The organism is Niabella terrae, assembly GCF_054783135.1.
This window is the reverse complement of sequence record NZ_BAAGRD010000003.1, coordinates 346,029-461,371: the sequence shown is the minus strand read 5'-3', so window position 1 is coordinate 461,371 and position 115,343 is coordinate 346,029. Positions and strand designations below refer to the sequence as shown.

The window sequence follows — 115,343 nt, the reverse complement described above, 5'->3', positions numbered from 1 at the left end:
TCTTTGACACCCGGGATAATGGTTTTGGTAAACCATGCAATATCATCCGGTCCTACGCCTTCCATGGCTTCGCCCAGGCAGACCATTAAACCGACATTAGGATATTTCTCGACGAATGCCGCAATTGATTGGCGGGTATAATCCGCTATCAGCGGCAGGATGGGTCTTTCCCTTTCCTGGGTTTTAATGCCGTGCTTTTCCGCAAAGGGTTTGGATACGATAATATTGTAGAACATCTGTATCACCCAGATTCCGCGTTTATCAGCCTCCCGGGTCAAAAACCCAAACATTTCTTCATTCTTCTTAAAAGTGGCAGCATCTACTTCCACGGCATAGGGATAATCCTTCAGCCGCACCAGAGAAGCAAAGGGGTGACCATTCCAGAGGTAAAGTGAATTCATCCGATTGGCGACCATGCTGTCCAAAACCTGCGTCCATAAGGCTTTATCATAGAACCAGGGAAAAGTCTCGGGTGTATAGGGATATTCATAGACGGTTCGTCCGGGTAAATAATAAGGCTTCTGCAGCCCGATACACTGGCCCCTTAGAACCATTTCCGGTGCATCAACCACAGACAGCTGCTGTGGCAGTCGCTTGTCCTGTTTGATCCGGTCACAGAGCGCCAGACAGCCATATAATATTCCGGAAGCATCCGACGCCTTTATCCGGATCCGATCGGGTCCTGACTGAAGTCGGTACCCCTCCGGAGGCAGTTGCAGACCGGGGTCTTCCACAAGTTCTATGGACTGTTGCTTAGGGTCTGTTTTCCCCGCGTCACCCTTCGTCACCAGGTAGCCCGTCGCCTTCAAACGCTGCATCAATTGTTCCGCGCCGTACTGTACTCTGGCCGGAGCTGCCGATGGCAATTGTATATGGACCCGCTGTTGTGCGAAAACCTCGCCGCTGGTCCAAACAATCAATACCAATAATGCTGACTTTATCCAATATTCCACCATCCTGAATGTAGATTAATATTTAACCGTATCGATAGTTACTCCGCCCGATTCACTGCTTTGATAGGCTGCTTCCACACAAATCATTGTTTGAAAGGCATCTTCAATATTATTTTCCGGTGTTTCAATCTGCCCTGAGCGGGCCAGCAGCATCTGCTGCATGGTACCGATAAAAGCATGTGGAAACCAACTGCCTTCGATGTCACGGGTCACCCACTGACCGGAATTTTCCCCATGACGCAATACATACTCAAATCGATCCGGCACGCCATGCGGGTAATCAATCAGCGCACCAAAACCTATGCGGACCGCTCCGTTCGTTCCTTCCAGTTTGACATAAGATTGCTGATGGCTGTAACCATAGTCGTGATTATGGTTGGTATGAATCGTAGCCCTCAAAAAATCACCATAATCCAGAATCATGGTGGTACGTACGGAAGCCAGTTGTGCCGCTAAAGGATGTTTAAAACTTCGGGCATAGATCCGCTGGGGATTACCCAGAAAGGAACGCACCAGATCCACATAATGGATGCTGTGATAATTGATTTCCATTCTGGGCTTAGAAAACAGAAAATCCCATAAATGCCAGGGCGTATGTACATTCACATAAACTTCCAGATCCGTAAGGGTACCGAGGTCTCCGGCATTAATAATTTTTTTCGCTTCCAGGATAAACGGCGCAAAACGCATCTGAAAATTAACGCCGGCCCGTATCTGCTTCCGCAGTACCAGCTCGCGAATCGCCGCTGCTTCCTGCAGGCTTTCTCCCAAAGGCTTCTGAATGAGTACCGTCGCCCCTTCAGGTAATAGTTCTAGTACCGGCAGAATCTGCGAAGCCGGCAGGGCAAAATCATATACCACCTCATTGCCATTGGCAGCTACCATAGCTTCCAGGGAGTCGTAGACTTCGGGTATGGAAAACCTTTCCGCCAATGCGGCCGCTTTTTCCCGGTTCCTGTTCGTAATCCCTTTTACACGGAAACCAGCGATCTGATAAGCAGGCAGATGGGCATCGGCAACAATGGCGCCTGCGCCGATTATACAAATGGGTATCTGATTAATTAATGAGTCCATACTGCAGAATTTTTAAATCATGTCGTTCATCCTACGCTCCCTTCACGGTTGAAGTTCAGGAAGCAGCGCCTAGATAATTTCCGTATGTCAAAACGATCACAGCCAGCAATAATAAGATCAATGCCCATGCCAGCCTATTCCTGGTCGCTTTCCGGGTCCCCTTCCATTCTTTAAGTATCAAACCCACCAGCGAACTGAAAAATACCAGCAGAATCATATGGATCGCCCAGCTGGAGAATCGATACCGATCCAGGTTGACATGACCCAGACCATAGAAAAAGAATTGTCCGTACCAGAAACAGCCCGTCAGCAGCGCCATCATATAATTAAGTTTCAGATCTCCAGTCCTACCGGTTACGGGGCGACGGAATTCTGAAAGGGTCCGCTTCTTTCGGTGGAGCCATAGGGTATACACTAAAGTGGTGATAAAAGCGCCTGTATTGGAAAAGATATAGACAACGTTCACTTGAAAATCACCTGCACCGTAACGGGCGGCTATATCTGAGATCGGTTTACCGGCTTCGATGGCAAATCCGTAGAATGCGGATAGCACGCCTGCCAGTAAACAGAGTGGCAAACCCTTCTTTAGTGAAAATCCCCCTGCACCGGATCCTGTTTGTAAATCCTTTTCCTTTCCGCGCCCTGCAATGCCACAATAGCCAATGCCCAGTGCCCCCAGTAGTACACCACCCAGAATATACCCACCGCCACTGCCGGAAATAACAGAACCCATGGTACCATTCAAAAGGGGCGGTAAAAGCGTTCCCAACACACAGGAAATGCCTACGGAAATTGCATAAGTTAGGGAGAAACCGATATATCTTATGGCGATACCAAAAGCGGTCCCGCCTACACCATAAGCCATTCCCAACAGAAAGGAGGACCACATTGCATCGCTTGGTGCCGCTTTCAAAACAGCCATAAGCGACGGAATCGTCAACCAGGCGACCAGCACGGGCAAAATCAGCCAGCAGACTGTTGCCTGAGCCAACCAATAGGTTTGCCAGCTCCAGCCGCGCAACTTTTTTTCAGGCGTGTAACAAAGAGCCGCTGAGGAAGCGCCAACGGCATGAAAGAAGATTCCCCAAAATAACATGCAATCTGTTTTTTTTACTGCTTTTATTCAATTAATGTCAGTAGGTCCGCACCCTAGGCCGACGGACCTAACGCATAGAAATTACGGGCATTCACCGAGAATATCAATTCCTGTGCCGCAGTCTCCGGTAATAATTTCTGAATCAGTTGCCGGTAAATCGTCCAGGTCGCCGTATAATCAGCGGCCAAAAGACTAACCGGCCAGTCGCCGCCACAGAAGCAACGTTCCAAGCCAAAACGTTCCAGTACAAAAGAGACATAGGGCTGAAGCCGATCCACGGTGAACAAAGGCTTACCGGCGGTCACACCCAATCCTGATATTTTAGCATAAATATTTGAACTTTCAGCCAGTTCGCGTATCAGTTCACCCCATGACCCGAACCTCAGGTCTTCTTGTATCGGTGGCTGATTCAAATGATCCAACACCATCCGCAGCTTCGGAACACGGTGCTTAAGTTCCAGTACTGTCTGCAGATGGGCAGGCAACACGCCTACCACATCAAAAGGGATCCCAAGCTCCGCCAGCAATTCCAGACTTTCCAAAACCTGCGGCTGCAATAGCCAACGGGGATCCGCCTCATCGTGAATTAAATGCCGTACGCCTTTAAGCAGGGGTTCTTCCTGCCATTTGGAATGCAGCAGGACCTGGCTGGTTTCAGGATCTGTCAGCGGTAACCAACCCACGACGCCTGATATCCAGGGATGGGTCCTGGCCGCAGCCAGCATCCATTCCGTATCCGCGAGGGTATTGTCAGCCTGAACCAGCAGTCCGCCACTAATGTCTGCCTGAATCCGGCCGGCTTCCAGCTCCTCCAGGTCATAGGTACGCTGTAATAGTGGCGGGGCCCCATTCAGCCATGAATAGGCAGAAACGGATCGATCCCAAATATGAATATGTGTGTCAATAATTTCCATGGACAGATTACAGGCAACGCTACTTACAAAACGGAGGATCCGGCATTTGCTTTCTCCAACAACCCAAAACGCTGATCGATTTCCGTATTATGCTCGCCCAGCCTGGGTGCACCTAAATTACTGTATAAAAAATTGCCATCCACCCGGTAGGGGCTGCGTGTCGTCGTTACTGCAATATTATTAGAATTTTTAGTCACAATCTCCATTTTCAGCTCCTGATAAGCTTCTTCCCTGCGTAGCTGCTCATAATTCAGGACCCGGGCACACCAGAATCCCCTGGGTTCCAGGATCTGCAACCAGTTCTCTGTTGATTGCTGTATCAAATGTCCGGCCAGCTTTTCTTTGATAATGTCCCGTTGTTCAAACCAGCAGGAAGGATCAGTAAATGACGTTAAGGTCTCACACCCGATTACCCGGCCGAGCTCTACAATATCCGCCATTGCGATAGCGATATAATCATCCGCTGTCCGATAGATGCCATACGGCGCCCCGACGTAGGGATGGGCTCCGTTAATCGCACTCCGTTCCGGTAATACGCCGCCATCGTTCAGATAACAGGTATAGCCTTCAAATTGCAGGTCCAGGGCCGCTTCAAACATACTCACTTCCACCTGCCCCCCCTCACCGGAAACCAGGCGCTGATACAGTAAAGCCAGAATGCCTTGCGCCAGTTGCGCACCCGCCAGCATATCTACGATGGCTACTCCCATGGGTGTGGGATTTTTATCTGCATCATTGGTCAGCCAGGTGGCGCCGGCAACTGATTGCAGCAGCAGGTCCTGCCCGGCGAGACCTTTCCAGGGACCGGTTTCTCCATAACCACTGATGGCACCATAGACCAATGCCGGGTTCAGGGTTTTCAGGAACGTGTAAGTCAGACCCAGTTTCTCCATCACCCCGGGTCGAAAATTATGTATGACCACATCCGCCTTTTCTATCAGCCGGTACAGCTTCTGCAGGTCTGGCGGCTGCTTTAGATCAGCTACATAACTTTTTTTATTGCGGTTAATGGCATGAAAAATGGAAGACTCTCCGTCGATGATAACATCTGACACATATAGTTCCCGGCAAATATCGCCCGTAACGGGCTTTTCAATTTTAATCACTTCCGCTCCCATATCCGCCAGGCATAAGCCTGCAGAAGGTCCTGAAAGGAACTGGCTGAAATCGACCACAACTATATCTTCCAGTAATTTCACTTCCGTACTTTTTTAATCGTTTCTTGAATGGCCGCCGTATGCGCTCCTAATTGGGGGGCGGGTCGTTCAGACAGCAATTTCCGACCGCTGATTCGTAGCGGACATCGGGTGGTAAAGACTTTCTTGCCGGTGGCCAGTTCCAAAGTCTGTTCCATTTCCAATTCCGCATATGCAGGTTGTGCCTGCATTTCCTTCCAGTTATAGACTCTGGTGGCCCAGAGTTTATGCTCCAGTAACCTGCCAATCCAGTAGTCTGTACGATTCGTAGCCAGCACTTGCTGTATGCTGTGTTTTATGGCATCTCTGTAGGTAAAAGCCTCCCCCGCATCATGACCCTGCAATATATCTGCACCCAATGCTTCCTGCAGGGTATTCAAATCCATCATCGCCAGGGATATATAGCCGTCTGTCGTTCTATAAATGCCATAAGGGGCGCCCAACAAGGGGCTTCCGTTATGAACTTTGCTGCGTCTGAGTCCGTCTTTGCTGTTATAAAAAGTCGTCAGTAATTCAAACTGCATGCTGATGGCGGATTCGAAAAGGCTGATCTCCAGAAATCCGCCCCTGCCGGTTTTCTGCCGGCGAATCAGGGCACCCAGTATGACCTGGACGGCCTGCACGCCACAAAACTGATCAATAACGGAAATACCAATCGGCACGGGTCCCTGGGTCGCATCGCCTGAAGTATAGGCAAGTCCCGTTAAGGCCTGAAGCAGCAGGTCCTGCCCCGGTTTATGCATCCAGGGGCCTCTTTTACCATAGCCGGTTAGTTCCAGATAAATAATCCGGGGGTTTATTTTTTGCACTTCCGCAAAACTCAGCCCCAGTTTCTCCATAACCCCTGGCCGAAAACTATGCGTCATTACATCTGCCTGCCGGATCAGTTCGATGACTTCCGCCAGTCCCTCCTTGGATTTGAGGTTGGCGGCAAAACTATCCTTATTCCGGTTAATTGTATGAAACAGCAGTGAGTTCTCATCAGCCATGAGGTTTTTTATCACCATTCTGCGAGAGGGATCCCCATCTTCAGGCTTTTCTATTTTGATCACCCGGGCACCCAGATCCGCCAGACGCAGACCAGCAGAAGGGCCTGCCAGATAATGGCAGAATTCCAACACGACCAAACCCTTTAATGGCTGCGGATTCATATTAAATTTGCATTTAAGGTTTTCTGATAAATCTCATTGAGACGGCCGAGGACAACCCCGGGATCCGTTTTCCCATATTGTAAGTACTCCCGAATCGGGTCCCCGGCATGATCCTGAAAATGCAGGTACCCGTTGTATCGGGGACGCAGATAAGCATTCTCAATCACCGGAAGGGTATCGACGAAAAAATTCCCGGACATGGCATTTATTCCCGAATGCTTCCAGCCATAATCATAACCAGGCTGTCCGCCATGATAAATATATTCGGTTGCCTGCCATTCGGGACTACAGACGCACTGCAGGAATGCCAGTGCTTCCGCGGGATATTGACTGGATGCCGAAACGGCAATACCCGTACCGCCCAGGGTCGTGGAAAGTTGTCGGCCATTGACTTCAATCAGACTTCCATACTGCAGCCGATGGCTGCCATAACCCGCCCTGGCATAATTGGAATAATTATAAGCGAAAGGACAATACCAGTAATCATCGGTTGCTGACATCAACTCCGCAACAGCAATGGGGTTAGCATCAAAGAAGCGGGCATCCAGATGCCGGTACAGGGCGCGCATGGTTTCCAGCGCTGCCACGCCTGTCGCTGTATCAATGACCGCCGAAGAATCAGTAAACGGCGGCCGGCCACAGGCGATGCAGAAACTGTAAAAATTCATCAGCGTATCGATCGGTATGGCCGGCAGGGCCACTTTACCCCGGGCAGCGAGCTCGAGCAGGTCCTGCCAGTTGCGGGGCACCGACAGTCCGTGCTTCGTCAGCAGGTCCGGGCGGAAACTCGCCGCTGGGGCAGCGCCATCGATGGCCAGTGCCCACTGGTGGCCTTCATACGCATAACTCTCATGAGAGACGCCAACGCCGTGGGCGGACAATTCTTTCAACAGGGATGCCGGCAGGTGCTGATCCAAAGGCAAAACAGCACCCGTTGCCGCAGCACAACCCACCCAGGGATGGTCGATAATCAGCAAATCATATTCAGGTGCCAGGGCTTCCAGTGGCTGGTCGGCAAATTGCTGCAGGCTGCGTTTTTCCCATACCAGTTCGATATCGGGATGCAGTTCATTGAAGCGCTGGGCGGCTGCCAGAAGTGGCGTTATGCCCCTGCTATGATTCCATGTAATACCTTTTAATACCAAGTTCAGTTATAGTTTGTTTAGTAGTATTTCCAATTGCAGTAATATGCTGTACCCCGACCGGGGTCTGTCCCCTTTTTTTTCGGGCCTGGCTTAGTAAGCGCTTCACAGGCTGCAATCTGATAATTTTTATTTCGATTCCGCTCCAACATTTTCATTCCTTTTCTCTACCAGCAACAGGTGCTCGCAACTCATAACGATTTCATCCTTTTGATTATGCACTTCGACCAATTCTGTGACGATACCATATCCCGGACGTTTATGATCCCTCTTGTCTTTAAGGGTGATGGTGGACCGGATCGTATCCCCGATAAAAACCGGTCGCATAAAACGCAGGCGATCGTAACCATAGGTCATCGCCACTTCATTTATTTCGCTGGCAGTGAGTCCGATACCAATGCCAAAGATCAGGGTACCGTGGGCAATCCTTTGACCAAAGGGTTGTGTGCGACACCATGCTTCATCCATATGATGGGGATAAAAATCTCCGGTTTGACCTGCGTGCAGGACGATATCTGCTTCCGTAACGGTCCTGCCGGTAGTCCGGCGTACCCCGTTTAGTTCCATTTCCTCATAATACACTTTTACACTCATACGGCGACGATTAATCGTGTTTTTAATTATCCGAAAGTAGATGTTATTCCAGCGGTGGAAAATGGGTTGTTTCACTAATGTAATGGAAGATTTTCCTAAGGTTTACAGTGCACAGGACCTCCATTCGCCAGATGACGTTCAGGCAATAGTTCACCGTTGACTGATATGAGGGAATATTATGTAACTTAGATGATCCCATTGCCATGGAAACATACGGTAAAATATTACTGATTGCGATGCCGGCTTTTCTGCTGCTGGTACTATTGGAAAAATGGTACGCCTGGCGCAAGGGCCAGGACAATGTCCGCACCAACGATATGATCAGCAGTCTGCTCAGCGGCGTCACCAATGTCACCAAAGATGTACTCGGTCTCAGTATCGTCGTATATGGCTATGACTGGATGGTCCGTCATATGGCACTGTATCAAATTGAAGCTGGCTGGCTTACCTATCTGATTGCTTTTCTGGCACTGGATTTGTCAGGCTATATCGTTCATCGCATACAGCACACGTATAACTTTTTCTGGAATGGCCATTTGATTCATCACAGCAGCGAGGAATTTAATCTGGCCTGTGCCCTGCGGCAGAGCATATCGGGCATTATTAAAATCTTTGCCATTTTTCTGTTACCCGCCGCGATCCTGGGCGTCCCTGCAAAAGTCATCGCAGTTGTGGCGCCATTGCACCTGTTTGCACAGTTCTGGTACCATACAGTGCATATCGGTAAAATGGGAATACTCGAGAAAATAATTGTCACTCCTTCCCACCACCGGGTCCACCATGCCATCAACCCGGAATATCTTGATAAAAACTTTTCGCAGATTTTCATAATCTGGGATAAATGGTTCGGCAGCTTCCAGGCAGAGCGCCCCGAAATTCCGCCGGTATACGGTATCACCCGCCCGGTACAGACCTGGAACCCCATAAAAATAAATTTTCAGCACCTGTGGTTATTAATGCGGGATGCCTGGCATACCCGCAGCTGGAAGGACAAGTTCAGGATCTGGATGATGCCGACCGGATGGCGTCCTGCCGATGTAACGCAGCAATATCCAATACCTAAGATCGACGATGTTTATCAGTTCAAAAAGTATGACAACCGGGTATCAGTTCCCCTTCGGCGATGGTATTGGATTCAGCTGGGTTCCCTGCTGCTTTTTATCGCCTACCTGTTTGGAAATATTGCCGTCATCGGCGCCCCTGGCATATATTACTACGGTGCCTTTATCTTCCTGTTTGTCTATGCTTTTGCAGAATTGATGGATCAGCATCCATCTGCCTGGATCTGGGAAGGAGGCAAACTGCTGCTGGGTATCGGCCTGATCCTGTACAGCGGCGACTGGTTTAAGGCTGGGAACTATAGCCCTGCGGTTAAGTATCTGGTGGCCGCCTATCTGATCCTTTCCTTCGGAGTCACCTGTCTGTATTGCCGGAATCTTACAACGCATCAGATCCGCCCTGCAGATACCCGGCTATAACGGATCGGCCTTGCGGCCTGTACGATGCTCCCAGGGGATGAAAGCGCCCATGGTTCCCCGAAGTCTTTTGAACCAGCCTTCTCTTTCAACAATGGACTTGAAACCTGAAACATAAGCCGGAGCCGGATCAATCTGCACATTAATATGGTTGAGTGCCCGAATGGTGTCTACCAAAAAGGGCAGGTGTCCGATGGGTGTGGCAAAACGTTTTCTGGTAAATCGTTTGGTCAGCGAAGATTGGAAAGGGTCGGTCAGCAGCGCGATGCTTTTAAAACCCTGCTTTCTTGCCAGTTCATAACTGTAATAGATATTTTCGGTACTGTGCTCCGCCTGGGTTTCATAAAAAATATGCGCTTCAGGGATACCCAGCTGCATCGCATACAACCCCATTATCCTTGCTTCATAATAAGGACTGTATACCGCCCCTCCCGAGAAGATAAGGTTCCGCACAATCCCTTTCTTATACAGAAAATCTGCCCATAAGACCCTTCCCTTCATAACTGAATCCCATTGGCCATTCTTAAACGGCACACCGGGAACGATTCCCGCATCGTATACTTTATGGCCTTCTACCATCTGGCTATATAATTTGGTGGGTCTTTTTCTGTAGGAAACACAACCCTCAATAGCCGCCACTGTTATTAAAAAACACAGCAACAGTAACAGGTTTTTAATCATATAGGCTGAAAATACAAATTTCCCCGTTACCGGGGAAATTGTTGTATCAGTTATCAAGGATAGGAAATTTAAAAATTGGGCCTAATGCATGGCGGCACTCATATCCACCGGATCCTTTTCCTTTTTATTACGCACCATCAAAATAAAGGGTACGCAAATCAGGAATAATACGCCCAGGTACAGAAACACATCCATATAAGAGAGTACGGCGGCCTGCCGGGTTACAGTCAGATCCAGCATCTGATGGGCAGTTTTTAATGCCTGATCAGGTGCATAGCCCTGGCCAATAAAATTCTGTTGCAATGCTGCTACCCGCTGTTGTACGTCCGCACTATTAACATCCAGTTGAGCGACCATATCGTTACGGTACAACATATTCCTGTTGCTCATAAAAGTCGTAATAGCGGCCACGCCGAAAGAGCCGCCCAACTGCCGCATCATTCCGGTAAATGCGGCGCCCTCGCCGATTTGCCTGCCTTTCAGGGTAGATAGTGCCATCGTGGTAATTGGAATAAACAACAGACTCAATCCCAGACCCCGGACGATCAACATCCAAAAGAAATTCTCTGATCCGGTGTCAGGTGAAATGATCTTATAACCCCAGAGACTATATACAAAAAACAGCAGTAAGCCCACCGCGACCATATAGTGCTGCGGTACCCCCTTTGAAATCAACCGACCGACAATCGGCATCATAAAGGCTGTGGCCAAAGTCGCCGGGATCATCAATAGTCCCGACTGATACGCCGTCCAGCCCAGTAAGCTCTGGGTATACAGCGGTATGATAAATGTAGAACCGTAGAGTCCGAATCCCAGAATAAAGGACATGATGGTTCCGATCCGAAGGTTCCCGTTCCTGAGCACCCTTAACTCAACAATGGGGTTTTTATAGGTCAGTTCCCGCCAGATAAAAAAGAACAATCCGAATATAGCAGCCGCAGTAAACAGGGTAATCATATTGCTGGAGAACCAGTCTTCCTCATGCCCGCGTTCCAGAATAAACTGAAGCGAACCCACGGTAATGGCCAGCAGGAATATACCCAGCCAGTCGATTTCCCTGGATGATTTCTTCTCCGCAAATTTAGGACTACGGATAAACTGCAGTGTCAACAGTATCGCAATAATGCCCAGCGGTACATTGATATAGAAAATATAAGGCCAGCTGAAATTATCAACGATATAGCCTCCCAGCGGCGGACCCAGGGTCGGGCCTACGATGACGCCTAATCCATAAATGGCTTGGGCCATGCCTCGTTTTTCAATGGGATAAGATTCCGTAATTATTGTTTGTGAGGTTACCAGGAGGGCACCGCCTCCCACACCCTGCAAAAACCTGAAAGCCACCAATTCCCAGATATTCGTCGCGTTGCCGCAGAGAAAAGAACAGAGGGTAAAAAGGGCGATGGAAAAGGCGAAATAATTACGGCGGCCGAACTGTTGGGAGAGCCAGCTGGTCATGGGCACGACGATTACATTACCAATAGCATAAGCCGTAATAACCCAGCCTACTTCCGAAAGCGTCGCGCCCAGATTACCTTTCATCTCGTTAAGCGCCACATTAACTATCGTGGTATCAACGATTTCCAGCAATGCACAGACGATCGCAGTCAGTGTAACGATAAATCGCCTGAAACCGTATTCGACTAATGAATCCTGATTTGTCATTTTAATTGCTAAGTACCTGTAGGCGCAGCGCCTGTGGGTAGATAATAAATAGTTCCGTTTTTTCTTTAGTTCAGGTAGACATCCACCAGGGCATTCATACCCGGACGCAATTTATTTATCAGGGAATCCTGTTTGCCGTCAAATTCAATTTTTACCGGGAGCCGTTGTACCACTTTAACGAAGTTGCCGCTGGCATTATCGGGCGGCAGCAAAGCGAATGTAGCACCGGTGGCCGGTGAAAAGGAAGCCACATGTGCCTTAAACTGGTGTTTGGGAAAAGCATCCACGCTTACGGAAACTTCCTGACCTTCCGTCATCCGGGAAATCTGGGTTTCTTTAAAATTGGCAACGATCCATTTATCATTGCTCAATACAAGACTGAACAAACGGGCTCCGGCCTGTACAAACTGACCGGGTTGTACCGGAACTTTCGAGACAACGCCACTAACGGCCGCTGTTATGACTGTATAACTCAGATTCAGTTCAGCTTGCTGCACGTCCACCTCTCTTTGTTTAATACTGGCTCTGGCAATGTCGGCTTGTTCACCACTGGCAGCGACCTGGGACTGAATAACACCCGTCTGCGCCGCCGTCTGATTTTTCTGTTGCAGCAATACCTGAAGTTGCTTATCCGCTGTTTGTTTTGCGGCCAATACCTGCTCGTATTGTTGCTGGGTAATTGAATGATCCTTGATCAGGTTCTCATACCGTTTCAGATCCTGACTGGTACGCCATACATTGACTTTCGCAGCCTCAATCTGGGCCTCTGCCGTAGCAACTGCGGCCTGTACGGTGCTGATATTCTGCCGGGTGGCGGAAGTCTGTGCCTGTGCGGAGCTCAGATTGCTTCTGGCGGTTCCCAGTGCAGCCCGCGCCTGTTCCAGCGCCATGGTAAGATCTCTTGCATCCAGTACCAGCAGGGTATCGCCTATCTGAACATATTGGTTGTCTTTGACCCGCACTTCACTGATATATCCGGAAATCTTGGAAATAACGGGACTGAGATTGGCGACGATCTGTGCGTCATCTGTTTCCTCGTGATGCCTGCTGTGCATATACCTGGACACCACGAAATAGGCGCCGCCGAGGATCATAACTGCCAGGATGATGAAAAATACCGGGCTCTTCTTTTTAGCCGGTTCCGGTTGTGCTGCCGGTGCTGTTTCGTTTTGTTCGTTTTGTTGGGTTGGGATACTATTTGCCATATCTGTAGCGTTCAAATTTTATTGATAAAGGACTCCTGTGGTCATTAAAAGTTTTTTCTGGGCAAGTGCGGCATCGGCCTTCGCATTCAGTACATTGATTCTGGTCACTAGTAAAGCAACATTTGCATCCAGTAATTCAGTAACAGTTACCAGACTATTGTCAAACTTGTTCTTGGTAATCCGGTAATTCTCCCTTGCCTGTACCTGGGCATTCTGATACACTTCAATCTTCTTACCCGCAACAAATGCGTTCTGATAATCCCGGTTCAAATCCAGGCGCATCTCATCTGTGAGGAGATCCCGCGAAGCCGCCAGCTGTACCTGTCGGGCCTTTGATTGTTTTAACACGGCATTTGTTTTCCATAGATTGGCCAGATTGTATTGTATACCAATTCCGGCATTTACGGCATTCGTCACGGTTAAAAATTTGGGCACATCGATCGCCACATAACCCCCGGTGATCGCCAGCGTGGGCCACCGCTCCGCTTTTGCTATGCGGGTTTGCATCCCGGCAGCTTTCTGCTGGTACTCCAGCGCCTGTAGGTCCTTACGGTGTTGGAGCGCCAGTTGCTGGTAATCCTCAAAACTTTTTACCGCTGCCGGCTGCTGAATAAATGAGCTGTCGAGTTGTAGTTTCGTCGATTCGGGAAGTCCCAGTAACAAATCCATATTCACATTGGCGATATTGTAATTGTTAACGGCTTCCAATAATTGTAATTCAATATCAGAAGTCTGCAACTGGGCTTTTAATCGGTCATTTCGGGCCACCAGTCCATTGTTCTCCATGTTCAGTAAGTCCTGATCTCTTTTTTTGGAAGCTTCCAGATTTTCTTTAATCACATCCACCAGTTGCGCCGCCTTGAAAAGATTCACATAAGCCTGACTAATATTATAGGCCATCGCATTTTTGTCGTTCCCTGCATTGAGCTTCTCCGCTTCCAGCAGGTATTTGGTGGATTCAATGCCATACCGGATTCTTCCGCCCGCGAATAATGGCAGAGAAAAATTAGCCATCCCGTAAGCTGCCTGATTGATCTCCGGCATAGAAGAGCTGCCGGATTCTGACGATTCCGAGCTGCCAGAACCGCCCGTTTTCAGGTTTATATTTGCATTGGTCAGCCGCAGGTAGCTGCCACTGACCTTCAAATCCGGTAATTGCCGGTTGCGCGCCTCATCAATGGCGGCCGCCGCTTCTACAACCTTCGCTGAATCGATTTTCAGACGATTGCTGTTCTGGATGCCCAGCACGACTGCCTCATCCAGCGTCAGGGATCTGCTATCCTGGGCCAATAGTCCGGAAGACAGGAGCAGCAAACCCGATAGGAACATTCCCATTTTACTGTTCAACTTCATAACCTAAAATATTTCTTGAAATGGTTTTTAAATGCTGTTTTACTTTTTCGAAATACACTTCCTTCAGCCACTGATCGGTGGGTTTTATGCCACAATGAGCCGCATATAATTTCTTATTGATAAATGATTGCATCAGGGTCCCGGTAATCGTTGTTATATATAAAACCGGATCCATTTGGTTCTTCAGCAACCCCTGACGATACCCTTCTTCCAGGGCTTTCCCAAAGAATTCCACATAAGTCTCGCGGGATTGCGTCAACACCTTGAGCACGTTACGGTTTTTATTGATGGTTTGCTCCGCCAGGATCACTTTATAAAAATTTCCGTGGTTCTTTACCCTGTCCACATAACCGGATAGTGCTTTTTCGATCTTCTGAACGACCGTCAAATTCGGATCAGCAGTGATCTCCCGGATAAATGCCAGGCCCACATTCGTCCGGTAAGCGAATAGGGCTTCCATCAGTTTTTCTTTGGACCCGAAATAATAGGAAATCATGGCGATGTTGATTCCTGCCGCTTTGGCAATATCTCTTACCGAAGTGGCATCGAACCCTTTTTCGGCGAAAAGCTGTTCCGCCTTCTGTAGTATGTATTCCTTTTTTGACATTGCGGACGCAAAGTTAAACGATTGTTTAATTTAATCAAACATTTGTTTAATACTTTTTTTTCCGCAAATAGTTTTCTTGATCCTGGTCATAAAAATGGTGATGCATGGAAAAAGTCCCGGGAACCTTCGGTCAGCTTGCCATATATAAGCTGCGTAGCCGCAATGGCCTATCGATCCAGACCATACCGGTGCAGATAGCGCTCGTACAGTTGGGTTTGCTTATTTTCCAGATTGATCTGACGGCCCTGGATAAAGGCTATCTTGATGATACTGCTGCGTATATCCAGCAAATCGCCTTCACAGACGATCAGGTTGGCATCCTTGCCCGGTTCCAGGGAACCCGTACGGTCAGCGATTCCCAGGATGCGGGCTGCATTAAGGGTGATCGCCTGTAGGGCCTGCTCTTTACTGAGCCCGTAGGAACAGGCCATGCCCGCATTAAAAGCCAGGTTCCGGTAACGGGCAGAAGCATCGTTATCATTGATGGCATACAACAGCCCGGCCTGTTGCAGAAGCGCCGGGGTTTTAAAAGGCTGATCTATATCATCATCTTCCATGGCAGGCTGGGTATACATGGTATTCAGGATGACAGGTATCTGATATTGTTTGAGCATATCGGTAATCAGATAACTGTCACTGCCCCCCACCAATACCACCGGGATATCAAAATTCCGGGCGAATTCCACGGCAACCAGGATCTGACGGACCCGATCGGCGTGGACAAACAACTTTTGCTTCCTTTCAAATAATGGTCGCAGTGCTTCGAGCTTCAAATTGGTTTTTTCGGGTGTCACCGTTTTAAAATACGCCTGGGCTGCTGTGAACATTTGTTCTACTTTTCGGATTTGCTCCATGCCCTTTTCTAGTGGATCGGCTGCGCCGGCAGCAGACCGCCCGGCCCGCCCCATCATACGGGGTACCTGAAGGTGCATACCGGTGGCATTACGGTACAGCGCATCCTCCCAGTCCCAGGCATCCAACTGCACCACTGAAGAAATCCCGCTAAGTAGGTTGCCTCGCGGTACAATATGGGCCAGTAAAATCCCGTTGGTTCTGAGCGTATTAATAATCCTGGAGTCGGCATTATAGGCATAGAGCGCCGATACCGAAGGATTGAGCTCCCCCAGTTCAAAATAGTCATTGGACCCGCGCACCCCACTCCCGATCTCTTTTAAACCCAGATCCGTATTGGCCAGGATCAGACCAGGATATACTTCTTTGCCCTGAAGATCCAGCTCCCTGACCCCGGTGCCGGGATTGGCAGGCGCTCCAATGGCAGCGATCCTGCCATCCCGGATCAAAATGGCGCCCTTTTCAATAATCTTACCGGTACCCGTATGTATACGGGCGTTGGTCAGCAGGATGTCCTGCTGCTGTGGCGCAGCGGGATAGATATTATCCTGCGCCCTGCCTGACAATGCAGTGATCCAAAAGGCAACCGCAAACAACCCGCTTAAATACCGGGAACGGCTGTTTCGCTTCATAGGGGGAGATAATAATGCTGTTGGCATGACAATAATATTATTCATAAAATTCGAGATCAGCTTTACTGTTACTATCTGTCCCGGTATGGTCGACATCTTCACAATGAAATTCGGTGGCGGACTTAGGCTGCGCTTTTACAGTCGGCGCGCCTTTCTTTGCTGCTGTCAGCATTTTCTGAATCAGCCGGTTACGATCCCGCTGAATCTGTGTATGCATCAGACTGTCCCGGGTCCGGTCATAATAGATAGTTCCGTCAATGATGGTATATATGGCCTTTGCATATATCGTCAGGGGATTGGCGCTCCAGATGACTATATCGGCGTCCTTTCCCGGTTTCAGACTACCAACCCTGTCTTCTATATGCAGGGCCCTGGCCGGATTCAAGGTGATCATTTTAAAGGCTTCTTCCTCGGTCATTCCTCCGTATTTCATCGTCTTGGCAGCCTCCTGATTCAAGCGCCTGGCCATCTCAGGATCATCACTGTTAATACAAACATTTAATCCCGTTTTCTGCATCAGGGCGGCATTATAAGCAATCGCATCCTGCACTTCAAGTTTGTAAGCCCACCAATCCGAAAAAGTTGAAACATTGGCACCATGCTTTTTGATCCGGTCGGCAATCTTATACCCTTCCAGAACATGGGTAAGGGTATTGATTTTAAATCCGTAGGTCTCGGCCGTATGCAGCAGTGCCAGGATCTCGCTGGCGACATAACTATGACAGGTGATGAATCTTTTTTGCTCGAGAATCTCGACCAACGCATCCAGTTCCAGGTCCCGGCGCAGGGACTTGTCGCCCGATTTGCGTTGTTGTTGATAGTCGCGTGCCCGCTGAAACGCATCTGCCAGCAGGGCCTGTACTCCCATCCTGGTATCCGGAAAACGGATATTTCCCTGGTACTGCGCGGTACGTTTTACATTTTCCCCGAGCGCAAATTTAATAAAGGGATCCGCACCCTTAAATTTGAGGCCCTGGTCATCTGCACCCCAGCGTAATTTGATCAGCTGGGTCTGTCCTCCAATGGTATTAGCGGACCCATGCAATATATGAGAGCTGGTCACACCCCCGCTCAGCTGGCGGTAGATATTGATGTCTTCGGGATTGAGATTGTCGCCGATCCGGACTTCTGAGGTAACTGATTGTCCACCTTCGTTGATAGAGAAGCAGGCGATATGGGAATGTTCATCGATGATTCCGGGCGTTACGAAGGTCCCTGTACCGTCTATCTGCCTGACATGGGCTGCATTGATATTTTTTCCGATCCGTGAAATCTTGCCGTTCTCCAGTAATATATCCGTCCCTTCCAATACACCTTCGGATTCATTGGTCCAGATCGTAGCGTTCCGGATCAGTATGGATTCCTGTCGCGGAACCTGCTCATTACCATAAGCTGAAAAAGGATAAAGGATTTTCGCCTGCGGTGGCTGATAGTTAGCAGCAGCACTGTCTTTAGCTGCAGCAGCATCGCTGCGGTAAACGGCAGACCAGTTCAATGGCCGGCCACTGCTGTCGGTGCCAATTCCCTGCATATCCCGACCGAACAGCCGTCCACTCAGCCGATATTGAGCATTTGCCCGGCCGCTAACTTTCTTGACCGGTGTAAAATTCAATTGCACCATACCTTCTTCCAGTTCCAGTTCGGCCGCGATCGTATCCTTTTCTAAGAGCCTGGCCCGACCCTGGCGGGTAATTTCCAGCTGGTAATTTTGCGCACCTCCCTTCGTATTAATGGTGAGCTGGTAGCGACCCGCCAATTGTTGCCTGGTTTGTGACAATGGGTGACGCTCTCCTTTGACCCAGTTTTCATAAATAAGATTATTCTCAGAAAACAAGCTATCAGAAGTAATCAGAAAATTGGCCAGTTTACCCGGCTGAAGGCTGCCCAGCTGATCATCGATCTTCAATAACCTGGCAGGCGTACTCGTTAATGCATCCAGTGCTGACTGTCGGCTCAGTCCATGACGTATGGCTTTTTTCAAAGCAGGCCAGAAATCTTTGGGGTCCTTGAGACCCGATGCCGTCAGGGCAAATTCAATCTTGGATTTTTCAAAAGCAGCGGGATTGGTGGGCGCCAGCTCCCAGTGCATCATATCCGAAAGTGCAACAAAACGGGCATCCAGCGGGTCCTCGACTTCCCGGGCTTCCGGAAATTTCAGTGGCACGATAAACGCTGCCTGGGTGGCAGCAATGGCATCCAACCGCTGGTACTCATCTCCTCCCGCTTTGATGATATACTGTTGTCCAAACTCGTCGCCGATCCGATCCGCACGAAGTACATCCCATTTATTGGTTGCTTCAAATATCTGGGGCAATGATTGCTGGTCATGAAAAGCCTGGAGGCTTCTGTTCAATCCTTCCCGGGGTGATCTGTTTTTTACATACCAGTCAGCGTCCAGATAGGTCTGCCGCAACAAGGCTACAGCGCCCATCATCGAGGAGGGATAGGTTTGCGTAGAACTGCCTTTGCTAAAGGAATAGAAGGCAGCAACTTTTTCTTTGATAACGGCCAGGTTCTCCTTCGCGTCTATCAACGCCACGGCGATACCGGTGCCCCGGGCAATCCCGTCCTGCTGGTGGGTTACCACGGCTCCAAAGCCCTGGGATCTCAGACTGCCAGCTTTTTTCTCGTCACCGGCAAAGAGGTCGCCCGCATCCACTTCAGATCTGATTGCCTGATTCCAGTTATAAGGTCCCTTCGTCCGGGTCTCCAGTTGCTGGGCGCTGAAAAATCCCCCGGAAGCGGCATCCGGTCGGGCGGCAACGCCATAATCGCTGAAGATATCAATAAAGGAAGGATAGATATATCTGTCCGCACAATCAATGCTGACAGCATCTTTAGGCGTTGCCTGGTGACCGATCGATAGAATGCGACCTTCCCGGATAACCATGGTCGCATTGCGCAGCACGGTTCGACTATCCTGTACGATGGTGGCATTTGTAAAAGCATAATAACCATTCCTGGAATCAGTCACTCCGTTTACAGGGAAGGTTATCTGGGAAAATACGGAAAGAAATGGAAAGTAAAGCAAGCAGAACAGTGCCAGTAATTGCTTCATCTGGATAAAATTTAAATGGAAGTTAGCAAAATCCGGAATAAAAATAAAAATAAGCGTGCAGGGTTAATCCGAATTTACCATGCGCCCTGTGGAAAAATCTTTCCCTAACCCTTGACTTGAAATTCCGAAAGATTTTTAGGGGAATGGAATACCCTAGCCTGGCGCATGTTTTTTAATTGTGCGTTGAATAAAATGTATGGGTGTTCCTTTTTCGACTTTGCGCGCTACCTGATGCCGGATATCTTTACTTAGTGAGCACCGGTTAAATATGCACCCTAAATAAAGAACCGTTCCTAAAAAGGAACGGTCTTCGAAAACATAAAACCTATGAGATCTTTAGAGTGATTCTCCCAATTGAGACATATCGAGCCCTTCAGCTTCTTCTTCTTCACTGACTCTAAGCGGAGTAATCATATCTGTTACTTTTAATATAATCATGGACATAATAAATACGCCGATCAATACACACAATGCTACGATTACGTGGGTCGAAAACAGGCTGGTTTCACCAAAAAACAGCCCTTTGGAAGCGACGCTATTGATACCGGGATTAGCAAAAACGCCGGTCAGAATCATTCCGACCAAACCACCTACGCCATGGCAGGGAAATACATCCAGGGTATCATCCAGACTGGTACGGGTTCTCCATTCTACCATCAGATTGCTCACCAGAGCGGCCACAACACCAATGACCAGCGCGTGTGGCAGACTGACAAAACCTGCAGCAGGCGTGATAGCAACCAATCCCACTACTGCACCAATACTGGTACCCATGGCAGAAGGCTTTTTACCTCTCAGTGCATCGTACATAATCCAGGTAAATGCAGCGGCACCAGAAGCAATGGCAGTAGTACCCAATGCGGTAGCCGCCAATGCGTTGGCGCCCATTGCAGAACCACCATTAAAACCAAACCACCCGAACCAGAGCAGTCCGGTACCCAGCAATACATAGGTAATCCGGGCGGGCTTCATATCTGTATCGGTTCTTTTCCTCAGGTACATGGCACTGGCCAGGGCAGCTACGCCCGCACTCATATGTACTACGGTACCTCCGGCAAAATCCAGTACGCCGAGTTTAGCCAGGAAACCTTCCGGGTGCCAGGTTGCATGGGCCAGAGGACAGTAAATGAAGATAATAAACAGACAGATAAATAAGACATAGGAAGTGAAACGTACCCTTTCGGAAAAAGCTCCGGTCACCAGTGCCGGTGTAATAATGGCGAATTTTAACTGAAAGAATACAAATACCGCAAGTGGCACAGTAGGTGCACCCGGCCAGGGGCTTCCTTCAAGGACGCCATTCATTAAAAAGAAAGTTGAAGGGTTACCAATAAACCCCCCGAGCATATTTTCTCCAAATGCCAGACTAAAACCAAACACCAGCCAGATAATGGTAACGATGGCCATGCAGATAAAACTCTGCAGCATCGTTGAAATTACATTCTTCTTTTTTACCATCCCCCCGTAAAAAAATGCCAGACCCGGAGTCATGATCAATACCAGTGCCGTCGAAGCCAGTAACCAGGCGGTATCGCCTGTATCCAGGCCTTCATGTTGAGGAATTGCAGTGGGGTTATGCCCCATGAAAATACTAAGAATGGTAACAATAATAAGCAGTAGAAACGGAAGAATTGCCAGTTTTTTGGTCATGTGCATAATAAAAATATTTAATATTTAATGAGCAAAGAGAACATTTGGTTAAACCAGTATAAAAATTTCTAATACTCAAAATTATGGGATTAAATCGAAATTATTATGCAATAAAACGGCATTTATATCATATATTTATATTAATAATATATTAAGGGCTCAAAAAAAGAGCCCTGCATAAAAATGGCACCAGCTGTTTATCTGAATTTTGTGAGGTCTGGTGCGTTATGCGGGGATTTCGAGTGATCCGGCACCATAGCCTGCCAGGACCGTCAGACCCGTTCAGCCGGAAAGTATCCCATGATAATACGGAGAAATAACAGCAACCGATTTTCAGTCTCGGGAAACACGTCCCGGATAAACCTTCAGTGCTATTTCCAGGCAATCCATCGCCTTTTCAATGGATTCCCGGTTGATGACATAAGCCAGGCGGACTTCGTTAAGCCCCAGGCCCTCCGTAGCGTAGAATCCCGTAGCAGGTGCCAGCATCAGGGTCTGCCCCTCATGCTGAAAAGACTCCAGCAACCACTGACAGAAACGATCACAGTCATCCACCGGCAAATGGGCAATGGCATAAAAGGCGCCTGGTGGCTCAGGACAGTAAACGCCCTCCATCTGATTGAGACGTTGCACCAGTAAGTCGCGGCGCCGGCGGTATTCTTCTTTCGGCTGATCAAAAAAATCCTCCGGCAGATCAACCGCAGCTTCACCGAGTAATTGTTCCAGGGCAGGTGGGCTGAGCCGGGCCTGGGCAAATTTCAGTGCGGTTTCATAAACCGCCGGGTTGCGGGTAACCAGTGCGCCTATCCGGGCGCCACAGGCACTGTATCGCTTACTGATGGTATCCAATAGAACGACATGCTCCTCCAGCCCTTCGAGTTCCATGGCACTAATGGGCTGGATACTGCCATAACTGAACTCCCGGTAAGCCTCATCGCTGAACAGATACAGGTTATGCGCTTGGCAGAGTGCGCCGATAGCGCGCATCTCTTCCTCCGTATAGATATAACCGGTGGGGTTATTCGGGTTACAAATAAGTATTCCCCTTGTCGCTGGCCCAATCACTTTGCTGAATGCTTCAACGGGTGGCAGGGAAAAACCAGTCTCGATTGTTGAAGGCACCGGCACCACCTTAACGCCGGCTTCACAGGCAAATCCCAGATAATTGGCATACATGGGCTCCGGAATAATCACTTCATCGCCCGGATTCAGGCAGGCAAAAAAAGCAAACATGATGGCTTCGCTTCCACCCGTGGTAATCAGTATTTGTTCGGCATTTACTTGAATGCCGATTTTCCCATAATAACCAGTTAAGCGCTGCCGGTAAGACTCATTTCCCGCACTTTGCGTATAAGCCAGCACGTTCAGGTTTGCCTGTTGGGCCGCTGCAATAATTTCCGGGGGGGTCTTGATATCAGGCTGACCAATATTCAGATGATAAACCGTAATGCCTTTCTTCCTGGCTGCTTCCGCGAAAGGCACCAGTTTACGAATTGGAGAAGCGGGCATCACCTTGCCGCGATGGGAAATCTCTAGCATAAAATCAAAGTTAAAAATTATTTAAACAGGCGGAGTTCAATTCTCTAAACAATCGGGGTATTAGGGCGTGCATCACCAAAAAAACCCTGCCGAAGGGCAGGGCTTCTTCCATAATATTTGATGTACTTTATTTTTTGGCGGCGGCGGCTACTACTTCGCCGGTAAAGTACACGATTTTAGGCTCATCATAGCCCGCAATATAAATTTCCACATCCTTGTTGACGGGACCTACTGAAGGTGCACTGTATTCTACTTTCACTTTTCCGTTTTTACCAGGCATAATCGGCTCCTTCGGCTTTTCAGGTACGGTACATCCGCATCCGGCCAGGACATTCTTCACCACCAACGGTTTCTTGGTCTGATTCACGAACTCCATATAAAAGGTAACCGGCTTACCCTGAGGTACTTTACCGATATCATATTTTTCTTTGACCATCTTAATGGCATTATCGGCTGATGTAACCGGTTTGGCACTGGTTTTTGACTGTGCCTGTACGGTAATCAGTCCGGCAAAAAATACCACCAGGATTAAATAGAGCTTCTTCATAATCGTTTACTATATATTTTAAATTTACAAATCCGGGCCCAAAAGTATCGAAAAGATGACGGTCGTACTGTCCGGGTTGCATAAAATTCGCAAAAATTTAAAATTATCTGCCTCGAAGACATAAAAACTGGCTAAAAAGCCGGTTTGTTGCGTGTTTTTAAATGGATCTGATGGCCGGTTTTAAAAATTACTGATAGCCAGCCTATTACAGGATTTATCCACATTCCTTTCACGCTCAATTTTTTACAATAATAATCGCATTGATAATCCGTTAATTATATTTAGGGGGAGTCCCCTATTTTTGTCGAATGGATATGGTACAACCAGACAACATTTTAACCAACGATCAATTATCTTTTGAGAAGTTTAAAGATGGTGTCTTACATGATTACTACATCGCCTGCCTGAGCAGAGAAACCAGCCTGATGGGGCGCAGAGAAGTGCTTACCGGAAAGGCCAAATTCGGAATTTTCGGAGATGGTAAAGAAGTAGCCCAGGTGGCCATGGCCAAGTTTTTCCGTGCGGGCGACTGGCGCAGCGGTTATTACAGGGATCAGACCATGATGTTCGCGCTGGGCGTGTCCAATCCACAACAATATTTTGCGCAACTATATGCCGATCCAGACATAGAAAGGGAGCCTTTCAGTGCAGGTCGCCAGATGAACTGCCATTATACCAGCCGTAATATTGATGAAAACGGCAATTGGCTGGACTTGGTACATATTAAAAATTCGGCAACGGACATGGCGCCTACCGCCTCTCAGATGCCCCGTTCCCTGGGTCTGGCTTATGCATCCAAAGCTTTCAGGGAAATCGACAGCCTGAAACAGTTTACCGAACTGTCTGATAACGGCAATGAAGTATGTTTCTGTACCATTGGTGATGCGTCGACCAGCGAAGGACATTTCTGGGAGATCGTAAATGCTGCAGGTGTAGCACAAGTGCCCCTGGCTATATTTATATGGGATGACGGTTATGGCATTTCAGTTCCCAGGGAGTACCAGACCACCAAGGGGTCCATTTCCAAGGCCCTGAAAGGTTTTGAAAAAGAAGAAGGCACCAATGGCTTTTATATTGCTACGCTGAAGGGCTGGGATTATATGGGCATGGTGGAAGTCTTTGACGAAGGCTTACAGCTGGCCCGCGACACCCATACCCCCGTAATTTTCCATGTGGAAGAACTCACGCAACCCCAGGGCCATAGTACTTCCGGCAGCCACGAGCGTTATAAAACGCAGGAAAGACTGGAATGGGAGCGGGAATGGGATTGTTTGCGCAAGATGCGGGCCTGGATACTGGAAAATGCCCTGACCGATGAAGAACAACTCGATCAGATCGAAGCCGATGCCAGAGCCCTGGTTAAAAGATCAAAGGAAAAAGCCTGGCAGGAATACCTGACACCCATAAAAAAACAGGTGGCAGCCACCCGGGAAATGATTGAGAAGCTGGTCCCTGTAAACCCGCAGAAAGAAACAGAACTCAGCAAGATTGCGTCCAATCTGAATTCGTTAAGAGAACCTCTGCGGAAGAATTGTTTGCAAAGTTTGTTTCAGGCCATGCTGGTTTGTTCGACCGTACCTCAGGAAATACAACAATATTACCAGGACCTGCAAAAACAGAATGAAGTCCTGTTTAACAGTAACCTCTATGATCAGGGACCTAAAAGCGCATTGCATGTCCCGGCCGTCCGGCCTGAATACAGTGAGCAGGCCCAGACCATCAACGGATATCAGATACTGAATAGATATTTTGACCAGCTGTTCGCATCGCACCCCAAAGTGCTGGCATTCGGAGAAGACCTGGGGAAAATCGGCGATGTGAATCAGGGCTTTGCCGGACTGCAGGCCAAACATGGCGAAGACCGGATCTTTGATACCGGAATCCGTGAACTCTCCATTATGGGACAGGGCATCGGAATGGCTTTACGGGGACTGCGGCCGATTGCAGAAATTCAATACCTGGATTACCTGGTTTACGGCCTGCAACCGCTAACCGATGATGTAGCCAGTCTGTTTTACAGAACCGCAGGCCAGCAATCCTGTCCGATTATTGTCAGAACCCGCGGGCACCGACTGGAAGGTATCTGGCACAGTGGTTCCCCCATGGGGCTGGTAATCCATGCACTTAGGGGCATGTACGTTTGTGTGCCCAGGAATATGGTACAGGCGGCAGCGATGTATAATACCCTGTTGAAGAGTAATGATCCGGGCATTGTCATCGAGAGTCTGAACGGTTACCGGCTGAAAGAAAAGTTACCGGATAATCTGGGTGATATCACTGTGGCATTCGGCGTTCCTGAAATACTGAAAGAAGGTACCGATATTACCATCGTAAGTTATGGTTCCACACTCAGAATTGTCGAACAGGCGATGAAACTGGTAGAACCCCGCAATATCAGCTGTGAGCTGATCGATGTACAAACCCTCCTGCCCTTCGATATTCATCACCGCATCCTGGAATCGCTTCAGAAAACCAATCGCATCATTTTCGTAGATGAAGATGTTCCCGGTGGTGCAGCGGCCTATATGTTCAATCATGTAATGGAAGTACAGGGCGGATACCGTCATCTGGACGTCGCTCCCCGAACCATTACCGGCAAGGAGCACCGACCCGGTTATGGTAGTGACGGGGATTATTTTTCCAAACCTAATGCGGAAGAAATCGCTGCGGCCCTAATAGAAATGATGAACGAGTAGTTGGGTATTCCGGAAAACTTCTGTCGCTAACAACCGGGCTTCCTGGCCACGGTACTGACCCCGCAACTAAGAAGTAATCTTAAGCTGATTGCCGAGTCTTTCAATGATACAGGAATCTTATTCGTATGCGTCTTGGTTTTAAGAAGGCTTTACAGTATATGCGGGATTCCATTGTGTCCGGGCACCACTGTACAATGCCTGATTGGCCAGATCCACAGAGATGGCCGTGGTGGCGCCGGTGTAAATATTTGAATCCGGCAATTTCCTGGTGGACAAGCAACGATAAAAGTCCTGTAAGGCATAGAAAGTGCCATCTTTGTCGGGCTCGGGAAGCAAGGGCGTGCCACCTTCACGGTTCCAGTCAATTTTTGACGCACCACTTACGCCGTCGACCACCGTTTGTTCCTTCCTGGCCGCCTTCTCCGGAAAAAACAATCCCTGATTGGTCAATAAGGAAATGGTTCCCTTCGTGCCTTTGATCTTAAACAGATAGCCATCATGCGCATTCCCACAGGTGGCACCGAAATTTCCGATGATGCCTTTGTCTTCGTAGCGGACCATTACCTGTACATTGTCGTAAGTTTCCCGACCGTCCTTAAATACATCTATTCCACCGGTAGCCTGAAAGGAAGAAGGCAGGCTCTCGAAAGCCCAGTTGATAAAATCGATCTGGTGCGACAATAACTCGGCGACCAGGCCACCTGAATAGGCTTTATACAATCGCCAGTTGATTTGCTTTTCCAGCGAAGGTTCCGGTACGGGTCGCCGCCAATCCGCATTTCTGTCCCAACGGCAATCGATCTGACTGACGGTCCCCAGATAGCCCTTGCTGATAATATCTTTGACTTTATAATATAAGGGCGCATAGCGGTACTGATGCCCCACCTGCAACACCTGCCGGGGTCTTGCCGCGGTCATTTTCACCAGTGACAGTGCCTGCTCAATATTATAAGTCATCGTTTTCTCCAGATAGACATGCTTGCCTGCCTCCAGGGCTGCCACTGCAATCTGGAAATGGAGGTAAAGGGGGACGGCAATGACCACTGCATCCAGTTGCCGGTCAGCCAGCATTTGACGGTAATCCGTGTATGTACGGGCCTGACCCGCCATTTTATGTGCTGCCTTAAGCCTGAAATCCAGTACATCACAAAGTGCCGTCACGATAAACTGATCCTTCAGCGTGGCCAGCACATGCATCATGCCCCTGCCCCTGTCACCACAACCGATAATGCCGATAGTGAATTTTCCGCCCCTGCCTTGTCCCATTAGTTTCCAGTCGCCGGCAATCATTCCACCCGCCACCAGACCGGTACTTTTCAAAAAATCTCTTCTTTCCATGAACTAGTTTGAATATCATTTAATCTAAGGGCTGTAACCTGCATCCCAGGTACACAAATTACCCAGGCAGCAAAATTAATGTTCATAACGGAAAGTAGAAACCTCAGCCAGACCAGGCTGTTTCTGACCGTCATGCCCCGTCAACGGCACCAGTTTAAAATACCGAAACTCTTTCCTGGCGGGTAGTTCGATAAACTGCCGCAACAGGTTAACGTCATTGAGGGTAAAACTGCCCAGGCTTTCCCAGTTATTGTTGTCATTGCTGCTCAGGATTTCGAGGTCTTTAATCTTACGGTCTCCTGACTTCTGGGAAAAAATAAAACCATCCACCGTAGCTTTCTCCGCCATATCAACGACGACAAAATGATCCGGATAATTAGTCGCATCCGAGGAATACCGGGTAATCCAGATGGTGGTCAGGTTATCGTCGATGATACAGGAAGCCAACCGCCCATTATGGGGCTCTTCCGAACTTACCTCCGCAATACTCCAGTTCTTTTTGGAATGAATATAGCGCCAGGGCTCCCCCGAGGGCCTGAGCTGAGGTACGGACATAACCGTGGGCAGGCCAAAATTCGGTGAGCCGTCTGTATTCCAGGTAAATGGCTGAATGCGCGGACTCCGCCCACCTGAGCTTCCCTGATTGGCCGCAGAACGGGCATGATACAGCAACCAGTCCTCTTTGCCGTCGGGAGACTTGAAGAATCCATTATGTCCCGTTCCAAAGGCGCTGCTTTCAGACCGCATCGCGAACACCGGATGGATCTTCTTGGTCCAGTCTGTCGCTTGCATGGGATCGCCTCCCTCCCGTAGGGTGAGCTGACCCAGGCAATAACCGTCAGACCAGTAACCACTGGCGGAATAAATGATAAAAACCTGTCCCTGCGCATTCTTAAGTACCTGGGGGCCTTCATTAATCGGGTTGCCATTCTTTTCCCAGGCAAATTCGGGCGTTGAGATCAGCTGCTTTTCACCGGTAATGGTCCATGGATTGCTCATTTCGGCAATATAGAGACTTTGCGGAGCCGCCCCGGCATTACCGCCCGACCAGATCATATACATTTTTCCATTGTACTCCAGAATCGTTCCGTCGATCGCCCACATGTCGGTAGGGTCTGAAACTTTGCCTTTAAACTCCCAGCTGCCTTCCACCGGCGTAGCAGCGGTATTTTCCACCACATACATGCGATGGTTGGCATTGCTGCCGTCATCCGCCGCAAAATAAAAATACCAGTTCCCGTTTATTTCGTGCAGCTCGGGCGCCCATAAATTCTTGGAGTACATTTCTCCGGAAGGAGGAGACCATACATCATACCGCCTTGCGGAAGCCAGTTCCGACATATTCTTAGCCGCCAGGATGACCAGTTTACTGCCCTGGGTATAAGTATAATAATAGATCCCATCCTTTTGAATAACCCAGGGATCCGGCCCTCCTGGCATGACGGGATTGGTAAACGTACTGTCCAGGGTGAAATTTGCCCAGGGACCTGCAGGCTCCTCCGGTTCATCCTCCTCCTGCGGAATGGGATCATAATACGGAGCATCCACTGTTTTACGGCAGGCATCCAGCAGCAGCAGTCCGGATAATAAACTGATCAATAGAAAAATTTTCTTCATGCGTTGCTTTTTGTAGTTGTAAAGGGTCCTGTTCGTCCTGCCTTGCTTCTTCCCGGACATCGGAGCAAGCCGATCAGCACCACTGTCATTTAAAATTTAGCTTACCATTGAATTGCCTGGTCTTCGTCCGGTATCAGAATATTTCGGGAACGCTCCATGGTCATACTACCCTCGGCCCGATACCGCACCGGAGTTCCCGGCATTGTCGTGATGTCATCGTATTTATACCGCAGGTGCACAGTACAATACTGCTTCACCAGGTATTTTTTGGTAGCATCCACGACTTCCCGAAGTTCATAAGTGGGCTGTCCGAGCATTTCAAAATTGATCGCCGCATTCGGTGCATATACATTTAAAGCGCCGACCTTTTTGCCATCTGCTTCGGTAATCGGGTCCAGAAACTCCATAACGATCTTGTAATTACTACGCACTTCTGCCTCTTCTTCCTGGGCACCTGCATAGAAAAATACCGAACGCTCATCCACTACCCAGGCAGTACGTGTACTGGCGACCAGTGGATTCTGGGTTTCACTATCCAGGTAGATATTCATAGAAGTTGACGAATACTTTCCGGAATAATCATTAAAGGGGTTGATCTGCAGTAATGCCTTACGCCAGCCTTTGCGTTCATTGGAAATATAAGTGGGATCATCGATAATGGTCAGCGGCAGCACATAGCGCTCCACCAGATCCAGATTCTCAAATTTGAACCGGATCTTGAAGTTCTCGGTAGAAGATCCTCTGGGTATATAGCAGGTCGGGTCGTCCAGTGTAAAAAACTGCTCCGGCAACTGTTTGAAATATAAGTCGGTCCGATGCTGATACTTCTGTTTATTAAAAACATTCAGGGTATCATTGTCCACACCGATTCTGACATGCAGATCTTCATGATTCAACTGGGAGCCGCTGACGATTACGGGCAAATCATAGACCACTTCCCCCGTCTTGTTATACCGAAGGTATACGGGCGATACCCCCTCGCTGTTCAGTCGCGCTTTAAAGGAAACCATCTGGGTATACAGTTCATCCTTCCATTCGTCATTACAGGCGCTGAACAACCAACCCGATAATAAAATGACGATATATATATATGATTTTTTCATTCTTAATAACTTATGATGGGTAAAATACTTGGCAACATTTTTAATCAAAGGAAGGCCAGCCAGGTGATTGTGTCAGCCTCCGGTTCTTCTTCAGCTCATCCCAGTGAATCGGCCAGAAATACATCTTCTTTGAAAAAGTAGTTTGTAAAAGCGGTACCCGTACCGGCGTATAGAACAGGGCCGCTTTTTCTTTAGTCATAATTGTATTAAAACCATAAATCTGTTCAGCTTCCTCTACCGGTGCATCTTTCCAGCGCCGCAGGTCATAATAACGCTGATTCTCGCCCAGAAATTCAATTTGCCGTTCCCGTTTGATCATCCTGCGCAGTTCGTCTTTGCTACTGTAAACGGCATTATCATAATTAGGGACACCGGCGCGGATCCTTACCTGACCGATCGCCTTTTTCATTTCTTCCGGGTTCCTGGAGATGGACTGACTGCCCTGATCATCCCAGCTCGGAATCGTATAAGATCCGCCTAGTTCATTAAGGGCCTCGGCATACATGAGCAGGATATCGGCATAACGAATGGCCAGGTCTACCTTGGGATAAATCTTGCCTCCATTACCGGAATTATTGTCTTTGGGGTTCACAAATTTCATGATACCGATTCCTGTAGGCAGCCAGGTGTCACTGTTCTGATATCCGTTGTATTCCCCCCGATAATAAAAAACCTGCTGATTGGTGACGGTGGGCAGGTTGTTGACCGCACTTGACATAGTCCATAAAGCACCACTGAAGGCCACCGATGCGTAAAATCGCGGCTCCCGGTGTGCAAATTCCTTCCATACATTGGGCAGTAATGGACGGAACGCATCCACTTCTTCCTCCCTGACAAACATATTGTCGCCATACAGGGAGCGTACAGCGTCCCGGTCGAATTCAGCACCGTCATCCATCGCATACGCATCGCATTGCTTCAGCGTTAATCCGTGTGAATTATAGCCGCCTCCTGTCTTGGGCATCTGCAATCTCGCCAGCGCCATCACGCCACCCTCGGCATTGACCTGGTTATTGCCACGTGTAAAGATCATTTCAGGGTTCTCAGAAGCATACAGCTCGCCGTTGAATACGGAACGATAGGATTCAAAAGGATCAATATCAGCCCACCCATCCGGAAAATTCTTCTCTGAATAATCAGGATGATAGGGAGGTGCGATGGTGGCCGGATAGTCAGTGGTCCCCCTTGTTTTGAAAACTGCCGTATACAGTTTGTACACCCCCAGATCTATTACATCTTTGGCAGCCGCCGCGGCCCTCGCCCATTTTTCTTCCCGGTATTGCTGGTCAATCAATATCCGACCTTCATCATCGGTAAAATCTGCCATATCCGCGTTGCCGTTGGCCAACGGGCTGGCGGCGTACAACAGTGCTTTGGCGCGGGTAGCCAGGGCCGCACCCCGCGTGGGCCTTGCGATATTACGGTTATCACGTTTGAGCGGCAGATCCCGGGCTGCCAGGGCCATTTCGCTGGCGATATAATCGGCTACCTCATCATAACTGTTGCGCGGAAAAGACAAAGCATCATAGCTTTCATCATAGTCCACGCCTTCATCCGGCATGATCGGTACGGGTCCGTACTTACGCAACAGCAACCAGTAAAGATAGGCTCTCACAAACCTGGCCTGTGCTTTGTAATCTGCCACCTGTTGCGCGGTAAAACTGCTGCCGTCAGCCAGACTATGTATCATTACGGAAGCCTGACGAATACCTCCGTAAGACTGCGACCATGACTGAATCAGGGTATGGTCGTATTCACCGAATTTAAATTTCCGGTAGCGGTCACCATTGTTACCGCCTGATTCATTAAAGTACATGTCGTCGGAATAATTGGTAATGTTGTTACCGGTATTCCCCATCTCGAGATTATTATTTAACAGCGCATTATAGCAATTGGCCAGCCACTGTTCTGTGTAATCTTTACTGCTGAATATGCGCTCCTCACTTTGACGATCGTCAAAGAAATGTTCGACACTAAGGTATTTGCGGCAGGAGCTCAGGCAGGCCATCATTCCAGTCAACAGCACGCCGATGATAATTTGTTGATACTTCATAACCTTCAGTATTAAAAGTTTACGGTTAAACCAAGCGTATAAGATTTAGCGAGGGGATAAGCCTGTCCGTTGGTACTGTTCATTTCAGGATCCCACATCTTAAATTTCGAGAACGTAAGCAGGTTGGTACCCAGGAAATACAGGCGCATGGTCTTGATGCCCATTTTGTTGGTGAAGACTTTAGGAAAGGTATAACCTGCGTCAACCGTCTTCAGTCTCATATAGGAACTTTCGCGCAACCAATAAGTGGATGCCCGGTAGTTATTGGCACTACCACCATAGCTGAGCCGCGGATAGCTTGCATTTATATCTTCATTTTCTCCCAGAATCCAGCGGTTCGACTCCACCACGTCAGTGAGGATATTTCCCCAGTCGCCCTGGCTGAAAGGATACACCGTGAACCCGTTAATAAAAAAGGAGGATTTACCGGCACCCTGAAATAATACGCTGGCATCAAAACCTTTCCAGTTGGCCGACAGTCCAAATCCATAGATCAGGTTGGGGTAACGGGTCGCACCGATGGCGACAATATCATTGTCATCGATGGTACCATCGCCGTTGATGTCCTTATACTTGATATCACCCGGAGCGGTCCTGCCAAAATTCTGGGAAGCGCTGTTGCGGATATCCTCATAATCTTTGAAGAGGCCCAATGCAATCAAACCCTTGTTTTGGTTGACCCTGAAACCGGCGCGGGTGGTATAGGGATAATTACTAAACTGCTCGTCTGCCTCCAGTATCTTGTTCCGGCTGTAGGTCATTGTACTGCGCACCGTCAGGTTGACCTTTCTGATTTTCTGTGTAAATTTCAACTGTCCGTCAAAACCCTGGGAAAGGGTTGATCCCACATTGGCGCGTGGATCCTGACCCTGCAGTCCCACAATATCCGGGATGAATTCTCTTTCCATATATATGCCATCCCGCTGTTCGTGGAAATAATCGAGCGCGCCGCCGAATTTGTCATCAAAAAATGAGAAATCCAGACCCAGGTCATGTTTGGTAGAAATTTCCCAGGTAATCGTATTGGATGCAATTCTGGCATAAGTCAGCCCGGTATAGGAATTCGTACTCTCAAGGTCTCCCCAGTTATAACCTCCGGCAGAGGAAGTAAAGGAAGCCAGATAAGGAAAACGAATTGGCATATAGTCATTCCCCACTTTACCAAAGGAATAGCGGATTTTAAACATATTCATCCATTTCAGATGGTTCTGAACAAATTTTTCCTCGGCAATATTCCAGGCACCGGATACGGCCGGAAATAATCCGAACTGATGTCCGGTGGCAAAATTCTCAGATCCATTATACCCGAAGTTCATATCAAAAAAATACCTGGATTGGAATCCGTAGGTAAACCGACCCGCTATCCGCTGATTGCGGCGTTCGATGCCCTGCATGATATCTTCACTGTCAAAACTCGAAGTATTGACTTTCTTTTCCTGGGTATACTGCACAATACCACCCAGGGTATGACTGCCGACTCTCTTTGAATAATGCAGTTCGCCCTGCAGGGTTTCAGAACGGTCGCTGTTGGCGTCTGATTCCTGAGTGAGCAATTGTTCGGTAATCGTTCTTTTCAGCCGCAGCTCACCATTGGATTCCCTTTGCCTTTCAGCGATCCATCCTTCAGGCCATTTTTTCCGGCGGATATAGTTATTATTATTGATATCATAGCCAAAACGACCTACAAAACGGAGTCCGGGCGTAATAAATTTCAGGTTCTGTTCCAGGGTAACATTGGTCTGAATTTTATTCTCCCAGTTTTCAATATATCCCTGTTGGGTAATCAGTACCCAGGGATTCTGTTTTTCGGCGCCACCGCGGGAGGCCACCTGGCCGGTTGAATATTTAATGGGTATCGAAATAGGATTCTGGCCCATCAGCGAGGCCCAGATCTCATTGTAGGTACCTCCCGGCAGGTTCTGCTTACCGAGGGATCCACTGACGCCTACACGGACCAGGGTCGTCTTGGTCAGATTCATATCCACATTAGCCCGGTAATTCCATCTTTTGTAATTAGCATTGGTATTATACCCCCGCAGGTTCTCATCGGTTTCATACATCCCGCCTTCATTAATATAACTTCCCGAAACAAAATATCGGGCCAGGGCACCACCGCCGTCAAAGTTCAGGGACGCTCGCTGTGTATAGGCCCCTGGTTTGAGAAACATTTCCATCCATTTGATATCAGGGAAAAGATCAGGATCGAGTTGGTTTCGGATCAGGGTGAGGTCTTCCTGGGTATAAAAAGGCTCTTCGTTGCGGGTTACCCGGGCCTCGTTCATCAGACTGGCATAGGTATACCCGTCCACAAACTCCGGTGTGAAGGTCCGAGTATTGTAAGTGGCTTCATATTTCCCATTGATGCTTACCTTATCAACCCTGCCCTTCTTGGTCGTAATGAGGACCACCCCATTGGCACCTCGCGAACCGTAAATAGCCGTCGTGGAAGCGTCTTTGAGTATGGTAAAGCTTTCAATATCCTCAATGCTGATCTCGGTCAGGCTTCTTTCAAAGCCATCTACCAGCACCAGTGCCGCGGTACCAGCGCCAAAAGTGGAAATACCCCTGATCCAGAACTCTGATGCGTTGCTGCCCGGCTGACCCGATCCCTGCATGGCCAGTACCCCCGAAACATTTCCTGCCAGCGCATTGGTAATGCTGGATGTTGAAGTTTTAATTGTCGAAAGGTCTACGGTCGTGATGGCGCCGGTTACGGTCGCCTTCTTTTGACGGCCGAGGGCGGTTACCACGATCTCATCCATTGCATTCTGTTCCGATTCTTTCAGTTCAATATTAATTTTCAACGACTCGTTAATCAGTATCTCCTGCTGATCATAACCCACATAGGAAAATACCAGCCACTGATATTTATGGGCGTCAATCACATACTCCCCCTTTTCGTTGGTACTCACGCCCAATCCGGGCTGATCTTTGATGGCTACCGTAACGCCCTGCATGGGTTCCCTTTGTTGGTTGAGTACCACACCCCTGACAGTTACCGCTACCTGAGTTGTATCCTGAGCGTACAGGCTACTAACCGATCCCGCGATGAACAGCAGTAAAAGAAATATTTTTTTCATGTAAGTATTTTCAGAATTGAAGCGCCTGAAACAGGAAGGTTCCCGTAATGGCAGCAAAAAGGATTGGTTAAATGAATATAGAATATCCGGTTATTCCACCGAGATCGTACGAATACGCTTGTTATCCCGTTCAGCGATGTAGAAAATTTTTCGAACGGGATCGTAATCGATTCCTGTGGGATCGGCGAAACGGGCTTCCAGGCGTGGATCTCCGTCAATATATCCCTTCACACTGCCATCAGGCGTTGGGCTTCCCTTACCGGCAAACGTGGAAACTACACCTGTGGGGGACAAAGTGCGTATACTTTGATTGTTCTGGTCACAGAAATAAAAATCATACTCATCTGTCTGTCCGGCATAGGCAGCATTTTTAACAAAAACGCCCTGGTATACCCTGCCGATTCTGGCCGAAGTGCCTATCGCATCCACATCTCCCGATGAAGAGCTACCAGCAAATAATATAGGAGGCTCGAGCTCCCTTGTTTCCCAATTGTAAATACTCTTATAGATGCGACTGAAAGAAACAATATAGGCATAGTTGCCTGAGGGATGGAAGAATATCAGCGAGGAATTATTGGAACTCCCGCCCACCCGAAACAATAATTTTGGCATCAGTTCTCCTGTTTCGGGATCTGGAACTGCCTTCTTGATTCCGATACCCTGATAACCATTATAAAACATTTCGTTGGTTACCGGATGCGGCGCGGTAGAAAAACAGGCCGGGTCATAGATATAGGCATGCACCCGACGAAAGTTTTCACTACGCAGGGTGTAGGCTACCGCTACTTTATTACGACTGGTCAGGTTTCCGTTATCGTCTCCGAGAAACAGGGTATCCTTATTGGCACTCAATGTAGTGGTCTGCATCTTTCTAAAAGCTGCCTGCCCATTGGTAATCAGTGTAGAGACTGTCCGTTCATTCAGATCCACTTTCCGTACCGCCCGGTCCAGCTCGGTAACAAATAGCACATTGGATTCAGGTTCGTAAGTCACCCAGGCCGGGTAAGAAAAACGTGCTTCTTCGAAATTCCCGTCCACGATCGAAGAGTTACCCAGCTCGTCCACATCCCCTACCAGCGTACCCACCGTGGTACTTTTCTTATATGTAAATACCTGGTCAAAAGTATATTCCGTATTCGGTTCTCCATCAATGATCACTTTCACGTTTCCGGTAGTCGTCTGACCAGGTACCCAGCAATAGATCTGCTTCCCATTGGCCCCTATGACTTTCAGTTCCCTGTCGCCGATATAAACATGAATCTTGGATATATCGGTACCAAAATTCTCACCATAGATATACAGCCTTGTCCTGATAGCGCCGCTCTTGGGCGAAAAATCATTAAATATTACCGGCTTGCCGGGATCATGTCGCTGTTCAACGAGCTCCTTGTCCTTGCAGGAGTGCAGCAACCCCAGCAGCAGGGAGGCAAAAAAAAGGATGTTCAGTTTTTTGAATTTCATATTGGCGTTGTCTTGTTTTTATGTTGATGTATGAGATCGCAAGCATGAATGACTGGCATTGCCGTTTCGCGCACCCGACAGCAGCCCGACTGACAGATCATAGTCAGTGATCGTTTACTTATCCGGATGATACTATTCCTGAAAATTATTGCAGCTGTTCAGCACTCATTCTTATTCTTACAATCAACTTTTTCATATAATCAAAAGCAAAAATTTCAGCTCAATTTTCCTGAGAACGAAATAACTAAATGCTGTTAATATCTCCTGTTCAATATTTTGTCGAATCGTACCAAATTCCTGAAACATAGGGGCAGGGCATCGTTGATGGGAATAAGATACCCACACTTAACTGCACCTGCCAAAAACGGCAGATGCAAGACGATAATAAAATAAATGCGAAAGTATCAGTGGGTAGCGGGATCGTAAACGGCTACAGCCACGCGGCTGTCCGCACAACCGTAATACAAAAACCATTTATGGTTGAAAAAAACCAATCCTTCAATAAAGACGGTTCCGGCAGGATACTGACCGCTTTTTTCGAAAGCTGCCGTCGGTATAAAAAATGGCTGATCCAATCTTTCCAGGAGGCGTTCCGGATCGTCACGGTCAAACAAGAGCTGACCGGCTGCATAGGTATGGGCCGTATAACCGAAGTCCCTCTGATGATCGCCCCGGTTTTTACCGTTGTATAACAATAATATCCCCTTATCAGTGAGTAGGGCCGGAGGGCCGCATTCTGTCAGGTCGCTGTCAAAAAATCCCGGCCGCGGCCTTACAAGGGCTTTCAATTCTCCTTTTTCATCCAGATCAGGGGTCCAGTGAATCAGGTCCTTTGACCGGGCCAGGTTGACAAACCGTTCCCCCCAGTACATCAGGTATTCGCCCTGGTGCCGGGCAATGACCAACTGTCCGTCTTTTAATTCCGTTAGAATGGACCCTGATTTACAAAACATATCCTTAAACCGACCGTTGTAGGCTTTTTCAAATACCGGTCCGTGTTTGGTCCATTGTTTCAGGTCCCGGGAAGTGGCTACCGCCAGCCTCGCTACTTTACGGTTCCATTGGGTATAAAACATGACATAGAGGCCGTCTTCGGTCACGGCAACCCGGGGATCCTCACAACCACCAGGCCATTCGTTTCCCTTCTGCGTGTCCTGATCCGGAAAGAGTACCGGAGCCTTACCTTTGGTAAGATGGATGCCGTCGCGGGTTTCCGCCAGTCCAATCCGGGAAGTGCGTTTTCCTATGCCCACGCCCGACCGGTCCTCGGCCCGATAGAGCACACAGATCTTCCCATCCCTGACGATAGCTGCCGGGTTAAATACATCCCCTGCTTCCCATGCGAGCTGTTCCCCCGTCATAGGATCCCGAAACCGCCGGCTGCTGTCCGGCAACAATACAGGATTGCCATCGACAGGACGGACAAAGGGACCCAGGGCCCAGTCTGGCAGCGGCTTCTGTGCGGCTGCTTCCAGCCATCCCATTGTGAGGGCGATCAGTAAACACCCCAATGCTACCTGTTTCATGTCTGAATATTTTTATAAATGTTATACCCTGTTTATTTTTCCGGTGCCGGAACAAAGAGTACAGCATCCGCCGCCACTGCGCCGTTGGCCCCCTGGTTGGAAATCTCGACAAAATTCTTTGTGCCGGCGACCAACCGGTAAGTTCCGAGCGGAACCCATTCTCCCGATGCCTGGCCGGTAATACGGATGTCTGCGTTGCGAATGGTCTTCACCTGTTTCTGGCTGCCGGCAGCTACGGTAATGCTGATTTCATCGGAAGCATTTTTCATCTTCGGATAATAAAAATAAAGCTGATAGGTACCCGCCTTTTTTATCTCCGGCTCAAACCGGATCGCTGCCGGTTCGGGGCTGTGATTCTTCAAAAAACTGGGACCGTAACCACCATGCGCTTCGAGTGTCCAGCTTCCCGTCTTCCGGGACACTTGTATATCATCCACCAGTATTTCAGGGGTGCTGCCGTCGGCCAGCGGGTCTTTTTTTAATACCTGCTGCAGGGCGGCTATATCAATATCCTGTACGGCGATGGATTGGTCGGCTGCCATCGAAGCTGCCAACGCAGCGGACTGCGCCAGAACCATGAAAACAGGCTCCATACGGATCGAACCGTAAGCCATGTGACTGGCTGACAAACAAACCGGAACCAGCAGATTGCTGCATTCATTTTTTCGGGGTGTGATGGAACGATAGGCGATCGGATAAGGCCGGATCCCCCGAATCTGGACATCTCCCTCATTTTTCACCATCCCGTTCCATACGACACGCTGGGCATTGTGGGAATCCATATTATAGGCCGCCATCCCAATGCCATCCTTCACGACTTCCCGGGCCTGGCAGTTGGCCTGTGTCATAATGTAGGCCCCCAGCATCCTTCTGGCTTCGCGGATGTATAACTGCGGTGTAAAGTGCCCGGATTGGGGATACTCATCTTTCGGATAACCCCATTGCAGCATCTGTTCGCGCAAACGGGCGGGCATCCTCGGATCATGACCAATAAAATAGAGCAGCCCTTTGGTATAATCCAGGTGCCGGCGGATGATGCGTTCCCGGGTTGCATAGTCTCCGTCAGGATAGGCATAATTCATTCCTATCATATCTGTTGAAAATGGCCCGTTGTTATTGATATCGGTTTTATGATTGGGCATCAGGTCCATTTTCAGAATTTTGCCCAGTTTTTCCGTAGGGGCGACCGAGAGATAACGCAGGAGCAATTCATATTTGCTGGAATCATAATTTTCAGGTCTTTCGATCGGCAGCTTATTGCCAGGGTCGCTGCTCAGGCAGATCCGGAAATTATAAGCCTGTATTTTTTTATCGCCGCTGCCTTCAGGCGCAAGGCTGTCCGGACTGATACCCCATAACAAACCGCTTTGAGGCTGTCCCGCGATCCGGTAGGGGTCGACGCCGTCAGGAAACTGGTGCTCGTGTTTCATCTGCACTCCGTTTACCGTCTCCTGGTACAGGTCATTGGGCTCCCGCCCGGTGGTATAACTGACTCCGGAGCGCGCCATCAGATCTCCTTCATAGGAACAGTCAATGTATTGCCGGGCCTGAACTACCAGTGCGGGCTTGTCCTCCCCGCCGGTAGATTCCAGAATGATTTCAGCAATCTGCGTGGCATTTTTTCTTACTGACTGCAACCGGTGGCCATAGATCACCCGGGTACCGGATTTTCTAATATACTCCAGAAAGATGGACTCAGCTACCTTGGGTTCAAATATCCATTGTTCAAATTTTCCGTAGTACTGCCCGATGCGGCGATAGAAATCACGGGCAATACCGGTAACCACATATTTATTCCCAATATCCGTGAATCCCAGTCCTCCGGAAGACAAGCCGCCCAATCTTTGACCGGGCTCTATCAGCACGACTTTTTTGTTTTGCATACTGGCCGTATAAGCTGCAATAACACCGGCAGAACTGCCTCCGTAAATACAAATATCAGCTTGTATCTTTTTCATGGAAGTCTGGGCAAAAGCCGAAAGAGTGGTCAGAAGCAGCATGCTGAGCAAACAATTTTTCATATGGATTCAGGGGTTAATTTGATGAATCAGTCCGTACGGATGGCGGCTTCAGGAGCCGGCCTAAAAGACCTTTGCGAAAGATACGGGAAAGATCAAAAAAAATCACTGATACATCCCCGGAATTTCCTGAGGTCCCGATAGTACTGGCGGCTGTCACCCGCCGGCTGCCACTCATTGCGACCCGGGTTGCTCAGCGGGCTGAGAGCGCCGCTGCACACCAGAGATAAGGCGCCTGACCGTGTAAATCACCCGCATTCCGGGGCCGGTCATAATAATATTGTTTATCGTTCTTTTTACCCGTACCAATACAGACTTCAGTAACATTATGGCGCTCATCGATAAAACCGACCATGGCTTTCCAGGCTTTTCTGACTGCCGGCGCGTAGTCAGCCTCCGGTAACCAGCCCTGCTGAATGCCGGTAATAAAAGCATAGGTAAACATCCCGGTTCCCGAAGTCTCCGGCCAGCAATCGGGCTGATCGATCAGTTGCGACCACATACCGTCAGGCCTTTGATGGGCCTTGAGGCTTTTCATCATTATCTGATAACCTTCCATGATCCTTTTGCGATCCGGATGACCGGCAGGCAAATCCCGTAGTAAGTCTGCCATCCCCACTGCCATCCAGCCGTCACCCCGACCCCAGTAATAGGGAACATCAGGCGCATGATAAAAAAGGCCGTTGGGGCGCTGAAGCTTATTGAGGTACAGGATCATTTCCCGGGCCGCGCGATCCAGATATTTTCGGTCGCCGGTTACCTTATAGGCTTCGTTCTGTACTACTGTAATCATATACATATCATCGATCCACAGTCGGGTTTGCCAGGAATACCCCTGATCCGCCCAGGATTTCTGATCAGCATTGGCTTTTTCCGGAAGGTCCCACTGGCTGTCGGCGTAGGCCAGCCCCATCTTCCGGTACCGTACATCTTTCGTAATCTGGTACAGCCGTAATGCCAGACTGCCAAACATATTATAATCTACATGATTCATCGGCGGAAGTAATTTTTTTTCCCTGCCGAAGAAAGGTTCAAATTTTTGCTGCAACAGTCCGATCAAACGGGTGTCCTTTGTTGTAAGGGCATAGTCCAGTGCTCCGTTCCAGCTGCACACTTCGGCGTAATGGATATAACGGCCCGCGTACAGTTCGTGCCTTCCGTCAACGAAATGATAGGCCAGTCGCCGGCCGACCTCCTGGGGGCTGCAACCCTTTTCATAAGGGGCATTTAATTTTATCTGTGCCGGCAATACCTGAACAAGCAAAAGAACGGGCAGTAACAATCGTAATTTTTTATGCATGATTTCAATCTTTGGGTTTTGATTATAAAAGTCTGAAAGCATCCCTTCAGGGCAATCATTGGCAGGGAGCCCATCCCGAAAAAGCATTTTTGATCGGGCACCTGCGCTTCAAAAGTACTTCCTTTACAGGAGTCCGGATTATTCATTCTTTTGTCGATTCATTCCAAGTTATACGCCGGGGGGAAAAACTATAAGGCCCCTTCCCTATTTTCGCTCCGGCTTTCCTTCCGTTACTGCCTGGAGGACGTAGCGGATAGGAAGTAATAAACGATCCATAACGATAAGCGGCTTACGGTACCCGGCCCCACCGCGAGACGGGTTGAAGGATTTCATGTTACATCAAAAGGCCCCTCAATATCCGGTAAGGACTGCCGGGCCGCATATAAGGCAGGGTGTCTTGCGACCCTGAGGAAAGGGGCCGCATCACTTTAAAACGGTTGGCCGGGAATCCCGAAAAAGCGCAACCGATTAACTAAAAACAAAAAGAATCAGAGATGAAAAAATCACGGCGGAAATTTATCAAGAACGCAGCGGTTGCAGGCGCGGGTATGTTGCTGAGCCCACAGGTATTCAGTGCAAAAAGTTATAAAAGAATCCCGGGTGCCAATGATCGGGTACGGGTGGGTGTGGTTGGCTTTTCAGATCGTCACCGGTCCTCACATATGCCCTGTTTCATGAATCATTACAAAGACCTGAATTTTGAAGTTGTCGCCGTTTCCGATATCTGGAAACAGCGCCGGGAACAGGGAGCCGCCAGCTGGACGGAAAAAATGCAGCATCCGGTACGCGCTTTCCGCAACAATGAGGAAATGTACAACAGTAAAATGGTGGACGCTGTTTTTATCGGCACGGCGGATTTTCAGCACGCCCTGCACGCCATTGAGGCCGTCCAGGCAGGTTGTGATGCCTATGTCGAAAAACCATTTGCCGAAACAATGGAAGACAACCGGGCGGCGCTGAAGGCCATCAAGGCTTCGGGAAAAATCATCCAGATAGGTTCCCAGCGCCGCAGTGGGACCAATTACCATGCGGCTTATGATTTTATTCGTTCGGGGCAGTTTGGTCCTATAACGATGGTAGAACTTACCTGGAATGTGAACCAGCCCGGACGCTGGCGCCGGCCGGAATTGCTGGGACAGCTCAAAGAATCTGATACCGACTGGAAACGCTTCCTCATGAACCGTCCTTTTGAAGCTTTCGATCCCCGCATCTATCTGGAATACCGGTTGTTCTGGCCCTATTCTTCGGGACTGCCGGGACAATGGATGAGTCATCAGATTGATACGGTTCATTGGTTCACCGGCCTGAAACACCCCCGTAGTGTTGTCGCCAACGGTGGCATTTACCAATGGAAAGACGGTCGCCGCAACTGGGATACGATTATGGCGGCCTTTGACTACGGACCCGCCGAGGATCCCAGCCAGGGATTTCAGGTTACTTTCGGCGCCCGAATGCACAATGGGGAAGAACGCCCTTCAGAAATCTATTATTCCAACGGCGGCGAACTCAATCTGATCACCAATAAAATTTCATCCAAAGGCGGACTTACGGAGAAAATGGCGGCTGCCATGAACATGAAAGCCAACCAGCTGCCCGAGATAAAACTGCCCAATAATGAGCGGGTTGTGGCGTCTGCCAATACGGGCGGTGATTCCCTGACTTCCAACCATGTGCGCAACTGGATGGAATCCGTACGCAACCGCAAACAACCCAACGCACCAGTAGAAGCGGGTTACAGTCATAGTATCGCCAACATCATGACAACGGCAGCCGCCCATACCGGGGCCAAAGCTACTTTCGATGAGTCCACCCAGGAAGTAATGGTCAATGGTAAGGTTTTCCGGTATTGACCGCTTCTTCTACCTGGTATGGGTTATTTCTTTCACTTCGAAAAAACAAACATGAAACATATACGCTTTACAAAGCTGTTGCTGGGTTTATTCCTGCTGCTGCAGCTGATCCCTCAGGAGTCAGTCGCACAAAAAATCAATCGGCTGAGCAAAAAAGAAAAAAAACAGGGCTGGGTACTCTTATTCGATGGCAGGACCAGTAATGGCTGGCGAAGCGCCAGATCCGATGTCTTTCCGGCAACCAGCCCGGGTTGGAAAATCCTGGATGGTGTCCTGACCATTGAGGCCACGGATGGTTCGGAGTCTCAGCATGCAGGGGATATTGTTACCCTCCGGGAGTACCGCGCTTTTGAACTGCAATTCGATTTCAAACTGACGCCGGGCGCCAATAGCGGGGTAAAATATTTTGTCACCCTCAAAGAAAAGACCGGTCTTTCCGCCATTGGCCTGGAATACCAGATCCTGGATGACCAGCGACATCCTGATGCCAAACTCGGCAGAAACGGCAATCGCACCCTGGCCTCTCTCTATGACATGATCCCGGCCCGTAAGGCGGAAGCTACCCGTCCGATTGGCAGCTGGAATACGGGTAAGGTCATCGTCAAACCGGACCATCATGTCGAGCATTGGCTGAATGGCGTCAAAGTCCTCGAATATGAGCGCGGTTCCGCCGCCTTTAAAAACTTAGTCGCCATCAGTAAATACAAAGTCTGGAAAGATTTTGGTCAGGCTCCGGCGGGTCATATTCTGCTGCAGGACCATGGCAATAAAGTAAGCTACCGCAATATCAAAATCAGGGAGCTGTAACCGGATACAGCGTACCCGCCAAAAAAAGCCTCTTCTGTCGCGATTCGCTTCAGAAGAGGCTTCTTCGTTATGTTATCGTTCTATTGGAAAATCAGTCCGGACCGGGATTTAATGGCCCGGTGCCGTGCGGGTCTGATCTTCTGTTAAAAAGATGTCCTCATTATCCCGCTTCATCAGGTACTTCTCCCGGGCCAGCTTTTCAATTACCACCGGGTCGGTTTCCAGGTCGTCTTTAATTTTTCTAAGTTCTGAAAGTTCCTGGGTATAGTGCTGTTTACTTTGATTCAGTTCTCTGAGTTCCCGGTTTCTGCCAATCGTGGTAATCACGTCATTCTTATCCAGAAAACACATGACCGCCAGAAAAGCGACACTGGCAATAAAAAATTTATTCGTCAGAAATCGGGAGATTCGGCCGAATGCCTTTTTACGGACGGGTCGCTGGGGAAGGATCTCAGGTTCTTTTTCCGGTACAAAGTCAACAAACTCTTCCATCGGGGTAAGTATTATTTTCCAAATTTAATCTTTCCTTTCGGATAAATCGCTGAAACACCCAGTTGTTCTTCGATTCTGATCAGCTGGTTGTACTTGGCGATCCGGTCTGTACGGCTGGCTGAGCCGGTTTTGATCTGGCCACAGTTCAGCGCTACCGCCAAATCCGCAATAGTGGTATCCTCTGTTTCCCCGCTGCGGTGGCTCATAATCGTATTATAACCATGATGCTGTGCCAAAGTGACCGCATTGATGGTCTCAGTGACGGTGCCGATCTGGTTTACTTTCACCAGCAGCCCGTTGGCGATATGCTTATCAATACCCTGTTGCAAACGGGTGACATTGGTTACAAAAAGATCGTCGCCGACCAGCTGGCATTTGGATCCAATGGCTTCGGTCAGCATCTGCCATCCTTTCCAGTCGTCTTCCGCCATACCGTCTTCGATGCTGACGATGGGATATTTTTTCACCCAGCTTTCCCAATATTTGACCAGTTCTTCACTGCTCATCGCTTTACCGGAACTCTTGTGGAAAACATATTTCTTTTTTTTATTGTCCCAGAGTTCACTATTGGCGGCATCCATAGCAATGGTGATCTGTGAACCAGCCTTATAACCGGCAGCGCGAATCGCATCCAGTACGGTTTCAATGGCTTCTTCGTTGCTTTGAATATTAGGTGCGAATCCACCTTCATCGCCCACATTGGTGCTGTAGCCTTTCTTTTTCAGAACAGATTTCAACGCATGGAAAATTTCCACGCCCCAGCGAAGGCCTTCACTGAAGCTGGAAGCGCCTATCGGCATAATCATAAATTCCTGAAAATCAATCTTATTATCTGCGTGAGCCCCGCCATTCAGGATATTCATCATGGGAATGGGAAGGGTTTTGGCATTGGTACCGCCAATATAGCGATACAAGGGAAGACCGGATTCCTCAGCCGCCGCCTTGGCAGCAGCCATACTTACGGCTAGCAGGGCGTTAGCGCCGAGTTTTCCCTTATTAGGTGTGCCATCCAGTTCGATCATCAGTTGATCAATACCGGTTTGATCGGCTACATCATAACCGAGCAATGCCGGGGCAATGGTATTATTAACATTTTTTACGGCTTTGAGGGTACCCTTTCCCAGATACTTCTTCTTATCGCCGTCTCTTAATTCTACGGCTTCATGAATGCCGGTGCTGGCACCGCTGGGGACAGCTGCCCTTCCGACCGCACCTTCATCGGTAATCACATCCACTTCTATAGTGGGATTACCCCGGCTGTCCAATATTTGTCTTGCAAAAATCTCTGAAATGTAACTCATGAAAAAAGGTTTTGTTGATTCTTTATATAGAAAAGTTTGAGGCGCAATTTAGCGATAGTTTGCGTATACAATACACAAATATCTGAAAAAACTAAATAACAGCTGTGGAAAACAGCTGGTAGTCCGTCCTGGGGAAAAAGACCGTACCAGGTGCTGTATCGGGTGGGAACTGTATTCGAAGGCGCAGCATCCGCCCCTTTTTGACTGCTTTCGGTTGCCTTTCCCGGAGCTAACCCGTCCTGTCCAATAGAACAATCCACTAAAAAAGGGCGTTTCTGCAAACAGCAAACGCCCTTAAAGCCTATTCAATCCATCCCCTTTTAGAGGTTATCGTAGCGATAAATGGGATCAATCACCTCCTCACCGGGCATGATCGTGACGATTTCCTTTAAAATGCCGTCTTTCAATCCATATACCCAGCCGTGGATGGCAGGGCCCTGTTGTTCCTTCCAGGCTTTCTGAATTATGGAAGTCTTGCAGAGCTTCGCAGCCTGTTCCTTCACATTGAGCTCCACCAACCGGTCGGCGCGCTTATCGATATCTTCTATCGCATCCAGTTCTTCCCGGTTATGCCGGTATACATCCTTAATTACCCGCAGCCACATATTCAAGATCTGATTAAAATCATTATTACCCATGGCAGCCTTAATACCACCGCAGCCGTAATGACCACAAACGATTACATGTTTCACTTTCAAATGAACCACAGCATACTCCAGAACACTCAGCATATTTACATCGGTATGTACTACCAGATTGGCAATATTACGGTGAACAAAGATCTCGCCCGGTTCCGTTCCGGTTATCTGATCAGAGGGAACGCGGCTGTCGCTGCAACCAATCCAAAGGAATTTCGGTGTTTGCAATTTCGCCAGGGACTGGAAGAATTCCGGATCCAAAGATAATTTTTCAGCAGCCCATTCTTTATTGGCAGCTAATAAACCTTCGTAAGATTTCATAAATATTCTAAATTTTAATTAAACAATTTCTGTGGCGCGTTTCGATTTGGCATTTAAAATACCGTTGGATTTCTGGATGACGGATTCTATTACTTCCTCGTAGTTTCGCTGTAACTCGCCCGTCTCATTTTTATTGGCCAGAATCTTATAGGAAAATCCATGATCCACAAATCCACTGGTATAGAGTTCGAACTTTATATCCTTCAGGTGCGCGTGCAGGGCGAAGTCTTCGATGGTCTCCACGACATCCCGGTCAATAAAGTCTGCCCTTCGGGTATCCATGATGACATGGGAACGTTCCGGTACTTCTTCCAGCTTTCTTTTAATAATAGCTTTGTTTAAAAAAGAAACGTCTTTGCGTAGCCGGAACAGGTACCTTTTATCATCATTGACAACAAAAACAGCTTTTCTAAAATTCGATCGAAAGGCAAAAAACAGACCCACAATAATGCCTAAAATTACTCCTTTTAAAAGATCTGTCGCCAAAATAGCGGCGATCGTAATCACAAAAGGGAGGAAAACATCCATTCCTTTCTTGTAAAAAGCCCGGAACAGCGCAGGTTTGGCTAGTTTATAACCTGTGAAAATTAAAACGGCCGCCAGGGCTGCTTTCGGAATCAGATTCAAGATTGCGGGAATGAATGCGACCGACAACAACAGGAGGCTACCGTGACAGAAAGTAGAAAGTTTGGATTTCGCACCTGCGTTGACATTGGCTGAAGAACGCACAATTACGCTGGTAACGGGTATCCCGCCCAACAATCCGGAAACCACATTGCCGAAGCCCTGTGCCTTTAATTCCCGGTTGGTAGGTGTGACCCGCTGATAGGGATCCAGGTCATCCACTGCTTCAATACTGAGCAGGGATTCCAGGCTGGCGACCAGTGCCACCGTTACTGCCAGTATCCAGATATCAGTATTGCCGATAAAACTCCAGTCCGGTGAAGTAAAAAATGTGAAAAACTCTTCCGCTGATGAGGCAACCGGAATGGCTACCAGATGCCCTCCTTCCAGCGCAGGAAACAGGGCGCTGCCGGCAAACAGACTGTTGAGTCCGACGCCAATAAATACCACCAGCAATGGGGCAGGTACCAGTTTGATAAATCCTTTTTTCCCAGCCACCATTTTCTCCCATAAAACATAAAAGGCCAGACACAGAATGCCAATGATGGCTGCCGCACCGTTGATACGGCTAAAGGAACGGAAGAAATTAACAAAAATATTGCCCTGATCTTCACGGGGTGTCGTTTCATCGATGATAAAGGAGCTGTCATCACCCAGCAAATGGGGAAACTGATTCAGGATCAGAATCAGGCCAATGGCGGCCAGCATACCCTTGATAACACTATTCGGAATATAATCTCCGATAACACCGGCCTTACAGAAACCCAGAATAATCTGGAAAACACCGGCCAGAACGACAACCACCAAAAACGCTTCAAAGGAAGCCAGAGAAGTAATAGCGGAGGCCACAATAGCGGTGAGTCCGGCTGCCGGTCCACTGACACTCAATTGGGATTTGGAAAAAATACTGACAACAATTCCTCCTGATACACCGGCTATAATACCACTGAACAGTGGTGCATTGGAAGCCAGCGCCACTCCCAGACATAAAGGAAGGGCTACCAGAAATACAACAATAGAAGCGGGCAGGTCGCTACTAAGCGTCCTGAAAATCCCGCCCTTTTGGGGCTGATCTTTCATAAAAAAATTTAAATAATTAAAAATAGAGGGGCCCAGGGCCATGTGGCGCTGAGTCAATGAAAAACGTAAAATATAGCGGATTAACAGTTAGGCGGCGGACAATGTAACTCTCCGTGATAGGCACGGTAAGTCGCTTCATGGGCATGGATATAAGCTACAGATATCTCTCTGACCAGGGGATTCAGCTCCGAGGCAGCGTGAACATATTCCTCGTTCACGGTCAGGTTATTGGAAGCGGTCTTCTCTTCGGTACTACTGGAATAAGGATTTTTGTCAGCGTATTTATTGCTGGCAGCCGTCTGCTGTTTGAGTTTACTGATGCTGGAATAAGTCAGGGGCAGACCAATTGTCAACAGCAGCAATAATGCTGCTAAAAATATCCCCGAAATATAATCCATCCATTTACGCATCGATTCGCAAAGATAGATTAAAATCCCTTTTTATGATCAGTTTTAACAATCATATAATCGTCAAATTTTGAACCAAAACCGACAACAGGTTATATGTAAAAAATACAATATATATCCCGGTCGATTCAATGGGCCGGCATTTCCCAGGTTTAATCAAAATTAAGGTCTCCGGAACGCTCGGGTAAGTGGTCGTATTCTCCTTTGAGTGCATACCAGCCGAATATCATCAATCCAATGGCAATAGGTACAAAGATGCCGATGATAATGATCCAGATAATCGGATCATTAATATCCTTGTCCCCGGCCGGATCAATATTCCTGAAAGCCGCTGCTATTAAGAAATAGACAATTATCGGACTCAGGATTAACCAGCAGAATCCCAATATTTTTTTTACCGTATTCATGGTTTCAAAGTTTAAGGTGGTTGTATACGTAATCTTACGCAGTATGTCTTTTAATCATTTACCTTCCGATCAATTTTATTGGACAAATACACGGCACCGATCACAAAACACAAAGCCGCCACCCCGATGGGATACCAAAGGCCGATCAGGGGGTCTATGGTAAAGGAGGTCTGGAGCAAAACACCGATAAATGGTACCAGCCCTCCAAAGACCCCGTTTCCGATATGGTAAGGAAGTGACATCGATGTGTAGCGAATCCGTACCGGAAAGAGTTCCACCAGAAAAGCAGCAATCGGTCCGTAAACCATGGTCACATAGAGGATCAGAATAAAGACCATGCCGACATACTTCCAATACAAACCGGAGGGGAGCATTTTGTCCTTAAAGACTTCTTTACCACGCATGATGAACGTATTCGATGCGGTCAGGGTGTCGGTCCGCTGGTATAGATAACTGCCGCCTGAGGACAGTGTTACCCGGTGTTCATGAATTTCCAGCTGACTGTCCGATCCCGCCATTGGGGCATTGCGGACGGTTTCCTTTCCTTCGGACAAAATTCTCTGTTCCCATTGCGCGACATTCGATTTTTCCAGGAAAAAACTAAATATAGGCCGATAAGTGACTACGGCCAGTAACATGCCCAGAAGCATGATCCATTTACGGCCGACCTTATCACTCAGCCAGCCAAAAAAGATAAAAAACGGCGTGGCAAATAAAATGGCCCATAGCATAATGGTACGGCTCTGGTCAAATGCGAGCATGGCTTTGGTTTCCAGAAAACTCTGTGCATAAAACTGTCCGGTGTACCAAACCACACCCTGACCCATTACAGCACCAAATAAGGCCAGTAGCACCATTTTGAAATTGGCTTTATGCCGGAAGCTTTCTTTCAGGGGATTTTTAGCGGTTTTACCTTCAGATTTGAGTTTGGAGAATAAAGGCGATTCTTCCATCTTCATCCGGATATAGACCGAGACGCCCACCAGCAGTACCGAGAACCAGAAAGGGTACCGCCATCCTCCCCATTCAGCATTAAAATCCGCATCGCTCATATTGAATTTCACCAGCATAATGACGCCAAGTGCCAGAAAAAGCCCCAGGGTTGCGGTAGTCTGTATCCAGCTGGTATAAAATCCTCTTCGATGGGCTGGTGCGTGTTCGGCGACATAAGTGGCCGCACCACCATACTCTCCGCCGAGGGCCAGGCCCTGCACCAGGCGCAGCAGGAGCACCAGCAAGGGTGCTGCCATGCCGATCGTTTTATATCCCGGTACCAGCCCGATCAGAAAGGTTGAGCCTCCCATCAATACAAGGGTCAGCAAAAAGGTGGATTTCCTGCCCAGAATATCTCCCAGACGGCCGAATACAAGAGCACCAAAAGGCCGCACAATAAAACCGGCAGCAAAAATAGCCAGGGTGCTTAACAGGGCGGCAGTGGCGTTGCCCGCAGGAAAAAATTCTGTGGAAATAGTTTTGGCCAGCATCCCGAAAATGTAAAAATCATACCATTCAATCATGGTACCCAGAGAGGAGGCGCCAATAACTCTGGCAATAGCGTTTGTTTTCATGCTTTTACTCATACAATCGTTTATTATTTGAAATGCAGCATCACTTAGGGCGGGCTGCTCTTTTTTGGGGTTCCGCATTTTGCAAGCGACCTTAAGAGCCCATGAAAATAGGCTTTACTGCTAAAATATCAAACTATCAGCCCGTCTTTCATTTGCAGCACCCGGTCACTGAGCTGGGCCAGCTCTTCATTGTGGGTGACAATAAGAAAGGTCTGATTGAGTTTTTTCCGTAATTCGAATACCAAATCGTGGAACTCCCGGGCATTGGCAGTATCCAGATTTCCCGTGGGCTCATCCGCGAAAACGATAGCAGGCTGATTGATCAGGGCCCTGGCCACCGCTACCCGCTGTTGCTCGCCCCCGCTGAGTGCGCCCGGCTTATTATCCAAACGGTCAGCCACGCCCAGTAAGGTCAGCAATTCGGTGGCCTGCGCCGCTACCTGCTTTTTCTTCCGGCCCGCGATCCAGCCGGGTATACATACATTCTCCAGGGCGGAAAATTCCGGTAGCAGGTGATGAAACTGAAAAACAAATCCGATATGCTGGTTCCGGAACGCCGCCAGCCTTTTGGAAGACAGTTCCTGCACCGGCTGGCCTTTCATAATGACCGTACCGCTATCGGCTTTGTCCAGGGTTCCAAGAATATGCAGCAGGGTGCTTTTACCACTCCCTGAAGGGCCGACAATGGAAACGACCTCCCCCTCGCGGATATCGATATCCACACCCCGGAGTACCTCTATCTGACCATATGACTTACAAATATTCTTTCCGCTGATCATGTGCCGAAGTCTTTAGCAAATCCTTTAATAATCAAATGTATAGGATTGGGGCTGAAAAGGCATGAAAATGTTCAAAAAATGGTTCAAAAAAAGCAATTTGGTAAATTCCCTAATAGCTTTACTTTTGCACAAATTTTTCGCTGTCATGCAACACTTTGTTGCTTAATTGCGTTAAAGCAGTAAACTTAATTATTATGTTTTGGACACTTGAATTAGCTTCTTATCTGGAAGACGCTCCCTGGCCAGCCACCAAGGACGAGCTGATCGACTATGCGATCCGCAGCGGCGCTCCCCTGGAAGTAGTTGAAAATCTCCAGGAGCTTGAGGATGAGGGCGATGTATATGAGACCATTGAAGACATCTGGCCGGATTATCCGACGCAGGAAGATTTTCTGTTTAACGAAGATGAATATTAAACAATCCTGACTATCACCATATTTTTTGAAGCCGCAGCCATGCGGCTTTTTTGTTGCCCCCTCACCTACCCGCGAGTTATAAGGAAAAAATCCGCTGCATCAGGACCCATTTTTCACCTGGGCGGGCAAAAGGAAGAGCCTGCTGGTATTTCCACATCAGGTTTTCCCAATCCTGTACCCGGGGATTGGCCAGATCGGCTGCCGCTTTCTTTTCGAAAGAAAAGGTTTCTGTGACTTCCATAATCATAAACAGCCGGCATTCCACCCGGTAGATTTCCATCGCTTCGATACCTGCTTCGCGGATGCTGGCAGCTATTTCGGGCCAGATTTGCTGGTGAAATGCTTCATATTCCCGGATCAGAGCCGGATCATTTTTAAGATCTACGGTAAGGCAATATCGTTTCATATTTTCTGGTATTTAGTTGAGAGAAACCTCGGGTCTTTTTTGAACCGCCGCCGTAACGCAGGATTAGGTTCCCTGCAAATATCCTTCATCTACGACCAGGTGCTTGCCGTCGGCAGCGGCTGTAGCGAGTTCATCACAGCGGTTATTATAAGGATTATCAGCATGCCCCTTGACCCATACCATACTGATGCGCAAAGTCCGGGCCAGCTGGTGGTACTGCATCCAAAGGTCGCGGTTCTTCTTTCCGCCCTTAAAATCTGTTTTGATCCAATTCCGCAGCCATCCCTTGGAAATGGCATTAACCACATACTGGCTGTCAGAATAGATCACTACAGGAATATCCTGCCTCTTCAGTGCCTTCAGTCCCTCGACAACGGCCATCAGCTCCATCCGGTTATTGGTCGTCAGCCGAAATCCTGCAGACAGTTCCCTGACATGCCCTTTATACATAAGTAGTACACCATAGCCACCCGGTCCCGGATTTCCCCGGGACGCGCCATCTGTATATATGGTAATCTGCCGATCCATGGCGGCAAATATAATTGAACCCCCTTGAAATCACAGGTCGATTATGGAAATGGCTCCGGACCGCGTCCTTAGGTGGAATCAACTCGAATGAAAATCATGCTCTTCCCTGGCTATCTGAGCTGGCTGGCGCTGGGCTGCGGTGCCGGAGGTTCCGGCTCCCTGCCGGCGACTCAATTTGTTGCGGCACCTGGACCTGCTGCCATGGTAAAGGCCGTCCCCCTGCCGCCGGGGTTTCAATATGATGCCTGTAGCGAAAAAAGCTTCGGGCAGTATCTGAGTGAATGCAGAGTCAAAACTGATAAGACCGTCTACCTGTACAACGGAAAGCCCAAAGCCAATCAGGATGCTCAATACGCCGTGCTGGATATCCCTATCGGGAAGAAAGACCTGCAGCAATGTGCAGATGCCGTCATGCGATTGCGCGCCGAATACCTCTACCAAATAAAAAACTTTAAGGCCATCAGCTTTACAACGGTGAGCGGAGTCGTCCTGAACTTTGAAGACTGGCGCCGGGGCCGGCGTTATGTATTGCGGGGCGGCCAGATCCACCCGGTTAACGTCCGGCCAGAAGCAGCGCTCCGGCAATCTCTGGATAGCTACCTGGAATTTGTATTCAGTTATTGTGGTACAGCCAGTCTGCCGGCATCAATGAAAAAAAAGCCCTTAAAATACATCAGCGCAGGAGATGTACTGTTGCAACCCGGCAGCCCTGGTCATGCCGTCATCGTCATGGCAACGGCTTCCAATCTGAAAGGGCAGAAAATATACATGCTGGCACAAAGCTATATGCCCGCCCAAAGCATCCACCTGCTGAATAATCCCGGGCTGGCTGCATCCAGCCCCTGGTATTCACTCAACGATGCCGATCAGATTACGACACCGGAATGGGTATTTGACCGCAATGCTTTATTTGAATGGCGCTGAACCGCAGCGGCCTGATACAGCGGGTATTGGTCGCCGATTTTGAATTTTGACAAAAGTCATGTAAATTTGTGACAAATGACATAGTATGAAAAAGGCACCTAAAAAATACTTTCCGGAACCAGGCCAGCTATCCGACAACAGGCAGGCTCCCCTGCACCCCTTACAGTCAAAGGTCACGCAAAAAGAAGTCAAGGATTTTACCTATCAGCATTTCAAAAAAATCCTGGCCAGGGGGCCTTTTACGATTACAGAATGGGCAGATATGCTTTTCATGAGTGAACGTACCTTGCACCGGTATGCCAAGGAAAACGGCAGCTTTAACGGTCTTCAGATAGAACGTATCCTGTTACTGAAGCAATTGATTGATGCGGGCAATAAACTTTTTGGGAATGCCGGTTTTAAAGCCTGGCTTCAAAGCCAGCCTTATTCTTTACATGGAAAAGCGGCGGCAGCGCTGCTCCGCACCCATACCGGCATCCAGGAACTGATTGATCTCATGGGAAGATTACAACATGGAATTTCTGCCTGATGGTCATCTATAGAATTGTCAGATCCGCCTATCGGGATGACCGGTCCGGTCAGGGCGCCTTCTTATATGGCGGCCGGTGGAACAGCAAAGGGCAGTCTGCCCTGTATGCAGCAGGTCATATTTCCCTGGCCGTGCTGGAAATGATTGTTAACTATGATCGCAGTGTCAGCCGGCTGCAACCCGGTTACCACCTGATAGAAATGGAAGTGCCTGAATCCGCGGTTATTGAAATTAATCCTGCCAGTCTGAAAAAGTCCTGGGATCTGGACCGGGCCTATACCCGGTATATCGGCGATGCTTTTCTGCAATCCAGGGGTCAGCCAGTTCTGAAAATTCCTTCGGCGGTTATTCCCGAAGAAAATAATTTTTTGATCAACCCGCTGCATCCTGACTTCTATAAGATCAAGGATTTGACAGTCCGTCCCTATGACCTGGACAAAAGACTTTTTTAACTTACCTGGGCTCAAACCAGACCGAAGGCTTGGCGTCCCAACTGCCCCCATAGTTCACCAGCAACTCTTCACCTGCGGCGATATCCCGGACCGTCCTGATCTGCATACTCTGTGTGGTGTAATCCATTTCATATTCGCAATTGCTGGTGAAAGAATGATTGTATACTGAGACCCAGCCAAGCGCTACACAGCATTGCTGACTGTCCATTCCCCATTCAAAAATATAATCGTGCAGGAGGGTCTGATCCAGTAATTGACGTTCCGCTGCAGACATAACCAGCACCGGAGCAATTTCTATCACCGAATTTTTTGCTATTGGCTCGGTCGTAAACACGCCTTTCCCCTTATCCTCGGTCTGGGTTATATATAGACAATGAGCTATCACGTGGGGGAATTTACAGAATAACCCGCGAACTAAAAAGCGGACCCTATCCGGCCGGTTTAAAGCAGCCAGGCAATCTAAAAAAATAGCCGGGCCCGGATGCCGGCAGTATTGAAGTTCGTACATTTGAGCCATGCAGCTGGAAGAGGAAGAAATATCGCTGGCGGATCAATTTAAACAGGTCGTCGCTTCTGAGCATAAGCTGGAAATTAAAGCGTTTCTGGATGATCAGAATATCAGTGATGTCGTGGACCTGGTCTATGAATTTCCGGAATATGATGCCCAGATCATCGCCAATATGTCGGTGCATCGGGCCGTCAGCGTATTTAAACTGCTTGAAATCACAGAACAGAAAAACATCATCCTGGAACTTCCCCCCAGCTATACCGCATCACTGCTCAATGAACTACCGGCTGATGACCGTACGGATTTTCTGGAGGAACTGCCCGGTAATGCCGTAAGAGAGCTGATCAAATTGCTGGATCCTGACGAAAGAAGGGTGACGCTGTCCCTGCTGGGATACCCGGAAAACAGCATCGGGCGGCTGATGAATCCGGATTATGTCTATGTATACTCATACAATACGGTAGCAGAAGTATTTGAAACGATTAAGAAATACGGCAAGAACAGTGAGGCCATCAACGTCATCTACGTGATCAATGAAGCTGGCGAACTGCTGGACGATATTCGTATCGGTGAATTCATACTTAGCGATAGCGACATCAGGGTGTCAGAACTGATGGACGAAAGGGTCATTGCCCTTAAACCTAATGATGATCAGGAGACAGCCGCCGAGATTTTTAAAATGAACAACCGGGTAGCATTGCCGGTAGTCAATGAACATGATAAATTATTGGGGATCGTCACCATCGATGATGTATTATGGGTAGCAACAGAAGAGTTTAGTGAGGACATGCAGAAAATGGGCGGCACCCAGGCATTTGAAGAACCCTATCTGGACATTTCCCTGATGCGCCTCTTTAAAAAACGCATACCCTGGCTTGTCGTACTGTTCCTGGGAGAAATGCTCACCGCCAGTGCGATGACCTTCTTCGAAGACGAAATCGCCCGGGCCGTTGTACTGGCCCTTTTCATTCCACTGATTATCAGTAGTGGCGGCAACAGCGGCTCTCAGGCTTCCACACTGATCATCCAGGCGATGGCAGTCGGGGAAGTTAAAATTGCGGACTGGTGGCGCGTGATGCGGCGCGAAATCATTTCCGGCATCCTGTTGGGTTCCGTTCTGGGTATTATCGGTTTCCTGCGTATTTATGTTTTTCATCTGGCCTGGCCGGGACTCTATGGAGAACACTGGCTGATGCTGGGGCTCACTTTATCGCTTACTCTGCTCGGGGTCGTTCTATGGGGCACTTTGTCCGGCAGTATGCTCCCCATTCTGTTGAAGAAAATGGGCGCCGATCCGGCCGTCAGTTCAGCTCCCTTTGTGGCCACACTCGTGGACGTTACCGGTTTGCTGATCTATTTCTCTATGGCTTATTTACTGCTTAGTGGCACGCTGCTCTAGTCCAATGCGGTGGTTCAGCTGCCTACTTCCCTGATATGCAGGACCTTTGCGCAACCGTTTGCGCAAACATTTGAAAAGGCTTATTTTCGCGGTCCCTAAATTAAAGTATCTATGTGCGGAATTGTTGGTTACACCGGCCAGAGACAGGCCTACCCTGTTATTATCAAAGGATTAAAAAGACTGGAGTATCGGGGCTATGACAGTGCCGGTATTGCATTGCAGCAGGCGGATGATGTTGTAATATATAAGAAAAAAGGTAAGGTAGTTGATCTGGAAGATAGTATCGGTACCCGAAATATCACCGGCACGACCGGTATCGGACATACCCGTTGGGCGACCCACGGTGAACCCAACGATAAAAATGCCCACCCGCATTATTCTCAAAGCGGCCGGATCGCCATGATCCACAATGGCATCATTGAAAATTACGCGCACCTGAAATCTGAACTGGAAAAAAAAGGTTACCGGTTCCAAAGTGATACGGATACAGAAGTATTACTGAATTTTATCGAAGAAATTAAAATACAAAACGATTGCAGCCTGGAAGAAGCACTCCGCATTGCGCTAAAAAGGGTAACCGGAGCCTATGTGATTCTGCTCATCGATAACGAAAATCCGGATACGATCATTGCAGCCCGAAAAGGCAGTCCCCTGGTTATTGGAGTAGGTCGGAACGAACATTTCCTGGGTTCGGATGCTTCGCCCATGGTTGAATATACCAAAGAAGTGGTGTATGTCAACGACTACGAGCTGGCGATTGTCAAGCCCGATGAGCTGATCCTGAAGAATCTCGGGAACGAAAAGCTCACGCCTTATGTGCAGAAGCTGGATATTGAAATGGCGGCGATCGAAAAAGGCGGCTATGAACATTTTATGCTCAAGGAAATTTTTGAGCAACCCCAGACCATTTTTGACTGTATGCGGGGGCGCATGGATGCCAAAGAAGGTACCATCACCATGGCCGGCATTCAACAATATGCCGAACAGATCATCAATGCCGGCCGGATCATCATCATTGCCTGCGGTACCAGCTGGCATGCAGGGCTGGTCGCAGAATATATAATTGAGGAACTCTGCCGGATCAATGTGGAAGTAGAGTATGCTTCGGAATTCCGTTACCGCAATCCGATTATCAATAAAGGAGATGTAATCCTGGCTATTAGCCAGAGTGGCGAGACCGCTGACACCCTGGTAGCGATTGAGAATGCCCGGGAAAAAGGCGCTATTATCCTGGGCGTCGTCAATGTTGTCGGATCCTCTATTGCCCGTGCCTCCCACGCAGGAGCCTATACCCATGCCGGTCATGAAATCGGCGTGGCTTCCACTAAGGCATTTACCGCTCAGCTAACCGTACTGATGATGATTGCACTGAAAATAGGCTACTTGAAAGGCACCATTCCCAACAACCAATACCGCGAACTCCTCCGGGAACTGGATGCCGTCCCTGAAAAAGTGGCCTGGATTCTGAATCATAAAGAAGGGATTCAGCGAATTGCTGAAAAATACAAGGATGTCAGTGATTTTCTATACCTCGGCAGGGGCTACAATTTTGCCATTGCACTGGAAGGTGCCTTGAAATTGAAAGAAGTTTCCTATATCCATGCGGAGGGTTATCCGGCCGCTGAAATGAAACATGGTCCGATTGCGCTGGTGGATGAAAATCTGCCGGTGGTTTTCATAGCGACCCGCGATGCTTACCATGAAAAGATCGTTAGTAATATGCAGGAAATCAAGGCGCGCAAAGGAAAAGTCCTTTCCGTGATCACCGAGGGTGATGACCATAGTGCCACCCTGAGTGACGATGTCATGGTAGTCCCGGAAGCCCATGAAATCGTCGCACCACTGCTCAGCGTAATTCCGCTGCAGCTCCTCTCCTATTATATTGGTGTGGCCAAGGGCCTGGATGTAGACAAGCCCCGGAATCTGGCGAAAAGCGTCACGGTTGAATAAACGAAGCATCTGTCAGGGATTTCACATAACCGTCAGCCTCCCCGGCTGACTTTTTTACTGAAAGCAGCAGGATCGCAGAGCGTTCTAAAAAAAATCACTTTACTTTGAGTTCCTGAAATCCGGCAGCAATGCAATATCATTTTATCACAGTTGAAGGCAATATTGGAGCTGGCAAAACCACCCTGGCCAACCGCCTGGCTGGACATTATAATGCCCGGCTGGTTCTGGAAGCCTTTGCCGACAACCCCTTTCTGCCAAAATTTTACGAAAATCCCGGCCAGTTTGCTTTTCCGCTGGAGCTTTTTTTTATGGCCGAACGTTATAAACAGTTGCAGGATATGCTGCTGCAACAAAGTATGTTTGAACAGCTGACCATCAGTGACTATCTTTTTACCAAGTCCCTGCTATTTGCAAAAGTCACACTAAGGGAAGACGAATTCAAATTGTATCAACGCCTGTTTGATATTATACAACAGCAACTCATCACACCCCAGTTACTGATTTACCTGCACGCGCCGGTTAAAAAACTACAGGAAAATATCAGGAAGCGCCAACGCAGTTATGAGCAACGTATTCCCGACGAATATCTACAAAGGGTGGAGGATACCTACGCTTCCTATATACGGCAGCTGCCCTTACCGGTACTATATGTAGACGCTTCCCGGGCCGATTTTCTGTCAGGTGACCAGCACCTCAATATCATCCTGGAAGCCCTGGATCAATCCTATACACCCGGCCTGCATCCCATCAGCTTACCCTGAGGACATGAACCTGCTTCAGGCTGTCGGTCGCCCGGGCCTGCACTACCGAGGGAATTCCATAAATTTGCGTCAGCAAAATGACAAATACACAGGCAGGCCCGGTTATCCAGCAAACAGACGACCCCTTTGCATCCATCCGCATTCCCGAATTCCGTAACCTCATGTTCGGCAGGTTTAGCTTTGTTGCCGCTATGCGGATGATAACAACGGTAGTTGGATGGTGGATTTACCAGCTCACCAAAGATCCGCTCGCCATCGGACTGATCGGACTGTCCGAAGTAATTCCGGCACTATCGCTGGCCTTATACTCGGGACACAGGGTGGATATTAAAGATAAAAGGAGGCTGATTCTGCAGGGTGTAACAGGCTATTTCGTTGCAGCCGTTGTGCTGTTTCTATTGTCGACACCCAATGCAGGTGAGCTGCTGCATACCCAACATATATCCTGGTTTATCTATGGCGTGTTTTTCTGTACGGGAATCCTGCGTTCTTTTGTCGGGCCTTCTTTCAGTGCGATACTGGCGATGATTGTTCCTAAAAACCTGCTGCAAAATGCCACTACCTGGAACCAAGGGACCTGGTTGTCCGCATCCGTGACGGGACATGCCATAGGTGGATTTCTAATTGCAGGGCTGGGCATCAATGGTACCCTGATCACCGTCTGTTGTATTATCCTGCTTAGCCTGATTTTCCTGTTTCAGTTAAAACCCAAGCCACCCTATCAGATCAATAAAGACAAAAGAACCTGGGAAAGTGTCTGGGAGGGCCTGGTATTCGTCTGGCGTACCCGTGCGCTTTTGGGCGCTATGGCGCTGGATATGTTTGCCGTATTATTCGGGGGCGCCGTGGCGATGATCCCTGTATTTGCCAGTGATATTCTAAAAGTGGGGCCCAGGGGATTTGGATGGCTGAATGCCGCCATTGATATCGGTGCCATAATTATCGTCATCATATTGACTTTATGGCCCATGAAAAGGCATCAGGGCATTAAAATGTTGCTGGCGGTAGCGGGCTTCGGAGGCTGTATCATCGTTTTTGGTTGCTCCGATCTGTTCTGGCTTTCCTTTGCTGTTTTGGTACTGGCCGGCATCCTCGACGGGGTCAGTGTTGTCGTACGTGGCACCATTATGCAATTACTTACGCCCGACCATATGCGTGGCAGGGTCAGTAGTGTCAGCAGTATGTTTGTGCTTAGCAGTAATGAATTTGGACAATTTGAAAGCGGCGTGATGTCGCGAGCGATGGGCGTTATTCCTTCCGTGATCTTTGGCGGCTGCATGACTGTAGCAGTCGTCATCACCACCTTGATCAAAGCACCCTCCCTAAGAAAATTCGAATACTAAGGCAACCGTTTCCGGTAAGCGAACCCAACACCGCTTATTTATGGCGTTGTCCCTTATTTCTATTGAAATTGCGTTTGTTATTCCTGGGCGGGCGACTGTTCCGGTTACCGGCAGGATTATACCGGGGCGGTTCACCCAGGTGTGCCGGCAGGGGCGCTTTTTCCACTTCTTTCTCAATGAGTCTTTCAATTGCATGGAATTTGCGCTGATCCCTTGGATTGACCAGGGTAAAGGCGGAACCTTCTGCTTCGGCTCTTGCAGTCCGGCCGATCCGATGCACATAATCCTCACCGTCATGCGGTACATCAAAATTGATGATGAGATCGATATTGTCCATATCAATCCCACGGCTGAGAATATCGGTAGCTACGAGGACCCCCAGGCTGCCATTCTTATACTTGATCAGCACTTCCTCCCGTTGTTCCTGATCCAGATCACTGTGAATTTCACCAGCCTTGATACCCACTCGACGCAGGTCCCTGGTTAAATGTTTTACATTGAGTTTACTGCTGCAGAAAATCAATACGCCCCGGTATTGCTTTTCGGAAAGCAGGTGGCTGATCAGCGGAATTTTCTGTTCATCATATACCAGATAGGCCCGCTGCACAATCTTTTCCGGCGGCTTGCTCATCGCAATGCTGACTTCTGCCGGATCCAGCAACAACCTTTTAGCCAGGGTTTTAATTTTAGGCGCCATGGTAGCAGAGAATAACAAATTCTGTCTCTTCTCCGGGAGGTGCTTGATGATAAACATGATGTCATCATGAAATCCCATATCCAGCATCCGGTCAGCCTCATCCAATACCAGGTATTTTAAGGTCTGCAGTTTCACATAACCCATCCTGATATGCGCCATCATTTTCCCGGGCGTGCAAACGACGATATCAGCGCCTGAACTCAGCGCTTTTTTTTCCTGAATAAAATTATTACCATCACCGCCTCCGTAAACCGCAATAGAACTGACATTGGTAAAATAGGACAATCCTTCCAGATGTTGCTCGATCTGTATGGCCAGTTCGCGGGTAGGTACTACGATCAATGCGCTAATGCCATTATCCGCACTTCCCTGGGTCATAATCCGGTTGATCAACGGTAGTAAAAAAGCGGCCGTTTTACCGGTTCCGGTTTGTGCAAAAGCCAGCAGGTCTCTGCCTTCAAGAATATAAGGAATGGATTTTTCCTGTATGGGAGTAGCAGTTTCGTAATTGGAAGCATCGATACCTTCCATTAACTGTTCTTCGAATCCAAATTCTGTAAACTTCACTATTATCTAAATTAAAAATGCAGCGCAAAGATACTGACTTTAGGATAAGCATACTTGAAAAACAAAGGCTTATCAGCTGCAATTAACAAGGGTCCAATCTCCTCGCGGAATATGCGTAGGGTTTTTAACATTCTAATCCCCGACCAGGAATCTGTCAAGCCTGAATTATTCTCACAAGCATTTGGGAGATTGGTTAAAAAATTTTGTCAGCTAGGGCACAATCATAACAAAAAAAACCCTCCAGATAAATCTGAAGGGTCTAAATAAGAATGGCAGCTACCTACTCTCCCGCATTGTGGTGCAGTACCATCGGCCTTAAGGGGCTTAACTTCTCTGTTCGGTATGGGAAGAGGTGAACACCCTTGGTATAACCACCATAAAAAGGTTCTCAAGAATCTGATGGATTCATCAGCATGAGACAATAAATTAACATATTGGAAAAATATTAGAAAAGTACCTAACAAAATAAAATTAAAGCGTACGGGCAATTAGTACTACTCGGCTTTGATGTTGCCACCTTTACACCTGTAGCCTATCAACGTAATAGTCTCTTACGGCCCTTAAAAGTAAACTCATCTTGAGAAAGGTTTCACGCTTAGATGCTTTCAGCGTTTATCCTGTCCGTACTTAGCTACTCAGCACTGCACCTGGCGGCACAACTGATACACCAGCGGTACGTACGACCCGGTCCTCTCGTACTAAGGTCATGTTCTCTCAATTTACTAACGCCCACCACAGATAGGGACCGAACTGTCTTGCGACGTTCTGAACCCAGTTCACGTGCCACTTTAATGGGCGAACAGCCCAACCCTTGGGACCTTCTCCAGCCCCAGGATGTGACGAACCGACATCGAGGTGCCAAACCTCCCCGTCGATATGAGCTCTTGGGGGAGATCAGCCTGTTATCCCCGGAGTACCTTTTATCCTTTGAGCGATGGCCCTTCCATACAGAACCACCGGATCACTTTAGCCGACTTTCGTCCCTGCTCGGCCTGTTTGCCTCACAGTCAAGCTCCCTTCTACTAATGCGCTCTACGTACGATTACCAACCGTACTGAGGGAACCTTTGCAAGCCTCCGTTACTTTTTAGGAGGCGACCACCCCAGTCAAACTACCCACCATGCACTGTTTCCCGTTAGGGATTAGATTCTAAACCAAAGAAGGTTGGTATTTCAACGACCGCTCCACCCTACCTGGCGGCAAGGCTTCAAAGCGTCCCAACTATTCTACACATCCGTAATTCAAAATCAATGCAAAGTTGTAGTGAAGGTTCACGGGGTCTTTCCGTCCCGTGGCGGGTAACCGGCATCTTCACCGATACTACAATTTCACCGGGCTCGTGGAGGAGACAGCGTTCAACTCATTACACCATTCGTGCAGGTCGGAACTTACCCGACAAGGAATTTCGCTACCTTAGGACCGTTATAGTTACGGCCGCCGTTTACTGGGGCTTCAGTCAGAAGCTTTGGATTACTCCGAACATCCTTCCTTAACCTTCCAGCACCGGGCAGGTATCAGGCTCTATACGTCATCTTTCGATTTTGCAGGGCCCTATGTTTTTGTTAAACAGTTGGTTGAACCATTTCACTGAGACCACCCGAAAGTGGTACGCTTTATCCCGAAGTTACAGCGTCAATTTGCCTAGTTCCTTCTCCACGGCTCACCCGAGCGCCTTAGAATACTCATCCCGTCTACCTGTGTCGGTTTGCGGTACCGGCCGCTATGCTCGCTTTTCTTGGAAGAACTTTCACTACTACGCTTCACCCGAAGGATCCACTCAGCTAATCCGTCAGCTTATGTAGCTAGCATTCTCCGTCACTTTTAATGCATAGCGGGCGCAGGAATATTAACCTGCTTTCCATCGTCTACCCCTTTCGGGTTTGACTAAGGACCGGGCTAACCCTGATCCGATTAACGTTGATCAGGAACCCTTAGACTTTCGGCGATAAGGTTTTTCACCTTATTTATCGTTACTTATGCCTACATTTTCTTTTGAAATCGCTCCAGCATATGTCGCCATACACCTTCGCTGCAATTTCAATGCTCCCCTACCGATCACCACCCTAGGTGGGATCATAGAGCTTCGGTTCATAGTTTAATACCCGATTATTTTCCGCGCAGAGTCTCTCGACCAGTGAGCTGTTACGCACTCTTTAAATGAATTGCTGCTTCCAAGCAAACATCCTGGCTGTTATAGAAACTCTACATCGTTTGTTTAACTTAACTATGTATTGGGGACCTTAGCTGCTATTCTGGGTTATTTCCCTCTCGGCCATGGACCTTAGCGCCCACAGCCTCACTCCCGGTAAACATCTGTTAGCATTCGGAGTTTGTCAGGGTTTGGTAGGCGGTGAAGCCCCCTAGCCCAATCAGTAGCTCTACCTCTAACAGACTTTATAAACCGAGGCTGTTCCTAAAAACATTTCGGGGAGAACGAGCTATCTCTCAGTTTGATTGGCCTTTCACCCCTATCCACAGGTCATCCCAAGACTTTTCAACGTCAACGGGTTCGGTCCTCCAGTTAGTTTTACCTAACCTTCAACCTGCCCATGGATAGATCACAAAGTTTCGCGTCTACCCCCACTGACTAGTCGCCCTATTCGGACTCGCTTTCGCTACGGCTCCGTTGTTTAAAACTTAACCTCGCCAGTGAGGAGTAACTCGTAGGCTCATTATGCAAAAGGCACGCCGTCACGGATAAATCCGCTCCGACCGCTTGTAGGCGTACGGTTTCAGGTACTATTTCACTCCCTTATTTAGGGTACTTTTCACCTTTCCCTTACGGTACTGGTTCACTATCGGTGTCTGAGGAGTATTTAGCCTTACCAGATGGTGCTGGCAGATTCAAGCAGGATTCCTCCGGTCCCGCCCTACTCAGGATACTGCTCGTCCACATCAATTTACGCTTACGCGGCTATCACGCTTTATAGCTTAACTTTCCAGAAAATTCAGCTTGATGATGTATTCTAAATGCAGTCCTACAACCCTCCTGGAGCACGCTCCAGAAGTTTAGGCTCTTCCCTGTTCGCTCGCCACTACTTAGGGAATCATTAGTTATTTTCTTTTCCTCCGGGTACTTAGATGTTTCAGTTCTCCGGGTTGGCTTCCTGAAACAAGTTTCAGGATGATATATCTTCAATATATCAGGTTGTCCCATTCGGAAATCCAGGGATGTAATACTCGTGTGCAGTTCCCCCTGGCTTATCGCAGCTTACCACGTCCTTCGTCGCCTCTCAGACCCAAGGCATCCACCATACGCCCTTAATTGCTTTAAAAAAGTTTAAAAAACTTAATTAATATGAGGCCAGATTTTCATCTGGACTTAAAATTTAGTTTATTGTAGATTGTTACCCGACCACATTGCGTCAGACCAACCAAAAAATGGTGTGATTGTTACAATTATGATCGATAAACATGTTAGGTACTCTCCTAACATTATTTTTCCAATATGTCAAAGAACTTAAATCAAGACAATTAGTTTGCACTAAGCGTCCGGATCCTGTTGATAACCTGGTTGCGAACCAGCAGACCCAAAGTCATTATCATTTTAAAAGAACTGTTGCTGAAGTACTGCCACTCAGCTTTAATAGTGGAGGATATCGGAGTCGAACCGATGACCCCCTGCGTGCAAGGCAGGTGCTCTAAGCCAACTGAGCTAATCCCCCGTTTGAACAGAAAGCACAAGGATTAACGCTTATAGCGTCGGCATTTAGCTTTTTGGCCTTCAGCATAAAGTAGACCCGACCAGATTTGAACTGGTGACCCCTACATTATCAGTGTAGTGCTCTAACCAGGCTGAGCTACGGATCTGTTTACTAATGGGCCAATCTGATAATTAGCAGAGATGCTAATGATAACTCGATAATTATCCGTTGGCTTTAGATGCCGTAGTTCAAATTGGCCATCAGGTCTTATACAAAGAACTTAATAATATTGAAAGTAGAGGAAACAATAGCAACAGATAAGTCTGTATGCTCTAAAAAGGAGGTATTCCAGCCGCACCTTCCGATACGGCTACCTTGTTACGACTTAGCCCCAATTACCAGTTTTACCCTAGGCAGCTCCTTACGGTTACCGACTTTAGGTACACCCGGCTTTCATGGCTTGACGGGCGGTGTGTGCAAGGTCCGGGAACGTATTCACCGTATCATTGCTGATATACGATTACTAGCGATTCCAGCTTCACGCAGTCGAGTTGCAGACTGCGATCTGAACTGAGAGACGTTTTTTGGGATTAGCTTCACGTCACCGTGTTGCGACCCTTTGTACGCCCCATTGTAGCACGTGTGTAGCCCCGGGCATAAAGGCCATGATGACTTGACATCATCCCCTCCTTCCTCACGTCTTACGACGGCAGTTTCACTAGAGTTCCCAGCGTTACCTGATGGCAACTAGTGATGGGGGTTGCGCTCGTTGCGGGACTTAACCCAACACCTCACGGCACGAGCTGACGACAGCCATGCAGCACCTTGCTTTGTGTCTATTGCTAGAAATTTGCCTTTCGGCAAAGGTCACTCGCATTCTAGCCCGGGTAAGGTTCCTCGCGTATCATCGAATTAAACCACATGCTCCACCGCTTGTGCGGACCCCCGCCAATTCCTTTGAGTTTCAACCTTGCGGTCGTACTTCCCAGGTGGGATACTTAATGCTTTCGCTCAGACACACACAGTGTATCGCGTATGTCGAGTATCCATAGTTTAGGGCGTGGACTACCAGGGTATCTAATCCTGTTTGATCCCCACGCTTTCGTGCCTCAGTGTCAATATATGTGTAGCCAGCTGCCTTCGCAATTGGTGTTCTATGTCATATCTAAGCATTTCACCGCTACATGACATATTCCGCTAACCTCCACAATATTCAAGACTAATAGTATCAACGGCAGTTTCCGGGTTAAGCCCGGAGATTTCACCACTGACTTACTAGTCCACCTACGCACCCTTTAAACCCAGTGAATCCGGATAACGCTTGCACCCTCCGTATTACCGCGGCTGCTGGCACGGAGTTAGCCGGTGCTTATTCATATGGTACCGTCAGACGAGTTAGAAAACCCTTTTTTCGTCCCATATAAAAGAAGTTTACAATCCAGAGGACCTTCATCCTCCACGCGGCATGGCTGGTTCAGAGTTTCCTCCATTGACCAATATTCCTTACTGCTGCCTCCCGTAGGAGTCGGGCCCGTGTCTCAGTGCCCGTGTGACTGGTCGTGCTCTCACACCAGTTAATGATCGTAGGCTTGGTGGGCTATTACCCCGCCAACTACCTAATCATACGCACACCCGTCTTCTAGCGCATTGCTGCTATAATAATAATAAGATGCCTTATCATCATGTTACGGGGTATTAATCCAAGTTTCCCTGGGCTATCCCCCACTAAAAGGAAGGTTGTGTACGTGTTCCGCACCCGTTTGCCGGTCGTCAGCGGGAGCAAGCTCCCCTGTTACCCCTCGACTTGCATGTATTAAGCCTGCCGCTAGCGTTCATCCTGAGCCAGGATCAAACTCTCCGTTGTAAATGAGTTTGATTTGCTGACTATTAAAAATTCTCAAGAGAAAAATTAACGTGTCAAAAATCGAATGTAATTTGCTTTTTGACTTACCTTTCGTCATTTCCAATTTGCATTGGAAATTGAATTGTGCTATTGCTTCCAAACTTTCAAAGAACTTTTTCAATCGGACACAAGATCGTGTCACCGCTTGAAATCTGTTGATACCGCGGGTTTGAACCACTTAGCGCCTCTCACGCCATATCATTTTTGAGTAACAATTTTCAGAAGAACTGTGGTGATTTTTTTCACCGTTTCCGATTTGGGATTGCAAAGGTAAAATTCTTTTTGAAACCACCAAATTTTATTTAAACTTTTTTCTGAAAACTTTTCGAAGAACTGTGTGTCTGTCAGACACTTTCGATTTGGGGTTGCAAAGTAACAAGTTAATTTTCAAACCACCAAATTTATTTTTTCAAAATCTTAAAAGAGCTGTTTTCGTTATTTTTTAACGGACTGCAAAGATACGATTAAAATTTTGAATTCAGCTAGTTTTTGGGAAATTATTTTTGAAACTTTTTTTAGAAAAGATTCTTTTAATAATTGCTGAATCGAAGACGATAAGCGGAATACAAAATATTGATTCTGTATTCATTATACTTTCAAAATTTGAGCGCTGATCGATTGCGCTGCTTCAGAGAACTAGTCGTTTTTTTCAAACGCGGATGCAAATATAGAACCCCTTTTCATACCAACAAAACTTAAGGCGATATTTTTTTGATTTTTTTTTAATTTTTTACTGAATATGAGTTCCGACGCGGGTTTCAGCCGAGGGCCATCCAGGACTTATCCCATGGCCGGATCGGTGAAAGCGTCCTTTCCACCTTCTACCCTACCGGAATAAGCCTGCCGGAAGCCCGGCATGTCTGGTAATGTTACCATGAAATTATACCAGCCAAAGCTTTGATCCAGGTTTAGTTGCAGTTGGATTTGCGCCCCGGCTTCCAACCGTCTGCTGATGGGCGGATTACCATAACTGTTATCCGTAATCAGCAATTCCCGGGCCGCCGTGTAGCGGTTTCGGATGCGAAGCGCGACCTGTCCATAAGGGCTCCGGCCCTTCCAGACATAACTGCATTGAATATCCAGGAGCTCCGGACCCCCACTTCCCATAAACTCCCGGCAAAATCCATTGGGTCCGAAGAGCATAAAATGATAGTTCCCATTTTCAAATCCATCGAGCGGAATGGTATACTCCAGGGCCTCGCCCGCTGCCACGGCAAAGGACCAGTTATGGTTGATCTGTCTGGCGCCCGGGGAACCGTAGGGCTTATAGGCATATAAATTGAACGGGCTTCCGGCAGATTTGCTGCCAAATAATTCAGTGCCCGCACGCAACTGCAACCGGAACATCTCCGCATCGGCATGACCTTCTGCGTAGAGTTCGTAAGGCAATACGGAAGCCGGCTTGATTCCAGGTTCCTGTCGGTAATAGTTCCGGGCTTCCCCCGGGTCCTGACGGATGGCGGCAATCTCCGCAGCATCGAAGGGCTCCGCCCTGGGGGGTGCCGGTCTGAACCGGGCCTGCTCGACCCGTTTCAGAAAAGCTTCTTTTTCGAGAAAAGCCGGTTGGGCGATGGGCTGGCCCTGATAGGGCCGAAAAACTGACGAAAGATCACCACATACGGCCCTTCTCCAATCTGAAATAAAAGGTGTCTGAATACGGCGGCCTTTTTTTCTTGAAACAAACTGTTCAATAAACTGAACCACCGAAGTATGATCGAAGACCTGACTGTTGACATAACCGCCCCGGGTCCAGGGACTGGCCACAATGAACGGCACCCGATATCCCAGACCAATCGGCCCCTGTCGGGCCGAAGAGGCGCTGACTTTTTTCTGGACCGTTTCATCTTCCAGGGTTACATATTCATTCGCTATATCTTTTATCGAAGCAGATACAGCGCCGCTCTCCGGATTCCGGTAATCCGGTGCCACAAAAGGCGGTACATGATCAAAATAGCCGTCATTCTCATCATAAGTCAGGATGAAGATGGTCTTTTTCCAGACCTCCTCATTATGGGTCAGGATATCCAGCACTTCTGACAGGTACCAGGCACCAAACCAGGGGGCCGATGGATGGTCGGAAAAATACTGTGGTGCCACTAGCCAGGAAACCGCCGGCAACTGACCTGATTTTACGTCCCTGCGGAAAGCGGCCAGTACGTCTGATGCCGGCAGCTTCATTTTCTTTTTCTTACCCTGATCTTCAAATTCCATCTCTTCGAGCCGGTGATAATCGGGATCAAAATCATTGGTTACAAAAGCCCGGTTGTGGATGGCCTGCGCCTGCGCCGACTGTGGCTCGGCCAGCTCATTCCGACTTCGATCCAGTTCCCGCTGATAGTAATCCCGGCGACGGCGGAGCCCCTCGACTTCCTTTTTCAGGGCGCCATCATCCGACAATGCCGCCATTTTCTCCTCCAGTTGCCGAAGGGATATCGCCAGTCCGGGCAGGGCTTTGATCAAATAATCGCGGTATTTCTCTGACCGACGTACCTTGTATTGCCGAAACCATTCCAGGGGGTTGTCGGTAAAATTCCCCAGCCAGGCTTCCGCCTCATCCGCCAGGCCGGAGGGAAGGCTCAGCTCATTTTGATAAACCTTCCAGGAGATCGCCTCTTCTTCCAGTAATTCCGGCAGGGTTTTCCATTCGGATTCATCTCCGTAATCCGACTCACTGTTGCGCACCAGTGCAGGATTTTTTGCCAGGCCATCCTTGCGCAGGGTGCCGGACCAGAAATACAACCGGTTGGGAGTAGTACCGGTCAGCGAAGAACAGAAATGCTGGTCACAGACCGTAAAAGCGTCAGCCAGGGCATAGTTAAAAGGTATATCTTCCCGGGTATAGTACCCCAGGGTCATGGGCTGGTCTTCAAAGCCTTTATAACCGGTACGTTTGGCATTCAGCCATTGATCGTAGCGGCCGCCGTTTCTGGCATCCACCTGATCTTCCCAGCTATGGGGCAATCCCCCCATCCAGGTAATCTTTGTCTGCTGCATGTCCAGCCGGAAAGGACCATAGGTCTGGCCGGATTCCGATGTCTGCAACCAGACCGGATTCTGATCCGCCAGCCGTAAAGCCCGGGGATCGTTGAATCCCCTGACCCCTTTCAAGGACCCGAAACAATGATCAAAGGAACGGTTCTCCTGCATCAGCAATACGATATGTTCCGCATCTTCAAAACTGGAACCCGGCGCCGGGTTGATCGCCAGCGCCTTCTGTATCGAGGCAGGCAGGGTCGTGAATACACCCGCTCCGGCGGCCAGCAGACCAGTTTTTTTTAAAAAATCTCTTCTGGAAAAATCTATGGGCATGCGCATGAATTTAAAAAAGGGCGGACGATTACTATCGCAATCGTCGGGCCCTGTAAAAATATCATTAAAAAAGACTTACTGCAACAACCACATCACCTGATTTACATCATCCACTCCGCTGAACTGCCGTTGAATGGCCTCCTTATAATTGTCACCGTTATTATCCAGTTCGCTCTGGGGATAGCGCCACCGGACCGGAAACTGTGAACTGGGGGTATTGAGGTTGGTATTGGCATTCAGTTTAAAAGCGGGATAACCGGTCCTTCTGAACTCGTACCAGGCATTATAATCCGCACCCTGTAAAAATCCGGCCAGGTATTTCTGGGTAATGATCTGAAGAAGCTGGTTCTCCTGACTGCCAGTTAATGCAACGCCCGCAATATAACTGTTGATATAAGGAGCATCCAATGGCATACCGTGGGTATAGGTTGTGGGTGTCATAGCAGATAAAAAATCCATAGATGCCCGGATGCCGGCAGCATAATAATCCTGGGCCGTGGTACCTGATATCCAGCCACGCAGGGTCCCTTCTGCCAATACAAACTGTAGTTCCCAGAAACTAAAAAGACTCACGGGTTCTGCATTGTACAACTCCACATACCTTTTGTTAACATCGGAAAAAGCTTTATTGGCATGCAGGCTGGTGGTACTGGGATAAGGGTCGGAAGATTCAACACCAAGATAAGCCTCGAACTGCGCCCCTGTCATTCCTTTATCTGTCTGCGATTCCGCGGGCTCGGCATAATAAAACAATCTTCGGTCATTCGACTGTTTCAGCCGGTCGACCAGGGTCGAAGACACCATAGGATAGATGGTGAATTGATTTTTCTGCACCGGTGTGCTGCTCCAGGGATAACAGTATCCTGAAGTGTTGATATAGGTCACCGCAAAATTGTCCTGATAAGTTTCCATGAGTGGTCGGGTACTGACCTGCTTGAACCGGGTCACTACATTCAGGTCGTTGTCACCGGTTTTCCTGTATAGGTTCAACAGTACATGCAACTGAAAACTATTCGCCAGTTTTCGCCATTTCAGTGGGTCGCCCTGATAAATAAAATCCCCGTCAAAATCAGCTCCTTTGCTGAAAGCTTCATCTGCCTGATCCAGTTCACTGAGGATGGCCAGAAATACATCTTTCTGACTATCATAGGCAGGTTTTACATTTCCTTCCGTCTCGCCCTTCAACGCCTGGGAGCAGGGAATGTCACCCATCTGCATGGTCAGCTGAAAGAACTGCCAGGCTTTCAGAAAATGTGCCAGGCCCTGATAAGAGGGATAGGTTGTCGGATCCGATTCGGCGTATTCCAACATGGGTTCAATATTGCGAAGCACACTGATTCTGCCAAAGCTGGCCTGACCCAACGAATTGTATTGATACCCTTCCTGATTTTCAGACCATAGAATGTACTTGCCAAGCATAAAGGGTTGCATAAAACCTTTCTGGCTGCTGATATCACCCGAGGTCACCGAAGTAATCATTGAGGTGGCGAGCCAGTCGGCTCTGGAAACTGTGGAAGAGTTGGGATTGGTATTGATGGCATCAAATTTCCGGGTACAACTGACCTGCAGTAGTATCAGCGCGGTGACCAGGTATATATATTTAATTTTCATTCTATTTCATTTTTCAATTTAAAAAACATCAAACGGGAGCAGCACGACGGATATAAAATTCCAGTGGCTCTGTTTAAATTTTTAAAAACCCAGTTTAATATTAAACCCAACCATCCGCTGAGAAGGGGCGTTAAGGTCTTCTGTATCACGGTCAGGATCAGAAAATTTAAATCCGGTGATCAACAACAGATTTTGTCCGGTTACAGAAACAGAAGCTGATTTCAATCCCCTGATCTGTTGTACGGTAGAAGCCGGCAACTGGTAGCCGATGGATACCTGACGCAATTTCACAAAAGATTCATTCATGATGCCGTAATAACCATCCCGGAATGCGCGGGCATAAGCCTGATAGCCAATGGCGACATCATTAGGCGCGTACTCCCGGGTATCGCTGATCAACTTCCCGTATTTATCATAACTCGCCGAACCTGAAACAATTTTGACGCCCGGTGCGGTAAAGGAATTATCGCCGTTAACGACCTGGTTGTATCGGTATTCATTATCTGTTTCAGGATTAGCACCGGTATCGAACATTTTGTCGTAAATATAATTGTACATCAAACCTCCGATTCGTCCGTCGATATTGAGGCCGAAAATGAAATTTCCCCAATAAAAATCATTGATAAAACCAAAGGAGAAATCAGGATCGCCATAACCGATCTGTGTTTGAAAAGGGTTTTTAATGGGTTTGCCACCAACATTGATATAATTACCCTCAGGATCCAGGGCCCACTCATTGGTCGTATAAACATCGAGTCGGGTTCCTTTCTTATGCCAGTTGTCATCAGTAGAATACACCGAATCCAGGTCCACCCAATACCGGTGATTGTACGACCAGTTGACGGTGGAATGCCATTTAAATTTACTGCCCCGGATAATATCCCCGTCCACGGTGATTTCAAAGCCACGCCTGGCATAGGTCTCCTGAGTATTGATCAGCGTTGAACTGAATCCGGATGCACTGGAAACCGTGGCTGAAGTTTGTCGATTAAAGTAAAGTTTCGAGAAATAAGTAGCGTCGACATGCAGCCGGTTACCGAACAAATAGGAAGCCAGCCCCATTTCCCAGGTACGGGAAGTTGATGGTTGTAAATTACTACCCAGCAGGTTAGCGGGATACGCGTTGGTCACGAGCCCAAAACTGGAACCCCTCGAAAACGCCCGGTTGGTATTGTATACATCTAATACATCTTTACTAATGGTCCAGGCACCCCGCAGCTTTAACATTTCCACCCAGTCTGGCAGGCTCAGGTACCGGGAAAGTATTAAACTCAATCCTGCAGAAGGGTAAAAATAGGAACGCTCCGAAGCCTGCTGGGTCGAGGCCCAGTCATTCCTTCCCGTCAGATCCAGGTAGACGCCTTCATCGTAGGAAAAGGAAGCTTTCCCGTACAAACCATTGGTTTGTTTCCTGTAAAAAGAATATCCCGTACCGATGGAATTAACGCCTACAGAAGTAGAAGGCGTGGCATTGGCAAGGGAATACCATCCTGGTATATCCAGCCCATTGACTGTATAAGCGCCCTGCGCCTTGTCTTCATAGTAATAAATACTTCCGCCGGCTAGCGCATTCAGGCCAAATCTTCCAAATTTTTTATCGTAGGTAAGTATCAGGTCATTATTACTACTGAAACCCCAGTACTGGTAGCTTTCATACAAGCCTGCCGAATTAAAACCACCTCTTGTTGAATTGATGCCTGCCGGATTGCGCTGAATGGCTTCATTGCTGTAATAATCATAACCGGTCCTGAACATTAATTTCAGATCAGGGGTAAAACTATAATTGGCCGTCAGACTGGCATTTATTTTATTGTCCTGATTGCCCATCAGTTTTTCGTAAGCGATCATATAAGGATTATCATACCAGGCATCATACAACCAGTTTTGTTCCATATGGGGCGTCACCCAGTAATCGCGGTAATCCCTCAGATCATAATCCGGCCCGGTCCACATCAATAACTGGTAGAGATAACCCTGGTCGCCGTATCCACTACCCCAGTTCTGGGGTGATTTTTGCCAGGTATATCCCATGGAGGCGGAAAAATCGAATTTCTTCCCGATTTTCATCTGCCCGCTCATGGTATAATTCAGGATCTTCAACGATGTATTGGGCCATTCGCCCTTATTATAAATATAATTCAGTCCGGCACGGAAGAATCCGTTCTCACCCGACTGCGTCACATTAATATTATTATTGGTAATCACGCCGTTCTGCAGGAAGGTATTGAGGTTGTTACGACCACTGGATACCAGCGGCATCATTTCTTCCTGTTTGGTAATCGGATTCCATTGCAGGGCAGAATCACCCATATCAAGTTTGGGTCCCCATACATAATCAGTAGCGATCTTACCATCGATCCCATGGCCATAGGAAGTTTGAATTTCAGGAATGGCGACATAACCGAGTGTAAACATGGTGTTGGTGTTGACATCAATGGCAAAACCCTTTCCTTTCCCGGATTTGGTAGTTACCATAATGGCACCCGCCGCACCCCTGCTTCCGTAGAGGGCGGACGCCGTCGCTCCCTTCAGTACATCCATACTTTCGATATCATCCATGGGAATATCCCTTAGGGACATATTGCCGTATGGAACACCATTGATCACCAACAGCGGACTCTCTCCTCTTAACTGCACCGTAGGCGTTTCATTAAATTCGGTGGAATTCTTGATTACCAGCCCGGATACCATACCGGTTAAAGAAGTTCCCAGGTCCACCCCTTTGACCGTCTGAATGGCTTCACCGCCTACTTTCTGGGTGGCATAGCCCAGGGCTTTTTCCTGTCGCTTGATCCCGAGGGCCGTCACTACGACCTCTTCCATCGTCCGGTTGGCTTCCTGCAATATAATTTCAAGGGTTGTCCGACCATCCACTTTTACCGTCTGGGTAATATAACCCACAGAACTGATGGTCAGCTCTGCATACTCATCAGTTTCAATCCTAAAAGCGCCCTGCGCATCCGTAATTGTGTTTTGGCCTTTATTGGAAGCAATGGTGGCGCCAACTACAGGCAGGCCATCGGCATTCTTTACCTTCCCCTCAATCACAATATTGATTCTTTCACCTGGCATTTCCCGGATAACAATCAGTTTATCGCCCATCAACTGGTATTGCAATCGTGTACCTTCCAGCAACCGCGGTAACAATTCAACAACCGGTGCATTCCGGACGCGGACTTTCAATAAGCCGGACTCATCCACCAGCTGGTTGCTGAACACAAACCGATAATCCGTTCGCTTCTGAATTGTTTTCAGAACCACAGAAAGTTTCATATTATCAACATTCAGACTCACAGTTTCCTGACTGCGACCTGTACGGGCCGATACCTGAATCGCACTGACAAGCAATAGCACTACCCCAAGTTTCATAAACAACAGTTTTTTGAGCCGTCTGGCAAGCAGCTCACGGGAATAAGCATTTTTTTTCATACTTTTAATTGGTTTAATTTTTCTAAAACTGGAAGGGATTACTTCCATTTAAACTACCTGGAGAGACGGCTGCAACCGTTTCTCCTTTTTTGGCTCAGGAATCGTTTGGCATCATTTATATCGCTTTATTTGTGAATAATAATCCGGTTGCCCTCTTGTTCAAAATGAAAAGGGTAAGAATATTGCAATGCGCCTAAAATCTGTTGGAGATCCTCCTGCTTAAAGCTGGCTGAATACTGGATTTTTTTAACAAGCGGGTCTTTAAATTCAAATTGTACATTAAAACGTCTTTCCAGCACCGCGGCAATGGCTGCCAGCGTCTGGTTGTCAAAAATCATCTGATCACTTACCCAGGCAGTTTCAATGTTCTGATGACTTTCATCAAAGGAAAGCGGCAGGACCATTTTCGGTAGTTCAACCGTTTGTTTTTGCACCTCTACCAGGTCCGTACCATTGTTCATGATAAATTTCTGATTGACCTCCAGGGTCTTAAAAACCTGTTTCCCGGCTTTTTGTGTCGACTTATTCAATAATATCTGTACCCTTCCTTCCAGCAGGGCCGTCTCACTAAATGCATCACTGGCATAAGCCTTCACATTAAACCGGGTACCAACTGCCTTTACGCTATAGTGGGTTACATGTACAATAAAAGGTAAGGCTTTATTATGGGCCACATCGAAAAGCGCTTCCCCTGAAAGAAAAACGTCCCGGTTGCGGACACCAAAATCTGCAGCCAGCTCCAATTGCGTCTGATCATTGAGTGTGACGCGGGTGCCGTCTGCAAGGGTAAGACTGCGACGTTGTCCGGCGGTGGCGATCAATGGTGCTGCAGTCCCGGCCGGTTCCGTTCTGGCAGCCACTGAAACATCCTGTGGCCCGTCCTGGCGGTACCAGAACCAACCCAGGCTTACCAAAACAGCGACAGCAACCGCAATGGCGATCCGGTTGATGCTAACCAATCTGGAGCTCCTGTGGCCCGGCGTTTCCGGGCCGGCGCCGGATGCGGCTACATAAAGATGGTGATCTGAGGAATCCTGATCGGCTGAAAGCTCATTTTGTTTCTGTTGCAGCATTTTCCGAAGACCCAGTACCAGTATCCTGGCTTCCTGTAGGGTTTCCAGTTCCTGTGGGTATTGCAACAGATAGTCATTCCAATAAACTGCTGCCTGCTCATCCGTTTCCAGGATAAAGCTGATAAATGAATCGTTAATAGCCAGTTCCTCTACACTTAATATCATGGTAATGCCCCAGCGCTTTATGATATAGACGCAGCTCCGATCAAAAACTAACAAGTTTTTTGAATATTTCTTCAAAAAAAGATTAGAAAAAGCAAAACGATAGATACCCGTTGCTCTATAATGCTTTACAGAATTTACCGTCTAAGTTCCGAATTAGGCGCCTGATAGTTTTTGGCCAGGCTGAAAGCGTTAACCTGGTAAGGTAGTGACCGATGGAAAAACCATAATCCTCACGGTAATGAACGGAATATTTAATCTGAATAGTCCAACAAGCTGGTAGTCTACAGCTCACCAAAAAAGCGATAACAGAAGCTGACCCAGTCTTGCCGCGCCCGCTTGTTTTCCGAGTGACTTTCTCAGGAGTTGTATGCCTTTCGACAGATTATTATAGACATTCTGCTGGGAGAGACCGGTTAATTTTACAATTTGTGGCGTTGAATACCCATGGTAGTATTTCATGTAAATCACTCTCCGGCAGCGTGCCGGCAGTGTTTTATAGGCATCAGCCAACTTCTCTATCAGGGCTTTATCAGTTTCAAGACCTTCCAGAATCTCCTGGGTGGAAAGGATTTTCGGCATTTCAGGGAGCGGGTATCCGCTGTTCCGGTTGCCGGCCCGATACAGATCGATCAGTTTTCTTTTAAAGGCGGTTACTAAATAAGCTTCGGGATTTTGAATATCAGACCGGATATCCTTTTGTAAAAGCTCCAGAAAAAATTGTTGGACGATATCTTCGGCTTCCTCTTTGTTGTATCCAAAATGGCAGGCCAGTGCAATCAATTTAGCTCTGTAACTCGTATAATAGGAATGAATGACAGTCATATAGCGGCTCCGTATTACAAACATACTGGAACTCTTTCAAAGAATCGTTACAAACCCCTACCCTCCTTTCATATCCGGAAAGGTTTTAATAAGTTTCAGCTAAAATCGTTGGTCATTGTACGCCACCTCCATCAGCCAGAGACCCTGTGGAGGCACATCAAAAAATGCCGATGCAGGCTGAGGTTGGTTCAGGAGCTGCTCAAAACCGGCCAGATCCATGCGTCCCCTGCCCACTTTAAGCATGGAAGCAGTCAGTGCGCGAACCATACCTCTTAAAAAACGATTGGCCTTTACCTTGTAAATTAACTGATCCCTTTCCTGTATCCATTCCGAATGCTGAATTTCGCAATCAAAGGTTTTGGCCTGGGTATGGCGTTTGGAAAAGCTGGTAAAATCCCTGTGTGCGCCCACCAGTTCAGCGGCGCGATGTAGCTTTTCCATATCCAGTGAATAGGGATAAAAAAAGGCCCGGTCTTTCAGAAAGGGATCTTTAAACTGGTATATATGGTAATAGTAGGTCCGGCTCAGGGCATCAAATCGACTGTGTGCATCGCTCGCTACCTCACGAACATGCTTAAGTACGATATCTGGTGGCAGCATCGCATTCAGATTATACAGCCACAAGGGATTAAAGGTTCCCGGCCAGTCAAAATGAAAGTAATTCTGCAGTGCATGTACACCTGCGTCGGTACGGGAAGAACCGGTTAAGCTGAATGGTTCCTGATCGTCTTTTGCTTTACGGCTATTAAAAAACACCTGAAAAACGGCTTCGATCTCACCCTGGACCGTTCGGGCATTCTCCTGAACCTGGAATCCACTGTAACGGGTTCCCATATAAGCGACTTCCAGAAAATGACGCAAACCTGAGGCTGTTTTGAGTTTTAAGAAATGCGGTTCCTATTGAATCAGTTTACTGAATTTTTCCTTGTAGAAAGTATCCTTCAGTTGATCCGCAAGTGAAGCGAATTGACCCGGATCGGCGATATGCTTGGCTGCCGCTGCGTATAGATTGTACTTGCCGGCATTAGACAAAAACATACTACTGAGGTATTTCACCTGTGCTGTCGTATAGCATTTCTGTTTAAATGCCTTTGTCGCTTCGGCAATCATCTCGTCATCGTTGGATTGCATCGCCATGGCACGGCGAAGATTTAGAAAATCTTCTTCGTTCGCTACGGATTTACATCCTGAAGCCAGCGGTTCACCGGATGTTTCAGTAGCGGCGGCTTCGTTCTCGTCTGCAATGGCAGGCTTCTCCTCCACCTTAAATCCCGTGTCCTGGGCCACCGGGCTTGCGGGTTCCGGTGTGGCCTTCTTATCTGCTGCAGGAGTCGGTTCCTGCTTTGCTTTTGTGGTACTGGTGCCGCCGGATGCGGGTCGGGGAATAAATATCGTAATCGGATCTACCTGGCCGGTTTCATTGCGGTTGTCGTAAACCAGCGTAATTCCCTCATCTGTATCCTTACTCACAGAAGGTGCCGATTGCGAATTCGCCGTAACAGTAGCCTTACCCGCGTCTGCAGGTTCAGGTTGGGGTTCGGGTTTGGGTTCGGGTTTGGGCTCAGGTTTAGGCTTTTCCAGCAGGCTCGGATCCTTGGCCGCTTTCGAAAGTACTTTCGTAAAATCAGATACCCCTTCGGCCGCTTCCGGTTCCGGTTCCGGCACAACGGCTGCTGTTTCAGCAGCGGGTGGATTATCAGTTATTTTTTGAACAGGTTCCTGCGTTACCTCCGGTTTTACAGCGACCACGGGTTCCTGTACAACGGGTTGAGGATCCGTTTGGGGTTCGGGTTTGGGTTCCGGTTCCGGTTTCGGCTCCGGCTTAGGTTCCGGTTTGGGCTCAGGCTTGGGCGCTTCCCTTCGGGGTTTCGCTACCTGTTGTTTTGCCGTAGACCGTTTGGCCAGCTCCTCGGCCGAGAGCGGCTTTTGGACGACCATGGTCTGCAGGTCAAAAAGCCCCCAGCCGTCCGCACCAAAATTCTTGATCAGGTAGCCCTTGTCTTTGGCGTCAATTTTAAAGTCAAATACCTGTTCCGGTGCCTTGTTATTTGGAAATCCAACGGTTAAATTATAGTCACCATTCTTCAATTGTGGCAGAATCAGATAGCCGGATGCATTGGCGCTGATCTGCTGTCCGTTGATTTTGATATAAAATGGCTGCGCCGGTTCTGTCTGCAGGTACACAAAATATTTGGATTCCACTGTGTACTGCGCCGTAGCAAAAAAACCAGTCAATAAAAACAATACCGAGAGTAAAAAATGCCTGTTCATGAAAATCTGTATTAATCCTGGCAAATTTAACCAATACTTCATAGTACTGGCAAGTATTTTTAAGTTTAACAGTTCCGGGTTGGTCAGCTACAAGCTCATTCGAAACGGTACCCGCTGCAGCCAACAGCGGTCCCTTAAAGGTTTTACCAACTGCCGCCGGCGCCACCGCCACCAAAGCTTCCACCGCCAAAACCTCCGAATCCACCGCCACCGCCGCCGGACCAGCCGCCGCCACCGGATCCCGAAGACCAGCCCCCGGGAAATATAATGGGGCCGCCCCGATAGCCGCGACGAGATACATAGCCGCCACCACCCCCGCCACCGCGACTGATCAGTTTGATGATAACCAGCAATACAATAAAAGCGATCACCAGTCCCATCAGACTGCCGCCACCACGACCTGAACCTTTGTGATAACCTTCGGGCGCCTTATATCTGCCCGCAGCTGCGGCCATAATATCATCGGTAGCATTGTCAAAGGCACGGTAATTATTGCCTGCCCGGAAATTGGGTAACAAATCCGACTGGACAATCTGTTCGGCAACCAGATCCGTTACCGCCCCCTCCAATCCATACCCGACTGCCAGGAAAACGCCGCGCTGGCCACCCTTTTCTCCGGTATTCACCAGAATAACGATACCGTTGGAGAACTGCTTTTGTCCACCTACACCCCATTTTCTACCCAGGGCAACGGCATATTCATCAATGGAATATCCACCGAGATCATCCACGATCACGATCGCTATCTGATTGGAACTACTGTCATCATAAGCAACCAGCTTTTTTTCCAGTTCCTGATTTTGTTCCTGTGTCAGAAAATTGCCGCTAAAATCTGTTACCAGGCGTGGCGGATTGGTGGGACTGGGCAGGACTTTCTCCACCTGGGCAGCTGCCAGCAGGGGCAGGACCAGTAAGCATAAAATTAACAGACCCCGGCCTGGCTTTCCTGAAAAAAACCGGATCCTGGGTGCGGCTGCTGTTAGATGAATGTATTGCTTTGCTTCGATTTTATGTAAGGTCTTGATTCCGAACGGATCGGAAAGATTTAAAAATTAATGTCCGAATACGATCTCATCGGGGAGCTCGTTCTGATCCTCGGCACGATCGTAGGGAAAATACTGATGCAGCCCTTCTCCGATTTCCGCAATATAATTGCTGATTCCATCGGCAAAATGCCTGCTGTCGAAATGTCTTAGTATATGAGCGACCAGCGTTTCCCAGTATGGCCGCCCGGTCCTTTCATAAATACCGCTGTCACCATAAAGCGCCAGCTGATGATCCTGGATGGCAATATACAGCAAGACCGCATTGCGGTCCCGGGTCTGATCCATCTTCAGGTTAAAGAATATCTCTGCTGCCCGGTCCATGGGGTCAACATATTTGCAGTGACGCTCCATATAGACCCTGATTTCACCACTGGTTCTGCTTTCTGCCTTTCGAATGGCTTCAATGATCTGCTCTTTCTCCGCTGAAGAAAGAAAATCTACTGTTTTTTTCGCAAACAAAGAAAATCCCATTGCAAATGTTTTAACAGGCAACCCTTACGGGCCGCTAAAATTTGACTTCCACGGCCGTATCCACGCCGGCAACTGCCTGGAATCCGTCCCGCGGACTGTAACCAAATAGGCCGGCTACCAGGCTTCTGGGAAAAGTTCTTACCGTCCGGTTATAATCAGCCACCGCTGCATTAAAATCATTGCGCGCCACCTTAATTCTCCTTTCGGTACCTTCCAATTGGGTCTGCAGACCCCGATATGCTGAAGTTCCCTGTAATTGCGGGTAGCGTTCTACGGACAGGATCAGCCGATTGGCGGCGCTGGCCAGTTCATCCTGCACCTGGGTCTGATGCTGGTAATTTTCGGCGCTAACGGTCGAACTGGCCGCCTCCATGGCCCGCCCTCTTGCGGCAGCGACCTGGGTGAGTGTTGTCTGTTCAAAATCTGAAAGACCCTTGACCACATTGACCAGATTGGGAACCAGATCCAGCCGGCGCTGATAGACGGACTGGACTTCATTCCAGCTCTGGTCCACCCGATTGTCTTTTTCCACAATACGGTTGTAGGCCACTACACCATAAAGAACCAATAATAGGAGAATGGCCCCGAACAGGTATTTCCCAACGCCTTTTCTATTCATATTGGATTAGAATTGAACCTTGGGTGCGGTACTGGCGCCTTCGTCCGCTTTAAAACCGTCTTTTTCATGGAAACCGAACATGCTTCCCAGCAGGTTCATCGGGAATTTCCGTACTTTACTATTGTATTGTGCAACCGCATCATTAAAGGTCTTGCGGGAAGCACGGATATCATTTTCGATGCCTTCCAACTGTCCCTGTAACTGGGTAAAATTCGCTGTAGCTTTCAGGTCCGGATAACTTTCCACAACTGCCAGTAAACGGCTCAAGGCACTGCTCACCTGACCCTGTGCTGCCTGAAACTGCGCCAGATTCTCTGAAGTCAGATTGTCGGCAGAAATATTCACTTTGGTGGCATTGGCCCGGGCATTGATAACATCTGTCAGGGTTTTCTGTTCAAAATTAGCAGCCCCTTTAACGGTATTAACCAGGTTGTCCACCAGGTCATTTCTTTTCTGATATTCTGCTTCGACATTGCTCCAGGCTTTTTTCACTACAACATCCTGTTCTACCAGACTGTTATAGCCATTGCAACCCATAAATCCCAGAATTACCAGAATTACCAGTACAATCAATCCAATTCCTTTCATTGTTTTGTGTTTTAGGTTTGTTAAAGAAATTTGATGTAATATATAACTTTTTTCCCTGTCCTGCCCGCAGAATCGGCGGACCTGGCATATTTACCGGTCAGTGGTTATCCGGACCAGTCAGAAAAGGCCATACCTATTTTCGGCAGGAAAAGCAGCAATCCGATTATGAGTGCCACACAGGCAGACACCAGTACACCGGCAGCCGCAATATCTTTCAGTTGTCCGATCAGCGGATCTTTAGCCGGATGGATCCGGTCCGCCAGTTTTTCTATTGCCGTATTCAGGGCTTCGGCAGTCAATACCATACCGATACAAAGCAGGATGATACAAAATTCGGTACGGTTCATATCCAGCAATCCGGCCAATACGAGGGCCAGAAAAGCCAGCCCGGTATGGATCTGAAAATTGCGTTCGCCGGCAAGCAGTTGCCGGAGTCCTCGAAATGCGTATCCGAAACTCCGGATCAACCGGTGCAAAAAATCATCTCTGTGCATCACTATAAATTTATCGTTTTACCCGACGCACCCGGGCCTTACGGGTTTTGGGAAGTTCCTGCTGCGCAGGCGGCAGGGGTGTTTCCTGCATGGCAATACTGATCAGGGTCAGGCCGCATTTTTTACAGCCCTCGTCCATCCCTTCTTCCAGGACCGCCTTGGCTTTAGTAGCATCTCCGAGAGAAGCCCAATAACCGCCGAGTACCATATAACCGTTTTTATCGCCTTTGGCAATCACTGCTTCCAGCAATTCAATAATATGGGGATCCGCCCTCCTTTTCTTATTGGCGATCGTGGCATTGGCAGGATACATGCCGATATCCGAAAGAATTTTCAATCCCACATAATCCAGACAGGCTTTGGTGAGTCCTTCGACACAAAGCTTGCGCAGGGCCTGCTCATAGGAACCGTCATTATTGAACAGAAAACTCCAGCTGCCACTATTGGTCAGTTCATAATAATCATTCAACAGGGAAGCCATCCGGTCGCCTTCCAGGGTGTCGATCTGCAGGGGATCGGCACCCAGGCATGACTTCAGTACCCAGCGACCGGAATCCACCCAACTGGAAACACCGACCAGGGTGTCATTACGGACCAGGAACTTAAACAGGCTTTTATCAGGGAATACAATCAGGGTATCATCTTTCTGAAAATAATAGCCATCATTAAAGCCCATAATATCTACACTCCCTTTTCCGTCAAATATAAAATACTGGTAGAGCGCAGTTCCGCCGGCCGCCTCGAACCGCCCCTCAAGCCGGTTGCTGAAAGTCTGGGACCGTCCATAAAAAAAGACGCTACATAACAGTAGCGTCGGTATTATAGATGTAAGCTGCTTCATGCGGTTACAAATATACAGTGCATCTTTAAAATCAGCCTTCCTGAATGGCAGCGATACCCGGCAGGGTCTTGCCTTCGAAGAATTCGAGCATGGCGCCACCACCGGTAGATACATAGCTCACTTTGTCAGCAAAACCAAATTTGTCAACGGCAGCGACACTGTCACCACCCCCAACCAGAGAAAAGGCGCCTTGTTCGGTAGCAGCGGCAACAGCTTCTGCTATTGCTTTGGTACCGGCCTGGAACTGTTCCATTTCGAATACGCCCATCGGTCCGTTCCAAAGGATGGTTTTAGAAACGCTGATCACATTGGCAAACTGCCCACGGGCTTCGGCAGCGATGTCCAGTCCCATCCAGCCTTCAGGTATATTATTACTGGGTGCCTCAGAGGTTTCGGCATCGGCGGCAAATTTATCGGCCACGATACTGTCTCCCGGTAAATGGATCTGCACCCCTTTCTCTGCCGCTTTGGCCAGAATATCCTTAGCGGTATCCAGCCGGTCCTCCTCACAAAGCGAAGCACCGATCTGACCGCCCATCGCTTTAAAGAATGTGTACGCCATACCACCACCTATAATGATATCGGTAGCTTTATCCAGCAGATTTTCAATGATCATGATCTTGTCAGATACCTTGGCTCCACCCAGAATGGCAGTAAAAGGCTTTTCGCTCTGACGGAGTACTTTATTAGCGCTGTTGACTTCGTTTTCCATCAGTTGTCCGAACATTTTTTTGTCACCGTCAAAATATCGGGCAATAATGGCAGTGGAAGCATGGGCCCGGTGGGCAGTTCCGAAGGCGTCGTTCACATACACATCACCCAGTTGAGACAGTTTTTCGGCGAATGCGGGATCTCCTTTCTCCTCTTCCTTATAGAAACGGAGGTTTTCCAGCAATAATACTTCTCCGCTTTGCAGTTCGGAAGCAGCTTTTACAGCCTGTTCCCCGATACAATCGTCGGCAAAGCGAACCGGAGCACCATCCAGCAATTCACTCAGATGCGCCACCAGATGTTTCAATGAAAACTTGTTTTCGGGACCATTCTTGGGCCGACCCAAATGAGACATCAGGATCACTGCACCGCCATCACCCAGGATTTTTTTTATGGTGGGAACGGCAGCCCGCATTCTGGCATCGGAAGTAATTTCCAGTTGCTCGTTCAGCGGAACATTGAAATCCACTCTGACCAGGGCCTTCTGGTCCTTGAAATTATGGGAAGTAAAAGTTGACATATGAATAATTTTAATAATACTGATGAAAAAAACAGATGTTTCTCCGCCGGGAGAGGCATCTGGTTTGTAAAACTAAAAAGCGGAACACTGCTGTTCCGCTCACGTTTAGTTTTGCTTTATTATTTGCTGATCAAGCCTGCGAAATATTTCACGGTGCGTACCAGCTGGGATACATAACTCATTTCGTTATCATACCAGGCAACGGTGCGTACCAGATGTTTGTCGCCGACATTCATCACTTTAGTCAAAGTTGAATCGAAAATGGAACCATAATGGGTACCGATCACATCACTGCTTACGATTTCATCTTCTGTGTAGCCGAAGCTTTCATTGGAAGCTGCTTTCATCGCCTGATTGATCTCATCAACTGAAGGCACTTTGGACAGGATCACGTTCAGTTCGGTCAGCGATCCGGTAATGGTCGGAACACGCTGTGCGCTACCATCCAGTTTACCTTTTAGGTTGGGCAGTACCAGACCAATGGCTTTCGCCGCACCTGTACTGTTGGGGATAATGCTGGCGGCTGCGGCGCGGGCTCTTCTCAGATCTCCTTTGGGATGTGGTGCATCCAGGGTATTCTGATCATTGGTATAAGCATGAACCGTAGTCATGATACCCATTTCGATACCGTAAGTATCATCCAGTACCTTGGCCATCGGCGCCAGACAGTTGGTCGTACAGGAAGCGCAGGAAATAACGGTTTCACTGCCATCCAGGATATCATGGTTTACATTGAAAACAATAGTTTTCAGATCACCGGTGGCTGGTGCAGAAATTACAACTCTTTTGGCTCCTGCTTTGATATGAGCTTCCGCTTTATCCTTGTCAGCAAAAAAACCGGTGCATTCCAGTACCACATCTACATCATGGTCACCCCAGGGAATTTGAGAAGGATCCTTCTGGGCGTATATTTTAATTTCGTCGCCGTTTACTGTAATGGCGTTATCTGTATATTTAATATCCTGATCAAATCTGCGCTGCGCTGAATCATACTTTAATAAGTGGGCTAATACCTTGGGGCTTGTTAAATCATTGATGGCAACCACGTCAATACCTTCTTGGTTATAAATTTGGCGATAAACCAACCGACCAATTCTACCAAAGCCATTGATGGCTACTTTTACTTTGCTCATTTTTTTAGTAGTTTAATTAATAAGTGCATTTTTTGGAGGCGTGAAGTTAGTGATTTTACCAGAAAGTGTACTTTCTACATTTTACTTTTTATAAACATTATCGTTTGGAAAGATTTTTTTTCTGAAATCTTTGAGATAATATTTCGAACCCCTATCTTTGCACTCCCAAAAAACACATGCCGCGTTGGTCAAGGGGTTAAGACGCATCCCTTTCACGGATGAATCACGGGTTCGATTCCCGTACGCGGTACAGAGAATTCCTCATAATTAGATTACTATTAATCAGTTATGAGGTTTTTTTTTGCATTCTGTAACGGTAACGGAACAACATTTGGTAAAATCCAATCTTCCCGGATCAAACTGCTTGTGAACTACCCATTGGCTAAAGACCAATGGGCTTCGGACTTCAACGCCCCGAGCTTCTTTTCAGAAGTCTTATTTAAGGCCTGCCCGTATAATTGGAGAGTTCCGCCCCGATGATTCTTATTCCTTCTTCAAGGATATATACATAAGAAATGTTAAAAGATCTTAGATGAAGTTATAGTTAACTAAAGAAAGCAATTTTAGTCAATAATTGCTTTCTTCACACAACAGTTTTTTTAAATTTAGGACTTTACATCCTCTGGCTCAATCTAAAAGGATAGTTTGAAGCTAGCCAGGCAGGTAAATTCCGTCTCAGACTGTAGCGGTCCGTCCTGGCGGACAGATCGAAATTTCGGCACCGACCATTTCGCTACATGGAGCAGTAAATAGTTTGCAGTCTTTCTTGCCTGGCCTAAAACAGCAAAGCCCCCGTTGTCGGGGGCATTTGCATGTAACTACCAAACCAAACTACGCTCTTCTTGTTGCAGGACGACCTTACCGGTCATCCAGATTCATTTTCCGAAAAATGGCTTTTATAATTCGATCCACTTCAGCGCTGGTGATCCGCCTGCTGGCGATCTCATCCGTGGCCCAACCCTGTAGCAGTGTTTTATCATTGCGGGCATCTACCATTGTCACTGAAATCGTGCCTTCCCGGACCCGGGTCCGATAACTGTCATATCCCACAAATCTGGAAGGATAATATACCCGGTAAAAACGTCTGCGGTAAGGATTGTAGAATGTCCTGAATCCGCCCCAACTATATACCGGCTCCTCCTGCCTGCGGCTGCTTTTTTCAACGAGCAGATCATAACTTAGCAATACATCGGGACGACGACGGGTCTGTTTCCAGCCCAGATTACGCTCCAGTTCCAAACTAACCGCTTCCTTTATCCGCTGTTCCATCAGGCCTGCTTTGGCCGCTTTTTCTGATTTTCGGGCCCAGGCAAAACTGTGGTACTGATTCAGATCCAGGTTCGCTGCCCTTTCAATATGGGCGGACGGGCCGCATCCGATCAGCAGTGTTACGAGCCCTAATAATATAATCCCGCCTGCTTTCATCACCAGCTCCTTTATAAATAGACGCGGATACGACAAAAATCGTAGCCTGCAGACTGTAAAATATTTGTGAAAAGACAGTTTTGCTTCCGGGAAACTGATATACAGGCATTTATGAAAAAGGGAGGACCTGATCGTCCTCCCTTTCGGTGCAACTTTATTTGTATGGCGCCTATCCCAGGCCGATTTCAAAATGCCGCTCCGGTATCATGACATCGGTGAAGCCTTTTTTAATCAGCCGGTTCTTAAAGGCATGTTGTACTTCCGGTTCTCCATGCACCAGGAATAATTTGCGAATTTCACGGGGGTTCTGACAGGCCAGCCACTGGCTCATATCCTCATAATCTCCATGGGCACTCATACTGCGCACCTGGCCGATCTCGGCATTCACCTGATGTTCAATGCCAAATATGCCAACTTCCCGGGCACCGGAAAGCAACCGCGCACCCAAAGATGAGGGTTCACAATATCCGGTCATGACGATGGCATTGCGGGAGTTTTCAATATTGTTACTGATATGGTGTTTCACCCTGCCGGCATCGGCCATACCACTGGCTGATATAATAACCATGGGGCCGTTCTGAAAGTTCAGTGCCTTGGAATCCTTCACGTCCTTGATATACATCAGACCGGTAAATGAAAACGGGTCTTCATCATTTTTCATGACATTCTGAATGCGTTTGTTAAAATACTGCGGATACCTTTTCACCATATCGGTCGCTTCGATACTTAAAGGACTGTCTACATAGAAAGGTATCCTCGGCAACCTTCTTTCCAGATCCAGCTGGTTAAAGGCATAGAGGATTTCCTGGGTCCGGCCGACACTGAAGGCCGGCAGAATCAGTTTGCCTTTTCTTTCCACACAGACTTTCTGTACCCAGTCGAGCAGCAGATCCGGTGCGGTATCGACTTCTTCATGCAGGCTATTTCCGTAGGTGGATTCCATAATAATATAGTCGGCCTGGGGAAAAGTTTCCGGCGAGCGCAGGATGATATCCCGGTAACGTCCCAGATCACCACTGAAAGTAATCCTTGTTTCGCGGCCGTCTTCCCTGATTTTCAGATGGACACACTGGCTGCCGATAATATGACCGGCATCGGTAAACAGACATTCGACCCCGTCGATGACTTCGAACCAGTCACCGTATTCCCGGGGCTCGAACAATGATATGGCCTTCTTGGCATCTTCAAGGGTATAGAGGGGGCGTAATAATTCTTCCGAGAGATTGGGTCGCTTTTTCTCCAGAAACCGGGCATCGTTCTCCTGAATCTCGGCGCTGTCCATCAGCAGAATATGGGCCAGGTCTTTGGTAGCCGGGGTACAGAAAATCTTTCCCTTAAATCCTTCGGCTGATAGTTTGGGTATCAGACCCGAGTGATCGATATGCGCATGAGACAAGACCATTGCCGTAATATCACCCGCATTAAAACCCAGATCCCGGTTCAGCGATTCGGTTTCCGACCCCATTCCCTGAAACATGCCGCAATCCAGGAGGATTTTCCGGCCGTCTTTGAGTGTTATGACATGTTTGGATCCCGTAACGGTTTGCGCCGCACCATGAAAAGCAATCTTCATAAATTTTTAATTTTTTAAGTTTCCTGCCTGTAACAGAAAGACAGGCTGATTAAAAATACAAAGGCCGCATCATTAGCGGCCCTTGTAAAAATATTGAAAAATAATTTATTGCAGCTTTTCGGGATACAGCACTGCGGTCACTTCATTGTTACCGGCGAACAGGATGCCTGCTGCCTGCTGTAAGTCTTTAGGCGTCAGTGCCTCGACATATTTTTCGTAATTCAGGAAACGATCCAGGTCTTTGGTCGGGTCGTTCTGTCTGCTGATAATAAATTGCAGCCAGGTACCGTTTTCTTTGATCTGGGTGCGTCTTTTTTCAATCCACTGTTGTTTTACTTTTTCCAGATTTTCTGCAGAAGGGCCATTGGTTTTCATCGCAGCGATCTCTGCGTTCACCGCTTTAAGCAGGGTATCCACTTTGTCCGGTCCGCAGGGGAGCTGTACGTTAAATACCGAATGGGCATAGGGCAGCTTATTGACCGAAAAGTTGGTACCGCCCCCATAAATACCCTGAATTTTTTCCCGGAGCTCTTCGATTACCCGGATGTTCAGGACCTCAGCTATCGCATCCGCTTTAAATGCCAGATCCTCACTGTACGGCAATTCATTGGAACTATAGGTCAGAATCAGACTTTTGGCCTCCTGCCCCTTATACACGTTCACGTCTACTTTGCCTTTTACAGGACGCAATCCGTTGTCCTTATAACTGAATTTTTCCTGGTGCGCAGGCAGTCCGCCGATGTATTTTGCCACGAGGGGTTTTAAGACGGCTTCATCAATACTGCCAACGATTACAAAATGCATTCCGTAGGCATTGCCAAAGCGTTCGCGGTAAATATCCAGCACCCTTTGCAGGTCGATCTGATCAAAATATTCCGGCCGCGGTACTCCAATAGGTGCCAGGGGGCTGTTGTGATAGACAGTCTTCAGCAGGGTATCTATAAATACCGCCTGCGGGTCAGCCATCAGGTGGGCCAACTGGTCCTTATTTTTCTTCAGAAAAGATCGAAACAGCACGGTATCGACCCGGGGTGCCGTCGCCTTAAGATACAGCAACTGGAACATGGTCTCCAGATCCTTGACGGTGCTGCTTGCTGAAAAACCATCCGTTTTCTTACCGAAAGTCGCACCAGCGGTCACCGACTTGCCGGCCATCGCTTTCTGCAGATCGGTAGGTGAAAAAGCCCCATAACCCATGGCATTGATCACCGATAACGCATAATTGGCATTGAACTTATCCGCCACCTCATAATTACTGGTGCCACCATAGCGGGAGGCGCCCAGCAGAATCTGGTCATTCTTGAAATCCGTTTTCTTTATGGTAACGGTGGTACCGTTACTCAGCTTCCAGGTCTTGGTACCCATTTTCTCGTCCCGGGTCTCTGCCATGATTTTACCACCCTTCGGTTCCTGTTCCAACAAATTGGCCGCTACCAGTTTTTCTTCATAGGGTTGAATATCCTGGCTGGTGGCCATCGCCTCAGCGGTTTGTACCAGCTGGCCCGCCTGAGGCAGTCCCTGACCTTCAGGGCCGGTCATCGCCACAAAGAAATCGGGGGTCTGCTGCAGCCGGACACCGACCTGCTGTACTTCGGCCAGTGTAATCTGAGGCAGCAGGGTCTTATAATATTCATATTCCACCGCAATCCCCGGAATGGGTTCCTGCTCCAGAAAGTTGCGAATGTATTCGGCGGCATAGGAACCGGATTCGGTTTTCTCCCTTTCGTTATAGGCCCTTTCCATCCGGGACAGTAAAGTCAGTTTCACCCGGTCCAGTTCAGACTGCGTAAAGCCAAATCTTTTGGCCCTTTCGATTTCCTGCATCAATGCTTCCAGTCCTTTTACCGCGCCGTCAGCCGTTCCCACACCCAGACTTCCGTTGAACTGATCATAGCCACGGGCATAGCTGTTGAAATACGTATAGCCATAGATAAATGGCGGTTGCTCCTGCTGGGTCAGCTCCTGCAGGCGGTAATTCAGCAATGTGGTAAAAATGCTTTTCAGAATGCCCTCTTTATACTGTCCCACCGTCGCTGCCTCTTTTTCCGGGAAAGCACTGTAGGCAATCGTCACTTCATAACGGGTCGCTTCCTTGTCGGTTACCACTTTGCCGGCATTTCCTGTATAGGCTGGTACCGGTACGGCGTTGCGGGGCCGCTGGTCCGCCGGGTTGGTCAGCGATGAAAAATGCTTTTTTACAAGTGCTTCGGCGGTAGCGGGTGCTACATCCCCTACCACAATCACCGCCATCAGATCCGGCCGGTACCAGTCCCGGTAAAAACGCCGGATGACATCGGGCTGAAAACTCCGGATAATGGAGTCTTTTCCGATGGGCAGTCTTTCTGCGTATTTGCTGCCCTGGAAAAGCTGGGGGTAGATCTGGCGGAACATTCGGTCATCCGCCCCCTTGCCCAGGCGGCTTTCCTCCAGAATGATATTCCGTTCCGTTTCGATATCCTCGTCCAGGTAGGTCACCTGGTGGGCCCAGTCCTCCAGCACCTGAAAACCCTTTTCCAGGTTCTCGGGTTTATCGGTAGGTATCGGCAGGATATAGACGGTTTCATCGAAGCTGGTATACGCATTCAGATCATTACCAAATCCGACGCCGATGCGCTGCAGGAAACTGACGATATCATTTTTCTTGAAATTCCTGGTGCCGTTAAAAGCCATATGCTCTGCCATATGCGCCAGCCCCTGCTGGTCATCATCCTCCATAACAGAACCGGTATTGACGACCAGTCTTAATTCTACCTTCTTTTCCGGCTTTTTGTTTTGTCGTATATAATAAGTGAGGCCGTTGTCCAGTTGGCCGGTATGCAGCTGCGGGTCTATCGGTATCGGCGTCTCTGCCGTGACCTGGGCCAGGGTACCCAGGCTAAGCAGTAGCAACAGACCGATAAAAAAATACCTGAATTGTGTTTTGATTGTTACCATAGTTAGATTAATTTTTATTTTCAAATGCAAAGCGGTCTTCATAGCAGTAGGACTACCGGAAAAATCGGAACCGGAAATAGGAAAAATGCCGCCCGGCGGCCTACTGGCAACCTGCCGGATTATCCGGCACCGCCTACGACGATCACCAGTTCACCTTTTACGGACTTTTGTTCAAAATAAGCCGCCAGCTCTTCCAGGGTACCACGGCGGGTCTCTTCATACAATTTGGTCAGCTCCCGGCTTACACTGGCAGGGCGGTCAGCACCAAAGACCGTAGCCAGTTCCCGGAGTGTTTTTACCAATCGCATCGGCGACTCATAAAAAATCAGGGTGCGCGGCTCCGTTTTGAGGCTTTCCAGCAAACTACGCCGGCCTTTTTTCAACGGCAAAAATCCTTCAAAACAGAACCGGTTGGTGGGCAGTCCGCTATTGACCAGTGCCGGCACAAAAGCGGTTGCGCCCGGCAGACTCTGCACTTCGATCTGATGTTGTACACAGGCCCGGACCAGTAAAAAAGCAGGATCCGATATACCTGGTGTGCCGGCATCGGTAACCAGGGCCATATTGCGGCCTGCCTCCAGCTGCTGTACCAGGTGATCCAGAATCTTATGCTCATTATGCTGGTGATAGGGTGTCAGTGGCTTCCCAATCTGGTAATGGTTGAGCAAATGGGAAGTCGTACGGGTATCCTCTGCCAGAATCAGGTCGACTTCCCGGAGCAGTTCCAGTGCCCGAAGGGTAATATCCTTTAAATTTCCAATAGGAGTGGGAACTAAATACAGCATGGCTATCTGGAATATTTTGTACTGAAAAGCCCGTCCGGAAGGTCGCCTACAATACGGTTACCTCAAAATACTCCATGACGGCATTGGCCAGCAGTTTCTGCGCCGCCTGCTCGCCCACAGTTTTGGCTGCATCGGCATTCTCGGCATCCACCTGCAGGGTGATATGCTTACCGACCCGAACATCCGATACATTATTTAATCCCAGATTTTCCAATCCGCCTTTAACGGCCTTACCCTGAGGATCCAGCAGTTCTTTTAAAGGCATGACAACCACCTGAACGGTATAACTCATAATACTATAATTGCTTTGACGATTTTTACGATTCTCAGGCGCAAAAATAAGTTTTGCCGGCGTTACCCCGCCATTTTTATCAAAAAAGACCGGAGATCGGTCTGCCGGCTCGGCTATTGGGGCCTGAAAATCAAAGATACCAGTACATAGCCGAGAAAAATGACCGGCACCGCCGCCCAGCCCAGTAGCAGGATCGCCACCAATGCAACCAGCAGCAAAATAAATTTCTCCAGATTGGTTTTGAGGCTGAAATTTTTAAATTTCAGGCTGATCAGTGGCAGTCTTGATACCATCAGGCAGCTGATAACCAGAACGGCACCGTATAAAAACCAGGGATTAAAGATCAGCTGCCGCCAGGCATCAGATGCGCTGTAGGCGATAAAAGGAAAAGAAGCAATGGTCAATCCCGCTGCAGGTATCGGTACCCCCCGGAAAAAATAAGTCTGTGTTTTATCCAGGTTAAACCGGGCCAGCCGCCAGGCGCCGCAGCAGGGAACCAGCCATACCGGCAATAGCCAGCTAAGCGTAGCCGGATGACCGTTTTGGGTGAGGGCCGCTTCCAGCAGTTGAAACAGAATCAGCGATGGCGCCACCCCGAAACTGACCAGATCGGCCAACGAATCCAGTTGGGCACCCATTTCAGAACTGGCATGAAAGAGCCGCGCTACAAAACCATCCAGGAAATCCACCAGCGCGGCGGCACCGATAAAAATGGCACCGGTCAAAAGCCCCATGGAGAGCCCAGCGCTGTTCTCATAAAGAAAACCATCCGTCTTCAGAATATAGGTAATGGCCAGACAGCCAAAGACCAGATTCAGCAGGGTAAATAAATTGGGAATCTGTTTCATGAATGATACTTGGTAAATCAGCTGTTTTCCTGAATAATATTTCTGCTACACATACCGGTTACGGACTCATTCAGGCCTGCATCAGTCTTTCGATCTCATCGGCTTCGATGGGAATATTTTTCATTAAATCAATATTACCCGAACGGGTAAGCCAGTAATTGTTTTCAATCCGGATACCCATTTTCTCTTCCTCGACATAGATCCCCGGCTCGATGGTCAGTAGCATGCCGGCTTTCAGCGGGCTGTGAAAGGGTCCCAGGTCATGCACATCCACACCCAGATGATGTGAAATACCGTGATAGGTATAACGCCGGTAGGCCCGGTTGGCCGGGTCTTCATTCTTAACATCTGCCTTGGTCAGCAACCCCAGTTTCAGGCATTCCTTGGTCAGGGCATCGCCTACTTTTTCATGGTAAGCTGCAATACTGATACCGGGCTTCAGGATACTGGCTGCGTAACGATGTACACGCAGGCAACTGTTGTATACCTCACGCTGCCTTTTGCTAAACCTGCCGTTAACCGGGACCGTACGGGTCAGATCGGCATTATAGCCGCCGTATTCGGCGCCAAAATCCATCAGGATCAGGTCGCCTTCCTCTAGCTGGTTATTATTGAATATATAATGCAGTACCCGGGCGTTGTCACCGCTGGCGATGATGCTGTTGTATCCTTCTCCGGTTGCGCGCTGGCTGAGAAAGGAATGAACAATCTCCGCTTCGACTTCATATTCCCACACACCGGGACGGATAAATTGTAGCAACCTGCGAAAGGCATTTTCAGTAATGTCGATCGCCTGTTGCAGTACCGCCACTTCGTATTTGGTTTTGATGGCCCGGAGTTCTCCAATCAATGGAGCCGCCCGCAAGTACTGGTGCAGCGGATAACGTTCCTTCAGTGATTTGATATAACGGGTCTGGGCCGTATCCAGCCAGGAACCCTTGCGATCGTGTTCGTTGCTATCCAGGTATATAAATTGCGCCGCATGCATCCAGGCCTGGAACAATGCCGGCAGGCTGTCCTGCCAGACAATCGTCTCTATGCCGCTGATCCGGGTGGCTTCTTCGGCCCGCAGGCGGCGGCCATCCCATTTTTCCTTGAGTTCATTGGGACGTACCAGTACGAGTACTTCGCGGTATTTGGAATCGGGATTATCCGGAAACAGGATGAGCATGGTTTCTTCCTGACGAATACCCGTCAGCCAGTAAAGGCTGCTGTTGGGTTTGTATTTATACAGGGCATCGGCATTCTGGGGCATTTCATCATTCGCCACGAAAACTGCCATTGACTGCTGCTGCATTTTTTTGGTAAATGCCTGCCGGTTGGTGGAAAACAATTTTGAATCCAGGGGTAGGTACTTCATAAATACGAATTGCTTTTGGGCACTAAAGGTAAACCAAAAGCCGCTTACGGCCTGCGGAAAAATAAAAAGATTGCTGGCGCTGGCTCCGCAGAAAACGGGTCGCCTGACTTAGAACAAACCGTAAAGACTGGCGTCTATTTTGGAAATAATGGAACCAAAATCCTCTTCGTTCTCAGCAAACTTATTCTTGTCCACATCAATTACCAGCAAGGCGCCTTCCTTATAGGAACCGATCCATTTGTTGTAGAATTCGTTGAGCCGCTTCAGGTAATCCAGGCGGATGTTTTCTTCATATTCCCGGCCCCTTTTCTGGATCTGTCCCACCAGGGTAGGTACGGAAGCGTTCAGATAAATCATCAGGTCCGGTGGCTTTACCATCGATTTCAGGGTTTTGAAAAACTCATAGTAATTATCAAAATCACGTTTACTCATCAGACCCATTTCATGCAGGTTGGGCGCAAAAATATTGGCATCTTCATAGATGGTCCGGTCCTGAATCACCGTTTCAGTGCCATTCTGTATATCCAGTAACTGTTTTAAACGTCCATGCAGGAAATAGACCTGTAAATTAAAACTCCAACGGGGCATATCCTCATAAAAATCCATCAGATAGGGATTATGGTCCACATCTTCGAAATTGGGAATCCATTTATAATGCTTGGCCAGCATTTGTGTCAGTGTGGTCTTACCGGCACCTATATTACCGGCAATGGCAATATGCTTGGGTTTGGTCTTCGATTTAGCCATAATTACTCAGCGAACTGGCACGACAGCGCCCGTTAAAAATTTAAGTGCTTTAAAATAGGATTTTTTTTCTATCCCCGAAAATATTTCAGTCCCATGGCCTCACGAACGGCGTCAATGGTTTGATTGGCGCGTTCTGCCGCCTTCTGGGCCCCGACCTTGAGGATGATATTCAGGTCGCTTTCATTTTCCCGGATTTCCCGGGCCCGCTGACGAATCGGTGCAATATAAGCTACCATATCTTCGGCCAGCTGCTTTTTCATATCGCCATAACGAATAGTGCAATTGTTGTAATCGGCTTCAAAACGAGCCAGCTGCTCCGGTGCGCTCACCAGTTTCATCAAATCAAATACATTCCGGATATAATCCGGCATTTCACTGTTGGGTTCCGTGGGACCGGCATCGGTGGTTGCCTTCATGATTTTTTTACGTATCAACGCGTCATCGTCAGACAGATAAATGGTAGCATACTGATTCTCGCTTTTACTCATCTTACCAGTTCCGTCCAGGCTGGGAACCTTCAATAATTCAGCCCCAAAATTAAAAGCCTGGGGTTCGGGGAAAACCGGTCCATAGCGGTGATTGAACCGTTGCGCCAGGTTGCGGGTCATTTCCAGGTGTTGTTCCTGGTCCTTTCCCACCGGTACCAGCAGCGCCCGGTGTATCAGGATATCAGCTGCCATTAATACCGGATAGGTAAGAAGCCCGGCATTGACATTCTCGGGCTGGAGTCTTACCTTATCTTTAAAAGTTGTGGTCTTTTCCAGTTCACCTTTATAAGCCATCATATTCAGGAACAGGTAGAGCTCCGTGGTCTGAGGTAGATCACTTTGACAATACAGGGTCACTTTATCCGGGTTCAGTCCGCATGCCAGGTATTCCGATACCACATGCAGCACATTCTCCCTGAGGGTCCGGGTATCAGGGTGGGTCGTCAGGGAATGCAGGTCCGCTACAAAAAAATAACAATCGTGGGTTTCCTGCATTTTTACATAATTACGCAGGGCGCCAAAATAGTTACCCAGATGCAGATTTCCGGTAGGACGCACCCCGCTGACAACGACTTCTTTTTGATTACTCATGGGGCGCGAAGATAAAAAGTATTTGAGAATTGCCCGACGCATCAACAGAATAAGTTCACTTAGGTCTCCCGACACACAGCTGCCGGCAGCTGTTAAAAAACACGAGACTCACTCGAATAAGCGATGGGGTAAAATCTCATCACTCGGCTCACTGAAGTAAATTCGCAGCAGACCTCGATTCAGACGCCTCCTTTTCCATAGCGCGGAACGGAAAAGCAATTTTGACCGGAAATACACCTGATTCACTCCCTGATTAATGAGGGCCCTATTTTCAAATTCAAGCTACTATGGCCACACTAGACCCCGAACTCAATACCCTGTTGACCCGCAGTAATTACTACCGGCAACATCCCGATGCCGCTGCTGCGAATCCCGCCGCCGTACCCGACCCGCAACAATTGTTGCATATTGCTGTAAGTTTTACCGGCAACATCGATCCGCTGCTGGCCGCCGGCTTTCAGACCGGCAGCCTTCTGGCTGCTACGGCTTATGGCAGTATCCGTCTGGCACAGCTCCAGGCGCTCGCCGCCCTACCTTCGGTGGACCGGATTTCCAAACAGCGCCGTAAGTCCCTGCAGTTAACCACCAGTGTTCCGGATATCAGGGCCAATGCGGTCTGGAATTTTTCCTCGGAAAGCTTTACCGGAACCACGGGTAAGAATGCCATTATCGGTATCGTGGATACGGGCATCAATTTCCGGCACGAAAGTTTTCAAACACCCAGTGGCCTTTCCCGGATCCTGAGAATATGGGATCAGACCTTAACGCCGGAGGGCAGCGAAGCTTCCCCTACGGCGATTACCGATCCTTCCATCGGCGCCATCGCCCTGGGCTATGGCGTGGAATACACACAGACCCAGATCAACCAGACCCTGCAGAATGTCAGCAATATAGTGCGGCACCAGGATGAACACGGTCATGGCAGTCATGTGGCTGGCATTGCCGCAGGCAATGGCCGACAGGCAGGTTCCTGTAAAGGAAGCTATAGTTATATCGGCGTGGCGCCGGAAGCAGATATCATTATCGTAAGGCTTTGGGGGCTGACGGCAGGGGACAGCAACCGGCCTTCGACCAGCTCAGGCACCATGATCGATGCCATTGCCTATATTCTGAACCATGCCAAACACAGCTTCAACAAACCCCTCAGCATCAATCTGAGCCTGGGCCTTTTTTCAGATACGATGGATGGCACGGCGCCAGACTGTGTAACCATGAATAACCTGCTCAACCATTCCGACAACGATGAGGGATTTGCCATTGTTTTCGCCGCAGGAAATGAAGCCGAGTCGGGCTTTCATGCAAAGACCAGCCTGGAGCCGGGCGCCGTACCTTACCAGCTGCGTTTCCGTGTATCTGCCCGGGACACGGAGTCCCGTTACCTGTCCATACGTTATAACGGCGGCAGTCCTGAAATTAGAATAACTTCCCCTGTTAGTGGGACTGACGGCGTATTGGGCTGGGTCAGCCCGGGAAATGCGGCATCCAGTAGTACCGCCAATGGCAGCAATCCCTCTCATCCCACCCTGATCCCTCAATTAAACATTGATCATACGACACCAGGAAGGATCGCTATTCAGCTGGAGCCCAAAATAGAACGAAACGCGGAAGGGGAACCCGATGAATCCAAATCCCGGTATAATATGCCCGGGGACTGGGAAATTGAAATCAGAAACACCGGCAGTGATGCAGCAGCCATCGATGCCTTTTGTCTCTACGGCAGCGGCCATGACCGAAAATCCATTTTCTTTCTGGAAGGAACAACGGTTCAGAGCACCCTGTCCGAAGAATCCACTGCTACTGAAGTAATTACTGTAGGCGCTTATAACGCCGCCAATGGGCGGCTTGCGGGCTTTTCCGGCAGGGGACTGACCCTGGATCTCCGGCAGAAACCAGAAATTACGGCACCCGGTGTTGGTGTCATGAGTGCCGGAATTTCCAGCGATCTGGAAAATGAAGGCTGTTGCTGCGATTGCTGCCATGACTATTATGTTGCTAAGGACGGTACCAGCATGGCCGCGCCGCATGTGGCCGGCGCCGTCGCCCTGCTGCTGGACAAAAACCCCAACCTGACCCATAGTCAGCTGTTGGCAGCGCTGACCGCCCAGGCCCGTCCCGCACCTGCCGGCGCCAATCTGGATGACAGTCTGGGCTGGGGCGTCGGTAAGCTGGACATCAAAGCGGCCATTGACCCGGTGAGCGCAGGCGGGGGCAGTCCCACAGGTCCGCATGCCCCATTCTATCAACCCTCGCAGCCGGCCCCTGACGGGGAAGCGAGACAATTACTGGACCGTTTTAAGAGAAGCCTGCGGGGTAATGAGTATCTGGAGCTTTTCCATACCTATTTCCGCGAAGTCCGGACCCTGATCAACCGCAACAAAAGAGTAGCTACCGTCTGGCACCGCTGTAAAGGACCGCAATGGCTGCGCACCGCCATACAGGCTGCCGCCAACCCCTCCATGGTACTGCCGGATGCAATCGAACAGATTTCCCTCGTTTCCGCTATTGAAAACATGCGGCAGATGCTGCAACGATATGGATCCAGACAACTTGCTGCAGACCTGGATTTTTACGCCCCAGCCCTTCATCAGATTGAAGGCGGTCAGAGCCTCCGGCAACTGATGGAAAGGATCGCCGAGCCGGAAACCGCGCCCATTCTATAACTTATTAATTCCGCACTTATGGCCAGCAATGCCGGAACATTGGAACAACTCATCCTGGAAATCGCCAAAACCCTGGAACCACTGAAGGATCTGGCGGGACCTGATATTTTTGCCCGGCTAGGGGTGCCCCTGCCCCGTGCGATTGCCGGCAACGGCGCCATCGGCAGTAAACTCGGCACGGTTGCCTCCAAGGCCGGCCAGCTGGGACCCGGTATCAGCAGTCTGGCTGCGCAAATCCAATCCGAGAATATTGCAGGTATTATCAGCGCAGGTGGTGATCTGATTGCCACTGTGGCCGGCATTATCAGCGAAATGAAAGACCTGGGAACCGCCCTGGAAACAGCCGCCGCGTCATTGACCGGTCCGGGAAAAGCGGCGATCCTGGAGCTGGCCGGCCAAATGGCAGTCCGGATGCTGGAATTCTGTATTGTCGGCTATCTCCATAAGAAAATGCCCACCCTGACGAGTACCCTGCACCTGTTGGGTTTGATCGACAAAGAACCGGATGTGCCGGCTACCATGGAGGTTTCGGGCAGTTCGAAAGACCCGGTCGTACGACGGATCCGGCTGGACCTGCTGGCCAATTTTATCAATGACCCCATCGCTTATTTCAAATCCATCTATGACTGGGGCAACCCGGCGTTCACGGGTGGCAAATTACTGCCCCGGATACAGGCGCTACTGGAATCGGCAGGAATGCCTGCAGAACTTTACAAAATAGGCAGCCAGCCCCTGACGCTGGACGCCTATTTCTTCCATTTACAAACAGATACTACCGTAAATCCCCCCGGCATTCAGTTCGGGTTTCACCTGCCCGGCAGTACGACCGTTGACCGCAACCTGAACTTTTCGGATCTGTGGAAGGGCAGCCTGCACGTTAAGCCTGCCTTTGCCGCTGGTCTTAGCGGCACCTGGCGCCCCCCTTTCGATATCAGCCTGAAACCACCCACCGGCAATCTTTCACTGGAATCCTCCCTGGGAATCAAAGCAGAAAAATCCGGTGATGATGCCGTAGTGATCTTGGGTTTGTCGGGCGGCAGCCGGCTACAGGCAAAATCCATCGGTGGTGGGCTGAACCTGAATGCGCAGCTGGGTACCGCTGGCGGAGCGGTAGAACCCGGATTCCATCTAGAAATCCGGGAGGGTAAACTCATTATCGATTTTTCCCAGGGCGATGGCTTTATCCAGCAACTACTCTCTGGTATCAAGTTGGAAGCAGATTTCGGGTTACTGGCCAACTGGGATCCCAAGAATGGCCTGCGCTTGCAGGGTAGTGGTGGACTGGAAGTATTTATTCCGCTGCAGATTGACCTGCTGGTACTGGAGGTGAATGGCCTGTATTTCTCGCTGGGCTTTTCCAATGAAGCACCGTTACAGTTTGGGCTGGCTGCTCAACTGAAGGCCGCCCTGGGACCATTGACGGCTGTAGTGGACCGGATCGGCACCCGGATCAACCTCAATTTCCCGGAAAACGCCTCCGGAAAACTGGGTATGGCCGATATTGATTTTGCATTTCTGCCGCCGAATGGTGTCGGACTCTCACTGGATGCGGGACCTATAAAAGGCGGCGGCTTCCTGAAGCTGGACACAGAAAAGGGTGAGTACTTTGGTGTACTGGAACTGAGTTTTCAAAATGTCGTGGACCTGAAAGCCATTGGCATCATCAATACCAAAATGCCGGATGGCACTGACGGCTTTGCCCTGCTGATCCTGATTACAGCCGAATTTACACCGATCCAGCTGGGCTTTGGTTTTACGCTGAATGGTGTGGGGGGCCTGCTGGCCCTGAACCGTTCCGTGAATACCGATGCCCTGAAAACCGGCGTCCGCAGCGGCGCGGTGAATTCCATTCTGTTTCCCCAGGATGTGGTGGCCAACGTGAATCGCATTATCAGTGATATCAAGACGATTTTTCCGATTGTAGAAGGCCATTTTGTACTGGGTCCGATGGCCAAGATCGGTTGGGGCACGCCTACCCTGATTTCTCTGGAGTTGGGTGTCATCATCGATATCCCTTCCCCTCAACTGATCATCCTGGGTGTACTACGGTGTATCCTGCCCGATGAGGAAGCCGCCCTGCTTAAACTGCAGGTTAATTTCGCCGGCGGCATTGATTTTGAAAACGGCCTCTGGTTTGACGCCAGTCTATTTGATTCCCGACTGCTGACCTTCACCCTGGAAGGCGATATGGCGCTGCGGATTGGCTGGGGCTCAGATCCGGTGTTTATCATTTCGGTAGGCGGGTTCCATCCGGCTTTTAAAGAAATACCGAACGACCTGAAATCCATGAAAAGGCTGAAAATCTCCCTGCTTTCGGGCGATAATCCCCGCCTTTCGGTACAGGCTTATTTCGCAGTTACTTCCAATACCGTACAATCCGGCGCCAAGGCCGAGCTTTATGCAGAAGCCGCCGGTTTCAATGTCTATGGCTATCTGGGTTATGATTTGCTGGTACAGTTCAACCCCTTCCATTTTATCGCAGACATTTATGCCGGACTGGCATTGCGTAGAGGTAGCAGTGTCATCTGTGGTATCAGCGTGCATTTCAGTCTTTCCGGGCCGACGCCCTGGAATGCAAACGGAGAAGCCAGTATCACCATCCTGTTCTTCGAAATCTCTGTTGGCTTTGACATCACCTGGGGAGACGACGCGCCCGCCCAACCCAAGGAACTCGAAGACATCCTGCCCCTGGTCAAGACAGCCCTCGAGGACGAACGCAATTGGCTGGCCAAGCTGCCTGATAACTGCAGCACCCATGTCAGTCAGCGCAAGGTCGAACTGCCGGAAGGCCGGATTCTGGTACAACCCTTCAGTATACTTTCGGTGAGTCAGAAAGTGGTGCCGCTGGAAATCGAAATCAATAAATTCGGCAACAAAAAACCGGCGGCCGACAAACTGTTTACCCTCTCGGCCAATGGCCTGTCTACAGAATATGTACAGGAAGAGTTCGCTATTGGAAATTATGTCCAACTGAAAGACGCTGAAAAGCTCAGCCGCAAATCCTTCGAGAAAATGAAGAGCGGGCTCAGGTTCCAGACAGGCGACGCCACCGGCTCGGGCAATAAGATTGAAAAAGAAGTCAATTATGAGCTCAGCTATGTGCACCGTAAAAAATTCCTGGTCATCAGAGCAGGCATTTACAAATTCTTTAAGGAGGCCTTCAATGTCCTGGTAAAAGGCAATGCCATCAGCAAAAGTAAACTTTCGGTAAGTGCCCGGGTCACCGCCAATGCGCCAGCCGCAGTAACCTTTAAAGAGCCGGGTTATGCGGTAGTGAACCAGTCGGATCTGGCACTTTATTCCCCGAACAGTCTGGCGGCTTCGGAAGCTGAAGCCTATTATATACAGGAAACCCTGATTAAAGACAATCCGGCATTGAAAAACAAACTGCAGGTTGTTTCACAATTTGAAATGAATTAATATGGCCATCACCGTTGCAAAATATACGTTCAGTTCCTGGTTGCGCAAAGGCATCGGCAACCAGATCAATCAAACCGATAACCTCGCCAGCGGTGCGCCGACGGTTCCCGAAAGGGCTACCATTCCCGTGGATGTGCAGGTCAATGGCAGTGGCGTCCATAAGGATTTCTCCCTGATCGGCCCCGGAGATATTATAGGCATCAACCCGCAGATGGTGGTACGCACCGAGCCCCTGCACGAGATCACCAATTTCGAACCGAATTACCTGGCTTTTATTGAATTCTATGACGAGGATTTTATCTGGCGCTACACGCCGGCCAAAGCGGATGGCGATAAGTCCCGGCCCTGGCTCAGCCTGCTGATACTGGAAGACAGCCCAAATGAAGAAACGCGGGAATTTGTACTGAACAACGGCCGCACACCGCTGCCTACGGTCGTTGTTAAAACAGCAGCCGGTCTGCCGGCGCCGACACAGACCTGGGCCTGGGGTCATGCGCATTTTAATGAAAGCTATCAGTCGGATTCCGAATTCGAAAAATTCCTGGAAAGCCTCCATGATCTGGATAATCCCAATGCCGACAAAGTAATCTGCCGGTTGCTTTCGCCCCGGAAACTTGAAGTCAATAAGGCTTACCGCGCTTTTGTGGTGCCGGCATTTGAGACGGGCCGCCTGGCGGGCCTGGGTATGGACCCTGCCGCCACAGACGCCCAGCAACCGGCCTGGAATTCCGGTGCGGTCAATTTAGAATTTCCGGTGTATTACCAATGGTATTTCCGCACGGGCGCCAATGAAGACTTTGAATCCCTGGTAAAGATGCTGGAACCCCGGGCTATGGACCGCCGTGTAGGCATCCGGGATATGGACGGCAGCCTTCCGGGATTCGGCATGACCACCGGTACCGATATCGGGGCTATCGAGCCAGCGGATGCGCCCCAGGACATCATTGGTCTGGAAGGCGCCCTTCAGTCGCCATCCACGAAGGCCATTCCCCTGGCACTGGATACGAGCCGGGAATTTTTTACACAGCTGGAAGCCATACTTAATTTTCCGGCAGCCATTCAGCAATCAGGCAATATGGTAACGGATCCTGTGGTGAGCCCGCCCATCTATGGCGAAAACCATGCCCTGACCCATGAACTGGACAGCAGCCAGCAGGGCTGGATGCATCTGCTGAATAAGGATCCGCGACTGCGGGTGCCCGGAGGTTTCGGAACCAAAGTCGTACAAAAAAATCAGGAGGATTATGTCGCCCGAGCCTGGACCCAGGTAAAAAGAGTGCTGGATGCCAACCGCCTGATCCGCTATACTTCCTTCTCGCTACAGGTAGCTCAGGCCATCACCAATAATTTTATCAAAAAACTGACACCGGCTTCCAGCCTGCAGTTCTTTGCACCGCTGCTGAAAAAAGTAAAGGGTTCCCCCACGACCTTACAGTACCAGATGGAAGAAAGCACCCTGCCGGTAGCTGCCGTCAGCGTCGCTTTCAGAAGAATCCTTCGACCCCGGGGTGCCTACTTTAAAAAAATAAAAACGACCGATCCCGGCTTTTCCACCGACCAGTTGCTGACAGACCTCAACGAGGGAAAAATAAGTGCAGCGCCTCCCCGGACCACCCCGGCGGACCTGCTGACTGATACCCGCATTACGGAGCAGTATCCCGGCAAAAATATCCCTGAATGGTTACGCTTTCTGCTCGCCCATAACCTGCTGATCCTGCTGATTCTACTGGCAGTATTGTTGCTGGCGGCCCTGTTGACGGGGGCCTGGGCAGCACTGTCCCCTATTGCTGCAGCAGCGATTGGCCTTTACCTGTATTCGGAAAAATATAAAAAGCAGGTTGAAGCAGTCCGCAATTTGGCCGATCCCAAACAACTGGTGCAGACCATTGAAACGGCACCGCCCCAACCCGATTTTGTCTTTATGGAAACCGATCCGCTGGTCCTGCCCCGGTCGGAAGGCAGCACGACGGTCAGCAGCACGCCGGGGCGCAGTTCCAATACAACGGATGCCTTTCAGTTTACCACTGTCCGTGTACAGCATCCCGGCGCGGCAGGCAGCGACAACCCACTTGCCGGAAACTTCCGGCAGGCCGCAACCGCATTTTCCAAAAGAATGACCATCAGTGCACCGGTGAAAGTCTTCAGTAAATTTGATATGGCCAATGCGCATACCAAACTGCTGTCCGCCACGGACCCCCGTTATATTTTCCCAAGATTGCTGGCTTCTCAGGTATACTATTCCTTTAATCCCGGATGGCTCCTGCAATGGGAGCACCTGGTTCCGGCCATGGCCTATCCTGATTTTGAAGATCCCATGTATGAGAAGCTCCGGGATATTTCTCCGGAACTGCTCATCCCCAATATCAAACTCATTCCACCGAATACCATTTCATTGCTGGTGACCAATCCCCCATTTATTGAATCTTATATGGTAGGACTCAACCATGAATTTGGCCGGGAACTGCTCTGGCGGGAATATCCCACCGATCAGCGGGGCAGTTATTTCCGCCAGTTCTGGGATGTCAAAGGAATCATTACCAATGAAGACAACCTTAGCGCCGAAGCACTGTCCGAAGCACATAAGGACATCATACCCATTGATAAATGGTTCAGCAGTTCCCAGCTGGGCCATCATAAAAAATCGAATCCCAGCGGCGCCAAGCAAGTAGTACTGGTGATCAAAGGTGAGCTCCTGAAAAAATATCCCAATACCATCATCTACGCACAAAAAGCGCATATCTATCGGGACAAGGACGGCCAGGTCGACGGTAGCAAAGAACCCATCATCATCGAAGTGGCGTCCGCCCAGCAGATGGCCGAAGAAATCAAGTTCCCCCTGTTTAAAGCCGACGTCAAGCCGGATATTAAATTTTTTGGATTTGACCTGACGATACCCCAGGCCCGTGGAGATGATGCACCTTCCGGCGCTTCAGACGACTGGGGCTATTATTTTGTCATTCAGCAGATCCCCGGAGAGCCAAGGTTTGGTATGGATATTAAATTCGATCCCGATGAAGACCCTACAACGCCCCTCACCTGGGACGATCTGGCCTGGGACAGGTATACACCCGTGAATGGTTTTATTGATACCGGAACGCCGCCCGGTGGAGGCTTTTCACCCGGGGGCACAGATCATATCAGTCAATGGGGAACGGACGCTGCCCGTTTTGCCTACATCCTGTACCAGAAACCGGTGATGATTGCGGTCCATGCCAAAGAAATGCTTGAAAATCTTGATACTTAAATCATAGAAATGTCTTATTCAGAATCCTTAGAAAAAATTAAAGCCGCCCGGCAATCCAGAGATGCCGCCGCGGCCGGCCTTTACGGTGCACGTATGCAACGCCAGCAACTGGGGAAATTGCAACGCAGGGCGGACCAGAAAGCGATATTGCCTACTTTAGCGAACGCCGAACAGATCGATTCCCTACGCGCATCCATCAAAAAACTGGAGGAACAGATCAACCAGTTACAACAACAACTGCAATCCATCGAAGGCCTGCTGGAACAATTCAATATCCTAACGGAACTCGGTCAGCAACTGGAACAGGAAATAGCAGTGCTGCAGCAGCAAATCGAAGGCATTCGCAATGAACTGGAAAATGCAGAACTGACGAAAGAGCAACGCCTGTTACTTGAAGACCGCCTGGCCGTGCTACAGGAGCAAGTGGCTGAAATCAACATCCGGCTCGGCAGTTTATCGGGGGAATTAGCAACCCTCCGCCAACAGCTGTCTGAGCGCCCCGAACCGAAGGAGTTACAGGCAGCCCTCAGAGAGGCGGAAGCCCGAAAGGCAGCCCTCCAAAAAGAACTGGACTCCCTGATCCGGCGCGGCACACGGCAGGCCGAAGACCAGGGCAAGGCCCTGGAGCAGACAAGGGCCGAAATGGAAAAACACCGGGCCGGATTAAGCCAAAGTAGCCTCGTCCTCAGCCGTGCCCTCGCTGAATTATTCAAAGCGCAGGGGCCTGAAACACTTATCGGAGAATGGGATGACAGCCTTCCCATCCTATTGCAGCCTGTGCGACTGGAGACCCGCTTCAGTAATGGTGACAACAAAGAACTCTGGGTACGTATCTTTCCGGATGATTTTGCGGTAGTCACTCATGAACAGGAGTTAACCGCAATAGAAATCAGTTATGGAACAGCGCACTGGAAAGCCCTCTGGCAGGCAGGAGCAGAGGCTGATTTAAAAAAGACGGCCTGGGTCATGCTGACCACTAAGTTCGGCAATAACCGCGCCGCCTGGGTAGCCCGCAGTACCCGGCCGCTTAACTGGCAGGACCGGGACCAGCTGGCGGATACCGAAGGGCTGGTCTTTCCTGAATTTGACATCACCAAAGACAATAGCTGGACCCGGGCGCCGCATACCCGGATATTGCCCGATTGTTTTGTACTGCTTTGTTACCGGCAGGGCGCACTGGTGCACAGCCAGACCGGCAAACTGATCGATGATATCCTCACCCTGGGGCCGGAGCCTCCGGTGGATGATGAACCGGCAACCCTGGACCGGGACGAACAGAACCGGATCATTGTAGATGAGCCGCTTGCCTGGATGGTAGATTTTGATAAAGCCGTTGAAAAAGGGATGGACCTACGGATCCCCCTGGATGAGACGGCTGCCCTGCGGGGTTTTGATCAGATGATTGCCGTAGGTCTGAAGCTTTCGGCCGACCCGGAAGACAGTCGTCAACTATTGCAGGACCTCCTGGAGAATCACCGCTATTCCCGCGCTGGATTCGAACTGATTCGCCAGGGTACCCCCACCAATAATACGGAAGCCGAAGATGCCGGCTACTCCAGGCAACAGGGACCGGAGGAACTGGCCGCTTTTATTGAAAACGACCAGGTCTGGTTCACGCCGGTATCAGATCCCAGGGAAGCTACGGATGGGCAGCGCATGGCAGAAATGCTGGGCATTGATTATGAACTGCTGCAAATCATTCCCAACAGTCAACTCAAGGATCACCGGGAAGCGGTTGCCATGAATACCGCCCTGTATGCCGGCACCCTGGGATATTATTTACAGGCCATGCTCCAGGACGTACTGGACGTCCCGGGGCTCAAGGCCCTGCGCACCCATTTTACAGAAATGGTTACCGGCCGGGGACCACTGGCAGGTTTCCGGGTGGGTCATCAACCCTATGGGCTGCTGCTTACCAGTGATTTCAGTAAATGGACGTATGGACGGGTGAACCGCAGTGATGTGTCCCAACCCTTCTACCGGCAACTCAATCAGGTCCTGCGGGTTTTTGAATCCTCCTGGCAACAAAAGACAGGCACATTGTCCCATATCACCAAAAGCGGTAATGCCGGTCAGCAACTCCTGGACATTCTGGGACTGCATCCCAATTCTGTTGACTTTGCGCAACGGGTCGGTTATAGCTGGGACAGCCTTAAAAATCTGGAAGCTTTTGGCTGGGGTGGAAAATATTTTTCAGATGTATGGGCTTCCGCGGTTGAAGCCATGCAGACCCGCAGTCTGCTAACCAGTCTCGGATACCAGGCGAACGACAGTAATGGCAACCCTAAAACCCTGCCGATGCTGCTCCAGCTGGTCTTCCGGCATTACAGTTCCCGGCTGGGCAACCATAACCTGATCGATGGTCAGCCTTTTTCTGAAGCAGATACCATCAAAGCCTATGATGCCGCTGGTGAAAAAAACTATATCCACTGGCTGCTGGAGCATGCCGACGACGCCGATGCGTTGGAAAAGCAGGATTTCGGTCAGGGTGTTGTCCGGCCGAATGCCCTGCTCTACCTGTTGCTGCGCTACAGTCAGTTGCACGAATCCAGCCAGGCAATATACGAGTTCCTGAAAGTCCATGATATCAGTGCCCGGGAAATCGTTCAATCCAGAAAATTTATGAATATCAGTCCGACACCGTCGGTCTCCCACTGGGAAGTATTTCAGGCGCCGGTTCATCAGCTGATTCCGGCCGAAAACAGCAGCCAGCCCCTGCTGAAACATATTTATCAATTACCGGTTTCCAGTAATCTCGGAGAAAATCTGGCGGCCCATTCCTGGGCCCTGAGTGTACTCAGGGATATGCCCACTGCCCGGTTGGAACGTACGCTGGTGGAGCATATGGACTGCCTGAGTTACCGGCTGGATGCCTGGCAGACCTCTTTGTTTGAACAAAGGCTGCAAAGCCTGAGAACATCTAATGATGACAATGGGAGGCGGGTACACCGTAGAGGTATTTATCTGGGTGCTTACGGATATCTGGAAAATGTCCGCCCCGGACAACAACGCACCAAAATAGCCGAAGATATTTTACCTGAAGCCCTCCGCGAACAAAAGGACAATCTCTATCGGGACCCGGCCAATGGGGGCTATATCCATGCACCGACACTGAACCACGCCACAGCGGCAGCTATTTTACGGAATGGTTACCTGACCCATGCCAGTGCTGCAGAAAAGGAAAAGCTGGCGGTCAATCTTTCTTCTGAACGGGTGCGCCGCGCACAGGTATTACTGGAAGGAATCCAGAACGGACAGACCCTGGAAGCGCTACTGGGCTACCAGTTTGAACGGGGCCTGCATGACTTTACGACCCGCAAACCCGATCCCATTATCCTGAACCATCTGATTCCTTATTTCCGGCTGGCCTTCCCCATGAAGAAAACAAAGATTCCGCAACTGGGCAATACCACGGGACCGGAAGAAATCGCTAAAGACTACCATGTGGTCAACGGACTCGACCTGGCGGCCACCACTACCCCCTTCCCCTATGGTATCCCCGACCTGCCGGCACTCAGCCAAAATCAAATCCAGGCAATCGAGCAGGAAAGGGAAGGCATTATCAACAGCCTGGATGCGCTCCGGGATCTGTTGACCGCAGAAACCGCCTACCAGTTGGCCCTGGGTAATTTTGAAAGGGCCGCGGGCGTGATGCAGGCCATTTCCGGAACCTCCATAGTCCCTCAGCCTGAAATCATCGGTTCGGGCAAGGGAACAGCACTGAGCTTTACCAACAAAGTCATACTGAACCTGCAATCGGGCGTCTCCGGCAATCCCTGGCCGGGCTGCCCCATGACCCGAAAAGCCATGATGGAACCCTCCCTGAACCAGTGGCTGGCCACCCTGCTGGGTTCACCTGATAAAATCCGCTGCCGGGTAATGGCTGTAGACGCGGAGGGACAGGTCCTGACGCGCCCCGATGCGACACCTATCAGCAGCTGGATCAGTTTACAAGAACTCCAACTACAGGCCATAGATATCATATACCTTGTACAGAAAACCAGCGAAACTTCCGGCAGCTCGGAACTCGAAACCAGGATCCGGTACTGGTTTGCCCAACAGGAGCATATCAACGATGACACTGTTGTTAAAATTGAATTTGGAGATGCGGGCAGTTCCGATCTGGCCTTCAAATCTTTTGCCGAGATACTGCCTTTCGCAGATCTGCTCCGTCAATTACTGGGTAACAGCCGACCCGTAAGCGCCAAAGATTATGAACCCGCTACAAGAGAGCTGGTGCGGCCCGCCGATAATCCTGAACAGCTGAACCTTCCGGATCTGCACAGTCGCTGTGCGTCCCTGTACGATTATTTTGAATTGCAAATGACCGGACTCAGCAGCGCTGTAACCGATGCCCGTAACCTGCAAACGCCGGTCACCACCGAACAACTGCGCAGCAGCTTAAAATCCATCGCTGATGCAGGACTGGTATTTGCCTTCCCCCAATCTGTCTATGGCACTGACCCGGCAGCGTTGGAAATACTCCTCACACAGGGCGATTCTGTCAGCGCCCGCTGGACCGTCATACAGGAAGCCTACCAGCAAACCCTGTTACAGCTGGGGCAACCGGCCACCACGATTGCCATCGGCATCCGGCTGCTCAGCCAGGCCATAGAACAGCTGTTCGGTACTGATTTTAAAGTTTTGCCCCGCTATGATTTTAATAATACAGCTGATATCATAGCCGCCTATTCCTCAAGTGACAGTCTCCTGGATTACTGCAGGGCTACCGCCCCCCTACCGGTCATAGAATGGCTGCATGGCATAGCCCTGGTACGGCCCAATATGCATACCCTGGAGTCCATCCGGCTCCTGCATGAAGGGTTTAACGATCAGGAGCTGGAGCTCGCCCCCCTGCAATTGCCTTACCGGGAACAGGACAACTGGCTGGCAATGCCCTATCCTTCAGGAACTGAAGTACTGGATGATACCCTGGCCATTCTGCAGCTCAATCCGCAGGGATTTGATCCTGCCGGCAGCCAGTGCGGCCTGCTCCTGGATGCCTGGCCGGAAACGATCCCCAATAAAGAAGAAATTACCGGCATCAGTTTCAATTACAACCAACCCAATGCAGTGCCTCCCCAGGCCCTGCTGCTCACCGTATCGCCGGAACTGACAGGAAAATGGAAATGGGACAATCTGGTGGGTTCGATCCGGGACAGTTTTGCGCGGGCCCGTCGAAGGGCCGTAGAACCCGATCATATCGATCAGATGCCCGGCATCAGTACCCTGCTGCCCGCCACGCTGACAGAGTTCAGTACTTTGAAAACCGGCATTTCGCTGGATTACGAATGGATCTCAGATAGTGTATTTAAAGAAGTGATCCAGCTGATGGATCTTAATCCCACAAACTAAATGACATGGCAATACAAACACTGACCGATCTCATGCTCCAACCGGATAAGAACCTGCTGAAACTCAAATACCGGTTGCCTTCGATAACAGCCTATAACCGGCTGGAGCCGCGTCCCCGCCTGGAGAATTTTGACCGGAGTCTGCGGGCTGAAGTCCGTGATCCGCTCTGGATGCTTACCCGGCAGTGGCAGATGGGCGAACTCGAGGGCGACGACGCCGGCTCCGCCATTGATGTGAGACTGATGACCCGGACCCGTCATGTAGACCGGATCGCCCTGAAGGATCAACAGGGAAGGCCTTATACGGAAATGATTCCCCTGGAAGTGATGACGGAACGGGAACCGGTTGCGTATTCGCTGGCCCTGCGCATTCAGATGGGACAATACTTTTTAAAATTGCACCGGCCCGACCTGAAGGCTGCATACCTGAATCAGTATCGTACGGCATTCGCCATAGCAGCCGGCCAGGAAACAGATTTCCGGGGACAGACCGACGGTCTTAATCTCTACACTGCCACCCGGAAACGTTGTATTGACGGCAAGAAAATATGGGACGCCCTCCAGGATGGCAGCTTTGGCAGCCTGGTATTGATTGCCGGAACTGACCAGGCGGATATGGACCAGATCACACAGCAGTTTCAGGCCTGGTTAGAACGACAATACAGCCAGCCGCAACAACTCCAGGACAATGCCTGGCAGCCCGAACAGCTTTCCTATCGTGTCGCCGTAGCCGCCCCACAGACCCAACAACGACAAAAGGTGTTGGTGGCAGACCATTACCATTCCGGATCATTGGACTGGTATAGTTTTGATGAAGCCCCCCGCAGCGCTGCTATTGAACTCGAACCACCACAGGACCCTGTGGAACTGGACAGCGATACCGTGATATCCTATCTGCCATCGCCTACCCATTTCAAAGGGATGCCCCATCCCCGATTTTGGCAGATGGAGGAGCGAATGATCAATTTTGGCGGCCTGAACGCCAAGACCACCGATCACCTGCTGCTGCTGTTTGCTGAACTGGGCCTGGTATATGGTAATGACTGGCTGGTGATACCCCATGCCCTTGCGGTCAACACAGTCTGTGAAATCCGCGGCCTGGTTGTTACTGATGTATTTGGCGAGCGCACCCTGATCGAAGCAGCCGGTCGGGGCAGTGACAAGGATTGGGATCGCTGGAATATGTTTACCCTCAGCAATCAGTCCGAGAACGGCAGTTACAATGATTACCTGTTTCTTCCCGCCAGTTTGAGCGCGGTTCAGGAAAGCGAGCCTATCGAAACCGTAAACTTTACCCGGGACGAAATGGCCAATATGGCCTGGGGGATCGAAGACCGGATTCCCGATGCCACCAATAAAGGCATTAGTGGTCATGATGCGGCTGACACGACGGGCGTCTTTCCCGAGCCGGTGGCGGCAGACAGCCCGGCGGCCATCCGATACCTGCTCGGCAATACGGTACCAGAAAACTGGATTCCGTTTATGCCGGTACATATCCCCGGTAGTAATCAGGACATCCGGTTCCAGCGGGCCCGCATGCCCAAACTGGGAATGCCACCCAGGGAGACTATTCGTGCCAAAGGTGTCCTGCTGACCGAAGTGCAGCCACAATATTATATCAATGAAGAAGAAATACCCTATAGTGGTACGCTGGTTAACCGGAGTTTTCAGCGTACGCGCTGGTATGACGGAAAAACCTATTTATGGGTAGGACGTCGCCGGCAAACCGGTAAGGGAGCGGGTGCCAGTAAGCTGGCATTTGATCAGATACTTCCCGCCAAATTGATCCGAAGGATCCCCATAGGCTGAGCGGTTATAAAGCGAAATGAAGGTGCTATACTGTTGATATATTGCTGAGGAAGGCCGGTTAACCCGGAAGGATACCGACAGGAGCCTGTACCAACTCCCTTACAGCCGCGGCGATTGCGTTGCTGTCAAATCCGCATTCTTCATAGAGTTCTTTCGGGCTGCCATGTTCCACAATCCGGTCCGGTATGCCCAGTATTTTTACGATATTGCTGTAACCGTGTTCGGCCATAAATTCCAGTACCGCAGATCCAAAACCACCTTTTACCGTTCCGTCTTCAACGGTAATGATTTTTTCATAACCGGCCAGCGCTTCATGCAGCAGGTCGGCGTCCAGGGGTTTGGCAAAACGCATATCGTAATGCGCCGGGCTGATGCCTTCACGATTCAGATCACGAATAGCAGCTGCCGCAAAATTACCAGGATGGCCGAAAGACAGTATGGCCACCTGCTGGCCATCTCTCAATTTCCGGCCCTTACCAATAGGTATTTCCTGCATTGGGGTCTCCCATTCGGGCAGTACACCCTGGCCCCGCGGATACCGGATTACAAAAGGCAGATTGGTGGACTCCAGCTGGGCGGTATACATCAGATTTCGCAGTTCACTCTCATTCATGGGAGCGCTGACAATCATATTGGGAATACAACGGAAATAAGCAATATCATAACAACCATGGTGGGTCGGACCATCATCACCGACCAGACCGGCACGATCCAGACAAAGTACCACTGGCAGTTTTTGGATGGCAATATCATGGATGACCTGATCATAGGCCCGCTGCATAAATGAGGAATAGATATTGCAGAATACCCGCATGCCCTGGGTGGCCATGCCG

The 115,343-nt window shown here is 49.1% G+C and carries 81 protein-coding genes, 3 tRNA genes and 3 rRNA genes (2 of these 87 cut by a window edge); 18 read left to right on the top strand and 69 right to left on the bottom strand.

What is annotated here, in order from left to right; all coding sequences use genetic code 11:
* From ACYVI9_RS04780 to ACYVI9_RS04745, 8 genes are all read right to left on the bottom strand, one after another.
* Nucleotides 1-956, bottom strand: partial view of an alpha-d-galacturonidase gene (locus ACYVI9_RS04780; RefSeq protein WP_460761378.1) — the beginning only. The gene continues 1,762 nt to the left of window position 1, outside the view; the window shows 956 of its 2,718 coding nt (coding positions 1-956); its start codon is at nt 954-956; its stop codon lies off the left edge, out of view.
* Nucleotides 957-968: 12 nt separating this feature from the next.
* A complete protein-coding gene (locus ACYVI9_RS04775) occupies nt 969-2,027 on the bottom strand; it encodes a Gfo/Idh/MocA family protein (RefSeq protein WP_460761375.1) in 1,059 nt (352 codons plus the stop codon).
* Between the two features lie 55 nt (nt 2,028-2,082).
* Nucleotides 2,083-3,123 carry an L-rhamnose/proton symporter RhaT gene (locus ACYVI9_RS04770; RefSeq protein WP_460761372.1) on the bottom strand — a complete coding sequence of 347 codons (1,041 nt, stop codon included), beginning with the start codon at nt 3,121-3,123 and terminating at the stop codon, nt 2,083-2,085.
* Nucleotides 3,124-3,176: 53 nt separating this feature from the next.
* Entirely contained in the window at nt 3,177-4,037 is an 861-nt protein-coding gene (locus ACYVI9_RS04765) for an amidohydrolase family protein (RefSeq protein ID WP_460761370.1), read from the bottom strand.
* A gap of 23 nt (nt 4,038-4,060) precedes the next feature.
* On the bottom strand, nt 4,061-5,236 hold the full coding sequence (locus ACYVI9_RS04760) for a CaiB/BaiF CoA transferase family protein (RefSeq protein WP_460761367.1): 1,176 nt from the start codon (nt 5,234-5,236) through the stop codon (nt 4,061-4,063).
* The gene (locus ACYVI9_RS04755; RefSeq protein WP_460761365.1) at nt 5,233-6,384 is read right to left on the bottom strand and encodes a CaiB/BaiF CoA transferase family protein; all 1,152 of its coding nucleotides are present in this window, start codon (nt 6,382-6,384) and stop codon (nt 5,233-5,235) included. The genes ACYVI9_RS04760 and ACYVI9_RS04755 overlap by 4 nt, the downstream gene beginning before the upstream one ends.
* Entirely contained in the window at nt 6,381-7,529 is a 1,149-nt protein-coding gene (locus tag ACYVI9_RS04750; protein ID WP_460761363.1) for an ABC transporter substrate-binding protein, read from the bottom strand. Before ACYVI9_RS04750 ends, ACYVI9_RS04755 begins: the two co-directional genes overlap by 4 nt.
* A gap of 126 nt (nt 7,530-7,655) precedes the next feature.
* A complete protein-coding gene (locus tag ACYVI9_RS04745; protein WP_460761361.1) occupies nt 7,656-8,120 on the bottom strand; it encodes a MaoC family dehydratase in 465 nt (154 codons plus the stop codon).
* 203 nt (nt 8,121-8,323) lie between these two features.
* Here ACYVI9_RS04745 and ACYVI9_RS04740 point away from each other — a divergent pair, with 203 nt between their 5' ends.
* On the top strand, nt 8,324-9,598 hold the full coding sequence (locus tag ACYVI9_RS04740; RefSeq protein ID WP_460761358.1) for a sterol desaturase family protein: 1,275 nt from the start codon (nt 8,324-8,326) through the stop codon (nt 9,596-9,598).
* Here the strand turns inward: ACYVI9_RS04740 and ACYVI9_RS04735 are convergent.
* The 10 genes from ACYVI9_RS04735 to ACYVI9_RS04690 form a co-directional block, all read right to left on the bottom strand.
* Nucleotides 9,593-10,333, bottom strand: coding sequence for a YdcF family protein (locus tag ACYVI9_RS04735; protein ID WP_460761355.1), 741 nt, complete (start codon nt 10,331-10,333; stop codon nt 9,593-9,595). The genes ACYVI9_RS04740 and ACYVI9_RS04735 overlap by 6 nt on opposite strands.
* Nucleotides 10,334-10,357: 24 nt before the next feature.
* Entirely contained in the window at nt 10,358-11,941 is a 1,584-nt protein-coding gene (locus ACYVI9_RS04730; protein ID WP_460761353.1) for a DHA2 family efflux MFS transporter permease subunit, read from the bottom strand.
* Nucleotides 11,942-12,006: 65 nt separating this feature from the next.
* On the bottom strand, nt 12,007-13,146 hold the full coding sequence (locus ACYVI9_RS04725; protein ID WP_460761351.1) for an HlyD family secretion protein: 1,140 nt from the start codon (nt 13,144-13,146) through the stop codon (nt 12,007-12,009).
* An 18-nt stretch (nt 13,147-13,164) separates the two neighbouring features.
* Nucleotides 13,165-14,499: a TolC family protein gene (locus ACYVI9_RS04720; RefSeq protein ID WP_460761348.1), complete on the bottom strand. Its 1,335-nt coding sequence runs from the start codon at nt 14,497-14,499 to the stop codon at nt 13,165-13,167.
* Nucleotides 14,483-15,106, bottom strand: coding sequence for a TetR/AcrR family transcriptional regulator (locus ACYVI9_RS04715; protein ID WP_460761345.1), 624 nt, complete (start codon nt 15,104-15,106; stop codon nt 14,483-14,485). Before ACYVI9_RS04715 ends, ACYVI9_RS04720 begins: the two co-directional genes overlap by 17 nt.
* Before the next feature lie 167 nt (nt 15,107-15,273).
* Nucleotides 15,274-16,590 carry an amidohydrolase family protein gene (locus tag ACYVI9_RS04710; protein ID WP_460761343.1) on the bottom strand — a complete coding sequence of 439 codons (1,317 nt, stop codon included), beginning with the start codon at nt 16,588-16,590 and terminating at the stop codon, nt 15,274-15,276.
* A gap of 37 nt (nt 16,591-16,627) precedes the next feature.
* Nucleotides 16,628-19,648 carry an amidohydrolase family protein gene (locus ACYVI9_RS04705; protein WP_460761340.1) on the bottom strand — a complete coding sequence of 1,007 codons (3,021 nt, stop codon included), beginning with the start codon at nt 19,646-19,648 and terminating at the stop codon, nt 16,628-16,630.
* 336 nt (nt 19,649-19,984) lie between these two features.
* Nucleotides 19,985-21,304, bottom strand: coding sequence for an ammonium transporter (locus tag ACYVI9_RS04700; RefSeq protein WP_460761338.1), 1,320 nt, complete (start codon nt 21,302-21,304; stop codon nt 19,985-19,987).
* Nucleotides 21,305-21,631: 327 nt separating this feature from the next.
* Nucleotides 21,632-22,837: a pyridoxal phosphate-dependent aminotransferase gene (locus ACYVI9_RS04695; RefSeq protein WP_460761336.1), complete on the bottom strand. Its 1,206-nt coding sequence runs from the start codon at nt 22,835-22,837 to the stop codon at nt 21,632-21,634.
* 127 nt (nt 22,838-22,964) lie between these two features.
* Nucleotides 22,965-23,384, bottom strand: a complete 420-nt coding sequence (locus ACYVI9_RS04690; protein ID WP_460761333.1) for a DUF1573 domain-containing protein — start codon at nt 23,382-23,384, stop codon at nt 22,965-22,967.
* 308 nt (nt 23,385-23,692) lie between these two features.
* Here ACYVI9_RS04690 and ACYVI9_RS04685 point away from each other — a divergent pair, with 308 nt between their 5' ends.
* Nucleotides 23,693-26,080 carry an alpha-ketoacid dehydrogenase subunit alpha/beta gene (locus ACYVI9_RS04685; RefSeq protein ID WP_460761330.1) on the top strand — a complete coding sequence of 796 codons (2,388 nt, stop codon included), beginning with the start codon at nt 23,693-23,695 and terminating at the stop codon, nt 26,078-26,080.
* A 138-nt stretch (nt 26,081-26,218) separates the two neighbouring features.
* On the opposite strand, the gene ACYVI9_RS04680 is transcribed toward ACYVI9_RS04685, so the two are convergent.
* From ACYVI9_RS04680 to ACYVI9_RS04640, 9 genes are all read right to left on the bottom strand, one after another.
* Nucleotides 26,219-27,418, bottom strand: a complete 1,200-nt coding sequence (locus tag ACYVI9_RS04680; RefSeq protein WP_460761327.1) for a Gfo/Idh/MocA family protein — start codon at nt 27,416-27,418, stop codon at nt 26,219-26,221.
* Nucleotides 27,419-27,493: 75 nt separating this feature from the next.
* Nucleotides 27,494-29,035, bottom strand: a complete 1,542-nt coding sequence (locus ACYVI9_RS04675) for a family 43 glycosylhydrolase (RefSeq protein WP_460761325.1) — start codon at nt 29,033-29,035, stop codon at nt 27,494-27,496.
* A gap of 101 nt (nt 29,036-29,136) precedes the next feature.
* Nucleotides 29,137-30,138 (bottom strand): DUF4973 domain-containing protein, encoded by a 1,002-nt coding sequence (locus ACYVI9_RS04670; RefSeq protein WP_460761322.1) that lies wholly within the window; start codon nt 30,136-30,138, stop codon nt 29,137-29,139.
* A 40-nt stretch (nt 30,139-30,178) separates the two neighbouring features.
* Nucleotides 30,179-32,191 carry a RagB/SusD family nutrient uptake outer membrane protein gene (locus tag ACYVI9_RS04665; protein ID WP_460761319.1) on the bottom strand — a complete coding sequence of 671 codons (2,013 nt, stop codon included), beginning with the start codon at nt 32,189-32,191 and terminating at the stop codon, nt 30,179-30,181.
* Between the two features lie 11 nt (nt 32,192-32,202).
* Nucleotides 32,203-35,271: a SusC/RagA family TonB-linked outer membrane protein gene (locus ACYVI9_RS04660; RefSeq protein ID WP_460761316.1), complete on the bottom strand. Its 3,069-nt coding sequence runs from the start codon at nt 35,269-35,271 to the stop codon at nt 32,203-32,205.
* A 90-nt stretch (nt 35,272-35,361) separates the two neighbouring features.
* On the bottom strand, nt 35,362-36,732 hold the full coding sequence (locus ACYVI9_RS04655; protein WP_460761314.1) for an IPT/TIG domain-containing protein: 1,371 nt from the start codon (nt 36,730-36,732) through the stop codon (nt 35,362-35,364).
* 404 nt (nt 36,733-37,136) lie between these two features.
* Nucleotides 37,137-38,258: a glycoside hydrolase family 130 protein gene (locus tag ACYVI9_RS04650; protein ID WP_460761311.1), complete on the bottom strand. Its 1,122-nt coding sequence runs from the start codon at nt 38,256-38,258 to the stop codon at nt 37,137-37,139.
* A 32-nt stretch (nt 38,259-38,290) separates the two neighbouring features.
* Nucleotides 38,291-40,279, bottom strand: coding sequence for an FAD-dependent oxidoreductase (locus ACYVI9_RS04645; RefSeq protein ID WP_460761309.1), 1,989 nt, complete (start codon nt 40,277-40,279; stop codon nt 38,291-38,293).
* Between the two features lie 190 nt (nt 40,280-40,469).
* A complete protein-coding gene (locus ACYVI9_RS04640) occupies nt 40,470-41,576 on the bottom strand; it encodes a glycoside hydrolase family 88/105 protein (RefSeq protein WP_460761306.1) in 1,107 nt (368 codons plus the stop codon).
* A 494-nt stretch (nt 41,577-42,070) separates the two neighbouring features.
* On the opposite strand from ACYVI9_RS04640, the gene ACYVI9_RS04635 reads away from it, so the two are divergent.
* On the top strand, nt 42,071-43,426 hold the full coding sequence (locus tag ACYVI9_RS04635) for a Gfo/Idh/MocA family protein (RefSeq protein ID WP_460761303.1): 1,356 nt from the start codon (nt 42,071-42,073) through the stop codon (nt 43,424-43,426).
* 51 nt (nt 43,427-43,477) lie between these two features.
* Nucleotides 43,478-44,233, top strand: a complete 756-nt coding sequence (locus ACYVI9_RS04630) for a 3-keto-disaccharide hydrolase (RefSeq protein ID WP_460761300.1) — start codon at nt 43,478-43,480, stop codon at nt 44,231-44,233.
* Nucleotides 44,234-44,341: 108 nt separating this feature from the next.
* Here ACYVI9_RS04630 and ACYVI9_RS04625 read toward each other — a convergent pair whose 3' ends face one another.
* From ACYVI9_RS04625 to ACYVI9_RS04590, 8 genes are all read right to left on the bottom strand, one after another.
* Entirely contained in the window at nt 44,342-44,725 is a 384-nt protein-coding gene (locus tag ACYVI9_RS04625; RefSeq protein WP_460761298.1) for an FtsB family cell division protein, read from the bottom strand.
* An 11-nt stretch (nt 44,726-44,736) separates the two neighbouring features.
* Nucleotides 44,737-46,026 (bottom strand): phosphopyruvate hydratase, encoded by a 1,290-nt coding sequence (gene eno, locus ACYVI9_RS04620; RefSeq protein ID WP_460761296.1) that lies wholly within the window; start codon nt 46,024-46,026, stop codon nt 44,737-44,739.
* Between the two features lie 320 nt (nt 46,027-46,346).
* Nucleotides 46,347-46,985 (bottom strand): carbonic anhydrase, encoded by a 639-nt coding sequence (locus ACYVI9_RS04615; RefSeq protein ID WP_460761293.1) that lies wholly within the window; start codon nt 46,983-46,985, stop codon nt 46,347-46,349.
* An 18-nt stretch (nt 46,986-47,003) separates the two neighbouring features.
* Nucleotides 47,004-48,689, bottom strand: a complete 1,686-nt coding sequence (locus ACYVI9_RS04610) for a SulP family inorganic anion transporter (protein ID WP_460761291.1) — start codon at nt 48,687-48,689, stop codon at nt 47,004-47,006.
* Nucleotides 48,690-48,769: 80 nt separating this feature from the next.
* Nucleotides 48,770-49,099: a hypothetical protein gene (locus ACYVI9_RS04605; RefSeq protein ID WP_460761288.1), complete on the bottom strand. Its 330-nt coding sequence runs from the start codon at nt 49,097-49,099 to the stop codon at nt 48,770-48,772.
* Nucleotides 49,100-49,248: 149 nt separating this feature from the next.
* Nucleotides 49,249-49,503 (bottom strand): DUF6814 family protein, encoded by a 255-nt coding sequence (locus tag ACYVI9_RS04600; protein WP_460761286.1) that lies wholly within the window; start codon nt 49,501-49,503, stop codon nt 49,249-49,251.
* A 50-nt stretch (nt 49,504-49,553) separates the two neighbouring features.
* Nucleotides 49,554-51,083 carry an MFS transporter gene (locus tag ACYVI9_RS04595; RefSeq protein ID WP_460761283.1) on the bottom strand — a complete coding sequence of 510 codons (1,530 nt, stop codon included), beginning with the start codon at nt 51,081-51,083 and terminating at the stop codon, nt 49,554-49,556.
* 116 nt (nt 51,084-51,199) lie between these two features.
* The gene (locus tag ACYVI9_RS04590) at nt 51,200-51,850 is read right to left on the bottom strand and encodes an ABC transporter ATP-binding protein (protein WP_460761281.1); all 651 of its coding nucleotides are present in this window, start codon (nt 51,848-51,850) and stop codon (nt 51,200-51,202) included.
* 194 nt (nt 51,851-52,044) lie between these two features.
* Here ACYVI9_RS04590 and ACYVI9_RS04585 point away from each other — a divergent pair, with 194 nt between their 5' ends.
* On the top strand, nt 52,045-52,266 hold the full coding sequence (locus ACYVI9_RS04585; RefSeq protein WP_114792839.1) for a DUF2795 domain-containing protein: 222 nt from the start codon (nt 52,045-52,047) through the stop codon (nt 52,264-52,266).
* A 76-nt stretch (nt 52,267-52,342) separates the two neighbouring features.
* Here ACYVI9_RS04585 and ACYVI9_RS04580 read toward each other — a convergent pair whose 3' ends face one another.
* Both ACYVI9_RS04580 and rnhA read right to left on the bottom strand, forming a co-directional pair.
* Nucleotides 52,343-52,672 carry an L-rhamnose mutarotase gene (locus ACYVI9_RS04580; protein WP_460761278.1) on the bottom strand — a complete coding sequence of 110 codons (330 nt, stop codon included), beginning with the start codon at nt 52,670-52,672 and terminating at the stop codon, nt 52,343-52,345.
* A 63-nt stretch (nt 52,673-52,735) separates the two neighbouring features.
* Nucleotides 52,736-53,200, bottom strand: a complete 465-nt coding sequence (gene rnhA / locus ACYVI9_RS04575) for a ribonuclease HI (protein ID WP_460761276.1) — start codon at nt 53,198-53,200, stop codon at nt 52,736-52,738.
* A gap of 87 nt (nt 53,201-53,287) precedes the next feature.
* Between rnhA and ACYVI9_RS04570 the strand changes: the two genes are divergently transcribed.
* From ACYVI9_RS04570 to ACYVI9_RS04560, 3 genes are all read left to right on the top strand, one after another.
* A complete protein-coding gene (locus tag ACYVI9_RS04570) occupies nt 53,288-54,124 on the top strand; it encodes a DUF4846 domain-containing protein (protein ID WP_460761273.1) in 837 nt (278 codons plus the stop codon).
* A gap of 85 nt (nt 54,125-54,209) precedes the next feature.
* The gene (locus tag ACYVI9_RS04565; RefSeq protein ID WP_460761271.1) at nt 54,210-54,653 is read left to right on the top strand and encodes a hypothetical protein; all 444 of its coding nucleotides are present in this window, start codon (nt 54,210-54,212) and stop codon (nt 54,651-54,653) included.
* Complete coding sequence (locus ACYVI9_RS04560) at nt 54,653-55,105, top strand: RES family NAD+ phosphorylase (RefSeq protein WP_460761268.1); 453 nt, start codon at nt 54,653-54,655, stop codon at nt 55,103-55,105. Before ACYVI9_RS04565 ends, ACYVI9_RS04560 begins: the two co-directional genes overlap by 1 nt.
* A gap of 1 nt (nt 55,106) precedes the next feature.
* Here ACYVI9_RS04560 and ACYVI9_RS04555 read toward each other — a convergent pair whose 3' ends face one another.
* Complete coding sequence (locus tag ACYVI9_RS04555) at nt 55,107-55,490, bottom strand: SET domain-containing protein (protein ID WP_460761265.1); 384 nt, start codon at nt 55,488-55,490, stop codon at nt 55,107-55,109.
* Nucleotides 55,491-55,620: 130 nt separating this feature from the next.
* On the opposite strand from ACYVI9_RS04555, the gene mgtE reads away from it, so the two are divergent.
* The 4 genes from mgtE (at nt 55,621) to ACYVI9_RS04535 (ending at nt 61,066) form a co-directional block, all read left to right on the top strand.
* Nucleotides 55,621-57,012, top strand: a complete 1,392-nt coding sequence (gene mgtE / locus ACYVI9_RS04550) for a magnesium transporter (RefSeq protein WP_460761262.1) — start codon at nt 55,621-55,623, stop codon at nt 57,010-57,012.
* Nucleotides 57,013-57,123: 111 nt separating this feature from the next.
* Nucleotides 57,124-58,962: a glutamine--fructose-6-phosphate transaminase (isomerizing) gene (glmS, locus tag ACYVI9_RS04545; protein WP_460761259.1), complete on the top strand. Its 1,839-nt coding sequence runs from the start codon at nt 57,124-57,126 to the stop codon at nt 58,960-58,962.
* A gap of 128 nt (nt 58,963-59,090) precedes the next feature.
* A complete protein-coding gene (locus ACYVI9_RS04540; RefSeq protein WP_460761256.1) occupies nt 59,091-59,723 on the top strand; it encodes a deoxynucleoside kinase in 633 nt (210 codons plus the stop codon).
* Nucleotides 59,724-59,800: 77 nt separating this feature from the next.
* Nucleotides 59,801-61,066, top strand: coding sequence for an MFS transporter (locus ACYVI9_RS04535; RefSeq protein ID WP_460761253.1), 1,266 nt, complete (start codon nt 59,801-59,803; stop codon nt 61,064-61,066).
* Between the two features lie 34 nt (nt 61,067-61,100).
* Here ACYVI9_RS04535 and ACYVI9_RS04530 read toward each other — a convergent pair whose 3' ends face one another.
* The 21 genes from ACYVI9_RS04530 to gap form a co-directional block, all read right to left on the bottom strand.
* On the bottom strand, nt 61,101-62,330 hold the full coding sequence (locus ACYVI9_RS04530) for a DEAD/DEAH box helicase (RefSeq protein WP_460761252.1): 1,230 nt from the start codon (nt 62,328-62,330) through the stop codon (nt 61,101-61,103).
* Between the two features lie 267 nt (nt 62,331-62,597).
* Nucleotides 62,598-62,709 (bottom strand): 5S ribosomal RNA (gene rrf, locus ACYVI9_RS04525).
* Nucleotides 62,710-62,798: 89 nt separating this feature from the next.
* A 23S ribosomal RNA gene (locus ACYVI9_RS04520) occupies nt 62,799-65,605 on the bottom strand.
* A 315-nt stretch (nt 65,606-65,920) separates the two neighbouring features.
* A tRNA-Ala gene (locus ACYVI9_RS04515) sits at nt 65,921-65,995 on the bottom strand.
* A gap of 70 nt (nt 65,996-66,065) precedes the next feature.
* Nucleotides 66,066-66,140, bottom strand: a tRNA-Ile gene (locus ACYVI9_RS04510).
* A 170-nt stretch (nt 66,141-66,310) separates the two neighbouring features.
* Nucleotides 66,311-67,838 (bottom strand): 16S ribosomal RNA (locus ACYVI9_RS04505).
* The 16S, 23S and 5S rRNA genes sit together here with 2 tRNA genes alongside, the layout of an rRNA operon.
* Nucleotides 67,839-68,657: 819 nt before the next feature.
* A complete protein-coding gene (locus tag ACYVI9_RS04500) occupies nt 68,658-71,186 on the bottom strand; it encodes a phosphocholine-specific phospholipase C (protein ID WP_460761249.1) in 2,529 nt (842 codons plus the stop codon).
* 75 nt (nt 71,187-71,261) lie between these two features.
* Nucleotides 71,262-72,797, bottom strand: a complete 1,536-nt coding sequence (locus ACYVI9_RS04495) for a SusD/RagB family nutrient-binding outer membrane lipoprotein (RefSeq protein WP_460761246.1) — start codon at nt 72,795-72,797, stop codon at nt 71,262-71,264.
* Between the two features lie 81 nt (nt 72,798-72,878).
* Entirely contained in the window at nt 72,879-76,166 is a 3,288-nt protein-coding gene (locus tag ACYVI9_RS04490) for a SusC/RagA family TonB-linked outer membrane protein (RefSeq protein WP_460761244.1), read from the bottom strand.
* 185 nt (nt 76,167-76,351) lie between these two features.
* Entirely contained in the window at nt 76,352-77,464 is a 1,113-nt protein-coding gene (locus tag ACYVI9_RS04485) for a FecR family protein (RefSeq protein ID WP_460761241.1), read from the bottom strand.
* Nucleotides 77,465-77,752: 288 nt separating this feature from the next.
* Entirely contained in the window at nt 77,753-78,286 is a 534-nt protein-coding gene (locus tag ACYVI9_RS04480) for an RNA polymerase sigma factor (RefSeq protein ID WP_460761239.1), read from the bottom strand.
* A gap of 99 nt (nt 78,287-78,385) precedes the next feature.
* Nucleotides 78,386-79,147, bottom strand: coding sequence for a tRNA pseudouridine(38-40) synthase TruA (truA, locus tag ACYVI9_RS04475; RefSeq protein ID WP_460761236.1), 762 nt, complete (start codon nt 79,145-79,147; stop codon nt 78,386-78,388).
* Between the two features lie 36 nt (nt 79,148-79,183).
* The gene (locus ACYVI9_RS04470) at nt 79,184-80,557 is read right to left on the bottom strand and encodes a DUF4476 domain-containing protein (RefSeq protein WP_460761234.1); all 1,374 of its coding nucleotides are present in this window, start codon (nt 80,555-80,557) and stop codon (nt 79,184-79,186) included.
* A gap of 143 nt (nt 80,558-80,700) precedes the next feature.
* Nucleotides 80,701-81,438, bottom strand: a complete 738-nt coding sequence (locus ACYVI9_RS04465) for a TPM domain-containing protein (RefSeq protein ID WP_460761232.1) — start codon at nt 81,436-81,438, stop codon at nt 80,701-80,703.
* Between the two features lie 171 nt (nt 81,439-81,609).
* Nucleotides 81,610-82,074, bottom strand: coding sequence for a TPM domain-containing protein (locus tag ACYVI9_RS04460; protein ID WP_460761229.1), 465 nt, complete (start codon nt 82,072-82,074; stop codon nt 81,610-81,612).
* Nucleotides 82,075-82,108: 34 nt separating this feature from the next.
* The gene (locus tag ACYVI9_RS04455; RefSeq protein WP_460761226.1) at nt 82,109-82,693 is read right to left on the bottom strand and encodes a LemA family protein; all 585 of its coding nucleotides are present in this window, start codon (nt 82,691-82,693) and stop codon (nt 82,109-82,111) included.
* 6 nt (nt 82,694-82,699) lie between these two features.
* Nucleotides 82,700-83,281, bottom strand: coding sequence for a LemA family protein (locus ACYVI9_RS04450; protein WP_460761224.1), 582 nt, complete (start codon nt 83,279-83,281; stop codon nt 82,700-82,702).
* Between the two features lie 104 nt (nt 83,282-83,385).
* On the bottom strand, nt 83,386-83,775 hold the full coding sequence (locus tag ACYVI9_RS04445) for a diacylglycerol kinase (RefSeq protein WP_460761221.1): 390 nt from the start codon (nt 83,773-83,775) through the stop codon (nt 83,386-83,388).
* A gap of 10 nt (nt 83,776-83,785) precedes the next feature.
* On the bottom strand, nt 83,786-84,616 hold the full coding sequence (locus tag ACYVI9_RS04440; protein ID WP_460761218.1) for a hypothetical protein: 831 nt from the start codon (nt 84,614-84,616) through the stop codon (nt 83,786-83,788).
* Nucleotides 84,617-84,647: 31 nt separating this feature from the next.
* Entirely contained in the window at nt 84,648-85,847 is a 1,200-nt protein-coding gene (locus ACYVI9_RS04435) for a phosphoglycerate kinase (RefSeq protein WP_460761215.1), read from the bottom strand.
* 119 nt (nt 85,848-85,966) lie between these two features.
* Entirely contained in the window at nt 85,967-86,980 is a 1,014-nt protein-coding gene (gene gap / locus ACYVI9_RS04430; protein ID WP_460761213.1) for a type I glyceraldehyde-3-phosphate dehydrogenase, read from the bottom strand.
* A 178-nt stretch (nt 86,981-87,158) separates the two neighbouring features.
* Between gap and ACYVI9_RS04425 the strand changes: the two genes are divergently transcribed.
* A tRNA-Glu gene (locus ACYVI9_RS04425) sits at nt 87,159-87,230 on the top strand.
* A 608-nt stretch (nt 87,231-87,838) separates the two neighbouring features.
* Here ACYVI9_RS04425 and ACYVI9_RS04420 read toward each other — a convergent pair.
* From ACYVI9_RS04420 to trpS, 9 genes are all read right to left on the bottom strand, one after another.
* Nucleotides 87,839-88,405 (bottom strand): DUF4136 domain-containing protein, encoded by a 567-nt coding sequence (locus tag ACYVI9_RS04420; protein ID WP_460761696.1) that lies wholly within the window; start codon nt 88,403-88,405, stop codon nt 87,839-87,841.
* 169 nt (nt 88,406-88,574) lie between these two features.
* Nucleotides 88,575-89,978 carry an MBL fold metallo-hydrolase gene (locus tag ACYVI9_RS04415; protein WP_460761210.1) on the bottom strand — a complete coding sequence of 468 codons (1,404 nt, stop codon included), beginning with the start codon at nt 89,976-89,978 and terminating at the stop codon, nt 88,575-88,577.
* A gap of 105 nt (nt 89,979-90,083) precedes the next feature.
* Nucleotides 90,084-92,912 carry a M16 family metallopeptidase gene (locus ACYVI9_RS04410; RefSeq protein ID WP_460761208.1) on the bottom strand — a complete coding sequence of 943 codons (2,829 nt, stop codon included), beginning with the start codon at nt 92,910-92,912 and terminating at the stop codon, nt 90,084-90,086.
* A 119-nt stretch (nt 92,913-93,031) separates the two neighbouring features.
* Nucleotides 93,032-93,697, bottom strand: coding sequence for a 16S rRNA (cytidine(1402)-2'-O)-methyltransferase (gene rsmI, locus ACYVI9_RS04405; RefSeq protein WP_460761206.1), 666 nt, complete (start codon nt 93,695-93,697; stop codon nt 93,032-93,034).
* A 46-nt stretch (nt 93,698-93,743) separates the two neighbouring features.
* Nucleotides 93,744-93,989 carry a phosphoribosylformylglycinamidine synthase subunit PurS gene (gene purS / locus ACYVI9_RS04400; RefSeq protein ID WP_460761203.1) on the bottom strand — a complete coding sequence of 82 codons (246 nt, stop codon included), beginning with the start codon at nt 93,987-93,989 and terminating at the stop codon, nt 93,744-93,746.
* A 113-nt stretch (nt 93,990-94,102) separates the two neighbouring features.
* Nucleotides 94,103-94,837, bottom strand: coding sequence for a CDP-alcohol phosphatidyltransferase family protein (locus tag ACYVI9_RS04395; RefSeq protein WP_460761201.1), 735 nt, complete (start codon nt 94,835-94,837; stop codon nt 94,103-94,105).
* A 70-nt stretch (nt 94,838-94,907) separates the two neighbouring features.
* Entirely contained in the window at nt 94,908-96,197 is a 1,290-nt protein-coding gene (locus ACYVI9_RS04390; RefSeq protein WP_460761198.1) for an aminopeptidase P N-terminal domain-containing protein, read from the bottom strand.
* A gap of 108 nt (nt 96,198-96,305) precedes the next feature.
* Nucleotides 96,306-96,944 carry a deoxynucleoside kinase gene (locus tag ACYVI9_RS04385; RefSeq protein ID WP_460761195.1) on the bottom strand — a complete coding sequence of 213 codons (639 nt, stop codon included), beginning with the start codon at nt 96,942-96,944 and terminating at the stop codon, nt 96,306-96,308.
* A 68-nt stretch (nt 96,945-97,012) separates the two neighbouring features.
* Nucleotides 97,013-98,023 (bottom strand): tryptophan--tRNA ligase, encoded by a 1,011-nt coding sequence (gene trpS, locus ACYVI9_RS04380; protein ID WP_460761193.1) that lies wholly within the window; start codon nt 98,021-98,023, stop codon nt 97,013-97,015.
* 287 nt (nt 98,024-98,310) lie between these two features.
* Between trpS and ACYVI9_RS04375 the strand changes: the two genes are divergently transcribed.
* The 5 genes from ACYVI9_RS04375 to ACYVI9_RS04355 are packed head-to-tail and all read left to right on the top strand — an operon-like array spanning nt 98,311 to nt 114,510.
* Nucleotides 98,311-100,683: a S8 family serine peptidase gene (locus ACYVI9_RS04375; protein ID WP_460761190.1), complete on the top strand. Its 2,373-nt coding sequence runs from the start codon at nt 98,311-98,313 to the stop codon at nt 100,681-100,683.
* A gap of 18 nt (nt 100,684-100,701) precedes the next feature.
* Nucleotides 100,702-104,103, top strand: a complete 3,402-nt coding sequence (locus tag ACYVI9_RS04370) for a DUF6603 domain-containing protein (protein WP_460761187.1) — start codon at nt 100,702-100,704, stop codon at nt 104,101-104,103.
* 1 nt (nt 104,104) lies between these two features.
* A complete protein-coding gene (locus ACYVI9_RS04365) occupies nt 104,105-107,347 on the top strand; it encodes a hypothetical protein (RefSeq protein ID WP_460761184.1) in 3,243 nt (1,080 codons plus the stop codon).
* 9 nt (nt 107,348-107,356) lie between these two features.
* A complete protein-coding gene (locus tag ACYVI9_RS04360; RefSeq protein ID WP_460761182.1) occupies nt 107,357-112,702 on the top strand; it encodes a hypothetical protein in 5,346 nt (1,781 codons plus the stop codon).
* Nucleotides 112,703-112,707: 5 nt separating this feature from the next.
* Nucleotides 112,708-114,510: a hypothetical protein gene (locus ACYVI9_RS04355; protein WP_460761179.1), complete on the top strand. Its 1,803-nt coding sequence runs from the start codon at nt 112,708-112,710 to the stop codon at nt 114,508-114,510.
* A 58-nt stretch (nt 114,511-114,568) separates the two neighbouring features.
* Here the strand turns inward: ACYVI9_RS04355 and dxs are convergent, their stop codons facing one another.
* Nucleotides 114,569-115,343, bottom strand: partial view of a 1-deoxy-D-xylulose-5-phosphate synthase gene (gene dxs / locus ACYVI9_RS04350; RefSeq protein WP_460761177.1) — the 3' portion only. It continues 1,154 nt past the right edge of the window; only the last 775 of its 1,929 coding nucleotides appear in the window; the start codon falls outside the window, past its right edge; it ends in the stop codon at nt 114,569-114,571.

Excerpts from the sequence above, each read along its gene's own strand:
- ACYVI9_RS04775 (WP_460761375.1), bottom strand. The coding sequence starts at position 2,027 with ATGGACTCATTAATTAATCAGATACCCATTTGTATAATCGGCGCAGGC.
- ACYVI9_RS04770 (WP_460761372.1), bottom strand. The coding sequence starts at position 3,123 with ATGTTATTTTGGGGAATCTTCTTTCATGCCGTTGGCGCTTCCTCAGCG.
- ACYVI9_RS04765 (WP_460761370.1), bottom strand. The coding sequence starts at position 4,037 with ATGGAAATTATTGACACACATATTCATATTTGGGATCGATCCGTTTCT.
- ACYVI9_RS04755 (WP_460761365.1), bottom strand. The coding sequence starts at position 6,384 with ATGAATCCGCAGCCATTAAAGGGTTTGGTCGTGTTGGAATTCTGCCAT.
- ACYVI9_RS04745 (WP_460761361.1), bottom strand. The coding sequence starts at position 8,120 with ATGAGTGTAAAAGTGTATTATGAGGAAATGGAACTAAACGGGGTACGC.
- ACYVI9_RS04740 (WP_460761358.1), top strand. The coding sequence starts at position 8,324 with ATGGAAACATACGGTAAAATATTACTGATTGCGATGCCGGCTTTTCTG.
- ACYVI9_RS04730 (WP_460761353.1), bottom strand. The coding sequence starts at position 11,941 with ATGACAAATCAGGATTCATTAGTCGAATACGGTTTCAGGCGATTTATC.
- ACYVI9_RS04725 (WP_460761351.1), bottom strand. The coding sequence starts at position 13,146 with ATGGCAAATAGTATCCCAACCCAACAAAACGAACAAAACGAAACAGCA.
- ACYVI9_RS04720 (WP_460761348.1), bottom strand. The coding sequence starts at position 14,499 with ATGAAGTTGAACAGTAAAATGGGAATGTTCCTATCGGGTTTGCTGCTC.
- ACYVI9_RS04715 (WP_460761345.1), bottom strand. The coding sequence starts at position 15,106 with ATGTCAAAAAAGGAATACATACTACAGAAGGCGGAACAGCTTTTCGCC.
- ACYVI9_RS04710 (WP_460761343.1), bottom strand. The coding sequence starts at position 16,590 with ATGAAGCGAAACAGCCGTTCCCGGTATTTAAGCGGGTTGTTTGCGGTT.
- ACYVI9_RS04705 (WP_460761340.1), bottom strand. The coding sequence starts at position 19,648 with ATGAAGCAATTACTGGCACTGTTCTGCTTGCTTTACTTTCCATTTCTT.
- ACYVI9_RS04700 (WP_460761338.1), bottom strand. The coding sequence starts at position 21,304 with ATGCACATGACCAAAAAACTGGCAATTCTTCCGTTTCTACTGCTTATT.
- ACYVI9_RS04695 (WP_460761336.1), bottom strand. The coding sequence starts at position 22,837 with ATGCTAGAGATTTCCCATCGCGGCAAGGTGATGCCCGCTTCTCCAATT.
- ACYVI9_RS04690 (WP_460761333.1), bottom strand. The coding sequence starts at position 23,384 with ATGAAGAAGCTCTATTTAATCCTGGTGGTATTTTTTGCCGGACTGATT.
- ACYVI9_RS04685 (WP_460761330.1), top strand. The coding sequence starts at position 23,693 with ATGGATATGGTACAACCAGACAACATTTTAACCAACGATCAATTATCT.
- ACYVI9_RS04680 (WP_460761327.1), bottom strand. The coding sequence starts at position 27,418 with ATGGAAAGAAGAGATTTTTTGAAAAGTACCGGTCTGGTGGCGGGTGGA.
- ACYVI9_RS04675 (WP_460761325.1), bottom strand. The coding sequence starts at position 29,035 with ATGAAGAAAATTTTTCTATTGATCAGTTTATTATCCGGACTGCTGCTG.
- ACYVI9_RS04670 (WP_460761322.1), bottom strand. The coding sequence starts at position 30,138 with ATGAAAAAATCATATATATATATCGTCATTTTATTATCGGGTTGGTTG.
- ACYVI9_RS04665 (WP_460761319.1), bottom strand. The coding sequence starts at position 32,191 with ATGAAGTATCAACAAATTATCATCGGCGTGCTGTTGACTGGAATGATG.
- ACYVI9_RS04660 (WP_460761316.1), bottom strand. The coding sequence starts at position 35,271 with ATGAAAAAAATATTTCTTTTACTGCTGTTCATCGCGGGATCGGTTAGT.
- ACYVI9_RS04655 (WP_460761314.1), bottom strand. The coding sequence starts at position 36,732 with ATGAAATTCAAAAAACTGAACATCCTTTTTTTTGCCTCCCTGCTGCTG.
- ACYVI9_RS04650 (WP_460761311.1), bottom strand. The coding sequence starts at position 38,258 with ATGAAACAGGTAGCATTGGGGTGTTTACTGATCGCCCTCACAATGGGA.
- ACYVI9_RS04645 (WP_460761309.1), bottom strand. The coding sequence starts at position 40,279 with ATGAAAAATTGTTTGCTCAGCATGCTGCTTCTGACCACTCTTTCGGCT.
- ACYVI9_RS04640 (WP_460761306.1), bottom strand. The coding sequence starts at position 41,576 with ATGCATAAAAAATTACGATTGTTACTGCCCGTTCTTTTGCTTGTTCAG.
- ACYVI9_RS04635 (WP_460761303.1), top strand. The coding sequence starts at position 42,071 with ATGAAAAAATCACGGCGGAAATTTATCAAGAACGCAGCGGTTGCAGGC.
- ACYVI9_RS04630 (WP_460761300.1), top strand. The coding sequence starts at position 43,478 with ATGAAACATATACGCTTTACAAAGCTGTTGCTGGGTTTATTCCTGCTG.
- ACYVI9_RS04625 (WP_460761298.1), bottom strand. The coding sequence starts at position 44,725 with ATGGAAGAGTTTGTTGACTTTGTACCGGAAAAAGAACCTGAGATCCTT.
- eno (WP_460761296.1), bottom strand. The coding sequence starts at position 46,026 with ATGAGTTACATTTCAGAGATTTTTGCAAGACAAATATTGGACAGCCGG.
- ACYVI9_RS04615 (WP_460761293.1), bottom strand. The coding sequence starts at position 46,985 with ATGAAATCTTACGAAGGTTTATTAGCTGCCAATAAAGAATGGGCTGCT.
- ACYVI9_RS04610 (WP_460761291.1), bottom strand. The coding sequence starts at position 48,689 with ATGAAAGATCAGCCCCAAAAGGGCGGGATTTTCAGGACGCTTAGTAGC.
- ACYVI9_RS04605 (WP_460761288.1), bottom strand. The coding sequence starts at position 49,099 with ATGCGTAAATGGATGGATTATATTTCGGGGATATTTTTAGCAGCATTA.
- ACYVI9_RS04600 (WP_460761286.1), bottom strand. The coding sequence starts at position 49,503 with ATGAATACGGTAAAAAAAATATTGGGATTCTGCTGGTTAATCCTGAGT.
- ACYVI9_RS04595 (WP_460761283.1), bottom strand. The coding sequence starts at position 51,083 with ATGAGTAAAAGCATGAAAACAAACGCTATTGCCAGAGTTATTGGCGCC.
- ACYVI9_RS04590 (WP_460761281.1), bottom strand. The coding sequence starts at position 51,850 with ATGATCAGCGGAAAGAATATTTGTAAGTCATATGGTCAGATAGAGGTA.
- ACYVI9_RS04585 (WP_114792839.1), top strand. The coding sequence starts at position 52,045 with ATGTTTTGGACACTTGAATTAGCTTCTTATCTGGAAGACGCTCCCTGG.
- ACYVI9_RS04580 (WP_460761278.1), bottom strand. The coding sequence starts at position 52,672 with ATGAAACGATATTGCCTTACCGTAGATCTTAAAAATGATCCGGCTCTG.
- rnhA (WP_460761276.1), bottom strand. The coding sequence starts at position 53,200 with ATGGATCGGCAGATTACCATATATACAGATGGCGCGTCCCGGGGAAAT.
- ACYVI9_RS04570 (WP_460761273.1), top strand. The coding sequence starts at position 53,288 with ATGAAAATCATGCTCTTCCCTGGCTATCTGAGCTGGCTGGCGCTGGGC.
- ACYVI9_RS04565 (WP_460761271.1), top strand. The coding sequence starts at position 54,210 with ATGAAAAAGGCACCTAAAAAATACTTTCCGGAACCAGGCCAGCTATCC.
- ACYVI9_RS04560 (WP_460761268.1), top strand. The coding sequence starts at position 54,653 with ATGGTCATCTATAGAATTGTCAGATCCGCCTATCGGGATGACCGGTCC.
- mgtE (WP_460761262.1), top strand. The coding sequence starts at position 55,621 with ATGCAGCTGGAAGAGGAAGAAATATCGCTGGCGGATCAATTTAAACAG.
- glmS (WP_460761259.1), top strand. The coding sequence starts at position 57,124 with ATGTGCGGAATTGTTGGTTACACCGGCCAGAGACAGGCCTACCCTGTT.
- ACYVI9_RS04540 (WP_460761256.1), top strand. The coding sequence starts at position 59,091 with ATGCAATATCATTTTATCACAGTTGAAGGCAATATTGGAGCTGGCAAA.
- ACYVI9_RS04535 (WP_460761253.1), top strand. The coding sequence starts at position 59,801 with ATGACAAATACACAGGCAGGCCCGGTTATCCAGCAAACAGACGACCCC.
- ACYVI9_RS04500 (WP_460761249.1), bottom strand. The coding sequence starts at position 71,186 with ATGCCCATAGATTTTTCCAGAAGAGATTTTTTAAAAAAAACTGGTCTG.
- ACYVI9_RS04495 (WP_460761246.1), bottom strand. The coding sequence starts at position 72,797 with ATGAAAATTAAATATATATACCTGGTCACCGCGCTGATACTACTGCAG.
- ACYVI9_RS04490 (WP_460761244.1), bottom strand. The coding sequence starts at position 76,166 with ATGAAACTTGGGGTAGTGCTATTGCTTGTCAGTGCGATTCAGGTATCG.
- ACYVI9_RS04485 (WP_460761241.1), bottom strand. The coding sequence starts at position 77,464 with ATGATATTAAGTGTAGAGGAACTGGCTATTAACGATTCATTTATCAGC.
- ACYVI9_RS04480 (WP_460761239.1), bottom strand. The coding sequence starts at position 78,286 with ATGACTGTCATTCATTCCTATTATACGAGTTACAGAGCTAAATTGATT.
- ACYVI9_RS04470 (WP_460761234.1), bottom strand. The coding sequence starts at position 80,557 with ATGAACAGGCATTTTTTACTCTCGGTATTGTTTTTATTGACTGGTTTT.
- ACYVI9_RS04460 (WP_460761229.1), bottom strand. The coding sequence starts at position 82,074 with ATGGGATTTTCTTTGTTTGCGAAAAAAACAGTAGATTTTCTTTCTTCA.
- ACYVI9_RS04455 (WP_460761226.1), bottom strand. The coding sequence starts at position 82,693 with ATGAATAGAAAAGGCGTTGGGAAATACCTGTTCGGGGCCATTCTCCTA.
- ACYVI9_RS04450 (WP_460761224.1), bottom strand. The coding sequence starts at position 83,281 with ATGAAAGGAATTGGATTGATTGTACTGGTAATTCTGGTAATTCTGGGA.
- ACYVI9_RS04445 (WP_460761221.1), bottom strand. The coding sequence starts at position 83,775 with ATGCACAGAGATGATTTTTTGCACCGGTTGATCCGGAGTTTCGGATAC.
- ACYVI9_RS04440 (WP_460761218.1), bottom strand. The coding sequence starts at position 84,616 with ATGAAGCAGCTTACATCTATAATACCGACGCTACTGTTATGTAGCGTC.
- ACYVI9_RS04435 (WP_460761215.1), bottom strand. The coding sequence starts at position 85,847 with ATGTCAACTTTTACTTCCCATAATTTCAAGGACCAGAAGGCCCTGGTC.
- gap (WP_460761213.1), bottom strand. The coding sequence starts at position 86,980 with ATGAGCAAAGTAAAAGTAGCCATCAATGGCTTTGGTAGAATTGGTCGG.
- ACYVI9_RS04420 (WP_460761696.1), bottom strand. The coding sequence starts at position 88,405 with ATGAAAGCAGGCGGGATTATATTATTAGGGCTCGTAACACTGCTGATC.
- ACYVI9_RS04415 (WP_460761210.1), bottom strand. The coding sequence starts at position 89,978 with ATGAAGATTGCTTTTCATGGTGCGGCGCAAACCGTTACGGGATCCAAA.
- ACYVI9_RS04410 (WP_460761208.1), bottom strand. The coding sequence starts at position 92,912 with ATGGTAACAATCAAAACACAATTCAGGTATTTTTTTATCGGTCTGTTG.
- rsmI (WP_460761206.1), bottom strand. The coding sequence starts at position 93,697 with ATGCTGTATTTAGTTCCCACTCCTATTGGAAATTTAAAGGATATTACC.
- purS (WP_460761203.1), bottom strand. The coding sequence starts at position 93,989 with ATGAGTTATACCGTTCAGGTGGTTGTCATGCCTTTAAAAGAACTGCTG.
- ACYVI9_RS04395 (WP_460761201.1), bottom strand. The coding sequence starts at position 94,837 with ATGAAACAGATTCCCAATTTATTTACCCTGCTGAATCTGGTCTTTGGC.
- ACYVI9_RS04390 (WP_460761198.1), bottom strand. The coding sequence starts at position 96,197 with ATGAAGTACCTACCCCTGGATTCAAAATTGTTTTCCACCAACCGGCAG.
- ACYVI9_RS04385 (WP_460761195.1), bottom strand. The coding sequence starts at position 96,944 with ATGGCTAAATCGAAGACCAAACCCAAGCATATTGCCATTGCCGGTAAT.
- trpS (WP_460761193.1), bottom strand. The coding sequence starts at position 98,023 with ATGAGTAATCAAAAAGAAGTCGTTGTCAGCGGGGTGCGTCCTACCGGA.
- ACYVI9_RS04375 (WP_460761190.1), top strand. The coding sequence starts at position 98,311 with ATGGCCACACTAGACCCCGAACTCAATACCCTGTTGACCCGCAGTAAT.
- ACYVI9_RS04370 (WP_460761187.1), top strand. The coding sequence starts at position 100,702 with ATGGCCAGCAATGCCGGAACATTGGAACAACTCATCCTGGAAATCGCC.
- ACYVI9_RS04365 (WP_460761184.1), top strand. The coding sequence starts at position 104,105 with ATGGCCATCACCGTTGCAAAATATACGTTCAGTTCCTGGTTGCGCAAA.
- ACYVI9_RS04360 (WP_460761182.1), top strand. The coding sequence starts at position 107,357 with ATGTCTTATTCAGAATCCTTAGAAAAAATTAAAGCCGCCCGGCAATCC.
- ACYVI9_RS04355 (WP_460761179.1), top strand. The coding sequence starts at position 112,708 with ATGGCAATACAAACACTGACCGATCTCATGCTCCAACCGGATAAGAAC.